Genomic DNA, 115,343 nt, shown 5'->3' with positions numbered 1-115,343 from the left:
TCATTCAAGGCGTAGAAGCAATCAGAAGTCTAGAGCCTACTTCAGTGATCATTTTATCTGAACCGCTCATCCGAATCACTACTGATAATGAAGATCCCGATTATATAGAAGAAGTGAAAGCCATCAGCGAAAACCAGTTTCAGGTGGCAGATATCCTTTGCGGAAGGATATGTCAGGAACTCGGGGGAAAGCCTGAATACCTTGATGTCATGGGTCTCAATTATTATTACCCCAATCAGTGGAACTATGAAACGGGAAGGATTCTTGACTGGAAAAAACCTGAAGAAGAAATGAATTATATTCCTCTCAGCCAGCTGCTTGTGGAGAACTATACACGATACCGCAAACCGCTGATGATATCGGAAACAAGTAGTGTAAAAGAAGATCGACCTGAATGGATACACATGATTTCAGAAAATGTAAGAAGAGTGATGGCGCTGGGCTGTCCTATACTTGGTGTATGTATATATCCGATACTTGACCGTCCGGATTGGGATGAACTTGACTTCTGGCACCACTCGGGGTTATGGGATAATGAAACTGCACAGGGAGGCTCAGAAAGGGTACTATATGAGGCTTACGCCGCAGCAATCAGAGAGGAGATATTGAAACATCAGGTAGAGAAGTAATTCGACATGAGAATCAGAGGCTGATTAGAAGTACTGGGAGTCTTAAGTAGAGAGAGAGCTTTCTGCTTAGGACTCCCTTAGATTATTTCATTCAGCATATGATCATCTGACGCGGTCAACCGACGCAATTGTGATATCCCCATGAAAGGCAAATGTATAGCGTTTTTTCCGAACCATTCTATGGTAAAATAAGAATAGTCATGAGCATTTTTATGAGCATGATTTGAATCTACTTTGTAACTTAATTGCGGATGGAATTGGATAAAATGGAATATATACATGGAGGATTTAATGGCAAAAAATAACAATATATTTGGAAACAGTGGTGGCTCTTATTACAGAAGCAGAAAGAAATCAAAAGGCGTCTTTATTCTGGCTGCACTGGTACTCGTACTCGGATCGATACTTGGCGTAGTCATTTTCAAGATGATCGGTGAAGATAAATTCACCTCGAAAACACCCATCATTGCAGAGCCGGCACCTGTCGAGACTTCAGTTGAAGAAGTCGTGGAAGTCAGACCGGAAGACCTTGTGGAAAATTCAAACCATATCCATAGCGCAGCTGAATATGCATACAGCACTGAAGATGTGAGGAACTGGATTACCGGAACTGAAGCCTATACTGGAGAAAAAATTGCATTTCTGACCTTTGACGATGGTCCAAGTCCCGAAAACACCGGGAAAATCCTGGACATTCTCAAAGAAAAGGATGCTGCAGCGACATTTTTTGTCATCGGAACCAGCATAGACAACAGCAGTCAGTCCGGAACGGTCATCAACCGTATACTGGATGAAGGCAATGCAATCGCCCTGCATAGCTATACACACGTCTATGAAAAGCTATATCCCGGTAAAACAGCGGATAAGGAATTTATAAAGGGTGAACTGGATCAGCTGCAGGAGAAAATCAGAGAAGTGACAGGCAAAGAGAACTTCAAGTCAGGTGTCTTCAGATATCCGGGTGGACATATGACCTGGGATAATATAGAAGAGGCTGATGCTTCCCTTAAGGAAGCCGGAATCGAATATATCGACTGGAACGCCATGAACGGAGATTCGGAACCGACAGCAAGAAGACCTAAAGATCCGGAAGCACTTGCGAATTTCGTTCTGGAATCACTTGTTTTCAGCAAGGTAAAAGATGTGGTTGTCATTCTTATGCATGATGCGGAAAACAAGACCATGACAACAGAATCCCTGCCTATGATCATAGATCAGCTTAAAGAGGAAGGATATAAATTCGGCATATTAAAATAACAGGAAGGTGAGAGATAGATGAAGATACTCATTTGTGAAGACGAAGCCAGCATCAGAGCATTTCTGAAAATCAATTTCGAACGAAACGGTTTTTCAGTGATTGAAGCGGGAAGCGGAGAGGAAGCTTTAAGACTGACAGAACTTGAAAAGCCCCATGTGGCAGTTCTTGATGTCATGCTTCCGGGAATCGACGGCTTTGAAGTCTGCAGAAGACTGAGAGAAACACACCCTAATATAGGGATCATCATGCTGACCGCAAAAGGTCAGGATATGGACAAGATTTCGGGTCTGGAACGCGGAGCAGATGATTATGTCGTTAAGCCTTTCAATCCTACAGAGTTTATCCTGAGAACCAAAGCGCTGATTCGAAGACTTGAAGAAGCTAAGGGGATCAAAGATGACGGCCAGCTTCTGGTCAGCAAGATTTTTACCATGGACAAATACTCTCAGACGCTCAAAAAAAGAGATGAGTTCATCGAGCTAACCCCGAAAGAATTTGCCATCATGAAAATCTTTCTGGAGAATGAAGGAAAAGCATTTTCACGAGATGAACTTCTTAATCTTGTCTGGGGATATGATTTCATCGGTGATCCGAAAATTGTCGACGTCAATATGAGAAGGCTGCGTGCAAAAATCGAGGACAACGCTTCCGATCCGCATTACATCGAAACGGTCTGGGGCACCGGATACAGATGGGGTAAGGAATAAATAATACACCGAAAGATTAAGGAGATTCCTATGAGATTTGGAAAAAGTCTAAAAGCCAGACTTGCGATGAGTTATCTGATCATTATAATTGTGACTCTGGTCATTACAGATATCGCCTTAGCCAGTGTATTAAGATCCTATTTCAACAACAATGTACGTGATACTTTATACAATCAGCTGTCCGTTTCGACTGACACTTATGAGAGATACTATTCCGATGCAACTCTGGAACAGAATGTGGCCAACGACGAAGATGCTTTCTGGAGACAGTCCAATGCCATGGTGCAGATCATCAGCACAGAGAAAATCGTGCTTCTTGATTCAAGAGGCAACAGACCTCAAGGAGTTCTTGACGCTGATGATGTGAGTACTGCCCTTGAAGGCAGCAACGGATCCATGATCTATACGGAACCATCAACGGGAGAAAAGCTCATGGCAGTCTCAAGACCCCTCACGGTCAATAATGAAATCGTAGGTGTTCTGAGATTTATCACATCTTTAAGAGGTGTGGATGAATCCATGAGACTCATCGTCACAAACTTCATCATGTTCGGTATCGTGGTCATCATCTTTTCCACGATATTCAGCAATATTCTGGGCATGAGATTCATCAGGCCTATTGATAAACTCACCAAGACTGCGGAAATCATGGCAACAGGAAACTACAATGTGGTGAGCGTGAAAATGCATGAAGATGAAATCGGGAAACTTTCTGATACGCTGAACCATATGGCCAGTGAGATAAAAAAGAAGGAAGAGCTGAAGAATGATTTCATTTCTTCTGTTTCGCATGAATTAAGAACACCGCTCACTTCCATTAAAGGATGGGCAGTGACCATAAAGGATCCATCCACAGACCGGGAACTTCTGGAACAGGGACTCGACATCATATCCAATGAAAGTGACCGGCTTAAAAGTATGGTGGATGAGCTTCTGGATTTCTCCAAATTTGTTTCAGGAAAAATCACGCTTGAAAAGCAGGAGATCGATATTCGTGAACTCTTCGATTTTATCCGGAACCATATGGAGAACAGAGCATTCAGAGAAAACAAGACGCTGATTGTGGAAAAAGAAGAAGATATGGGCACAGTATATGCAGATCTCAACAGAGTGAAGCAGGTTTTCATCAATCTTCTGGACAACTCTTTCAAGTTTACGAAGGAAGGCGGAGAAATTTCTGTCAGGATGAAAAGAACCAGAAACTGGACAGACTTTATTGTCGAAGACGATGGGGAAGGTATTTCAGTCAGTGATATCCATAAAGTGAAAGAAAAGTTCTATAAAGGAAAGACGTCAAACTCATCCAACGGTATTGGACTATCCATCTGCGATGAGATTGCCATCATCCATGGTGGCGAACTGATCATTGAAAGTGAAGTCAGTCAGGGAACAAAGATCACCTTCAGACTTCCACAAGGAGCGTAGTAAGATGAATAACGGAAAACGGATCAAAAAGGGAATTATTCTCATTATGGGCATCCTTCTTTCTTTCGCCCTAACCGGATGCAGATTCGGGATGAATGATGTGAAGGCAAGTGTACTGAAGCCGCAGTCTACAGGAGTTTCCATTGAAGGACATTATGTCTATAGAGATGTCATCAATCTGGAAGAGGGTAAATTTGTCGATGAGACGAATTTCAGAAACTTCACGGCTGAATTTAATCTTAACGGTGCTCAGATCGGCCCTGAAAAAGTGGAAGCCCCCAGATATATTTCAAAGCTTGTGAATACATTCGATTATTTTCTTGAGAAGTATCGTGTGAATCCATCCAGGCTGAGGATCACCAATGAAAATATGGAAGTGGTCCGTATTTCCACCACCGACAGATCATTTTATGAAGTATTCAAGCTGGACGACAACAACATCGCTGTTGTAAAAGGGAACAACCTGATCAAACTGCAGAAAGCCGTTATGGCTGGGGACGCAGGCAAAGGGATAGATGAAAATGCGGAGATTGTGCAGTTTGGTGAAAATGATGAACCGATTGCTGAAGAAGATGCTTTCTTTGAACCCATTGCAGGTGTACTCATAGGACTGAGAGAAGACCGGGATGAAGAGACTGGAATTTCCGGCTATAGAACCTTGTGGATCACAAACGACGGTGAGACTCAGGAAGTATATGAGATTGATGATATCCTCTTCCCGAGAAAAGAGTTCTGGAAGCTGGAAGTGGTCAGAGAAGAAATCGAAGGTGTGGAAAAGGAAAGACTGAACATTTATGCGATAACAGGAACACCCAGTAACCTTCAAGGAAAAATGGATTACGCTTATCCGAGCAGATATCTTGATGTCACTTTTGTAGGCAACAACTATGTGAGTGTGCTTGCCGCTTCCGAGGATGAAACAGACAGAGAGCTGATGCAAGATGCAATGACCATTTCAGTAGACGGCTATAACAGCTACAATCCTGTCAACATCAATGAACTTGATCCTAAAGAAGGAGCTGCAGCCTTCATCAACTCTCTCAATCAGGTGATCCAGAGAAATGAAGAACTTAAGCTTGCTCCGATACCAAGAGAATCGATCTTAAGCAATTTTATTCTGAGAAGACATTATGGTTACTGGATGATGGAATCAAGATTCACTCTTGAGGAGCAGAATGAGGATACACTCTATAAAGTGCCGATCGCGCTTAAGCCTACAAAAAATATCGTGACTTATGATGATCTGACCGTACCTTGGGCAAAGGTGAAGGAAAGTGTCCCTCAGGCAATAGATGCATTCAATGCTCCTGGAAACAGTTTCCTGCTGGTCCGTACACCTCAGTATCTCCTGATGTATAAGATCGAAGGTGTAGATAAAATCAGCAGAGAACCTCTTCAGGCAATTGAAATCAAGGAAAACGAACAGATCATCATGGCTGAATGGGCTAGAGGTGAATTCGTGAAGAGATGGACGGATGTGGCATCAAAACAGGGACGAAAAATCATCTTTGTGCAGAATCGCAGATAGAAAGAGAATATAGAGGAGCGGCTTTTGGGGAAGTGAGTCATCACTATTCCATGAGCCGCTTTTTCGACATCATCGGAAGGATGATCATCATAATGGGCGATTTTCTACCAGCTCTTTAATTTTTCTTTAAGGAAAAAATTATAAATTAACAAAAGACAATATTTAGTATACAATGTATTTGACAAGATTTGGCAGATAGCCAGGTGATTAAGAATTTCGAGGTAGATTATGGGAACAGTTAAGCATTTATTCATCGTTAATCCAGTGGCCGGCAACGGAATTGCCTTAAGAATGACCAATACAATACATAAACTCTTCAACGAGTTGAAACTTAAATATCAGGATATCTCATATGAGATTGTATATACCAAGGAAGAAGGTCATGCAACAGAAATCGCCAGAAAATATTCCCGAATGGGCGATTACAGAATCTATGCAGTAGGTGGAGATGGTACTTTAAATGAAGTCCTGAACGGTATGATGGGTTCAAATTCATCGCTTGGATGTATTCCTGGCGGATCAGGAAATGATTTTATCAAAAGTCTGGTTACAAAGTTCGATAGAAGAAGAATACTCATGAATACGGTCCTTGGGAGTGAAGAGGAGCTGGACGTGGCATCAGTTGATGGCAGATATTTCATCAACATCGCATCCATGGGCTTTGATGCTTCTGTGGTGAACAATGTCGAGAAGTTCAAGAACAGAAAGTATCTGCCGAACAAGTTTGCCTATCTTGCTTCCGTTCTGGATACTGCGAAGGATTTCAAGAATCTCAATCTCAAGATGGTCATCGACCAGCAGGAAATCAATACGGAAGCTTTCATGGTGGCCATTGCTAACGGCAAGTACTACGGAGGCGGAATCAAGATTGCACCGGAAGCCGATCTGAAGGATGGTCTTCTGGATGTCCTGCTTGTAAGAGACATCAGCAGAGCGAAAATCATAAAGTTTCTGCCCAAAGCGGTTCCTGGAAAACATATGGACCTTGAGGAAGTCACTCTCCTTAGGGCAAAGACCATTGATCTTTACGCGGATGAACCGGTATACATCAATATCGATGGTGAGCTGGAAGCAAGGCGTGAAGCTCATTTCAGACTGGAAGATGCGAAGATCAAATTCATCATACCGAGAACCACATTTTAGAATAGGGGTGATAATCATGGATGATAAAAACAGAAAAATCGAAGATATCGCAAAAAAAGCAGGTAAGCTCACAAGCGACGTTATGACCGTCTCAGGTGAAGCTTTAGGACTGCTGGCACTGAAGCTGGGCAATGAGTCTCTGGCATATAAGACCATCAAGGCTGCTAGGGATAAAAGCGAAGGAACAGGCAGAAATGTGGAAAAATTCCTGGACGAAAACATCAAAAAAGTCCATGTACGTGTACAGGAGAAGGATATCCAGGATTTCAAAGATAAAGCTGAAGGTGTAGCCAAGGACTTTAAAGAAAGCCTCTCGAAAATAGACCTGGAAAAAATCAGAGAAGACATCAAGAGCAAGGCAAGTTCTGTGGTCACAACAGAAACCAGAGTCTATGGGGATGCCGATCACTTCTATTCTGAAAAGGATAAAGTGGGGGGAATCGTCATTGACGAAATGACCTGGAAAGAAGAAGAATAACCAATCAGGATAATCATGACAGGACAGTAAAAGGGCTGGTGCATCGCACCAGCCCTTTTAGATGGTCTTATTCTTTACGATCCTGATTGACTGTGGCGGAATAATTCTCCTTAGGTGATTCAGATGTTCTTGTGACATTCTCCTTTTTGTAGGTTTCTTTCGGTCTGTAGGTTGAATCCGGTTTTCTGTCACGGGTTGAAGTTCTGAAGACAAGATACACACCAAGAAGAAGTATGACAAATGCTCTTACGGTATTGAAATTCAGCCAGTATGGGAATTCACCGAGATATCTGCCGTATCCAAGAAATACGCCGATGAGAATGAGCGCCAGGGAAATAACCAGTATTCCTCTGTCCTTCGGTTTTGCAACATAGTACTGAAGAAGTGCAAGACCCAGGATGACCATGAATATCGGACTGGACATGCTGTCCATAATGGGCAGAAACTGCTTGATCAGAAAAAATGAACCGGTCAGCGTCAGTATTCCTCCTGGGATCAGTACACTGGCATCTCTTCTTTTAAAATTCGTGAAATAATCAATTTCCAGGAAAAGACCCGGTAGAAGGATGAACAGCGGCCACAGATTTCTCATGGAAAACAGATTATCTAAAAACAGTGCGTTGTATAGTGCTGCACCACCGATGATGATCAGGATCAGTCCTATATAGTAGGATGTTCTGTTACGCATAAATGAATGCCTCCTCTTTCTCTATTTGTTTAAAGAATAACTGTATTGGATTAAAACTGTGTTAAATTTCCTTTAGAATTTCATTTTTCTTTGTGCAGGATATCTATATGATGCAGCCTGATTGTTTATGTTCTCGTTTTCAGGACATCTGTCGCTACCCGAGATTATTCAAGGAAGAACCCCAGTTTTAAGGTAATTTCTGCAGTGAGGTGTTTAAACTTTAGGGATTTCAGGCTAAAATGGAGATATGAGCGAAAACGTTTTTAGGGGGGAATAACCGTACATGAATGATAAAAACAGTCAGTCCATGAAAGTTAAACTGGAAGGCGCACTGCCTCCATATCCTGAATTTCAGAAGGGAATCAGACGAGCACCCAATCGTGGATACAATCTCAGCAGAAAGGACACTAAGACTGCTCTCATGAATGCCCTGAGATATATTCCAGAGGAGCATCACGAAGTGATGGCGAAAGAGTTCTATGAGGAGCTTGTGACCTACGGCAGAATCTACGGATACCGTTATCGGCCGACAGAGAGAATCTACGGCAGACCCATTGATGAATATCGGGGAAGCTGCATTGAAGGAAAAGCCATACAGGTCATGATGGACAACAATCTGGATTTCGAGGTAGCCCTTTATCCCTATGAACTGGTCACTTATGGCGAAACGGGACAGGTCTGCCAGAACTGGATGCAGTATCTTCTGATCAAAAAATATCTTGAAGTTCTAAGAAGCGATGAGACCCTTGTCATTGAATCAGGACATCCCCTTGGAATCTTCAAAAGTCATGAATTTTCACCAAGAGTCATCATCACAAATGCCATGATGGTCGGCATGTTCGACAATCAGGAAAGCTGGCATTACGCCATGCAGATGGGCGTTGCAAACTACGGCCAGATGACAGCCGGTGGTCTTATGTATATCGGACCCCAGGGCATCGTCCATGGAACCTTCAATACCATCATCAATGCAGGTAGAATGAAGCTTGGGCTGAAGGGTGAGGACAATCTGGCAGGATATCTGTTTGTTTCTTCAGGACTTGGGGGAATGAGCGGTGCTCAGCCAAAAGCCAGCGACATAGCAGGGGCCGTTTCCATCGTTGCAGAAGTGGATGCTTCAAGAATCAGAACAAGGACCGATCAGGGATGGGTTCAGGTGGTATCTGAAGAGCCGGCGGAAGCTTTCAGGATCGCCGAAGAAGCCATGAAGGAAAAGAAAGCGCTTTCCATCGCTTTCCATGGAAATATTGTGGATCTTCTAGACTATGCTGTGGAGAAACACAAGACCATTCATCTCCTTTCAGATCAGACAAGCTGTCATGCGGCTTATGATGGGGGGTACTGTCCATCGGGCATCACCTTCGAGGAAAGGACAAAACTTCTGGAAGAGGACAGAGAAACCTTCAGAAAACTTGTGGATGAGACACTAGTGAAGCATTTTGAGCTGATCAGGACACTTAATGCCAGAGGAACCTATTTCTTCGATTACGGAAATTCCTTCATGAAAGCCGTCTATGATGCAGGTGTGAAAGAAATCTCCAGAAACGGCATCGACGAGAAAGACGGTTTCATCTTCCCATCCTATGTGGAAGACATCATGGGACCTGAACTCTTTGACTACGGCTACGGACCCTTCAGATGGGTATGTCTGTCCGGAAAGAAAGAAGATCTGGAACTTACCGACAAGTGCGCCATGGACTGCATAGACAAGGACAGAAGAGCACAGGATATGGACAATTACAACTGGATCAGAGATGCGAAGAAAAATAGGCTTGTTGTGGGTACAGAGGCTAGAATTCTCTATCAGGATGCTGACGGAAGACTGAAGATCGCACTGGAGTTCAACCGTATGATCAGGGAGAAGAAAGTGGGACCGATCATGCTTGGCAGAGACCATCATGATGTATCCGGCACAGACTCCCCTTTCAGAGAGACCGCAAACATCAAGGACGGCTCCAATATCATGGCTGATATGGCTGTACAGTGCTTCGCAGGAAATGCTGCCCGCGGAATGAGCATGATCGCCCTTCACAACGGCGGCGGAGTGGGTATAGGGAAATCCATCAACGGAGGTTTCGGAATGGTTCTGGACGGCAGTGAGCGCGTGGATACCATACTGAAGATGGCCATGCCCTGGGATGTCATGGGCGGAGTCGCAAGAAGGTCCTGGGCAAGAAACATACATGCCATGGAAACCAGTGTGAAGTTCAATGAAGAAGGCAAAGGTCAGATCACCATCCCAAGAATACCGGAAGACCATATAATAGAAGCATTATTGGAGGATAAATAAATGGAAAGAATTGTAGAATGTGTACCGAATTTCAGTGAAGGTAGAGACAAGGAGATCATCGAAAAAATTGTTGACTGTTTCAGAGGTAAAGACGGTGTAAAGCTTCTGGACTATTCCAGCGACAAGGACCACAACAGAACTGTTGTGACACTTGTGGGAGAACCTGATGCCGTTAAGGAAGCGGTTATATCTTCAGTGAAAGTGGCGAAGGAGAATATTGATCTTCGCAGCCATACAGGAGAACATCCAAGAATGGGCGCCTGTGATGTCATTCCTTTTATTCCCATAAAGAACTTTACCATCGAAGAGGCTGTTTTTCTCTCCAAGGAAGTGGCAGAAGAAATCGGGAAGCTTGATATTCCTGTGTTCCTTTATGAAAGAAGTGCAAGCGCGGCCCACAGAGAAAACCTTGCAGCCATCCGAAAAGGACAGTTTGAAGGAATGAAGGAGAAGATGACCGAAGAGAAATGGATGAGCGATTTCGGACCCAAGGCACCGCATGAATCCTTTGGTGTCGTTGCTGTCGGGGCAAGAATGCCTCTTGTGGCGTTCAATGTGAACCTCAATACTTCAGATGTATCCATTGCTGATGCCATCGCAAAAAAGGTGAGACATATCGGAGGAGGACTCAGATATGTTAAGGGAATGGGCGTGTTTTTAAAGGACAGAAACATCGCTCAGGTATCCATGAACCTTACAGACTATACAAAAACCTCAATCTACCGCGCACTGGAGACTGTAAGATTTGAAGCGAAGCGATACGGCGTAAGCGTTGTGGGGACTGAGATCATCGGTCTTGTCCCTCAGCAGGCGCTGATCGATTCAGTTGAATACTATATGGGGATCGAGAATTTCACTTCCGATCAGATTCTGGAGAACAAGCTGGCAGAATAAAGGAGAATGTTATGAAAGATTTACTCATCAGGAACCTTGCAAGCCTTGCTACAAGCACCGGCAGTAAACCACGTGGCGGAAAAGAGATGGGAGAGATCCTTGAGATTGAAAATCCATGGGTGCTCATAAGAGAAGGAAAGATCTATAGGATCGGTCAGGAGGAGCTCCTTCAGGAAGCCCCGGATGCCGATATTCTTGACGCAACGGGCCAGACACTTCTTCCGGGATTTGTCGATCCTCATACGCACCTGGTTTTCGGTGGTACAAGAGAAGAGGAGTTCAGCATGAGGCTGAGGGGCGAAAGCTATATGGCGATCATGGAGAAGGGCGGAGGAATCAAGTATACCGTCAGGAAGACCCATGAGGCGAGCTTTAATGAGCTTCTTGAAAATGGAATGAAGACTTTGAAATCCATGGCGGAAATGGGTATTACAACCGTTGAAGCAAAGAGCGGCTACGGCCTAGACAGGGAAACGGAGCTGAAGCAGCTCCGCGTTGCACGGGAACTTAATGAAGCAGGTCTTCTTGAAGTGGTATCGACATTCATGGGTGCCCATGATATTCCCATGGAATATAAGGGTAGAGACAAGGCATTTCTTGACTATATGGTGGATGAAGTTCTTCCGAAGGTGATTGACGAAAATCTTGCAGAATTCGGGGACATCTTCACCGAAAAGAATGTATTCAGTGTGGAGGATTCAAGAGAATATCTCAAGAAGATGAGAGACATGGGGCTTAAGCTTAAAATCCACGCGGATGAGATCAATGATCTAGGCGGTGCGGCTTTAGCGGCCGAGCTCTCTTTGACGAGCGCAGATCACCTACTGAAGGCTAATGATGAAGGACTTGGAATGATGAAGGAGAAGGGCGTCATTCCGGTACTTCTCCCTCTAACCGCATTTTCACTCAAGGAAGATTTTGCGCGGGCAAGGGAAATGATCGATATGGGCCTACCCGTTGCCATGGGGACAGATTACAATCCTGGAAGCTGCTATTCCTTTTCGATTCCTCTTATGCTCTCCTTAGGATGTCTTAAGATGGGCATGAGTCCGGAAGAGGCTCTGACGGCTGTCACTTTAAACAGCGCATCGGCACTTGATCGGGCACATCGGATCGGAACGATAGAAGTGGGGAAAGATGCAGACCTTATCCTGATTGATGCTCCTTCCTACAGATTTCTGACCTATCACTTCGGGATGAATCTGGTGACAACCACCATAAAAAGAGGTAAGATAATACACAGGAAATAAGGAATGGAGTTGAAGACATGACGGATTATGATCTGATCGTAATAGGCGGAGGTGCAAGCGGAATCTATGCCGCACTTACTGCAAAAGAAGAAGGCGTAAGAGATATTCTCATTCTGGACCGGGAAGAGAATCTTGGCGGAATCCTCAATGAACTGATCGAAGCTGGTCATGGATTCATGGAAGATGGCGTTACAGGTATTGAGGTGGCAGAAGATCTGAAATTCAAAGTAAGAGACAATGACATCGAGGTCAAACTTAACGCACTGGTTCTGGATGTCAAACGGGATAAGAGCGTCAAATATGTCTCAGGTGCTGAAGGCGTAAACGAGGTCACGGCAAAGTCCATCGTTTTTGCAACAGGTGCAAGAGAAAGACCTAGAGGAGAACTGAATATCTCCTCCAACAAATCTGCTGGAATCATGTCGGTTGGGTCTGCCAGAAAACTGATCGTCAATGCCGGTTACCTTCCCGGAAAGCATATCGTCATCTACAGCCAGGACATCAACAGTCTGTATCTGGCAAAAATGCTTGTCATAGAGGGTGCCAAGGATGTGACCATCATTGAACCCAGCAAGGGACAGAAGGATGATTACGGCTACAGGGAAGATCTTAAGGACTTCAGTGAAATACGCATGCTCTACAGCACGAAGATCATACAGATCAAGGAAAACGGAAGAATCGAAGGGGTAAGAATCAAAAATGCTGAAGGTGAAGAACAGTTTCTGCCTTGTGATTCACTGCTCCTGTCCGTGGGCCTTGACCCTTCCAAACGGCTTTTCAAGAAGTTCAGAAGAGGTATGGATGATATGGGGATGTATGTGGCCGGTAATGCCGATGAAGTCTCCTATGATCTCGATGTGGTGATCGATAAAGGTAAGGCTGCCGGAAAATCTGCAGCACAGTATCTCAAAAAACCTGCACAGGAAAAATAGGACAATAAAAAGAAGCAGTAGCACGATACTGCTTCTTTTTACGCCTAGACCACCTGAAGAGGATGATGCGGTCTCAGTTTATTTGCCACCTCTTCCCTCAGGAGATCGATGGTGGATGGATGGTTGTACTTATAGAGTCTCAGATATTCATATTCCTTCTGGGTCAGGAGGTTTTCACCGTAGAGGCTGTCGAGGTAAGGCACATCGAAACGATGACTGAGTATTTCAGCAACCATCTTCCGCTCTTTTCCATTTTCATAATACACCTGAATGGCTATGGGATGACTGTCGAAGGCCATTTTCCTGACATATTCCACCGAAAGTCTGTTCCTGAGCATTTCATCCATACCGAAGGTGGGATTTGGTGCGGTGACGTAATATACAATTCTCTCCACCCTGAAAGGCATAGCGGCAATGGTGAATTCCGCATCTTTGGGCATCATATTCTTTTCGATGTCTCCATCCAGGTTGAAAAGCTTCACTTTATAGACCAGGATGAGAAAAAGTATGAGTGATATTCCTGTGATGACCATCAGACCACCTCCCAGGCTACTGTATTTTTCCCGCTGTCTTTGGCGTTTTTCAGTTTTCTGTCTGCGGTTACAAAAAGTTCAGCTTCGGTTACAGCATCCTTCGGATACTGGGCAATGCCTATGCTTAGCGTCAGAGTGCTTGATACCACATCAAATGCGATATCGCGGATGGAGCTCTGAATGGATTTTGCAACCTCAAGGGATTCTTTTCGATCCGTATTCTGCAGGATAATGGTAAATTCATCGCCTCCATAACGGAAAGCGGAACCGCTTGCGCCTGCAGCCTTTTTGAGTATTTTACCCACCTCAGCAAGCACCCTATCTCCTGTTGCATGACCGTAGTTTTCATTGAACTGTTTAAAATCGTCCACATCGATGACCATGAGCGAGAAAGGTTTTCTGTTGATCATCAGTTCATGGATGGTTTCTTTGTAGAATCTGTGATTGTAGATTCCCGTAAGCTCGTCAGTAATGGCAAGTTTTCTGATCCGATCATAAAGCCTGATGTTTTCAAAGGCGAGTGCGGACTGTCCGGCAAAAGTGATCAGGGTATCCAGATCATCGTCAGTGATGGGTTTTTCGTTGAACCGGTTATCCACGAGCAGTACACCGACAACGATATTCTTTGCAATCATGGGTACAAGTGCATAGTTTTCAAAGTTCAGTTTACCAAGATCTTCACCGAAATCTTGAGGGTCTGCGCCTCTGATCAGAAGAGGAGATTTGTCTCTGCAGCACCTGACAATCGGATTTGAGCGATCATCTCTCAGACTGAGCTTAACATCCTTCACTGTATCCAGAAGCTTAAGATCACTGTCTACATGGAATTCAATGACATCATGGAGAGTGGGCTGGCTGGTCACGACTTTGCCCCAGATCCGATAGGCCTCAGCTCTTGTAGAGGGTCCGATGGCGTTCTGTCCGATGATTTCATCTCCATCCACAAGGAAGACGACTGCCCGGTTGAAACCGAGTCCGTAACCGGCAGTGAGTGTAGTAAGAACGATTTTATCAAGTTTACTTATATCCGATGCAGTCTGCATGGAAGTTGTGATTTCTCTTAAAAGGGACATTTCATTGATTTTGATATGAAGCTTCTCCAGCCACTCTTCATTCTTGTCGGTAAGCTGATAAAGCTGAACGGAAATGAAGATGAGGCCCAAGGAGGACAGCCCAAGAACGAGACTGTCGATCTGAAACTGCGCATAAGGAATCTGATGCCATCTGCTGTTGAGTAACAGTATAATGATGGAAAGAAAATACAGCATCACACCTCCATAAAGACCATAACCAAGAGTGATGATCGTAATGGGAAACAGGAACAGAAGGTGGCTGAGTGAGCTCTCCTGTCCGAGTATGATCACGGCGAAGACCACGACGAGCAAAGACCCCGTAATGATCGCAGGTTTATGAAGTTCAGGTCTGTAGCTTTTCATGTAGTTGATCAGAAGGGCCAGGGAACAGGAAAACAGCAGAATGACTGTATCACTTCTGACGTCGATTCCCTCCACAATGAAACCAAGGATCAGTAAAAACAGGATAAAGATATACAGTATAACTTTGTTGAGTTTCAAGATAATCCTCCCATCATGATGAAATGCCTGCCTGATTCAGTCTTATTCATATTATCATTTATAGTAGTGTATTGCTATAAGGATAAAAAGGTTTTCATGGGAAAGATCACATAATCCTATAACGGTATAAATGAATATCAGAAACTGGCCTGATGAACTTCTGAGAGACGATCATGGAGAATCATCTGTATAGGGTCAGTGCTGAACATAACGGATAAAAATAGAGATCCGAAAATATTCCATCTTTAGAACTGATTTCATATGAAAAAAAAGCATCTGCACTTCCCGGTTCAAGGAAGCAGAGATGCCTTATACTGAATGATCTAATAAATAATATCGGATTTCTTTGCGACTACCTGAACTCCATGGGTTCTGAAGTGTCGATTTTAAGTTTATCCAGTGCGCGTTTTCTCATGTCGGCGTCGTCCATATGTCTGGGCATATAGGTGTTGAGTGCTTTGTCCCCACTCCAGAGGATGGGGTTGTGGGCAAAGAGTGCTTGAATTTCGCCGTTTTTATCTTTTGTGAGTCTTAACTTCACCATCATACCATCAGGATCTTTTGCCCCTTTATAGTCGATGAAGAGAAAGTTTCCCAGGCTGTAATAGATGGGCTTTCCGTTATAGATCTCCACTTCCTGCAACACATGAGGATGGTTTCCGTAGACAAGATCAACACCCATATCTATAAGCTTCTGTCCCATGCTGCGCTGTTTCCAGGAAACCTCATGGGTATCCTGACCGCCCCAGTGCATAGCTGCGATGATGTAGTCGACTTTTTCCGTTTCCTTCATCATCCGGATGTCTTGCTCTATCTTTTCGTCAGAGACGAAGCTTGAATTGAAGCCCAGATAACCGAGCATCCCGATTCTGAATCCGTCTTTTTCGAATACGGTGTATTTATCCACCTTCACATTTCCGATTTCGATATTTTCGGTTCTGGAAAGATTGGTGCCGAAATATTCGATGCCATATTCATCCAGATGGTCGAGGGTGTCGTCAAAGCCTTCCTGAAGATAATCCACCATGTGGTTGTTGACTACATTCACATGAGTGATGCCTCCTTCAGATAGGACATCAAGATAATCGATGTTATGAGCTTTGTAGGTATAGATTTTCCCCGGCTGATGAGCAGTTCTCTCTGTAAATACATTCTCAAGATTTGTGATGACCATATCGGCAGCATCAAAATCCTCTTTCAGGTATGTGAGGAAGTGAGCGCCTCCATATTTCTGCCATTTTTCATCAAAAGGATTCTTTCTGCCGAATCCCGTTCCCAGGCCCATGTCACCAAGAAGAATCAGATTGATTTCCTTCTTCTCCTGACTCTGACTGAGTTTTTCAAAATAACCTTCCAGTTCCATTTTGCCGTTGTCTTCAATGAAGCCGAGTAGATGGTATTTTACGCTGTCTTCCATGGGTGCTCCGATTTCGACCATGTCTCCGCCTGCGAAGGCAATATCATAGCCCGTAATCTGCAAAAGATCTTTCAGCGGAACCATCAGATGATTCGCCTGACTGAAATAAGGCTCGGCGGTAAGAAGCACATCTTTCTGATAGATATGTTCATCCTCGAATTCAACAAGGATCTCTCTTTTTCCGGAAGCGATCACAGCTCTGATCTGACCTTCTTCTGTATTTTTCAGGATGACCATTTCTTCATCTTTAACTGTCCAACTCATTTCATAGTCAAGCAGATGGGACATGAGTTCAAGTGAGACAAAGGGGATATCCCATTTTCTTTCCACTGGAGTGAGCTTTTCATTCTGTTCTTTTCGTATGCTGAGGGATTCGCCTTCAAAATCAGAGGCGAGGCCTTTATTGAATATCAGATCCTGACTGAGTCTCGCAATGCTCTGTTCCTCAGAAATGATGAGGGCTTCATAGGGGTCGATGCTTTCTTTTTCAGCTAAGGTATCTTTAGCACCTGTGATTCCTTCTGCCCGTTCCAGGTTTTTCAGACCGAATAGTGACCCTGAGATAATGATGAAGAGCGCGACGACCAGAAGTGGGAGCCAGGCGAATTTACGACTTTTATGCAATCAGATCAACTCTTTCAATATAATATGTTCTACATAGAAGCAAAACCGAGATAATTATAACATAATTGACGTATGATGTATGTGAATCCTGAGATATTCCAGAAGTATTAAGAATCCATGTGATAAGTGCTGAAACTTAAAAGGGGACGATGCTGCAGAGGAAGAGAAAAATCAGGTGAAGAGAGACGAAAAAAAAGCTCCATTTCCGAACTGGAATGAAGCCTCACATAGATAGGTGTCCTATGTTAGATAAGCTTTGAGAAGCAGTCTCTGCAGATAAGTGTGGCTCCTGCATTTCCGCTGATGTAGTTTCCCTTCGTGAGACCTTTGTCGCAGACGGAGCAGGTCTTCTTCTGCACTTTCTGATCTTTGGAGTCTGCTGAAGCCTCCGCTTTCTGCTTTGATCGGTTTAACTTGCCTTTGGTGTTGGAAGGAGATTCATAACTTCTTAAGGGGATGGACTCCTCTCTCTTATAGACCGTAAAGTCAAGATGGAAAACACTTTCCTTGTAGAGCTCCAGCTCAAATCTCGGATTTTCCTTATCATAATATTCTTCGATGACGATCCTTGTCACCTGAGCATCATTTATGATGAGACCGGATTTCTCTATTCCGTCAAAGATGCTTTTGGTGATGTTGTTGGTATCAGGATGTCTTTTTTCGCTTTTATAGAAGACTTTCAAAATGGCGATAAGGGACTCCGTAAATACGACGCCCGGATTCTGGGACCTTGCAAGGAGCGCAATGGTCGATTCGTATATGGAATAGCGGTCGCTGTAGCTTCCTGTGTCATGGGGCATGAAGAAGCGACCGTCCTTACTGACCATTTTAAAATTGGATTTACTGATGGGTGTTCCGGGAATCACCACTTTTGCATAATCTGCCATGGAAGAAGATCTCCTTTCCTGATGTGTCACTGCTTCTCTGATGTCTTAATTCATGAACGTTCATTCACTTTTGATTATAACATGGAAGAGGAATACTGCTCATCTTAAATATTCAACTTCTTTTAAGTTTTTTTGTGTATTAATTCTATAGAAGGTATAATATCATAGTTAGGGAAACGAATTGAATCACATGAGGTTTTAAACGCATATCCTTACAGAAAATTGATGTAAGTGAAATATGAAACCCGATAAGATTCACATTTCATTTCCGGATCTTTAAAGGATCAGAACATAGATGAAGGAGGCAGGGAAACTGTCAGAAAGAGGGTTTCCATGATAGAGATTATGAAAGATGTTTATATTTTAGCTATTGAATCCAGCTGCGACGAAACGGCATGCAGCATCGTAAAAAACGGAAGAGACGTACTGTCCAATATCATTTCTTCACAGATCGATATCCATCAGAAATTCGGTGGAGTCGTACCTGAAGTTGCTTCAAGAAAGCATGTGGAGAACATTACAGGTGTTGTGGAACTTGCCATGAAAGAAGCTAAGATCTCAAGGGAAGATATCGATGCGGTTGCAGTGACCTACGGACCTGGACTTGTGGGCGCTCTTCTTGTCGGGCTTCAGTTTGCAAAAGGGTTCGCCTATTCTCTGGGAATTCCACTTATCGGTGTCAATCACATCGAAGGACATATCGCCGCGAACTACATTCAGTACAAGGATCTTGTGCCGCCGTTTGTATCTCTTGTTGTATCCGGAGGGCATACTTTTGTCGTGCACGTCAAGGACTATGACGATTTTGAGGTCATGGGCGAAACCAGAGACGACGCGGCAGGTGAAGCCTTCGACAAGGTTGCAAGGGCTATGGGGCTCGGCTATCCCGGCGGACCGAAGATCGATAAGATCGCCAAGGAAGGCAACAGAAATGCCATTAAGTTCCCTAAGGCTAACTTCCATGAAGACACTCTGGACTTTTCATTCTCAGGTCTTAAGTCTTCTGTTCTGAACTACATCAATTCGGAGAAGCAGAGAGGAAACGAGATCAATGTAGCCGATGTAGCGGCTTCTTTTCAGCATGCAGTCGTATCCGTTCTGACGGAAAATGCCATGAAGACCATAAAGAGCAGAAATCTCGACAAGATCGCTGTGGCAGGTGGAGTTGCATCGAACTCGAGCCTTCGTGAATCACTTCTTGAAAAAGGCAGAGAAGAAAATGTGAGCATCCTGTTCCCGGATATGATTCTCTGCACAGATAATGCGGCGATGATCGGAAGTGCTGCATATTTTCAGTTTGTACGAGGCAACATATCCGGCAATGATCTGAATGCAGAACCAGGTCTTTCCTTGGGCGGGAGATAAGAAAGATGAGCTTCTTTGTAGATTCAAACAGCCTGGAAAGGCATAAGTTCAGAAAAATGATCAACAAGAAAAATATCATACGATTCATCCTCATTCTGATCCTTGCACTCTTCATCGCCGGTTATCTTTATGAGGAGTATCAGGCAAAGATCTATCTCGACGAGGTCGCAGGGGATACCATAACAGTCAACCAGGTGGAGTATAACTATGAGACATATGGAAAAGGGGACTATATCGTCATTGTAGACAGCGCCTCGGGCAGCTCCATTCTGAATAAGCGCTATCTTATGGAAAGCTTCGAAGGAAAAGCACGGCTTTTCTTTTACGATCGTCCGGGCTACGGCGGAACAAAGGGCGAGCTTAAAACGCCCAAAGAGACTGCGGAAGATCTTCATTTCATGTTCAGACGATTCGGATGGAAAATGCAGTTTATCCTTGTCGGAGAAGAATATGGTTCTCTTGTCATGCAGGAGTACCTGAATCTCTATCCTGATGAGGTTATCGGTGCAGTATTCATCAATCCTCTAGGCCAGATGCTTGGCAGTGATGAAATGGTCCGCTATAAAGATATGAGAAGCGCTTCTTTCCCGTCCAAAGAAATCCTGGGTACTGTAGGGCTGCCAAGACTTATGCAGAATATGGGTATACTTGATTTTTCTGATGATGTGAGTCTTGAAAATGAGGATGATATGCACTTCTTTGCAAATCTCAGACTGTCCAAAGCATACATGAATACCATGGAAGCGGAGCTTCATCATATGGCAACGGCTTCGGGTATCGAGGTGAAACCCGGACTCATGGGAGATCATCCTTTATATCTCATCACCAGCAGACGAAACAGTGAGCGGTTTCAGCAGGAGAACTATCTTTCCTATTCCAGCGAAAGTGAAGTCTTCATCGTACCGGACTCTGTATCGGATGTGATTCTGGAGAGACCGGAGGATGTGGCATCTAATCTATATGGTATGCTTGATAAGATCATACGATCAAGTTTCAGATAATCCCTTCAGAAACAGATGAACATTAAAAGACCTGAGTAAAGTGAGTCGCTCTCTTTACTCAGGTCTTTTCTGCCTGATGGGAGGACGGAATGTATGAGTGATAAGATTCATTTTAGAATTGAGGTTTATGATGAAATATAGAAATGGTAAAATCTGATTGTGTAAGTGGAAAAATCTATAATTTGTACAAAATTATTTTCCATGACACGTTTCTGTAACATTGACTCGTTATGATGAACCTATAAATTGAGAACAGGAGGATAAGGATATGGACGATAAGGATAAATATGGTTACAACCCAGAAAGTGAAAATCGGGAAAATATGAACCATGAGATGAACGGACGGGAACAGGATCATTACGATACACAGGATTATACGGAAGAGTTCAGTGACAGAGATGTTCATACTACGGAGCGTTCATCCTATGGACCAGAGGAAAAAAGAGACGGAGAGCAAGGACGCGATGGGAACTATGTCTATCGCGGAGGATCCTACTATGAAGGAACAAGAGAATATGAGGCGCCAAGAAAGAAGAAGAGATTCTCCATACTTTCTCTCATTGCTTCAGCACTGATATTTACTCTTCTTGGTACATCCCTTGGCATTTATAGTGCCTATAATGTGCTGCCAGGCACAGCATTCTACAACCAGTCCAAACTGGGACAGCTCATCGGGGAAAATAACGGCAGAGCTCCGGTACAAGTGCTTACACCTGAACTTAAGGAAGAAGGGCTTACGATCCCTGAAATTGTGAGCATGGTTCAGCCGGCGGTTGTTACAGTAAGTGTTCAGGTGCCTGGAGGCGGAAGTTTCTTCAATCCTGAGGGTGGATACTCCGAAAGTATCGGAACAGGATTCATCCTGAATGAAGAAGGACTGATCGCAACGAACTACCATGTGGTTGAGCGTGGAGAAAATATTCGGGTTATTCTTTATACCGGTGAAGAAGCAACAGCCAAAGTGGTCAATTTTGATGCCACCAACGACCTTGCAGTGCTTCAGATGGATGAAAGCGTTAAAGTCCCAGGAGTCGTGACTCTTGGTGATTCGGATAATATCCGAGTAGGTGAATCAGTCATCGCCATCGGTAACCCGCTGTCGAAGGATTTTGCCGGAACGGTCACATCGGGTATCGTATCAGCCACTGAACGTGCCGTTATTGTAGGGAATACAGAATATAACTATATCCAGACGGATGCAGCCATCAATGGAGGAAACTCAGGCGGTCCGCTGATCAATGCCAGAGGTGAGGTCATCGGAATCAATTCTGCAAAGATCTCCACGGATTCTGTAGAAGGAATCGGATTTGCCATTCCGATCAACACTTTAATCAATGGACTTGATGCTCTTTCCAGAGCTCAGCTGCTCGTGGGTATTGCAGGAAGAGAAATCAATGCATCCACTGCAGATCAGAACGATATCCCATCGGGTGTGCTCGTTGTTGAAGTGCAGGAAGATTCACCGGCATCTCGAGCCACCATGGTGGTGGGTGATGTCATCACAGAGTTTGACGGAAAGAAAGTCACAAGTGTACAGGAAATCAATGAAATCAAAAATACGAAAAAGGCAGGAGACCAGGTAGTGGTCAAGGTCTATCGCGAAGGCGGCTATGTTGATCTGAATCTGACTCTTGTCGAGAAGCCATAAAACTGAACGCTTAGTGTTTGCATTTCCCCTTTATGCATACCTTATGTATTCATGAGGAATCCCTTGAAAAACCGGCAGAATCTGCCGGTTTTTCTCATGGTGCACGATCTTAAAGCGGTTAAGGATTAGAACTTTTATAGAGAAAGAAAAGCCAGAAACGCGGGGTAGTGCGTCCTGGCTTTTTTTTGTTGGGGTGTTTTTCAGTTTCGGGGTATCTTAAATATGATCTATTGTTCTATCGCTTAGATTCTTTCGAACAGTATGGAGTTTTCAAGGAAGATGTGTCTGAAGAGATCGCTCTCCAGTGCCTGAAGATTATGGTAGACTGCGGCGAAGGTATTGCAGGCCCATTCTGGGAGCGTATAGTCATCGGTCACTCTTCTCAGCTCTGCAAGAAGGTTTCCTGCTGCATCATGTTCCGCTTCGGTTACTGCAATTTCTTTCTTCGCTTCCTCGATCCGGTTGTCCAGGATGAGGGGGAAGAGATCCACTTCCTCTTTGACCAGATGTTCATGGAGCTCGACTCTGAGCTTTCCGTAAAGATCATTGATGGAGAGAAGAAGAGGCTTGTCATGTCTGTAGTGTGCCTTAACGATGGCAGCTACATACTGGTCAAGTTCCTTGAGTACGTTTCTTGTATAGGTATGATGCTTTGAACGGATATGACCGATGAGTTCCTCATTGTCCATATGGTTGAAGAAATCCTCTTTCTCACCATTTCCGCTTAGTCCATCCATATAGCTGCCAAGATCCTTCAGGAAAGATTCCTTGTCCATGCCTTTTTCATCAAGGACTTCTCCAAGAAAGCGATGGCCGTTGCAGCAGAAGTCAAGTTTCCTGTCCTGGAAGAAGTTGGCCATTCTGATGTCTTCCTTCACAAGAGTATTGATTTTGTTTTCAAGTAAATTCATCTTATCCTCCTAGAATCTTATGGCATCTGCGAATACAGACGCTGCAGCTTTGATTTCGTTTGTGCTGTTTTCGGGATTGAATCTTACTCTCAGCGGGAAGGAGATGTCGGACATTCCTGTGGATTTGATGACATCGGAGGATCTTAAGGCTTTCATGCCTGCACCGACGAGGTAATCCTGTACCACTTCGACCGCTTCTCCTGACCATCCGTATGAACCGAATGCGGCAGCCGGTTTTCCTTCAACTTCAAGTTCCTTCAGTTCCTTAAGTATCGCCTCGAGATTTCCGGGGATATCCGCATATTTAGTGGAAGTTCCAAAGAGTATACCATCTGCATACTGAATCTTTGTCAGTACCTCTTCAAGCTCAGCTTTTTCTGTGTTGATGCTTTCCACGATGAATCCCTGCTCGGTCAGTTCATTTTCAAGGATTCTGGCCATCTTCTTGGTGTTTCCGCTCATGGTGTTGTATAGAATCAGCGCCTTGACATTCTCTTTTGACTGAAGGGCTGCTTCTTCATAGATACCCATGTACTTTTCAACATTCTGGTCAAGGATATATCCATGGGATGTTGCGATGGTTCTGATGTCGAGCTTCTTCACTACGTCGATCATTGGAAGGACATATCTTCTATGTGGATCCATGATGAGTTTGTAGTAGACCTTGAAATCTTCAAGGATGGAATCTTCATCTTCAAGCTCGGAGACAAGCAGTCTGTCGTTGTCTGCGATATGTGTGGAGAAGATATCACAGGTAAAGAGCATCTTTTCTTCCTCAAGATAAGTCACCATGGTCTCTTCTGTATGGAGGAATGGTGTTTCGTGGAAGCTTAAGGTCTTTGTACCAAGATTGAGGGTATCTCCGGTCCTTACGACCAGGAATCTTTCCTTATCGATCTTGTACATTTCCATAAGTTCATAAACTGCAAATGCTGTACATACGACCTTTGCATTCTGCGCTTTTCGGATCAGTGAACCGAGTGCGCCTGAATGATCAGGTTCAGTATGATTGATCACGATGAAGTCAAGGGTGAGAAGATCCATTTCCTTGCCAAGGTTATCTGTGAATTCCTTTCCGTAAAGCATATCCACGGTATCGATGAGTGCTGTCTTTTCATCTCTGATCAGATACGCGTTGTAGCTTGTTCCTTTTTCCAGAACCAGTCTGTGAAACGGTACCTTTCTGTCGTCTACTTTTCCTATCCAAAATACCTTATCTGCAATTTCTCTCATTGTTTATATTCCTCCTGTTGAATCAAAGTGTTTCTTTCCTATGCACTTAGAATACACCCTGCGGAAGAGGAAATATTTGACACACATCAATTTTGACAAAAAACTTCAAATTCGTTAAAAATATCGGAAGAGGATTGAAATATATAAAAAAGCATTGAAAAAAGCCCATTCTCGTTCTTGAGAATGGGCTGCTCCTATTTATGATTCTACTCCAGATTGAGTTTTTTCTGAAGATGATATTTAGTCAGGAAATAGAAGAGGATGTTCTTGATGGTGATGTAGACAAGGGCCACGGTGAAGACCAGTTTCATGGTGGAAATCACTGTAAGGAAGTTATTGGATTCGATCTTGGCTGCGAGATCCATGAACCATGTGCTCTCTCTGAAGGCATAGGCCATAAGGGTCATACCTATGGTTTCAATGGTGTTGATCGCTATGGTGATCAGAATAAAGATGAGTGTACCGCCGAGGATTCTATTTTTTGCAAAGCTGTATGCCTGAGCGATGCCAAGTGATGCATAGACCTGAAGCAGGATGTGCACGATACTCATGAGGATGAGCAGAACGAACACTGCAATCAGGTAGAAATCGACCTGCATCGACTGAAGCTCTTGCCAGATGGCGCTCAGATCGATGTCTCTTATGATGATGAATCCCATGGAGAGAATGAAGACAGCTGAGGATGCAAGCACCCAGATCATGGATGTGAGAATCTTCGATAAGATGAGCTCTGATGTTTTGACCGGCAGAGTGAACATGAGGTAGCCTTCGTCTCCCAGAAGATTGCTGTCAAAGCGCTTGACCACCATAAGTATGGTCATGACCCCCAGTCCCGCAAAGCTTAGAGCCAGTGCTACCGGAAGTATGGCATTCAGCACTGAAAGAAAGTTATCGTCAAACCCTCTGATACCCATAATAAGAGCCAATGCCATAATTGCGCCGTGGATTGGCAGGAAGTATCTTGCGGTTGCACGCATTTCGTATTTTATGAGTTTTCCTAACATCTGAATACCTCCCTGAACAGTTCGTCCACTGATTTTCCGGTTTTTTCACGGATGCTGTCGACGCTGTCATAGTCATAGAGTCTGCCCTGGTTAAGCAGGATCACTTCATCAAATACCTTTTCGATATCGCTGATGAGGTGAGTGGAGATGATCATGGTGGCATCTTCCTTATAGTTGCTGAGTATCGTTTCAAGAATAAAGTCTCTTGCAGCCGGATCCACACCGCCTATAGGTTCATCCAGAAGGTAGACCTTGGATTTTCTCGACATGACAAGGATGAGCTGTACCTTTTCCTTATTTCCTTTGGAAAGGGTTTTCAGTGGATAATTTTCATCAAGCTTCAGTACAGAAAGCATCTCCTTTGCTTTGATTCTATCGAAATCTTCGTAGAAGTCGTTGAAGAAATCAAAGATGTCCCTTACCTTCATCCAGTCGTTCAAGTAGGTTCTCTCTGGTAGGTAGGAGATGATTTTTTTGGATTCCACAGAGGGGGCCAGACCATCGATAAGGACCGATCCCTTTGTAGGCTGAAGCAGTCCGTTGATGAGCTTGAATAGCGTCGACTTTCCGCTCCCGTTTGGCCCGAGCAGTCCGATGATCTTTCCAGAGGGAATGGACAGGGTAAGATCATCTACAGCTTTGACTTTTCCAAATGACTTTTCTAGATTTTTAAGTTCTATGATTGCTGGGGTCATTCTTTTGCCTCCTTATAGTGCTTTCTGATGAGCGATATGAGTTCTTCCTCTTCGATACCAAGAGAGCTGAGCTCCTTCAAAAAAGGTGCAAGTCTTTCTCTAAGGTAGTCTTCTCTGAGAAGAGAAATCTGCTCTTTATCCTCTGTCACAAATTTTCCGGTTGTTCGCTCAGTCTCGATCAGTCCTGATGTTTCAAGCTCCATCAGGGCTTTCTGCATGGTGTTTGGATTGACACCTGCTTCCTTTGCAAGATCCCTTACTGAGGGAAGTCTTTCTCCTGGCGCAAGCTCTTTACGTATGATCTTTCTTTTCATTTCCTGTATGATCTGGATATAGATGGGAATACTGTTATCAAAATTCCATGGCACAGCAAGTCCTCCTTATTTGTATTATTGTATTAATGACTTAATACAATAATACATCATAGTGGAAATTAGTCAAGGATTTATTAAGATCAGATATGATATTTCAGCAGGCATTATCTGAAGACGGAATGAATCCATAGGAAAAGGCACGTCCTGTAGTGTGAACGTGCCTTAACGGGTTCTAATTCTATTCCTCTTCCTCCAGAAGGAGTTCTTCCCATTCAGCATAAAGATCCTGAAGCTCGCGGTCATGCTTATCGATGAGATCCGAGATTTCCATTGATTTTCTGATGTCGGAAAACACTTCTTCTGTAGTGAGCAGGTGAGTGAGACGCTTCTTCTCTTCTTCTTTCAGCCCGATATTGTCTTCAAGGGCTTTGAAGTACTTCTTCTTTTCTCTCTCTTCCTTTTCTCTTCCTTTTTTCTTCTTTTTCTCTTCCTGGGTTCTGGTTCTGTTCTTCTCAACCGGTTCTTCCAGTCCCTGAAAACGGGTAGGATTATTTTTCTTCTCAACATAGTAGCTGTAGTTTCCGAGATAGTTGTCTATGCCGTCTTCCTTAAGTTCAAAGATGTTGCTTACCACTTTATTCAGAAAGTATCGGTCATGGGAAATGACAAAGATCGTTCCGTCATAGTCAAGCAGTGCATCCTCCAGAGCTTCTCTTGATGGTATATCCAGATGGTTTGTGGGCTCATCCAGAATCAGGAAGTTGGATTTCTTCAGCATGAGTTTAAGAAGATTCACTCTGCATCGTTCACCGCCGGAGAGGTTTTCTATGCTTTTAAAGACTTCGTCCCCTCTGAAAAGAAAACTGCCGAGGTAGGTTCTGACTTCTCTTTCCGTCAGGTACGGGAAGTCATCATGTATCTCGGAAAATACGGTCTTGTAGGGATGCAGATCACTCTGTTCCTGGTCATAGTAACCGATGGTCACGTTTTTTCCGATGATGATGTCGCCTTTGTCTGGTCTTAGATGATTCAGAATCATTTTGAATAGGGTGGTCTTCCCACGCCCGTTCTCGCCGATGAGTGCGATCCGTTCTCCTTTTCGGATATGGAAGGAGAGATTTGTGAAAAGCTTTGTTTCATCAAAGGCTTTTTCGAGGTTCTCCACCATCAGCACATCCGTACCGCTTTCCACTTCATTCTGGAAGGCGATCTTATAAGGACTGTGTGCTTTGGGCGGAGCTTCTATACGTTCGATCTTGTCCAGCATCTTCTGCCTTGATTCAGCAGCCTTGATGCTTTTCTCTCTGTTGAAGGAACGGTATCTTTCGATGATCTTTTCCTGGCGTTCGATTTCATCCTGCTGATGTTTGAAGGCTTTCTGCCGGATTTCATAATCCTTCTTCTTCAGCTCAAGAAACTTTGTGTAGGGGGCATGATAGGAGTAGATTTCCCCATTGATCATCTCAAAAGTATGGGAAGTGATGGAGTCCAGAAAGAAACGGTCATGGGATATGATGAGAAGGGTCCCCTTATACGACTTGAGATACTCTTCCAGCCATTCTATGGCATTAAGGTCCAGATGGTTTGTGGGCTCATCAAGAAGGATGATTTCAGGGTTCGAGAGAAGAAGCTTAGCAAGAGCCACTCTTGTTTTCTGTCCGCCTGAAAGGATCTCAACACGCTTTGTAAACTCTTCATCGAGAAAGCCGAGTCCTCTAAGGACCTTATGGACTTCTCCTTTATAGGTATGACCGCCGTGGAGATCATACTCCTCCTGCAACCTCACATACTCTGTTATGGTCGCTTCATGCTCATCGTTCTTTGATTCGTCGTAGGGCTTTTTCATTTCTTCTTCAAGATGGAGCATTTTCTCTTCCATATCCATGAGGTGCCTGAAAATAGACAAGGCCTCATCATAGATGGTCAGAGAAGGATCAAGATTGATGTTCTGTGAGAGATAACCTAGAGTCTTCGTCTTGTCTATGAAGACATCTCCCTCATATTCTTTAATCTCTTTTGTCAGGATTTTGAACAGGCTGGACTTTCCAGCGCCGTTTGCGCCGATGAGTGCAACCTTGTCTCCTTCGTTTATGCTCAGACTGATGGATTTCAGTATGACATCTATTCCATAGCTTAATTTTACGTTATTGGCTGATATTACAATCATTTTTATTCACCTCTTGTCAACATTACTATTATACGGGATAGGAAGAATCGATGTAAAGGGAACTTTGGTTTCAGAGGGCTTTTCGGACGATATATATAAAATTAGTTTAAAAAGTTAAAATAATTAGATAAATATCTAATTATTTTATTGACATCGACATATTCAATGATTATAATAAAGTCAATCAGAATAAACGGAGGTAATATGATGAAACTTAATCTATTGAAAGACAGAAATTTTGCCCTGCTTATGGCCGGGAAAGCCGTATCACTTCTAGGAAGTGATATGCAGCAGTTTGCCTTATCGCTGTATGTACTTGCGGTTACCGGATCTGCGACGATTTTTGCCTCGATGCTTGCGATTTCCATATTACCTCGACTCATTCTTTCTCCTATAGCCGGGGTTTTTGGAGACTGGTTCGACAGAAAAAGAAGCATCGTGACCATGGATATGGTTAACAGTGTCCTCATCGGAAGCTATGCGCTGTACTTCTATCTGAGCGGTGAACTTAGTGTCTTCAGCATCTATCTGCTTGTCATCCTGCTTGAGATCACAGAAATTTTCTTCGGTGCAGCCATGGCGGCTGTGGTTCCCAGTATTGTAAAGAAAGAAGACCTTTTTGAAGCCAACAGTCTGAAGTCCATGATCACAAGCGTATTCACTATGGTAGCTCCACTTCTTGCCGCTGTGCTCTACAGCCTCACCGGAATCTTCGGGATACTCATCATAAACTCCATCAGTTTCATGGCGTCCGCTATCAGTGAAATGTTCATCGAGATTCCAAGATTCAACAGAAAGCCCGATAAAGTGAATATTGCCAGCTTCAGAAGAGATTTTATGGAAGGAGTAGGTATCATCAGAAAAAGCAGAATCATCAAGAACATCATCGGTCTTGGCATGATACTGAACTTCTGCCTAGGTGCACTGTTTAGCGTAGGACTGATCTTTATCATCAAGGAAACACTGGGTGGCAGCGACATGCAGATCGGGATATTCTCCTCCGTACTTTCCTTCTCCATGCTTCTGACCCCCGTACTGTTCTCTGGATTTGCCAGAAAGGTTCAGATCGGTAAACTGATGATCTACAGTTTCTTTATCGTATCGTTACTCATCATGGCTATCGGACTGGTGTCAGGCGATGCATTTACACTTAATTTCTCAGGAAATACTGTTCCATTTATGGCTCTCCTCGGGTTATGCTTTATCATCGGAATCTTTGTGACCCTAGCAAATATCTCTCTTGGCACACTTTTTGATACCATCGTGCCCAAAGAAGTCATGGGCAGGACTTCGTCTGTTATGGGACTTGGCATGACCATTGCAGCACCGGTTGGTCAGATTGTCCTTGGCGCAAGTCTTGATGCAATGGAACCGCTCTTTCCGGTAGTGATAATCGGTGTCATCATGCTATTAGCCGTGATATACTATAGGAAAACATTCCTGAATCCGGAAATGGAACAGGAAAAAGCTGCTGTCTGAGGAGGCGTCATTGTGAAGTATCAGTTTCGTGAAAAAGAAAGCTATCTCTGTGATCTACTCTCCGTACCGGGGATGATTCACTATAAGGAAGAAGACCTCAACAACAAAGATGAAAATTATATCGATCTCATTCCGGAGTCCAGTAAAATCATCGCACGAGAAATGCATGAGATGGTCATGCGTTACAAGGAACAGCTGATTCCTTTTTATTACTCCGCTCCGGAAGATCGTGATTTCAATCAGATTCTGGGTATGATGAATCCTGTAATCGGATATGAAGATGTCTCGGAGTATTTTGAGAGCATACTAAAAAAGCCTGAGGATGAGATTCTTTATGGTGTACTCCTGGCGCTGGATTATTTTGATCAGGACACAGGCGAAGAAGATAAGGAAACATCAAAGAAAAAAGCGAAGGAACTGGTTGAACATCGCGAACAGATCATGCCATGGCTCAATGCTTTATCCATAGGAAGTGATGCGAAGTGGCATCTCCTCTCTTTTACACAGTCACCAAAAAGGACTCTGGAAAAATATAAAGAGGTTATAGAGGAAATTCATCCCATATTCCTTAAGTATTATGAAGGGTTCAGAAAGAAAGTCATTACCTATGCGGAGGACTTCATCAGAAGACTCAGCGAGATAGAAGGTGACAGTCTTAGTGCAGTTTCTAACGGAATCGTCAGTGAGAACCTTCTCCAGACAGAAGAGATGGATGTGGTCATCTCCATTGTCAATGAGTTTGCTGTGATGCTCAATGCGGCCAATGAAAAGCCTTATATGTCATGGGGACTGAATATTGAAAGCATCTTCAATGCCATTTCTGAGATTGAGGATAATAAGATCCAGGAGAGGGTCCTGCTCTTCAAGAACTTTGGGGATAAGACGCGATACGAGGTCATCATGAACATCGCAAAGGGGATCACCTCAACAAAAATTATTGCAAAGAATCTTGGCGTATCCTCGGCGACAGTCTCATATCATCTCAACAATCTAGTGACCGCAAAAGTCATTTTCCTTAAACAGAGTGAAGGAAGATATATCTATCAGGTGAACAAAGCCTTCATCGAGAAATGCATAGAGGATCTGAAAGAGGATTTTCTGCTGACTTAGAATAACTTTCCTCATGTAATTTTATCTTCCCATAATCCTTGATCACCCTTAAGTCAGGCACTATGCTTTTCTTAAGGTTTTTTTCTTTGAACTCCGGTGAAAACCATAAGAAATGATACTGCACATTGTGAACCGATCAACAAATATGTTGACAGTTGTCCTCGAATATTCGTATGATTACATTTAAAGTATGTAGATGAAAATTATGAACTTTGAGAGGTCAAACGATGAAGAGGATTTTTGGAAGAAAGAAAGGAATACTAAGTGAAGGATATCTTTGGATCATCATGGCAGGTCTGATCTACGGGTTAGGGAGACTGTCGAGAAGAAATCCTCAGCTTCTTGAGCGCCTTTATCCCGCATCGGTCAATCGCGCACTGATCAGACTGCTCAGTCGGGTGACAGGAATCATACCCATTTCTCTTGGCGAGCTTTTCGTCTATTTCAATGTACTTCTGGGTATTGTTCTCCTCGTTCTGCTTGTGATAAAGATTTTCACCGGAGGATTCGTAGGACTCGCCTATAAGACTGTTACCTATATCTCACTTCTTTATGTCGTGTTCATGCTCGTATTCGGGTTTAACTATAATAGAGCATCAGTGAGGCAGTATCTTTCACTGGAAAGAACGAATTATGGACATGAAGAGCTGTATGCTTTAAACGAGATGCTCATCGAGCGGGCAAATCAGTTAAGAGAGGCGGTAAGTGAAGATGAGTCCGGTGTATTCACCATAAAAGAGAGTCATCAGGAAATTTTCACCATGGCTCAGGAAGGATTTGAACGCTTCAGTGCCGAGTATCCGGTTTTTTCCGGGGAATATGGAATCGCAAAGGGAATTATTGCCTCAGAGCCCTTAAATTATACAGGAATAACAGGAATATTTATGCCCTTTACAGGAGAAGCCAATGTCAACACTAAAGGACCTGATCTTCTTTTTCCGGCAACAGTAATTCATGAAATGGCTCATCAGAGAGGCATCGCCTATGAGAATGAGGCAAACTATCTGGCCTATGCTGTCAGCAGCTACCATGAAAACCCTTCAATAAGGTATTCCGGAACCATTCTTGCACTCATCAGTTCCATGAATGCACTATACCGTGACAGCAGAGAAAGCTACAGAATGCTGTATGACACTTATTCGGAAGGCGTAAAGAGAGATCTTGCCGCCTATAATGTTTTCTATAAGGCCTACGAGGGAGAGGTTCATGAAAAAGCGACAAAGGTCAACGATAATTATCTGAAAAGCAATGGACAGACTCAAGGGGTAAAAAGCTATGGAGAGATGGTCGATCTGCTTCTTGAACAGTTTATTCAGAAAAATGAAGCCATAAGGTGATATTTCAGACAGGAAAAAAGAGCAGGTCTTCAATAGACTTGCTCTTTTTTGACTCTATCTTATCTCTAGATGACATTAAGTAGCCAAAGAACGATAAGTATCACAATGATTGTTCCGATTATACCTAATCCTCTCATACAATGTAACCTCCTTGATTGCGATAACGCTATTTATATTTCGAATTTTCTAACTTCATTATAGCATGACCATGACAGCCAACTATCAAGGACCTATTAATATTTCAATAATATAGAGTGAACGACAGAGGCACGTCAGAGAGCGATAAAAAGGAGATGAATCTCTTCATCTCCTTGAGGGACAATATTAATTCAGGTATCTTCTTGCGCCTACTGTGCTGTAGTTGCTCATATGCCATGTGAGATCCTTGATTTCTACATTCTTTCCTGGCTGTGGTGCATGAAGCATCTGATTTCCTCCGATATAGATACCGATATGGCTTACTGTACCATTTCCGAAATATATGAGGTCTCCTGGCTGCATGCTGTCTAATGAAACAGCAGTTCCATGAGTTGCCTGATCTCTGGAAACTCTAGGTGTGCTATGGCCGAAGTGTGCAAAGATATACTTTACAAGACCTGAACAGTCAAATCCTTCAGCTGGTGTGTCACCACCCCAGGTGTAAGGGATACCGAGGAATGTCTTACCATAATTTACGATATCTCCTCCGGTAACTTTGCTGCTTGCAACAGTCATATAAGTTGCTGAAGCCCAGCCTGTCTTTCCGTTGTAGATGACCTGATCCCAGCCGTTTGATGAAGCGAGAACTTCGACTCTGCTTCCATTAGGGATAGTGAGTAGGACGGAATGACCAGTTGTGTTTCCGCTTCTCATGTTAAGGTTAGATGTTGTCGTTCTGAATCTTGAATTGACAACAGGAGCCGGTGCGGGAGCAGGAGCAGGAGCAGGAGCCGGTGCAGCAGATGTGGAAAGATACTGAGCTGAAGCCCAGCCGGTCTTGCCGTTGTAGGTTACCTTATCCCATCCGTTGGATGAAGCAATCACCTGAAGCTTCGTTCCCTGAGGAATGGTCAGTATGATAGAATGCCCGGTTGTGTTACCTGATCTCATGTTGAGGTTATATAGTGTAGTTTTGTAGACCAGAGCTGGAGCCGGAGCAGGTGCTGGAGCCGGAGCTGCAGCTGTGGACAGGTACTGAGCGGAAGCCCAACCGGTCTTGCCATTGAAGATGACCTGATCCCAGCCGTTGACAGACTGAAGCACTTCCACCTTTGTTCCCTTAGGAATGGTCAGAAGGACTGAATAAGCTGTGGAGTTCCCTGATCTCATGTTCAGATTCTCAGTTGTTGTTTTATATCTTTTTGTCGCAGCAACTTCTTTTGCTGAAATATAAGCAGTGTTTGCTGTGATGTAAAGGCCGTTGGTCAGACCATACATCTCCTTACCGGCGACGGATATTTTCTCGGAAATATTGAAAGTTTCTCCTCTGTTTACGACCTGTGTTCTAGCACTCCAGTCAGCCTTATTGTAGGTCCAGAGACTGCTGGCTGAGACTGTTACTGTTCCTGACATAACTGCCGCGGATACAACAGTTGCATCTCTTCCGACAAGACTTGTTCCTGAGGTTGTAATTACTGAGGCTAAAATTGCAGTGGCAATTAATTTCTTAAGATTGAAATTCTTCATGGTTTCCCCCTAAATATCTTTATGTATAATCTGTTACTCTTTTGTAACCAGGTTCATTCTATCATATTTCAAAGACTTAGTTTAGAGTTTCTCCTTGAATATCAACCGATTTCACAATCGCATCATTCGACATATACTGATATGTTGAGAAAGGTTTTAGACGCTGGTTCGGCATTTTCCTGTGGAAATGCGATAAAGATTAAACATCAGATAAGGATGGTTTTTGTCGGAGAAGGAATATCATGCTGCAGTGAACCTGTGGAAAACCTTTGAACCTGATTATGTTGCGAGCTACATGGATAAGATGCTTTATTGTCAATCGCGAAAAAGTTCCATGATTAACTCAGCTGATTCCTGAAACAGATGACGAATTTTCCTGAGTATTTTTTAGTGAATCGGAAAAGCGATGAAACAGATGTAAGTTTATTTTTTAATGACTTTTCTCTGAAGAGTTTTACTGCATGAAAAAAAGAGCAGCGGAAACTGCTCTTCTCATGGATGCTATTTAAGTTCTTCAATAAGCTGATTCATTTCCTCGATTTCTCTTTTCTGAGCATCAATGATTTCCTGTGCCAGCTCCTTGACTCTCGGATCTTCAAGATTCGCTCTTTCACTGGTGAGGATGGCAATGGAGTGATGTGGAATCATGGCTTTCATCCAGCTCACCTGATCCACTGTCGTCTGACTTCTCACAAGAAAAAGCGAAAGTCCGAAGATGAGAACACTTGCCCCAAGGATGATGCCGTTCTTTTTCTTGTCGTCATACATCTTCCACATGAAGAGAAGCATGACAACTGCCATAACGGAGCCCATGATCAGTGCCATGAAGAGTCTTGTCTGGCTGAACATGACATGTCCGGCTTCATAGACATTGAGAAACATGAGCCAGTACATGATAAAAGTCGATGTCAGAATCATGACGAGAAATTTAACGTATTTATTCATTCCAATCCTTCCTTTCCAGATGTATTCGTTCCGGATTACATCTGATCAGAGTGTACTTAAGTTAAATTAAGGGTATCAGAAAGTTATGAGCATTCTATTTCACTTCTTTGAACTCAGGATGAAAACAGGGTTAAAAGGAGACATAAAAGAAAAACAGGCTTCAAACTGAAGCCTGTCAGGGTCTAAATTCATTCCAGATTGCTGATTCCTCTGTTTTCCACTGGAGTGGAAAAAACGATCTGAGTATCGGTATTTCCGAATTTCTGAAGAGCGCCGATGAAGGCATCCAGTTCCATGGTCGTATGGAAGGCTACTTTGATGAGCATGGAATACTTTCCGGTGACACAGTCACATTCCAGGACATTCGGGCAGGCTTCAATGAAGGGATAGAATTCGGGCTTCTGTTTCGGCGTCATTTCAAGATTGATGAACGCTTTGATGTTATAGCCCAGTTTGTGCGGGTTGACGTTAACAGTGTATCCGGTGATGATTCCTTCTTCTTCCATCCTTGCAATTCGCGATGATACTGCCGGGGTGGAGAGGTATACTTCTTCTGCCAGATGTTTCAGGGAACATCTTCCGTTTGACTGAAGAAGCTCTATGAGTCTGATATCGATTCTGTCCATAACTTAGGGTATAACGAAGCGTTACACCGGATTTCACCTGCCTTTTGTTATTGGCAGGATCCTGAGAGGATCTTTGCCTGATGTTAATATCTTAAGGTAAGTTCGGGAAATTCGTCAAGAAAAATCGGATAAACTCTTAAGATTCTAAAGTCAGTCTGAAATTCTTATATCAAGCTCAATGGAATCTTCGAGCTTTTCCTTGTTTTTCGACTGAAGCTCCCTGTTTATTCTAAGGCGAAGTGAGCTGGTATCTGTAAAAGGCTCTGAGCTTCTTAGTGTCAGTTTTTTTCCATCCTCTGACCATACATAATTTAGAGGGATAAGCTGATTCTGCTCATCAAGGAGACCGATAAATTCCTGAAAGGATCCGTCGGTATTCATCGGTGAGGAGAAATCCAGCACGAATTTAAGGGTATCTTCACGTCTTAAGGTCATCTCATCGAGGATTCCTGCTTCTCCACTTTCTTTATTGTAGCGGTTGAGATCAATGGTTCTTGTTTTTCCTTCTTCTCCTATTTCCTGATAAGTGAGAATTCCCCGATTAAGGTCAAGTTTATTCAGGCGGTACTTATCTGTCATGAGCTCAGGTTCATTTTCAGAAGAGAACCTGTAGAGGAAGGAATCTGAAAAGCGGATGTAGTAGAGGGAATCATCAAAGTAGGTGAGCTCTTCACCCGGCTGAGTGCTTAAGGTCACTTTATTTTCACCATGAAGATCTAAACGATGTACACCTTCAGCATCTGAGTAGTAGAGATGACCTTTCTTTGTGTCGAGGGCGTAGGATGAATAGAGTTCATACAGATGGGAAAATTCAGTATTCTCTGGCTCATCGGCAATGACCATATCGTCTCTGTAGAAACCGGTGTAGACCGGATAGTCTCCGAAGCCGCTGTTTTCAAGGGTGCGGTTTCTTTCGTCAGTGCTCATAAGGATATGTCTGAGATTGTCATCATGAAAACCGGCATTTCCCGCACCCCAGGTGAGATCAGTAATATAGTCGGTTCCTTCAATGGTGACCATATTCCAGGCATGAGGCTCGTTCATAAGATATACGGACTTTATACCGATCTTTTTCAGTACATGATGATTCAGCATGGAATAACCTCCGCATATTCCTTTTCCCTGAAGAATGATGCTGGAAGAAGTGTGGGTTTTCGGGTCGCTCATGTCATCTGTATATCCTGAAGTCTTTGAGATGTAATCATAGATACTGATGTATTTTTCAAGTTCTGTAGGACCCTGCGGCACGTTGTAGATAAGGTGAGAGAGGCGGGCATAGTAGATCCTGTTCATCTCCCTGAATGTTTCTGCATCATCAGAATAGGTGATCAGGATTTCCTTTCCATCTGGGGACAGCTTTATCCGATCGACATGGAACAGCTCAAGCCCTGCAGTCGCGTACATGGAATCAAGGCTTGCCCATTTCTTTTCATGGCTGAGGTCATATCCGCTCACATCCAGGATTTCTTTTCCTTCTCTTATGGCGAAATACAGTTCATTATAGAGCTTTTCGTCCGGATGAAGACTTTCCTTCGCCATATCCAGAAGTTCCTCATAGGGATTTTCAAGAACCTGATCGAGAAGAGACGGATCTTTCTCAGTGCTGACTTCTATGGCGAGATGTCGGGGAGCCTGTGTCTCTTCACCTTTACTGTCCTCCTCTACGGCGGGACTGCATGCCGATAAAAGAAGTGCAGTGATTAAGGGAATGAAGGCACAGGCTGCGGATCTGTATTTAAACTTCATAAAATTTCCTCCTGATTGATGATCAAGGTGTAACGCTACTTGTATATCATCATAGATTTTTCCCAATGAATTTGTCTCTCAGAAAGGTTACATGGTTATGAAAAAGCGCAAAAAAAAGTGCCTCAACCATTGATATTGGTGTGACACTTTATGATTATGAAGTTTTCTGTCCTTTAACCATACAGTCTCTGCAGATTCCCTTAAGTTCAAGGTGGTGCTCTGTAAGATGGAAACCTGTTTCTTTCGTGATGAGGTCTTCGATCTGTTTCATTGGACAGTCGAGATTTATGACTTTATGACAGCTGTCGCATTCCACGATATGATGATGACCATGTCTGATGAGACTGAAGTTGTACTTCTTTTCGCCCAGATCATATTTTTCGATGAGGTTCTTCTCTTCAAAAAGTTCCAGTGTACGATAGACCGTACTGAGATTTATGGGAATGTCTTCTTCAAGACATTTTTTGTAGATATAGTCGGCTTCAATTCCCTGAAGCTCGTTTTCCAGAATCTCGTATATGGCCACACGGGGTTTCGTGACTTTTATGTTGTGGTTCTTGAGGGTCTGGGTTGTATTCATGTCTTTTCTCTCCTTAGCATGCAGAGTATTTGCATGTCCTCATTATAGTATGTTTGCTTTTTTTATTCAAACACGTGCTTTCTGCACTCTATCATTCACATCCCGTTTCAGTTCATTTCATCCTGCTTCTATGCTAAAATAAAGATGAAATATGAAATGAGAGAGGTATGCAAATGAAAAATTGTGTTATTGCTCAATCTGGGGGACCGACTTCCGTCATCAATTCATCTGTAATGGGACTTCTGTCCAAGAACAATGAACTGAAAGTCTACGATAAGGTATACGCCGGGCTGAACGGAATAGAAGGTATTCTCAAGGAAGACTTAGTGGACATGAATCTTCTGACTGAAGAGGAGATAGAGACCATTAAGCACACGCCTTCTGCAGCGCTGGGTTCATGCAGGTACAAGCTCAAGGAGTACGAGGACAGCAAAGAGGAATATAAGAAGCTTTTTGAAATCTTCGCCAGACATGACATCAAGGCGTTTTTCTATGCAGGAGGAAATGACTCTCAGGATACTGTGAGAAAGCTTTCCGCCTATGCAAAAGACCACAACATCGATATGAATTTCATCGGAATTCCTAAAACCGTCGACAACGATCTTCAGGTCATCGACCATGCACCAGGATTCGGATCTGCTGCCCGCTACATTGCTGTCAGTGTTCTGGAGAGCTATCTTGATTCCATGGTGTATACCAATAATGGAATCTTTATCACAGAAACCATGGGCAGAGACGCAGGCTGGCTTGCAGCTTCGGGTGCCCTTGCCACATACAACGGCAGAAGATGTGCGGATATCGTTCTTCTTCCTGAAGTGCCTTTTGATGAGGAGAAGTTCCTCAGTAAGGTCAGAAAGATCTATGAGGAAAAAGGTCATGTCTACATCGTCGCTTCTGAAGGGGTAAGACTTGCGGACGGATCATTCCTTGCTGCCACAAAGGCTCATGCCCATGATTCATTCGGACATGCTCAGCTTGGTGGTGCGGGAAATGCCCTGAAAAACATCATCACAGAAAGCGGAATCACAAAGAGAGTAAAAGTGCTTGAACTTTCAACCCTTCAGAGATCCGCATTCCATCTCGCCTCGGAGGTTGATCTGGAAGAAGCTTTCAAGCTGGGTGAAAGAGCGCTTCTTCTTGCTAGAGACGGTGAAACCGGAAAGGTATCCATTCTAGTGAGAAAGTCCGATGAGCCTTATGAAGTGGAATACACCGCAACTGATGCATCCAATATTGCAAATCACGTGAAGTACATGCCTCTTGATATGGTCACAGAGGACGGCATGAACATCACTGAAGAAGCCATGAAGTATTTCAGGCCTCTTGTGGGAAAACTGCCCGAGTACAGAGTCATTCACCATTTCCACGAAAAATAGCAGTATCTTTCTGATCATTGTAGAGTCTAATATGAGATAGCTTGAATCCCACCGGGAAGTTTACTTCTCCTGGTGGGATTTTCTGCATGTCATCATAAGCTGCTATTTATTGAAAGGGTTAAGCAGAAGGGAGCCCACCATGGTGATGACACTCATAAGGGCTATGGTTCCGCCGGGTGCGCTGTCCAGCACATAGGAGAAGATGAGACCCAGCATGATGTCGAGAAGTCCGATGACCACCGCGATGAAGAGGGTCTGTCTGAATCCTTTCTTGAACTGCATGGCGGAGGCCACAGGCAGCACGATGAGGGAGGAGATGACAAGGACACCGGTGATTCTGATGGATACGGATATGGACAGTCCCATAAGAAGCGCAAAGATATAATTCACGCGCTTCACCTTGATGTTGGAAATATGTGCACCATCTTCGTCGAAGGTGGTGTAGATGAGTTCATTATAAAAGTAGGACACGGCAAGAATCGTGATGATGGTGACAACGAGTACCAGAATGAGGTCCTGCCTTGTGACGGTCAGGATACTGCCGAAAAGGTACTGGTTGATGTTGGTGTTCGCCTGTCCGCTGGAGACCAGGATGATGGCGATACCTACAGATAGGGTCATGACTACCGACATGAGAATCTCTGCATAACGCTTGAAACGGTCTCTTAAGAATTCGATGAGTATTGCCGCGAGTGTGGTGAAAATCACCGAGGAGAGGGTTGGGCTGATGCCGACGACGATACCTATGGCGACACCTGCAAGGGAGGAATGGGCTAAAGTGTCACCCATCATGGAGTAACGTCTCAGAACAAGGAAAATCCCTATTATGGGACAAAGGATTGCGATCATGGCACCCGCCATGAGGGCATTCTGCATAAAAGGATAACTCAGCATCAGATTTCCTCCTTTCTGAAGACCAGCATGTTGTCTACATCTTCGTGCTGGATATTGGTCTTGAATGTCTTGATGTCATACAGCACACCCTGATTGTCACCCATTCTGATGATGAAGTCAGAATTATGGATGGCTGCGGAAATGTTGTGCTCGACGGTGAGAATGGAGACGCCTTTCTTTCTGAGGTTCTTCAGAATCTGGCGAACTTCCTTCTGGCTGCGAAGATCCATACCCGTTGACGGCTCATCCAGGATGATGATCTCGGGATTACCAAGAAGCGCTCGACCGATGAAGATTCTCTGAGTCTGTCCGCCGGAAAGATCTCCGATGAGGGATTTCTTGTAGTTTTTCATGGATACTTCTTCCAGAGCACTGTCGATGAGGTCCATATCCTTAAGGCCAAGCGCTTTCAGATGGATCTTATAGACTTCCTCAACGGTAATGGGGAACTGCTTGTTGAAGCTTTCCATCCTCTGAGGTACATAGGCGACGTTTCTCGTCTCTATGTCAATACTGCCTTTAAGCGGCTTTAAAAGGCCCACGAGAAGCTTCACGAGGGTTGACTTTGCTGATCCGTTCTCTCCGATGACTGAGATCAGCTGTCCTTTCGGGATGCTCATATTGAGGTCTTTGATGAGATAGGGTTCTTCTCCTGTATAGGAAAAGGACAGGTTTTTGATTTCAATCATTACTTCCACTCCAATTTAAATTTCATCAATTAATATAGTACATTAATTTTAGGTTGACAATGAATATTTCTTATTATATTATACTCATTGATGCGAATCATTTGCAACAACTGGAGGATAAAAAATGAAAAAAAGATTAATTGTGCTATTGGCCGTGCTGAGTATTGCAGCAGTATTTGCGGGATGCACTCAGGAACCTGAGGCGGAAACCCCTGTAACCGGCGTAAATGAAGAAGAACCTGGAGAAACACAGACGCCTGCAGAAGAGCCATTAGAGAAAATAAGCGTAGCCACAACCATAAACCCTGTAGATCAGCTGGTCAGAATCATCGGTGGAAACCTGGTGGAAACCTGGAAGATTGTTCCTGAAGGAGCTGATGCACATGATTTCGAACCGACGATCAAGGATATGGGGAGACTCACCGAAACGGATCTTCTATTTATGAATGGTCTGGAAATGGAACCATGGGTAGATAAGGCAGTAGATAATTCAGGAAATACAGAGCTTACCCTAGTCGATCTGTCTGAAGGAATCGATCTCATCGAACTTAATCATGAGGAAGATGATCATGAAGAAGAAGGAGATGCCCATGGCGATTATGATCCCCATATCTGGATGTCCATAGATTCTCTATTAGTTATGGCTGAAAATGTCAAGGCTGAGCTTTCTGCGGTATATCCTGAAGCAGCTGAAGACTTCGAGAAAAACTTTGAAGCTTTTTCTTCTGAAGCTCTCGCCTTGAAGGAAGAATATCAGGGTAAGTTTGAAACATATAAGGGTAGAGCATTTGTCACAGGACATGCAGCATTCGGATATATGACAAGAGAACTGGGTCTTGTGCAGAAATCTGTTGAAGGACCTTTCCAGGAAGGGGAACCTACACCTAAGAAGCTGGAAGATCTCATAAACTTTGTAAAGAATGAAGAAATCACCACCATATTCCTTGAAGAGGCTGCTTCACCAAAGGTTTCGGAAACCCTTGCAAGAGAAACCGGAAGCCAGACTGTTGCAATCAATCCTCTGGAAGCTTCAGGGGAGCTCCTTCCAAGTCTCAAGGAAACTTACGAGAAAGTGCTTGAGAGCTTTAACCGATAATCACTATAAAGACTGGCCGGCCTCACATTAAATAAGTGAGACCGGCCAGTCTTTATTTTGGCTCTGTAAGCAGATTGTACTGAAAAAAATGATTAAGAAAACAGGATTGGAGATCCCTACTTGATTTCTGATTTAGTCTGCAGGTAATACTCTTTCACTCCGAATACACCAAGTGCAATTAGACTGATTCCGCTTACGGTCAGAAAAATATTGGTACGAGTCTGGACAAATTTATCTGTCATACTTCCATAAATCCAATAGAAACCCAAAAAAATATTCAAGAAATTTCTAATTAAATCTTTTTTTGTTTGATCAGTCTTTTTCTTCATTTTTCACATCTCCTTGCATAACATATATTATCTTGTAAATTAATATTGATAGATATAATTATATTATAGCTTGATTTCAGTGAAAAACCAGGGGATTTATCCTTATTAATTATTTAATGGTCTTTACAGGCAAGAATGCTCATATGATCAGGGTTTCCTGACTGTGAGTTCAAGTTTATCCCTTCCTGATTCAATATCGATAATCATCCCATTTTTCTCATCAAAGGCAAAGGATAGGGTATCGGAGACCATGGTGGCATCATCTTCATCAAGAACTGACCAGACAGCGTGGCCGGAAATCTCATCGAAATCAAAGAACATTTCCTCACCTTGCCTGATCAGAGAGCCATCTGCGTTCATTCCGCCACCACTCTGGCCGTTCATTTCATAAGCGATTTGATGAACCGGAACCTGGGAACTGTTTACCACAGTGACTCTGTATTTTCCGGTAGAATAAGATTCTGTACGTGCCTGGCAGCCTGAACTGAAAGCAAGAATCATCATAGAAAATAGAATAAAGCATCTTTTAATGTTGTTCAATTTGATCAACTCCTTTATTGAATTATAACATAGATTTATCGTTAATCAATAATAAAATATTAAATAAGAGTAACAACATTCCGGGACTGCATCTGAACAGGCTAAATTGTTTTCAAAGATGCCATTTTGTATACAGAAGGCATCTTTGAAAACCTGACAGTGAATTTTGTATCCGAGATGCAAGTTATTGGATTCGGAATTCAGATTCTGATTCATCACATGAACGAAATCTGTACAATACTGAGGCGCATAAAATCGGAATTATTGAGGAAAATTCCTGTCACTTTGGAAAAGGTAGTACAGAAAATCTATCAGAAGTATAGAAGAATTGCCGAAAAAGGTATAAAAGTCATTATTTGTGTTTTATAATGGAGGGAGCAAATTAAATCTATGGAGGTTACTATGAGCGAAAAAGTGAAACTGAGAAGTGAAATCGAAGCGCAGTACAAATGGAAGATTGAAGATATCTACCCATCAAATGAAGCATTCGAGACCGAACTTGAAAAACTGAAAGCCGAAGCACCAGTCATTATGAACTATAAGGACAGGCTTCATGAGAAGGAAAGTCTTGTGGCTTACCTGAATGATATCGAGAAATATTCAAGAACCCTTGAAAAGCTCTATGTGTATGCCTACATGAAGAGCGATGAAGACACTGCAAACACCACTCAGCAGGTCCTCATGTCCAAAATTTCCCAGTATGGTGCGGAATTCGGGGCAATGGCAAGCTACTTTGTTCCTGAGCTGCTTTCTCTCAGCGATGAGATCATTCAGTCTTATCTTGATGACGAGGAGCTTTCAAAGTACAGATTCTACATCGAAACCATCGTGAAGGAGAAGCCTCATGTTCTGAGTAAGGAAAAGGAAGAGCTTATGGCAACACTTTCCGATTCTCTGAATGCTCCAGACGATATTTTCTCCATCTTCACAAATGCCGACATGACTTTCAATGACATTCTTGACAGCGAAGGCAATGCCCATCCACTGACTGCAGGAAGCTATGGCGTATATATGCAGTCCAAGGACAGGACGCTCAGAGAAAATGCGTTCAAGGAACTGTTCGGTACCTACGGCAAGTTCAAGAATGCCATCGGCATGATGCTGTCATCCAATATGAAGACATTCAATCTTAAGGCGAAGCTGAGAAACTATACCGGTCCTATCGAAGCATCCTTAAGTCCAAACAACATTCCTGTGGCCGTTTATGACAATTCTCTGGAGACTATAGGAGAAGGTGTCGGTGCTCTTCACAGATATGTGGACATCAAGAAGAAGCTTCTTAAGCTGGACGAGATCCATATGTATGATCTTTATGTACCGATTATCGATGTTCCGGATGAAAAAATCCCGTTTGACGATGGAATCGAGCTTGCGCTTAAGGGCCTTGCACCACTTGGCGAGGAATATCTTTCCATATTCAGAAGCGGTGTGAAAGACGGCTGGATCGACATCTACGAGAACAAGGGAAAGAGAAGCGGAGCTTACTCTTCAGGAGCCTATGATACAGCACCTTATATTCTACTGAACTATCATGAGAACCTGAGAGATGTATCCACGCTTGTCCATGAGATGGGTCACTCCATACATTCCTACTATTCAAGAAAGAACCAGCCTTATATTTATGGAGACTATACTTTATTCGTGGCTGAAGTTGCTTCAACGACAAACGAGAAGCTGCTGATCCATTATCAGATCGAGAAAGAAACAGATCCGATGAAGAAGCTTTACCTTGTGAACCAGGAGCTGGAGCAGATCAGAACAACGGTATACAGACAGCTGATGTTCGCTGAATTCGAAAAAGTTACCCATGAAACCATTCAGAAGGGTACACCTATGACCGGCGAAGACTTCAGTACACTATGGATGGAGCTGAACAGAAAGTTCTTCGGAGAATCCATCATCCTGGATCAGGAGATCGAAATCGAGTGGGCCAGAATCCCTCACTTCTACAGTGACTTCTATGTCTACCAGTATGCAACAGGATATGCCGCTGCAAGCGCGTTTGCCGAAAGCATCCTTTCTGAAGGAGATGAAGCGGTTAAGAGATATCTCGGATTCCTGAAGACAGGAGGAAGCAATTATCCTGTAGAAACACTTCAGGTAGCCGGTGTAGATATGACGAGCAAAAAACCTCTTGAGGCTACAGTAAGAAGATTCAATGAGCTTCTTGATATGATGGAAGAATTCATCAAGACAAATTAGTATAGGTGCAGCTTTGACCGTACCAGGCAATGTCTTTTACTTATGGACATCGCCTGGTACGGTCTTTTTCTTTCTATATTTCATCATTTGGGGTAAAATTGATTAAAGTGTAGGATTTCCGGGAGGTTTTTTCCATGATCAATAAAGTGATTCAGGAGACCATAGCTCTTCTTGTGGACCAGAAAGGATTTTTCCTTGAAGAGTTCAGAGCCATTGAAGAGGATTTAGGTTTCTATTTATATACACCCATCAAAAACGGCTATCTTGCCGTCATTTTTTCCCGTCTGGGCAAAGAGGATGAAAATCTCCTTGCATTCATGAATCATGCCAGGATGAACAGGATTCCGGCCTATGTGCTCAATATTGTCTTTACAGGCGGGCATGCAGCGCCGCTTAAGGAAAATCTGCCCAACTACTCTGAAGTCTATGTGAATTCAGAAGGGGAGTTTTACGGGTTTGATGATGTTTCGCGTTCAGTCCTGACGAAAAGTACAATGGTGAAAAAGAAATTTACACTCATGTCCATGGTGATCACTCTTTCCATCATGTTCCTGAATATACTGATTTACGGGATTACGGCAGCTGTATCAGGAAGTCTTGACATCAACATCTTCGTGCTTGTGGAGTATGGTGCTAAAGTCAATGAACTCATTGATCAGGGACAGTATTACAGACTCTTCACCTCCGCGTTTCTGCATGCGGACTTCATGCATATCCTGTTCAACATGTATGCACTGTTTGCCCTTGGAAAGATCGTGGAAGAAGCCATGGGCAGGTGGAGGTTGATTCTCATCTATACAGTCTCGGCCATAACAGGCGGCTATATGAGCTATCTCTATACGCCCAATGTTGCCGTAGGCGCATCGGGGGCTATTTTCGGACTGCTTGGCGCAATTCTCATCATTGCTCTTTTCGGCAGACAGAAATCCATGAAACCCATGTTTTCAAGAATCATGATTGTTCTTGCGATCAATCTGTTTTCCGGCTTTTCTTCCAGTAATATTGATAATTTCGGTCACATCGGTGGACTGATCGGGGGAGTTGCGATCACTTTCATCATCGTGATGATCGAGCGCTCGCTTAAACCGAAGGAGAATGAGGTACTCTAGTGCACTCAATTGTTAAGTTAATTGAAATATTTTATGCGATTCATCCTAAGAAGAGGATAAGTTGCTATAATAAACTCAAATATGAAATGTAAAAGCTTTCAAGAAAAATTGGAAGGAGACAAATTTATGAGAGTAACATCCGTTACAACAACTTTAAGTGCAGAAGATATTATGTATGACCTCAGAACTCTGGTCGAACCGAAGGTTCCAGAGCTGACTTTCAAAGACATCAGACTGGATGACAATTTCATCGAAATAGAGGGCAGCTACAAGAAGGGGATCAGCATTCCGTTTCTGGCAAGAGTCAGAATCCTGAGTGTTTTCGACAATGTCATGAAACTGAAGATTGAACGAGTTAAGGTGCTTAAGATCGGTATTCCGAAATTCGCTCTTAATCTGGCCTCCAAAACCGCTGCTAAAAAAGCGGAGGATATGGGCCTCTCCTATGAAGATAAGGCGCTTTCCGTGAATATTGATGAAGCTCTGCAGAAGGTGCCTCATGTGCACCTCACCGTGGAACACTTCCTTATGGAGAACGGTATTCTGTCTCTGAGACTGAAAGGAATCGCGGCAGACGTGGAGGCCATGCAGGCAGAAGCCAACAAAGAAAGTGAAGAAGAAGAAAGAATCTTAAGAGAAGAAGAGGAACGAAAGCTGAAAGCTTTCAACGACGGTCTAGCTAAGATTGAGCGGACGGACGATTCCTATTCGGAGTTCAGAGAAATGATCATGAACAAGGTTCCTTATGATAAAAAGAGCGCGACGAAGTATGCCATGATCCTACCGGACATGTATGCTCTTGCACTCAGGCTCATGAAGGACAAGAGGGTGACAAAGAGAGACAAGGTCATCATAGCCTTCACTTTCGGATATCCTCTCGTTCCAATGGACTTTCTGCCGAGCAAACTGCCGATCATCGGAAAGATGGATGATATCGCAATCCTTTTCTTCGGCGCAAACTACATCATGAACAAGATTCCGGTTCCGATACTTGTGAAGCACTGGCAGGGAGATTTAAGAACCCTGAAGCTTGTAAAAGAGAATATCGGAAAGATCATGAGTTTCACACCTGCAAGAACACTCAATCAGGTGTACGGCTTTGTGGATGAAAACCTCGAAAAGAGGAAGAGATCCTACTTAAGCGATGAAGCCTATCTCATCCCGGAAGGTGAAGTGCCTGTTCCGGAGCTGGATCCGATTTTTGAACCGGTTCTGAAAACAGATGTATAAAATTTCAATGGACACGAGACTGGACCGTTTAGGGATTCATCATGTAGAATGAAAGAAATATAAAAGTTGAAAGGAGCTTCTGGCTCCTTTTTATGAGGAGTTTTACTGTGGGAAAATTTTATGCCGTACTGGACGGACATTCCAGAAAACCGATGATTCTTACGAGCTGGGATGCCTGCAAGAGAGAGGTCACCGGAGCCAAAGGGGTCAAGTTCAAAAGCTTTCCATCAAGAGATGAAGCCCTTGAATTTATAAAAATACATGGACAGGATCTTCCAGATCCTATGAACACCGAGGTGTCCATAGCGCCGGCGGAGAAGAAGGAACACAATCCTGATGGGGTTGTCATCTATGTGGATGGGAGCTATGAACTCAGCTCAGAAAGATATGCCTATGGCATGGTCGTGGTCCATGAAGGAGAAGAAATTCATTCTGAATGCGAAGCGGTCAAAGGTGAATACAGCGCCATGAGAAATGTTGCAGGTGAAGTCCTTGGTGCCATGAAAGCGATGACCTATGCGAAAGAAAACGGATTTAAGTATCTTACGCTTTATTTTGACTATCAGGGAATAGAAAGCTGGGCTATCGGAACCTGGAAAAGAAATAATCCGCTGACACAAGGGTATCATTCTTTTTATCAGAATATGCGCACGGATTTGACTGTAAAGTTTATGAAGGTTAAAGGTCACAGCGGTGACCGCTTCAATGACCGGGCAGATGAAATTGCGAAAAGCGCATTTTCAAAGGGATAAGTGCTTATTATATTGATAGAAACCTAAATAAAGTGCATGAACACTAAATGTTTTTGAAAAAGCCAATTCGATCCAAATAAAGAGCGGGAGACTGAAAGCACAGGAAACCTTCTCTTTTTTTTGCGTATTCGGGCATTTTCATTGTGAATCATCTTAATATTTATTGCATCTTTTTAGCCTTTTTATTAATTCTCACTCATTTTTTGACGATAATATGATGAAAAATGTGTCAATAAGTAAATTATTTGGGTTATTCTAGTTCTATTATATGTTATAATAAAAATGGAAATTTACGTTGTAGGAGAGATGTTTATGGAAGTGCTATCATTAGGCGAAAAGGTTAAAAAAAGGCGAAAAGAATTAAATATGACTCTGAAAGATGTAGCGGGTAACAGAGTCACACCTGGACAGATCAGCCTTGTTGAATCAAGCAAATCTAATCCGTCCATGGATCTTCTGGATTATCTGGCTGATACTCTGGATATTTCCGTAGAGTATTTTATGGAGTCCGAAACAACCCAGGCTGACCGGATCTGCAATTATTTCAGTCAGATGGCTGAAATCAGCATTGAACTCGAGGAGTTTGATAAAGCTTCAAAGTACATTGAAAAGGGTGACCGATATATTGAAAAATATAATCTGATCCTGCCTAAAGCAAGGAACCTCTATCTCAAAGGCATGCTGGAGATCAGAAAGAAGAACTTCACCAGAGCTTTTGACTACCTGTTCCAATGCAACATCATCTATTCTACACACAGCTTTAAAGGTTCATACATCGATAACTTCATGCTGGTTGCCAAAACCTGCATGGAACAGGAATCATTACCTATGGCCATCAGTTATTTCCATAAATCTGAAGCCCTTTTTGTAGAGGGTATCCTTACGGATGAAATTATGCTTGCAAAAGTGTATTTCTATCTTGCAGTTGCCTATAAGAAAATCGGTAATCTGGAAAAGAGCAGAGAATATACCGCTAAAGCAAATGAAAAATTCGAGATCATGTCGGACAAAAGAGCGTATGGTCAGTTTCTGACAAGACTTGCAGAGAAGAATGAACTGGAAGGGAACTTTGAGGAAGCGCTTAAGTATTCCACCATGTCTCTTCAGATTTTCCATACTTTCGAGGAAGAAGAGGAAATGGGAGAAATCGAGCTGAACCTTGGCATCCTCTACGAAGACTTTGATGAATATCAGGAAGCCATCGTCCACTACAGTAAAGCCGAGAATTTCTACAATAAAAACCAGAATAAATTATCAGAAGTTTACCTGCACATGGCAGAGTGCTATGCGCATCTCAATAAAAAAGAAGCTTCCTATGAGATTCTTTCCTATCTGGATCGAATGATCCTGGAAGAAGATTTCTCAGGAAACATCAAGCTCTACCGAGTGAAGTCAAGAATCGAGTCGATTTTCAAAAATACAAGAGGTGCGGTGAATAATCTCATCCTTGCACTCAATATCGCAAGAGAAAAGAAACTGAAAGAACAGGAATCAGAAATCATGCTTCTAATGGCTAAGTTCTATCTGGAGAAGGGTAAGAATATAGATTCTTATAAACTGCTGGAAAAATCCATGGAAATTATGCATCAAGAGGGGGTTAATCAGTAATGGAAATACTCAGCACAGGTGAAAAAATCAGAAGAGCACGTGTCAAAAGAGGCATGACCCTAAAAGCCCTCTGCGGGTCAGAGATTTCCGTGTCAAAGATGAGTACCATCGAGAATGACAAGGTTCAGGCGGAAGAATGGATTCTTGATCTGGTGGCAAAAAGACTGGGCATCGAAAAAGAGAGTCTGAAAAAGGACATCATTCAGGAAGTGACGGACCAGCTGAAAAAGCTGTCGGAAAACATGTTTACAAAGACTTATGAGAAAGACGTCAAAGGTCTCATCAAGGTCACTGAAAACAATAAACTTTCTCATCAGACCTTTCTCGCCAGAATACAGCTTGTTGACTATTATATCGAAAAAGGAAAGATCGAGGAGCTCAATGTAGAAATCTCGAATTTATACAGAACCTACATCAATATCGTCAACGCAGAGACTCAGTATCTGTATTGCCTCACCATGGCAAAGTATCTGTATACAACCTCAGAATTCGAGAATGCTCTGGTATTTCTCAATTACCTCATGAGCAATTTCTATACACTTCCTGATTCCATCGATCAGGAAGCAAGGCTTCAGATTCCGTTCATGACGGTGAGCTGCCTTGTCTACATGGAAGATTACGAGGAAGCCAAGAAATACCTGCCCTATGTGAAAGAGCTTCTGGAGATTACAAAAAATGATGCGACCAAAGGACAGATTCATCTTCTATACTGCCTCATTTCCACATCTGAGGATCTGAAGGAGAGTTATGACAAGATTGATGAATACCTCAAGGAATATCCGGAGATGCATGCGAGGGCAAAGTACTTTCTGGCAGTGAAGCTCCTGGATAAAGGAGATACAGAAAGAGCCTATAAAGAAATGGCTGAAGCTGCAAAGATCATCTCTCCAGATAAAATGTCCGATAATATCGAAATGATCATGGATGCCATGAATAAATTTGTGGGAGCAGGACATTACGAGGAAGCATCAAAGTATGTGGATATGGTAGTCAATGCGGCCATAGAAAATCAGAATCCGAACTGTGTGGAAAGAGCCTATTATTTTAAAGGAATCCTTCTTGCAGAGAGCGGAAACTTCAATATGGCGGAAACCTACCTCAGTGTTTCACTGGACATGCTGATAAAAAAAGGCAGAACAAGGGAACTGGCGAAGCGTTATAGAGACCTCGCCAATGTCTATTACAAGATGGACAAGAAGGAAGAAGCGATCCGATACTTCAGTATGAGTATTCAGACTGAAGCCCATGTTTAATCATTAACCAAATAATATGAAGTGCTTAAGAGCTGTGAATCAGTCCTTGAGCACTTTTATTATATTCTGAGATATAGAATATATCCTGTCGATGTTCTATAATATAGTAAAGAAAATAACTGATGTGAATGAATAAATTGAGATTTCTGGAGGATAGGATGAAGAATACGCTAAAAGCGGCTACTGTCCTGGTTATTGTGCTTATTGCCGGGTTATCTGTATTTTCAAAGCTGATGAATGAGAAAGAGATCGAGAAATCCATTTCTGTAACCATCTACAGAGACGGTGAAGAGGAAGGGAAGTCAGTCGTGCATTTTTTTGGAAAGGTCCTGAAAGACAGACTATCAAAAGACAGACAGGTGTTTGAAGGTGACATTCTCATGAACGGATACAAAATAGAAGGTGAGGGTGTTTCTGTGAGATGGTCACAGGAAGAGAATCTGAGACTTGATCGGGCTGTATTTGTTCAGCAGGGCAGAACAGAAAAAGGCTTCCATGCCATCATTGACAAGGATATGACTTCTTTTGCCATGAGGATCGGTTCTGAAAGATTTGCTGCAACTTCAAAAGAGCTCTATGAAGCGATGGCGGGGTTAAGCTGGGAAGGAAACTGACAAAAGCATGGAATGATATCTGATCAGAAATAAAAGGAGCCGGATTTTTTTCGGCTCCTTTTTCATATGAAAGATGGCATCATTCTAACTAAATATTACCGGATTTAAGAATGGAGATGAGCAGCCATAAACCGAGAAGACCTGCCAGGCCGAAGCCCATCATTCCTACGATGCTGATTCCGTTGTAGTTTGGCCCGTCACCGCTTCTGATAATCAATGCGGAAGCGATGATGATGGCGGAGACAACCACGGCAAATACAACACGGTTGATCATTTTATTGAAATCCACCCATCGAGTGTCAAAATTCACGATGTCCAGTTTGACCTTTCCTCTTCCGCTGATGAAGTTGTCCAGAATGGTCTGTATGCTGACGGGAATCTTCAGGGATTCCTTGACTAGAGTATAGGCGTGAAGGGAAAGCGTATCCAGTGAGAAATCCGGAAGAAGGCTGATTTTGTGATCTTCCTTGAGATAATCTCTGGAGATTTCCAAGATGCTGAGATCCGGTGCGATTTCGCTGAGGACACCCTCAAGGATCAGAAGAGATTTAAGCAGCGTTGTGAATTCCTTCGGAAGTTTCAGATTGTTTTTTCGTGCGGCATTGAAAAGATCCATAAAAAGCCTGGAAACCTCTATGTTCTTAAGGGTCGACTGAAGATAGTAATGGATGATGTATTCAATATCTTCGTAAAGGACATTCTTGTCCACGGGTCCTTTCTGCTCTGCAAGATCCATGATGAGATTCACGAGCTGACCGATATCTCTTTTCACCATTGCCTGGAGAAGTTCATTGATTGAGGCCCTTGTTCTCGGATTCAGGGTACCCATGATTCCGAAATCAATATAGTAGATTTTGCCTTCCTTTATGATGAGATTGCCTGGATGGGGATCACCATGGAAAAAACCGTTGCTGAAGAGCTGATAGAGATACGAAAGCACAAGTTTTCGCCCGACATCCAGAGGCTCATAGCCTGCTTCGATGAGGAGCTGTGTATCGCTGATCTTGATTCCTTCGATCTCTTCCAGAACCACAATTCTTTTGGTGGAAAGGTTCATAAAAACGTAAGGGGTGCTGATACATCTGATCGAAGAATTCTCCTCCTTGAATCTCAGCATATGGTTCACTTCGTTTCTGAAATCCAGTTCAATCTTTGTCGTCTCCAGAATCTCCTCCAACGCTTCCACGGGATCAAGAAGTACATCGCGTAGAGTATTCGGCGCTCTTCGGACAATTGCGATGAGAATATTGATGTCTTCTATAAGACTTTCCTCGATATCCGGCCTCTGAACTTTCACGATCACCTTTCTACCGTCTTTGAGCTGTGCCTTGTGCACCTGCGCAACCGAGGCGCACGCCATGGGTATTTCCTCTATTGACGAGAAGATCTCGTCCATGGGTCTCTTCAGTTCCTCCTCGATGATCATTTTCACCGTTTCATAAGGAAAATGGGGCGCATTATCCTGCAGTTTCGAGAGTTCGCTGATATACTCCACAGGTAGAATATCCGGTCTTGTGGAAAGAATCTGTCCGATTTTAATAAAAGTCGGTCCAAGCTCTTCGAAGACCAGCCTCAGGTTTTCCGGATCATTCTTCAGTTTTTCGTGTCTGAATTTTGTATGCAGGATATGACCGAATCCATAGGAAGCAAGGACCCTCACGATCTCCCTGAAACGTTTTTTACGATATACGCCACGGTTTTCACTCATCAGGAATACCACCTCGTGCTGAAGATTTTGTTATGGTCTGTCTAGCAGTTCCTGGATCTGTTCTTCAAGTCTTGCCACTCTTTCTTCCAGAAGTTCGACTTCTCGTTTTCCCGCATAGTTAAGGGATTCGATGATGCGGTCAAGATCCTCCTTTGTCAGAGCTTCAACCTCAGCCTCTTTCTTTTTTCTGATGAGTTCTTCTCTCAGCTCCTTGCCCTCTTTGACACTGAGCTTTCCCTTTTCGATGAGCTCTGTTACCGTGCTGTCGATCTTTTCCATACTCAGCGCGGCGGCACCGACAGTTGTAAGCAGCAGTTTTCTTAATTCTTCCATTTATTTTTCCTCCCAGTATGATATTTTAATATTCTGTTTATTGATATTATAAATCAAAACCCTTAAGAGAGTGTGAAATTAATATTAAGTTATGAAGGGGGTATAGACCTTGAACAGAAAAAGCCCATTTTACGCTTTCGTAAAATGGGCTTATGGCATTATTCTCTGTCATCAGGAGTATAGGAACCGCCTGATTTCTTGTATTTGCTGTCCGGCTCAGTGGAATCTGTCGTTTCCTTGTAGTCTGCATCGGTATAAGGTTTAGAACCATAGCTTGTATCGTTGTTTCGATATGCATTTTCCTTATTGTAGGCTTTTCTCTGCCTGTCCTCTGCATTCATCTCCGGCATGACAATGGCCAGCACGATATATAGGATAAGGCCTGGGAATCCTTCCATGACGATGCTGAGCAGCACATATCCGATTCTCAGCACAGTAGCATCGATGCCCAAATAGTCCGCAAATCCTGCAAGTACACCTGAAATCATTTTGTTGTCGGTGTTTTTATATAATCTTTTCTCCATCTTTCTTTCCCCTCTTTTTTCTCATTCTTATTGTTCATTGAAGTCATTATAAGACAGTTAAATTAAAACGAAATTAAGATTCTCGTGATATTTATTTAAATGGGATTAAAATCGTGATCGAAAGAAAGAAGATTCTTCTGAAATATAGACCAGATGAAACAAGGATGTGCAGAGTTTTAAAACAATATCTTATGCACCCATTTTTGAATAATGGTACAATAGGGGATGATAATATCGTATGGGAGTGGTTTTTGTGAAGCTTTATCAGACCGATCAGGATGTCCTTAATTTTTCCTCTAGAATAAAGTCTGTAAGTGAAGAAAAGGACGGGGTGCTCATCACCCTCAAGAATACCTATTTCTATCCTGAAGGTGGCGGGCAGCCGGCAGATCAGGGGACCATAAACGGATATGAAGTGCTGGATGTCTTTGCTGATGATGAGGAGATCTATCATAAGCTTGCCTCGTTCTCAGGACTGACCATCAATATGCCTGTGGAATGCACCATCAGTAAAGAGAGAAGGAATGACCACAGTATCCAGCATACCGCTCAGCATGTGCTCACCGCTGTCCTCAAGGACAGTTTCGGCATTGAGACCGTAAGCTTTCATATGGGCAGGGCATATTCCACAATCGATACTGATGTGGAAGTCAAAGAGGAGATCATTCTTCAGACGGAGAAAGCGGTAAATGATTTTATCGGAGAAGATCTTCCGGTGTCTGCATATTACCGTGACAAGTGGAACCTGGGTGATATTCCCTTAAGAAAAGATGTGCAAGTGGATTCCAACATCCGTATTGTCCAGATCGGCAAGATCGACTGGTGCGGCTGCGGGGGAACTCATGTCCGGTCTTTAAAGGAAATGAGACTATTCAAAATTACAGCCGTGGAAAAATATAAAGGCGGAAGCAGAATCTATTATATGGCGGGAGACAGAGCTTTCCATTACATCTCTGAAATGGAAGAGACGGTATCTCTTCTTAAGAAGGAACTGGAGGTCAATCTTGACGAACTGCCCTTCCGTGTCCGTAGCCTGGTGCAGGAGCGCGACGACTACAGGAAACAGACCGCCGTTCTTATGAATCAGCTAGCGGAAGCCATTGCAGAGACTTATCAGGATGATGTCGTCGTGGAAGAAACCCCTCATGATGACGAGCTGATCAGAAGTATCGGCAGCCATATGGTGAATAAAGGGAAGATCGCTGTATTTTACCGGCCAGATGGCAGAATATTTGTCTTTACAGGTAAAAAGGCAGATGCAAAAGAGATCATAAAAAAGGCAAGAGAAGAGTTCAGGTTCAGAGGTGGCGGCGGAGCGACTCTTCAGCAGGGTGTCATCGAACTTCCCGAAGAGATCAGTCCCTTTATCAGTAAAATCTATGAATCTCTGCTTCGGCTTGAGATTTAAGGGATGTTGTGATAAAGTAAATCAGTGAATTAATATGAAGGTGATAGAATGGAAGCTTATTTAGATAATGCTGCGACGACAAAGGTGAGACCTGAAGTCATTTCAGCCATGACAGAAGCGCTTAAGGAAGTCTACGGCAATCCGGGTTCGATCCATAAGATCGGAAGAGATGCTGAGGATGTTCTGGAAAAGGCAAGAAAGAAAATTGCAGCCACAATCGGTGCAGCGGGCGAAGAGATCATCTTCACCTCAGGTGCATCGGAAGGAAACAATCATATCATAAAGGCCTTTATTAAGGATGGCGCACATTTTATCACCACAAAAATAGAACATCCAAGTGTACTGAGGGTGATGGAATATGCACAGACTCAGGGCGTGAAGGTAGACTTTCTTTCCGTTGATGAATGGGGGCAGATCGACCTTAAGGATCTGGAAGAGAAGGTGAACAAAAATACCGCTCTTGTCTCCATCATGATGGTCAATAATGAAACGGGTGCCCTCCATGACCCCGAAGTGATTTCAAAGATCATCAGGAAAAAGAGCTCAAGGGCAAAGTTTCACGTGGATGCGGTACAGGGATACCAGAAGTTTCCGATAGATGTCAGAAAAATGGATATCGACTTTATGACCGTATCGGCACATAAAGTTCACGGTCCTAAAGGCTGCGGATTCATCTTTGTCAGAAAAGGGCAGAGGCCACACTCACTCCTTATCGGTGGCGAGCAGGAGAGAGGCTTCAGAGCCGGAACAGTGAATGTTCCGTCCATTGTCGGTTTTTCGGAAGCGGTTACCCTCAAGCAGAGCGAAATGGAAGAGAACCGAAGGCATGTCGAAGGGCTGAGAAAAATCATAGCAGATGAGCTAGGAAGCATTGACGGCTTGAAAGTGAATTCTGATACAGAAAGCAGTTCACCCTATATTCTCAGCATTTCCATACCGGGGATGAAAGGAGAAGTCCTCCTTCATTATCTCAGTGATAAAGGCGTCTATGTTTCTACAGGTTCAGCCTGTACATCCAAAGACACCAAAGACTCTCATGTCCTGCTTGCACTGGGTCTTAAGGATAAAGAGATCAAGGGCAGCATCAGACTGAGTTTTGAAGAAAGAACGACTGCTGAAGAAGTGAGATATGCAGCAGAAACCATTAAAGAAGCAGTGAAATTTCTAAGGAGGAATTAGTGTGGAACTAATACTGATAAAATATGCATCCGAGATTTTCCTTAAAGGCTTAAACAGAGGAAGATTCGAGAAGAAGCTGAAGGAAAACATCAAGAATGTACTGAAGGAAGAAGAGTATTCCTTCTATATCGACCAGAACCGCTGGTTCATCCAGGCAGAAGACGTTTCAAGCATCAGAGAGAAAGTGAAGAAGGTATTCGGTGTCTATGAGGTCTGTACAGTGGTTCAGACGGAAAGAGACATTGAGAAAATCAAGGAACTTGCACTTTCCGTCATGAAGAGTCATCCTGAAGGAACCTCGTTCAAAGTGATCACAAAGAGAGCGAACAAAGAGTTCCCTATGAACTCCATGGAGTTTTCAGCTCTTGTCGGTGCGCACATTCTGAAAAATACCACCGGGTATCATGTGGAGATCAGAAATCCGGACCAAGCTGTGGAGATTGAAATCCGTGACATGGCTTACGTCTATGTTTCCAAGGAAAAAGGAATCGGCGGAATGCCTTACGGCATAAACGGCAGCACTATGCTCATGCTCTCAGGCGGTATCGATTCTCCTGTAGCAGGCTTCCTTATGGCGAAAAGAGGAATCGAGATCCATGCAGCCTATTACCACAGTCATCCTTATACATCCGAGAAGGCCAAGGACAAGGTCAAAGACCTTGCAGCCATACTTTCGGAATATACAGGTAAGGTTATCCTGCATGTGGTGCCTTTCACAGAAATCCAGATGGCAATCATGGACAAGTGTCCGGAGAATGAGCTGACCATCATCATGAGAAGATTTATGATGAAATGTGCATGTGCACTGGCAGAAAAATATAATGTCCAGAGCGTGACTACAGGCGAGAGCATCGGACAGGTGGCATCCCAGACAATGGAAGCCCTTGTGGTTTCAGATGATGCAGGAGACAGACCGGTATTTCGGCCGCTTGTCGCCATGGATAAAGGTGACATCATGGAAATCTCAAGAAAAATCGGAACCTACGAAACATCCATACTCCCTTATGAAGACTGCTGCACGATTTTCGTACCGAAACATCCTGTAACCAAGCCTAAGCTTCAGTATATCAAAAAGCATGAAGAGGCACTAAGCAGCGACGAACTGGTGGAAAGAGCGATCGAAGGAACTGAGGTGTTTGTATTATGATGACGCAAGACCTTCTGAAAGACGGTTATGATTACGAGGATTACACGGAAAACTACGTGGTGGAGAAAAAAACCTGCTGCAAGGATAAAAAACCTGGTGAAAGCGGCTCAGGCTGCGGATGCGGCAAAGGTGGAATACCCATCAAGAAATAAGGAGTGCACATGAGAAGGATGTCCAAGACAAGTATATTCAGCAGCAAATACGAAAAGAGACAGAGGAGAAAGAGGTTTTTCAGAAATCTTCTGTTTTTCATCGTCCTTTTGGCCGCTTTGATACTCATATTCAGAAAACCGATCATGGAGATGATCGAAAAGGTAAGACAGGATATAGCACAGGAAGAAGTTCAGAAGGAAGAGATTCTGGAACAGCTTCCCGAAACTGTTATCAATGAAGAAGCGGAAACGCCTGTAGAAGAAGAACCGGTGGCGGAAAAAGTCTATGTCACCGCGGTTCTGCCAGGAAGTGAGGCGGTATCTCTTGAGATTCTGGAAGAAAACGGCGTTAAGACCTTCTCTCCTGATCTTGAACTGAACGGTATGGAAAGTGATCTCTCACCAGCAGGAAATCAGGCGGTTATCCTCGACAGTAAGACTCAGGATCTTTTCCTTGTGGATATCAATGGAAATGTCAAAGATATCACTTATAAGGTCTATACCAAGAAGGACAAAACCTATTCTGCAACCAAAGAGCAGATTCTGGCAAAATACAACGGTGAATTTGTGTGGGGAGAACAGCCAAGGTTTCTGGATGAAGACACTGTAGTCTACATGTCCCAGCTGCCGTGGTTTGATGAAAGAAGATTCCTCTATATCGTTGAGCTCAATCCTCTTTCCTATAAGAATTTTCAGAGTGTATTCGGCACAGATGTTGTTCTGAAGGATTCCACCGAGAAAGGTCTTGCCTACGAGAAAGAAGGAAAGACCTATTACCTGACACCTGATTATAAGATCGTACAGGAATAGGAAAAACATAGTATAATGAAAAGGACATCAGTATAGAAATCCCGATGTCCTTTTTGTCTTGAAAAGACAAGAGTAGAATGAATGAAAAGATGTGATGATATTTGGAAATCGGAATTTCAACGGCAATATTTTATCCTGAGGTCCTCACGGAGGACGCGGTGAAGCTCTTATCCCGAAAGGGGTTCAAGGTATTCGAGGTTTTTGCGAACAGCTTCTTTGAGTTTACCGAAGACTATGCGCTGAAACTGAGAAGCATCATGAATGAGGAAGACGTCAGAATCAGATCCGTGCACACGGTAAGCTCAGCTTTCGAACCCTATCTCTTTGATGCCTATGAGAGGAGAAAGGACGATTTTTTCAGGATCTATCAGGATTTTCTGAAGTTTGCGAAGATCCTTGGAGCAGAAGCCTACACCTTTCACGGACTGGTGAAGAGACCCCACAAGAACATGACCTTCAAGGACATCGTGTATGTATATGAGAAAATGGTCTATGAAGCGAATGTCCAGGGCATCGCTCTCGCTCAGGAGAATGTATCCTGGTGCCTGTCAGGAGACCTTGAATATCTCAGACGACTTAAGGACAGTGTAAAGGGACCACTTAAGTACACGCTTGATGTGAAGCAGGCGGTAAAAGCAGGCAGAAGTCCTTATGAATATCTTGATGTCTACGGCGAAGATCTTATGAATCTTCATCTTAACGATCACGACACAATAAATTCATGTCTTCTTCCAGGAAGCGGAAACTTTGATTTCACAGAGCTCTTCAGACGGGTAGAATCCTTAGGTTACAAGGGTCCGGGAATCATCGAAGTGTATAAGGAGAACTATGACACTTTGGATGATCTTGTGGAAAGCATGAGATATCTGGAAAGATTAACACCATAGTCATTGAAATGCTTAGTCATTTCATTTATAATATTATAAGTTTGAAAACAAACCCTTATCGGGTATAGGAGGATATCATTAATGAACGTAACGCATGAAAAAGTAGATGCAAAAAAGGTGAAACTGGAAGTGACTGTAGAGGCTGCAAAGCTTGACGAGGCAATCAGAAAGTCTTACAAGAAGAACGTGAAGAATCTGAACGTACAGGGATTCAGAAAGGGGAAGGCTCCTATTGCCATCGTAAAGCAGTTCTACGGAATAGAAGTTCTGTTTGACGATGCCAGCGATTTTCTGCTGAATGATTCATATCCACAGGCTATTGAAGAAGCGGGAATCAAGCCAATAGACTATCCAAAGATCGACATCACACAGATGGAAGAAGGCAAGGACTTCGTCTATACTGCAGAAGTCGAAGTATACCCAGAATTCGACCTGCCAGAGTACAAGGGGCTGGAAGTTGAGAAGCCTGTAATCAAGGTGACAGACCATGACATCGATCATGAAATCGAGCACCTGGTTGAAAGAAACGGAAGAATCGAATCCAAGCCAGAAGGTGCTGAACTTGCAAAGGGAGACATTGCAGTCATCAACTTCAACGGTAAGGTTGACGGAGTGGAATTTGAAGGTGGAAAAGGCGACAATTTCGAACTTGAAATCGGATCCGGAATGTTCATCGGAGACTTTGAAGATCAGCTGATCGGCTCAAAGGTCGGAGACAAGAAGGTCGTCAAGGTCACATTCCCAGAAGACTATCAGGCAGAAGAAGTTAAGGGCAAGGATGCAGAGTTTGATGTAGAAGTTCTTGACATCAAGGGTAAGGAATTCCCTGAAGTTGATGATGAATTCGCATCAGAAGTATCAGAATTTGAAACACTTGAAGAACTTAAAGCCAGCATAAGAGAAGGTCTTGAAGAAGACGCTGCAGCAAGAGCCAAGGGCGAGCTGAACAACAACCTCATCAAGGCACTTGCTGAAAAGGCTGAAATCGACATTCCAGAAGCTATGATTGAATCAAGCATAGACAGACTGGTCAGAGATTTCGAACAGAGAATCCAGCAGCAGGGAATTTCCAAGGAAATGTACCTTCAGATGACCGGCCAGAATGAGAGCGCGATCAGAGATATGTTCAGAGACAATGCAAAGAACGTTGTGAAGAATGACCTGCTGATTGAAGCGATCGTCGAAAAGGAAGGCATTGAAGCTTCTGAAGAGGAGGTGAATGCCAAGGCTGATGAAATCACAAAGATGTATGGCGATCAGAAGGAAGAGCTGAGAGAAATGCTCATGAAGAACAACAGAAAAGATCTTGAGATGGAAGTGACAACTGCCAAGGTATTTGAACTTCTTCTGGAATCTGCAAAGGTTACCGAAAAAGAGATCACTGTAAGCCATGACCATGGACATGACGATCATGAAGACCACGAAGGGCATGACCATGAAGGCCATGACCACGAAGGTCACGATCACGAATAATTGACCGACATCAGGTGATTCCGGTATATGTTCCTGAAAGAAAAGGATAATATAGACGGAAGCATCCCTTATATAATGAGTTCATATTGCCAGGGACTTGGATTCTCTGGCAATATTTCTATCACTATGAATACCAGGGTATTTGATTTTGTGCCACGTTGGTGTAGAATAAGAGGTACAATTAAATTGTTTAAAATTAATTAACCTATTCTTTAAGTAGAATTTAATTAATTTTAGGTATACTGGGACATACGATAAATTAAGTTTTAAAGTAATGGAGGGAATAAAATGAGTTTAGTACCAATGGTAGTAGAACAGACCAATAGAGGAGAAAGATCATACGATATTTTCTCAAGGCTTTTAAAAGATAGAATCATCATGCTTTCAGGTGAAATCAACGATGTTACAGCAAACCTTGTTGTGGCTCAGCTGCTTTTCCTGGAGAGCGAAGATCCGGACAAGGACATATATCTTTACATCAACAGTCCTGGAGGATCCATCACGGCAGGAATGGCGATTTTTGATACAATGAACTATATCAAGTCCGACGTGGCAACAATCTGTGTCGGTATGGCTGCATCCATGGGTGCATTCCTTCTGACAGCCGGTGCAAAAGGCAAGAGATTTGCTCTGCCAAACAGCGAAATCATGATTCATCAGCCACTAGGCGGATATCAGGGTCAGGCTACAGATATCGAGATTCATGCAAGAAGAATCCTTCAGATCAAGGACAAGATGAACAGAATCATGTCCGAGAGAACAGGACAGCCGATTGAAGTCATCAAGAACGATGTGGAACGAGACAACTTTATGGGTGCAGACCAGGCGATTTCATATGGCCTGATCGACAGCATACTTGAAAAGCACACTGCAGTAAAACCGTAGAGGTTTTCTCTCTGTAATGGTAGAATAGGATAAGAACAATCCAAATCAAGACGCCCATGGAGTTAGTAGATAGCGAGGACGAGGAAATGGGAACTTCCTGAGAGCAATGTCAGGAACTGCAGCGAAGAACTGCAGGTGTTCAAGATAAAGAGGTGAAAAAATGGCAAAATTTGAAGATAAAAATCTACTGAAATGTTCATTCTGCGGAAAGAGCCAGGATCAGGTTAAAAGGCTGATCGCAGGACCGGGCGTATATATCTGTGACGAGTGTATCGAGCTTTGCTCAGAAATCGTGGCTGAAGAGCTTACAGAGAAAAATGAGCATGACTTTACCAAGCTTCCGAAGCCCCAGGAAATCAAGGCGCATCTGGACCAGTATGTCATTGGTCAGGAGTCAGCCAAGAAATCGCTGGCCGTTGCGGTTTACAACCATTATAAGAGAATCAACTACCCAAAGAAGAATGATGTGGAACTTTCAAAGTCCAACATTCTAGTTCTGGGACCGACAGGTTCAGGTAAGACACTTCTTGCCCAGACTCTGGCAAGATTCCTTGAAGTGCCCTTTGCGATCGCCGATGCGACAACACTGACTGAAGCAGGGTACGTGGGAGAAGATGTTGAAAATATCCTTCTGAAGCTCATCCAGAATGCAGATTATGATGTGGAAAAAGCGGAAAGAGGAATTGTATATATCGATGAGATCGACAAGATCGCAAGAAAATCGGAAAATCCGTCCATCACACGTGATGTATCGGGAGAAGGCGTCCAGCAGGCGCTTCTTAAGATTCTTGAGGGAACGGTAGCTTCGGTTCCGCCTCAGGGTGGAAGAAAGCATCCTCATCAGGAGCTGCTTCAGATCAATACCACAAATATTCTATTCATCGTGGGTGGTGCTTTTGACGGGATTGAAAAGATCATCGAAAAGAGAACACAGAAATCCAGCATCGGATTCGGTGCGGATATTCAGTCCAAGCATGAAAAGAATGTAGGGAAGACACTTGAAGAAATTCTTCCAGGAGATCTTCTGAAATTCGGTCTTATACCGGAGTTCGTCGGCAGAGTGCCGATCGTGGTCACACTGAACAGTCTTGATAAAGCGGCTCTTGTGGAAATTCTCGGCAAGCCGAAGAATTCACTGGTCAAGCAGTACAAGAAACTGTTCGAGATGGACAACGTGGAGCTGGAATTCACTGAAGAATCCCTGTTCTCCATTGCAGAAGAAGCCATCAAGAGAAACACAGGCGCAAGAGGATTAAGATCCATACTGGAAGACATCATGAAGGAAGTCATGTTTGATGTGCCTTCTGACGAGTCTATAGAAAAGGTCATCATCCACGGAGACACCATAAAGACAAAATCTCCGGAAATCCTATATCGAAAAGCAATCAAAGATAACGAAGAAACAGCATAACTAGATGGGCAGACCGAAAGGTTTGTCCATTTTAGAGAGAGAGGTATTATTATGGCGAGAAAGAGAAGAACTCTTCCCATGATCCCCTTAAGGGGAATCACCATATTTCCATATATGGTCCTGCACTTCGATGTAGGCAGAGAAAAATCCATAGCTTCACTGGATGAGGCTATGCTCAAGAATCAGGAAATTTTTCTGGTACCGCAGAAGGAAAGCAAGATCGAAAATCCCACAAAGGAAGATCTGCTGGAGATCGGTACGTTATGTGTCATCAGGCAGCTTCTAAAGCTTCCAGGTAACACAGTAAGGGTGCTTGTGGAGGGAATATCAAGAGGAAAAATCACTTCCATCAAGGAAGATCCCTATTACAAAGCCAGCATCGAAATCCTGGAAGATGTAGAGGATAAAGAAGGCAGCGTGGAAGATGAAGCTTTAGTCAGAAGCGTAAAGGAAACGCTTCAGGCTTATGTGAGACACACAGGATATATGCCTCAGGAAGCTCTGGTATCTCTTGAGGATATCGAAGAACCTGGCAGATTCGCCGATACGGTGGCTTCTTATCTTATGCTGAAACCTGAAGACAAGCAGGTTCTGCTCATGAGCCTGAATGTCAAAGAGAGACTGGAAAAGCTTCTGGTCATCATCAACAAGGAACTGGAAATCGCAAAGATCGAGAAGAGAATCGGCACCAAAGTGAAGAGCAACATCGACAAGGTCCAGAAGGAATACTATCTTCGTGAGCAGCTGAAAGCCATTCAGGATGAGCTGGGCGAATATGACGAAGATGCCAAGGAATACTTCTCCTATAAGGAAAAAATCGAAAAAGCGAAGATGCCTAAGGAAGCGAAGGAAAAAGCGCTCTATGAGCTTGACCGTCTCAGAAACAGCGGCAGCTACAGCCAGGAAGGCGGAATCATCAGGACCTATCTTGACTGGCTCATCGATCTTCCCTGGAACAAGGAAACCAAAGACAATCTGGATATCATCAAGGCAAGAGAAGTGCTGGAGAAAGACCATTACGGCCTTAGTGATGTCAAAGACAGAATCATTGAGTACCTTGCCGTGAAAAATACCGCCAAAACCATGAAAGGCCCCATCATCTGCCTTGTCGGACCGCCTGGAGTCGGTAAGACATCCATCGCAAAGTCTGTAGCAAGAGCGGTGAACAGAAACTTCGTCAGAATGTCACTGGGTGGTGTTCGGGATGAAGCGGAAATCAGAGGGCACAGAAGAACCTATGTGGGTAGCATACCAGGAAGAATCATCTATGGAATGAGACAGGCGAAGAGCAGAAATCCGCTGTTCCTGTTGGATGAAATCGACAAGATGGCCAATGATTTCAGAGGAGACCCTGCAGATGCGCTTCTTGAAGTGCTGGATTCAGAGCAGAATTCCACATTCAGAGATCATTATCTGGAAGTCGAAATGGACCTGTCAAAGGTCATGTTCATCACGACGGCAAACACTCTGGATACTATTCCAAGACCTCTTCTTGACAGAATGGAAGTCATCGAGATCAACGGATACACCTATGAGGAGAAGCTCAATATCGCGAAGAACCATCTGATTCCGAAAGTACTCAAGGAGCATAACCTTACGGAAGATAGACTGAAGATTTCAGACAATGCCATAAAGATGATCATTGAAGGATATACCATCGAATCCGGTGTGCGTAATCTGGAAAGATCAATTTCCTCACTGACGAGAAAATCCATTGCCTATATGCTGGAGAAGAAAAAGAAATCATTGACGCTGAACACACAGATGATCGAAAAGTTCCTTGGACATCCGAAGTTCATGTATGAGCGTGCGGCCAAGGAAGACCTTGTAGGCGTCGTTACAGGCCTGGCCTGGACAATGTTCGGCGGCGATATATTACCGATAGAAGTGACCGTTATGGACGGTACAGGAAAGCTTGAACTCACTGGACAGCTTGGAGACGTCATGAAGGAATCCGCAAGAGCGGCATATTCCTATATCCGTGCCAACAGCAAGGAGCTGGGCATTGAGACCAAGTTCTACAAGGACAAGGATATTCATGTCCATGTCCCTGAAGGTGCAGTACCTAAGGATGGGCCTTCAGCCGGTATCACCATGACTACAGCGCTTGTATCCGCACTTACGGAAAGAAAAGCAAGACATAATGTCGCCATGACAGGTGAAGTCACCCTTACGGGAAGAGTCCTTCCAATCGGCGGACTTAAGGAAAAATCCCTTGCTGCGGCAAGGGCAGGCATCGATACCATCATCATTCCAGAAAAGAACAAATATGATATGGAAAAACTGCCCCCATCCATTTTATCCAAACTGACCTTCATACCGGTCAAAGTAGTCAATGAGGTGCTGGAAAAAGCCCTCCTGGAGGTAGAAAAAGCATGATCAGAATCAAAAGTGCAGATTTCATAACCTCTGCAGTAAGACAGAACCAGTATCCGGAAACCGGACATCCTGAGGTAGCCTTTGTGGGACGATCCAATGTCGGAAAGTCCACCATCATCAATGCGCTCACCAACAGAAGAAAGCTGGCCAAGGTTTCCAATACACCAGGCCGTACAAGGCTTGTCAACTTCTTTCTCATCAACCAGGGTGCGATGCTCGTGGATCTTCCTGGCTACGGCTATGCAAAGATCTCAAAATCAGCACAGGCTTCCTGGGGTAAGATCATCGAAGACTATATTGTAAACAGCCCTTATCTGAAGAGATTCGTGCTGCTTGTGGATTCAAGACATAAGCCGACTGGTGACGATATCGCAATGCTGGATTACCTGAGATACTATGGGAAGGATGTCGTCGTTGTGGGCACTAAGCTTGATAAACTCAAGAGAAATGACATAAGAAAAAGCGAGAAGCTCATAAAAGAGACGCTCCAGCTGACCGATCAGGACAGACTGATTCTCTATTCATCCACCTCAAGAGAAAATCTCCAGGAAGTCATCGATCTGGTATTTAAAGATCTTTTACCTGAAGATGAATAGAAACGGCAGCTGCCGCGTATAATGAGGATGTAATCAACCCATTCCATTACAGAGAAAAGTGCTGAAGAGTTTCCCTGCTCATCAGCACTTTTTTTCATGCCGTGAAGGATTGATGCTATCGGGGATTTTTGAGGGTGAAGCCCGGAAAAACAGCTGAATAGAGAATGGAATGCAAAATGAAGAGCCTGAGTATGTCCGTGTAAGACATACTCAGGCTTTATTTCTTTGTATAAAGATTCAGGATTCTCTCTCCTTGCAGGTTCTGCATTTCCCGAAGAAGTAGAGTTTACTTGATTCAATGATGAAATCTCTGCTTTTTGATGCTTCCATAAGGATATTCCTTGTGGATACATCGAGCATATCCATCACCTTGTTGCAGCTTGTACACTGAAAATGAGCATGCTCATCAACAAAGGCGTCGTATCTGAAATTACCCTCACCGAGATTGATTTCCTGAACCAGTTCCACTTCACATAGTGTTTTCAGTGACTTGTAGACTGTTGCAAACTCATGGTGGGAAAGGACATGATCAGTTTGGAGTAGATGGTTTCTGCTGAAGGGTGTTCGTTTGTGCCCAGAAGATATTCATAAACAGCAATCCTCTGTGGGGTGAGTTTCAATCCTTTGTTTTTAAAAGTTGTTGTTATGCTGTACATTTCCTATCTCCTTCGTTAGTTGCTTTTCTACATAAATAATATCACATCATATGTTCATATACAAAATTATCTGTCAGTTTATTTATTCTTTCTTTCGGTTTTAGATGTATGACTGTTTTTCAGGCTTCGCATGAATCTGTAGATGAACACTGCGCTGCCAAGAAGCCTGAGAGCTGATGTGACATATAATGCGCCTTGAATATGAATGATTTCCTGTATATAGGTACCGATTAAAGGAGCGATTGCAAGGGTAACACTGGTCAGCGTTGCATGAACGGCGACGCTCATGGTTCTATACTCATCCGGACAAACGGCAAGTAGGGATCCTAAAATGGCAACAGTCGTTCCCGCTGTAAAGAATCCTGTAGCAGACTGCATGAGCGTCAGCATGACGAGGTTTCCCGAGAGAGCATAGAGGATAGGAGTGAGACCCATCCCGAAGGTTGCAAAGGCAATAGTAAACTTATAATCACGTTTCTTGATGATCTTCTTCCAGATCGGAAAACTCAGCACCATAAAGAGACTTGAGAGCACATTGATGATGGTGAGCCACATTTCATTGGCACCAAGATACTTGATCTGATAACTGTTGAACAGCGGCCATCCCATCTGCCATCCGAAGTGAAAGAGAAGTGAACAGGCAAGAAATCCCACATACTCCCTATGGGAGAAGATCGCTCTCAGCGATTTCTTCAGTTTCGGCACTTTTCTTCTGATCTTGATGTCATCTTTTTCGATTGGATCGAGCTTGTACATATAGTTGATCTCTTTAAGACCGATCAGAAAGCTCAGCACGATGAAGACCTGATACATGATGATTACTGTACGATTTACGGATGAAAGGGAAAGAATGAATCCGACCAGTATGGATATGGTGAGCTGAGCAATCTGAGACATCTGGTTCCTCACCGACAAGGCATCAGCTCTTTCATGGGGCAGAAAGATGTCTCCTGTGTAATCCTGAAGAGAGGTCGCCGATATGGATTCAGGAAAATTCATGAGTCCGTAAATCAGAACGAAGACAATAGGCTGTATTTTCTTATCAAGAAATGGGACAGCAGCAAGAAGGAGCGGCATAAATCTGGAGATATAGAAGAATATGCCAAGGGTTTTTCTTTTGGATTTTCCTCTCTGAATCATCAGAATACCGGGGATGGTGGTGAAAATGGCAATAAAACCGGGCAGTGCATTGAAAAGGCTGTAGTGAATGTCATCACCCCCGAGACGGTCGAGGAACTTGATGGCATAGCCTTTTGACAATACTGTGACCAGGGTGAAAAGAATACCGTTCAAAGTATAGTATTTAATATTCTGATTGTTTCCAAAGAGCATGCGCTCCAGTTTTTTAAGCATATTTATGACTCCTAATCCGCGAACAAACTAACATTATCTGATGTATTCTACTCTTTTTTGATGCGATATGCCATAGTTTTGTGAACTTTTTACAGATTCTCATAATATCTTAAGAATGGCATCATTTTCATAATGAAATGAACACTTAAGCACCTTTCCGTTTGAGGGATAGGCATTATAAGAGGTAGCCATTGTCACATAGTCTGTTTCGAATATGGATTGACAATTCACATATACAGGATTATACTGTGACCAAGTAGTCATATGACCACATGGTCACAATAAAAAGGGTGGGATCAAATGCCAAAACCAACATTCTTTAACCTGCCTCAAGAGAAAAGAACGAAGATTATTGAGGAGGCAGTAAATGAATTCAGGGACAACAACTATGATGCAGCAAGCATCAACAAGATCGTGGAAAGAAGCGGAATATCCAAGGGAAGTTTCTATCAGTATTTCAACGACAAGGAAGACGTCTATCTCTATATCATGAGCCTGATTGCTGAAAAGAAGATAGAGTATCTGACACCGTCCATGATGAATTTCAGTCAGCTGGGTTTCTATGAAGCCCTCAGGGAAATGTACCGTTCAGCCATTCAGTTTGCTCTTGCCAACCCGGATTATCTGGAAATCGGTAACCGTATGATGAGAGACAACAGTGGAATGATCCAGAAACTGAGATCTGTATTCGGCTCAAAAGGTGACGATATGTTTGTTACGCTTCTTAGAAAAGGACAGGAATCAGGAGAAATCAGGCAGGATCTTGATCTTCAGATGGCAGCGAAGATGCTCATATCCATGCAGATGAGCATAGTCGAGTATTACTTCGAGAAACACAGGGATAAAGGATATTCCATGGAAATCATAAATGAGCTGGAGAAATTCTTCGATGTTCTGAAAAATGGAATAAGCTAAGGGGGAATGTTAGATGATTCAGGTAGACCATCTCAATTACTCATACACCAAGGACAAAAACTATGCACTGAAGGATGTCTCCTTTAAAGTGGAAGAGGGAGAAGTGTTCGGATTCCTCGGACCTTCTGGAGCAGGAAAATCCACGACACAGGGGATCCTTACGGGACTTCTGCCCATACAGGAAGGAAACGGATCTGTAGCGGGATATGATCTAAGAAAGCTGGACCGAAAAATATTCAACCGTATAGGGGTTTCTTTTGAACAGTCTAATGTCTATGGAAAACTCACCGCACTGGAAAATCTTGAATTCTATCGAAAACTGTTTGATGTGGAGACCATGAATCCTCTGGATCTACTTAAAATGGTCGGACTTGATGAGGTCAAAAACAAAAGAGCCGGTACATTTTCGAAAGGGATGAAGCACAGACTGACCTTTGCAAGAAGCATGATCAACAATCCTTCACTATGGTTTCTTGATGAACCGACAACAGGTCTTGATCCGGCCATTGCAGGGATCATAAAAGATATCATAAAGGAGAAGAACAAGGAGGGGACCACAGTTTTTCTGACCACGCATAATATGATCATTGCCGATGAACTTTGTGACCGTGTAGGGTTTATTGTAGATGGTGAGCTTAAAGTTGTGGACTCGCCGAGAAATCTTAAGCTGCAGTATGGAAAGAAACTTGTTCAGGTGGAATATATCGAAAACGGTGGACCTAAGACTGCGATGATTGACCTTTCGCAAGAAAAGGAAAGACTGATGCTCAATGACATCATCCGATCCGCACAGATCGAAATGATGCATACCAAAGAAGCTACACTGGAAGAAATATTTATCAAGCTCACGGGCAGGGGGCTGGTCTGATGAAACTTTTGCATACTTTTCTCAGGGATCTTAAAGTATCCTATAGAACCTATTATGTCTACATCGAATTCATCATGGCGCTCATCATCGTAGCGGTAATGCTCTTTGTCGTGCCGGAGAATTTCGATGCCAAAACAAAGCTGTTCCTTCATGTGGAGCCAGGAACAGATCGTGAGCTGATTCTGGATTCGCTGGAAAAAGACTCAAGTACAGTTTTAACACTTCTTGAATCAAGAGAAGCTGTTGTTCTGGCACTTGAAGAGAACCGGGACGGACAGGGTGCGGTGATCAGAAGGTCCGAAGAAGGACTGGAATACGAAATTATTCTCCAGGGTTATGAGAGCGAGAAAGTCAGGAACATCATGGAAAATGTCATGGTGACTGGATTTAAGAAAGTACATCCGGATTTTGTGGAAAGTACGACGACAAGGGTACTCGATGATCATGCAGAGAGGCTCTCAGACAGAATTTCCTATATGCCGATACTCCTTATGCTCAATTCAGCATTTATGGGACTCTTCATCGTTGCAGCCTATATCTTTATGGACAAAGAAGAAGGAACCATAAAGGCACTTACGGTCACACCGGTCAGCATCAGGGATTATCTTCTCTCCAAAGTGGGTGTGATGCTCTTCACAGGACTCCTTACAGGGCTTCTTGTGGCCGTTCTTGTAGCGGGACTCGATGTGAACTATTTCTATCTCATACTGCTGCTCATCGCATCGAACATTTTCGGAACAGCTCTTGGTCTTTTCATCGCTAGCTTTTATGATTCGATCATCAAGTCCATGGGCGCTTTATATATCGTGATCATGGCTATGGCTTTTGCAGGGGTTTCCTATTTTATGCCGTCATTCTCACCTGCAGTCATAAAACTTCTGCCATCCTATCCGCTGCTTTTCGCATTCAGAGAAGTGTTTCTTCAGCGGCCTGACAGAGGGCTTATCCTCACAACGACTTTTGGCTTCACAGGAGCCGCAATTGTGATTTTCATGTTCGCAGTCATGCGATATAAGAAAACACTGACTGTGTAAGGGGGAACATATCATGAGAAAAATACTGGCCATCATCAGGCGAGATACGAAATCGGGTATGAGAGATTATATGATCCTCTATATCATTCTAGTTCCGTTCATCATCGAAGCGGTTCTCAATATGCTCACGGGTTCAGTGTCCCAGTCGGTTTTAAGTCTGGGTGTGGATGGGACCATTTCTGAAGAAGAGCTTTCCTACCTCAGAGAATATGCCTCTGTTGAGGTTTTTGAGCATGAAGATGATCTGATTAATCGGGTGGAAAATCTGGATGATCTCTACGGCATCCATAAGAATGAGGGTGCATTTGAAGTCATACGTCAGGGAAATGAAAAAGTGGAGATGCACGAAATGGTGATGCTTCTTCTTGATTCCATGATGAATGAAGACATTGAAGTGCCGATAGAGCTTACTGTATCCGATGTCGGCTGGAAGCTCTCACCCATCAAGCAGTATGGTGGAAGTCTCCTTGCAGTTTTCATCTCCGTTTTCGGCGGAATGATCATCCTCATCAACCTGGTTGAAGAGAAACAGGAGAATACCCTTGCTGCAATGAATGTCGCACCGGTTGAAAGGGTTCAGTACATTACAGGCAAAGCCGCTTTAGGATTCTTTGTACCGCTTATTCATGTCATGGGTATACTTATCATTCTTGACTATGGTGACATCAGCTATCTTATGGCTGCGGTCATCACGTTATCCATAGCCCTCACCTCTGTCATCATCGGTTTTTCCATAGGTATAAGCAGTGACAATGTGCTTGCTGCGATATCCGGCATGAAAATGGTCTTTCTTCCCATACTGGGTTCCATTTTCGGAGCGATCTATCTGCGTGAAGGGCTGCAATTTCTTCTCTACTGGTCTCCTTTTTACTGGGCATTCATTGCACTTGATGGTGTCATACTCAAACAGGCAACCTGGGGAAGTGTTCTTTTCAGTACGGGGATGATCGTCATCATTTCAGCCGCCGTCATGATCCTCTTAAGAAAGAAAATCAGAAGAGGATTGGATTAATGATCAAAAGGAGGAAAAATTAATGGATGGATTAGCATTACTGGGACTGATTCTCATCGCCTATGCAGCGGCAGTGGTCTTTCTGACCCTGAAAAAGCCGGAGCAGATCTGGAATATGGCGAAGATCAGGATGTTCAGAAAAGTTCTTGGCGAAAAAGGAACGGACATCTTCTTCTATGTTTTTGCACTCATAGCTGCAGGTTTAGGTATATGGCTTCTTGTGAGATAATTCATGAAGACATCTGCCAGTCTTTAATCAGAAACAATAAAAAACCATCAGGTCAGCTTACGTGCGACCTGATGGTTTTTAAGCTCAGATTATCTGAATCTGATGATTTCTACAAGTTTCTTGTCTCTTAATATCCTCTTGAAAAGGAAGTAGCCCATAATCGTGACTACGACGAACTCACCGAAGAATACCTGTGCAGCCGTAAGGATAAATGGAAGGTCAAGAAGGTAATAGAGAATAAGTCCGATGATGATTCCGTTAACGATGGCTGGCCATAGTGTTGCAGCAAGAAGATTCTTCGTTTTTGAAATCAGAATCAGTGCAATGAGGGTAGCCAGAGTTCCGAAGATGACATCGATGGGGCCAAGGGGACTGCCGAGATTTGCAATGAGGCATCCGAAGGTCAGTCCATAGATGTATCTTTTATCAATGAACACCAGAAGCACGAGAATCTCTGCGATTCTGAACTGAAGTCCAAGATAGCTGAAAGGAAGAAACATGGTCAGTGCCGCATATATGGCAGCGATGATTGCAGATTTTGCCAGGAATTCTCCCTGGTTAAGGTTTTTAGTATTCAAATTCATTTATCCTCCGTTTGTATTGAATAATCCGATTGGTAAACCTGAATCATTATAGCACAGGACAAATGTGCACGTAAAGAAAACCCCGTGATCGAATCGCGGGGTTCTTACTTGATGGTAGTCTGAATTTCTGATCAGTATTTGTCTTCCGTATACATCTGGGACTGCTCGATCAGCAGATTCTGCCTCGTATCCCAAAGCTTCTGGGACAGATCCACATAGTAGTTGTGGGGATATTCAAGACGGAGTACTTCAGGCCATAGATTGCTGATTTCCTGCTGAGAGTAATCTCTGATTTCAAGAACGGTCGGGCTGTCATAGACGAGCTTTCCTTCCTCGAAAATCGGCTTCTGGAGTTCCTTGAGGTAGTAGTCCTTGAAGGTCCTTCTCTTCCAGGTGTAGGTAGGATCAAATAGGGTAAGTGGTTCATTTTCATCGATGACTTCATCATATTCTGTGATGAGATCTGCTACGGCAAGATCCGATCGCTTTGAATAGACACGATAGATTTTCTTGAAATGAGGAGTCGTGATCTTTTCCTGATTCTCGCTGACCTTGATCTTCGGAATGACGACGCCTTCTTTTTCCACAGCTACGAGCTTGTAGACGCCGCCGAAGACAGGTTCGCTTCGGGCTGTAATCAGTCTTTCACCCACACCGAAGATGTCTATGCATGCACCCTGGGAAAGAACATCTCTTATGATGTACTCATCCAGAGAATTCGAAACGATGATTTTGACATCTTCAAATCCTGCCGCATCCAGCATCTTTCGTGATTCCTTTGTCAGATAGGTGATGTCTCCGGAATCTATACGGATGGACTTTGGTCTGTTTCCGCTTGGGAGGACAAATTCGTTGAAGATCTTTATGGCATTCGGAATACCGGACTTCAGGACATTATAGGTGTCCACAAGAAGGGAGCAGTTGTCCGGATAGACTTCAGCCCATTTTCTGAAGGCTTCATATTCTGAATCGAACAGCTGAATCCAGCTGTGTGCCATGGTTCCTGTTGCTGGAACGTTGAACATGATTTCTGCGAGGGTATTGGCAGAGGATGTGCATCCGCCGACAATTGCCGCTCTTGAACCATAGATCGCACCGTCATAGCCCTGAGCTCTTCTTGAACCGAATTCAAGTACCGGACGACCGCCAGCGGCGCGTACGATTCTGTTGGCTTTTGTTGCGATGAGGGTCTGATGATTGACAGTAAGAAGGACCATGGTCTCCACGAACTGTGCCTGTATGATGGGCCCTCTCACTGTGACAAGAGGCTCGTTCGGAAATACGGGAGTTCCTTCAGGAATTGCCCATACGTCACATTCAAACTTGAAGTTTTTAAGATAGTCCAGGAAGCCTTCACTGAATATTTTCTTGTTTCTCAGGTACTCAATATCTTCCTTGGAAAAAGTGAGATTCTCAAGATATTCGATGAGCTGATCTACGCCTGCCATGACAGCGAAGCCACCGCCATCGGGAATTTTTCTGAAATACATATCAAAATATGCTATGGTGTCATCTACGCCGTTTTCAAAATATCCATTACCCATAGTAAGTTCATAGAAATCGGATAACATCGTGAGATTTCTACCGTTTCTTACATCTATAACTCGTTCCATTACATCACCGTTCCTAACATTATTTGTCTGTCTGTTATATTATATCAGATTCAGTGCTTTTTTCTATAGGAGAAGGGGGAAGGTTGGGCAGCATGGGCTCTGCAAAGGCAGCGTGGAGATAGAAAGAGATCATCAGATTCAAAGCTTCAGATGTTTTAAGGGATATTGTGCAATTCTCTGTTAGAATAGGAAGATAAGATAACATACTGGAGGCAGAGAATCATGTTCAGACTCGATGAAAATAAAAAACCGATGAAGTTCGGAGGAGATACCGGAAACTATATGCTGATTTCAGGTCTTCTGGCCGGACTTGCAGGGATATTCTGGCAGCCTTTCTTTCTGGGTGGAGCTGCGGTGATCCTCGGATTTCTCACCATGAAATCACCAAAAAGCGGCTGGGGGATACCCGTATTCATTCTGGGGGTCATCGTCATGATCAGCAGCATATACCGCTGATTTCCATAACAGGGATAAAGAAGATCAGATGATCTGAAAAAGAATACTGAAGCAGAAAAGAGGGATTCACTTTTTTGAATCCCTCTTTTCGATGTTATGCAGACAGCTATCCTCTTCATTATAGATTAAAGTGCGCTCTGATGATTTCTGCAGTATCTGTGGGTGTGAGACTTGAATTGTCTATTCTAAGATAGTTATTGAAGGGGATCTCTCCTTCGTTGCTTACGCACCTATATTTTCTGTCATCATTTAATAGCCTCTCCGATGAACGTTCGATATCCCGCTTGGATGCTTTATGTTGAAGCCTGTTTTCTGTCACGTTTCTCAGAAGCCGAACCTCCAAAGAAGCCAGAAGCTCAACATAATATATCTGTGCATCATGCTCCTTAAAGATTTCCGTTACGTGCCTCACATAGTCCCAGTCGGATATCTGATCGAATGCCCACATATAGGTGAAGATCAGGCCGTAGTGATCGGACGTGGCAAATTCCTGGAAAATCACATCTCTAAGTTTACTGACGGTTTTGCTGTTATAGTATCCGAAAATCTCTATGACCGGTTCAATAGTCATATGATTATGAAACAGGCGAAGCTTTGTCATCTTCGCAAGTTCCTGTCCAACGGTCATTTTGCCGACCGCTGCATTTCAAATCAGAAATACAATTTTCATACCCTGCCCCCCTATTCAGATTAAGCTGATCACCCGAAGAATATCTGTGTGAAAAACAATAATATACAAGTATTATATATTATTTTGCTATCCGGTTCTATCGATATACGTAGATTATTTCGCCATCAGTCCCAAGGTGAAGACTCTTCGTACCTTCATCTGTTTCATCTACAGGTATGAGTAAATGCCACATTGAACATAATGGAATGAGAGTTTCTTTGAAATCACGTGGAAATAGGTTAGAATAGAGACTTACGAAAGAAAAAGTCTGGAGGATAAGAATTTTGGAACTGGATAAATATCAGGAAAGTGCATATCTCACAAAAGAAAACAAGGTTCTGGTGGTTGCACCTCCAGGATCGGGGAAGACAACAGTGATGCTGAGAAGGCTCCTGCATATCCTGGAGGAGGGAGTTTCTCCGAAGAAAATTGTGGTCCTTACCTTCTCAAAGGCTTCAGCTCTTGAGATGGAAGGAAGGTTTCAGGGCAAGAGTGTCATAAAACCGTTCTTTGGAACAATCCATGGTCTCTGTTACCGGATACTGAGGGTCAGAAAAGGAAATCTTTCGCTTATCTATGGTAAAGATGAGTTCATCATAAAAAACAGACTGCAGAAGGAACTGAAAATTGATCAGGATGATGTGGAATCCATCATCCGCGACATTTCAAAGTATAAAGTGAAGACCTATCTGAATGAGAAGGAAATCCATCACACCCACAAGGATGATCTTTTTCATAAAGCCTTCACCATCTATGAGGAAGAACGGATAAAGAGAGGTCTTCTGGATTTTGACGATCTTCAGATCGAAGTCCTCAGACAGTTTGAAGACGAAGCATTTCTGAAGTCATTTCAGGATGCTCACAGTCATATCCTCATCGATGAGTTTCAGGACCTTGACCCTATACAGCTGAAGATCATAGAGAGAATCTCGGAAAACAGACAGCTTTTCTGTGTGGGCGATGAGGATCAGTGCATCTATGCCTTTAGAGGATCAGACCCGACAGGGATGATCGATTTTGAAAAAATGTTCGGCGGGAAGAAACTGTACCTTAAATACAATTACAGAAGCACAGAAAATATCGTAAATTATGCAGGAGAAGTCATACAGCTTAATGCCCTAAGAAACAAGAAGGAGCTTCTTGCCAGCAGAAAAGAGAAGCGAAAGATCACCAAAATCTTTCCGGAGAATCAGGAGCTGATGCTCATGGATATCGCAGCAGACATCAAGAAGGATCAGTTAAGAAGCTATGCCGTATTATACCGGACAAACCGTGAAGGGATGAGAGTGAAGGAATTTCTGAGAAAAGAGAAGATCAGTTTCAGTTCAAGAGACAGCTACAACTTCTTCAAAGGGTTCATCGCAAAAGATATTCTTGATTATCTGAGGGCAGCTTATCAGAATGACAGGGAAGCGTTCCTAAGGATAGCGAACAAACCCTACCGATACATGTCAAAGACAGACATGAGAAAGATCGGCCTTGGCGAGGATATACAGAAGGTGCTCCTTGATCCGTCAAAAAATAACTATTCACTCATCAAGTACAGAGAGTTTCTTAGAGATCTCTCCGGCATTAAAGGAAAGTCCACAGAAAAAGTCGTGGAGTATATCGAAAAAGTTCTCGGTTATGAGGATTACCTGAAGACCTATGCAGAGCGTACGGGACGTGATGAGGAAGAGCTCTTCGAGGATCTTGATGAAATGAAGGAAGTCGCAGGCTACTACGACAATCCTCTTGATCTTTTGACGGCTTCTGTGAAGGAGCCTGAATCCATCGATTCGAAAATCACCCTTTCCACAGTGCACGGCGTAAAGGGACTTGAGTTTGACAAGGTCTATGTGATCAATGCTGTGGAAGGTTATATGCCCCATGGCGCATCCATGGAAAACCTGGAGGAAGAGAGAAGAATCTTTTATGTGGCCATAACGAGAGCCAAAGAAGAGCTCAATATCTATAGCCCAAGATTTATTCATGGAAAAGAGAGAAAAAGAAGCAGATTCGTACTATAATATAGGGTGATGCAAATTGATAACATGTTTAGTGGAAATGAAGAGAATATAGGAGAAATTATGAGAATAGAAATTGGACCCAATGAAGCCGGTCAGAGACTGGACAAATTTTTAAGAAAGTATCTTAAGGATGTCCCTCTATCTGCAATATTTAAATCCCTGAGAAAAGGGGACGTCCGTGTAAACGGCGCAAAAGGCAAGGAAAAGATGTTCGTTGAAGTTGGAGATGTCATCGAGATCAAGTACATGTACTCCAATGCGCCAAAAGAGAAGAAGAAGGTCTATGATGTTGAACCTGAGTTCAAGGTGACCTTTGAAGACGACAACATCCTTATGGTCGAGAAATGGCCTGGAATCCTTGTACACAAGGATAACGAAGGGGTAGATCCGACACTTACAGACCAGGTGCTTACCTATCTTTTCAGAAAGGGCGAATATAATCCGGAAGAGGAAATGACCTTTTCACCTTCACCGGTCAATCGTCTTGATCGTAACACATCAGGAATCGTCATCTACGCCAAGAACTATGAGGCGCTGAAGACCCTGAACGAAATGATGAGAGACGGAAGAATCGTGAAGAACTACATGGCCATCGTGAAGGGCAGAATCAAGGACGGCGAATATCGTGCATACATCGAGAAAAGGGAAGACAACAATGTAAGCAGTGTCAGCGACACACCTGGACCGATGAAGAAAGAAATCGCCATGACGGTCAGAACAGAAGAAAGTACAGGACAGTTTTCACTGGTTGAGCTGAATCTCCTTACAGGAAGAAGCCATCAGCTGAGAGCACACCTTGCTTCTCTTGGAAACCCGATCATCGGGGACAAGAAGTACGGCGAAAAGGAAATCAACAATTACCTGGCCAATAAGTATGAGCTGCACTTCCAGTACCTCTATGCCTACAAGGTGACCTTCAAGAATCCTGACGGAAAGCTTGAATATCTCGGCAATAAAGTTGTGGCGGAAAAGCTTCCACCACTGTTCAAAAAGGTGAAGACAGATCTCTTCAAGTTTGATCTGTAAGCGGAGGATTTCATGAAACAGCAGTCCACTGGAAAGGGCTTTGCCTACTTATCCATAGCAGAGCTCCTTGTTAAAATCATGTCGGTGGTTTATGTACCACTGCTCGTTAGAATACTCGGCGACGTGGGTCACGGCATTTATGCCGTGTCCTACGAAGCGTTTACGCTGATTTATGTACTGACCAATGAAGGGATACAAAGAGGAATATCAAAGCTCATCTCGGAGCTTCATGCAAAGAACAATCCGAGGGATGCCTTACGAGCATTCAGGCTCTCGAGAACGCTTCTTATCGGAGGCGGTCTTTTCGCCTCGCTTCTTCTCTTCTTCATGGCGCCTCTTATCGCAAGAGCTTCCAGTACACCTGAAGCGGTATTGTCCATCCGTTTCTTAGCACCTACGGTGCTGATTACGGCTGTCCTTTCTGCCTACAGAGGGTATTTCCTCGGGAGAAGCTATGTTTCTGCAAATGCTGTGTCGAAGATTCTGGAGCAGCTCGTCAATGTGGCGGTTTCTCTAGGTGGTGCCTATTTCCTCATGAAGGTGGGCGTGGCACTTGGCGTTGCGGGAGGTACCCTTGGTACCAGCGTAGGTGCTTTTGTTGCTGTTCTTCTTCTTGTAAGAGAATTTCACAAGGCGAAGCTCAATAAGGTCAAGAGAAAGCTTCAGGACCCTGAAGCCTACCATCATACAAGCAAAGAACTTGTAAGAAAGCTTCTGTCCTATTCCTTCCCCATCACTCTGTCTGCGGGAATGATCCATATCGGCGGATTCATCGATATGTTCATCGTGAACAACAGACTCCTTGATGCGGGACTGCTTTATGCCGCGGCAAAAACGGCTTTCAGCGAACTGACCCGGTTCAAGAATCTTCTTTTCGTGCCGAATACCATCGTTGTGGCGCTGGCCTCCGTTCTCCTTCCTGGAGTCGCGGCAGCCAATGCCCTGGGTGATACGGAGTCCGTGAAAAGAAAAATGAACTATGCGGTGAAGATGGTCTTTATGGTCACGGTGCCTTCCTTTGTAGGAATGACGGTGCTCGCAGGTCCCATCTATAATATTCTCTACCCGGGTAGGGGTGGAGTGGATCTTCTGCGCTACGGCTCCATTACGGTCATCTTCCTTGGGTTCATTCAGATACAGAATGTCATCTTCCAGGGACTAGGCAAATTCTACTGGGGAACCATCACCATGCTTGCGGGTATCCTGGCAAGGCTTCTTTTCAACTACATCCTTGTGGGTATGCCTGAAGTCAACATCATGGGTGCGCTGGTTTCAAACTTCCTGAACTACTTCCTTCCTTTTGTCGTGAATCACTATCTCATCACAAAAGTGCTGAAATACGATGTGAAGCTTGCAGTGAATGCAAAAGGACCGATAATATCCGCAGTGCTTATGGGTATCGTGATCTTTGCTTTTGGCAGACTGTTCGGCATGCTGGATCTGAGATATGCTTTTGAGAGCATCCTGACGTTTGTGAACATCGGTATCGGAGCAGCAGTTTATGTGGTATCCATGCTACTTACAGGCGGAATCACAAGAGAAAATCTTCTGGAAATCAGTCCAAGAATCTACCGTATGATACCCGCTGGAATAAGAAGAAGAATGAGATAAAAACATCCTATAAAGACGCTATATTTTTTGTGTTTCAACGTAAAATACCATATAATGGTATTAAGACAATTGAAATCAATTATCAATTAGGGGACAGTGTTACCCGAACTGATGTTGATTAAAGTAAGCAAAAGATAGGAGTTGTCGAATATGGAAGGTACATTCAACGATAAGAAAAAGAGAAGATTCGAAAATACATATGGGAAAGTACTCACGGGAATGATGCTTGCGGCCAATCCGTTCAAGAAGATGGCCTTCAAGACCCCATGTATGGTACACCGGTTCATCAATATCCAGGCAGTGGTGATCCTTGAAAATGAAGGCTACGATAAAGCCGCACATTTCTACAAGGCATTCATCAAATCACTGAATGAAGGGGCGACCTGGGCAGATCAGGACTTCAAGTCCATCAATCACTTTTACCACAACGAGAAGAAGAAGGGACTTTACGGTTTTTCAGACGGTCTTACAGAGGCTCAGCGCTACCGCGATCGTGCACTGTTTTATCTGCAGAAGGGTAACCTCGAGCGTTCCGTCTTTTACCTTGGTGTGTTCTGCCATCTCTCTCAGGACATGACCGTACCACAGCATGTGAACAACAGGCTTCTGGACAGTCATAAATCCTACGAGACCTGGATCAAGAAGAAGATTTTTGCGGAAATCGACTATTCCGTGGATGAAGGCATCCTGAGGTTTGAAACTCTGGATGACTACATCAGAGAAAACGCGGTTGTTGCGAACTTCTACTACGAAAAGTACAAGACTATGGAAGATAAGGATCTCATGTATGAAACCTTATCCAAGAAAATGCTCACTGTGGCTCAGAATACAACAGCAGGACTACTTCTGGACTTTTATGAGCTGTATTATGAAAATGTATAAGGAAATATAAAATGAAAGTTTTACTTGCAGCGATCAATTCCAAATATATCCACACAAACATCAGTCTGAGATATCTTGAAAAGATTACAAAAGGACTTCCTGTCCTGACTGAACGTGTGGAGTTTACCATCAATGAACAGACAGACAGGATCCTGGAAGAAATCATAGAAAGAAAACCTGACCTGGTCGCTTTTTCAGTTTACATCTGGAATTTTGAACTGGTCAGGGAGCTTTCTGTGCTTATTAAGTGCGTAGATGAAAATATAAAGATACTGTATGGAGGACCTGAGGTCTCCTATGACAGCAAGAAACACCTGGAAATCATGTCGGGAGATTATATCATCCGCGGTGAAGGTGAACTTGCCTATGAGGACCTTATCGGTTCTCTTTTTCGTCATACAGAACTTAAGTCGGTCAGAGGCTTGACCTTTAGAAATGGAGATGAGATCATCATAAACCCTGATCGGGAAAAGATGGAGATGAGTCTTGTGCCTTATCCCTATGATGAGGAAGAGGATCTTAAAGGTAAGCTCAGCTATATTGAAGCCTCCCGAGGATGTCCTTACAGATGCAGCTACTGCTTATCCTCTTCTGAAAGAGATCTTCGTTTTCTTCCCTATGAGGAAGTCGTACGTCGCGTGGAGAAACTTCTTGAAACGGGTACAAGCGTTGTGAAGTTCATCGACAGAACGTTCAATATTCATCCTGATGCCTATGAAATATGGGCTTATCTCATCTCCCTGGACACCTCCGTCACTTTTCACTTTGAGATTTCTCCTGATCTCATCAAAGAAGAACACATCCATCTGCTGCGCACTGCACCCGTCGGGAGAATCCAGTTTGAGGTGGGGATTCAGAGCACAAACCAGGAGGTGCTTCTTTCCATCAACCGGTTCATCGGATTCAGAAAGGTTCTTGAAAAGCTTCATGCTCTGGTTTCTCTGAAAAACATACATAATCATATGGATCTCATTGCAGGCCTCCCCTATGACTCCATGGAGCGCTTTAAAGAAAGCTTCAATGATGTCTATTCCCTGAAGCCTGACATGCTTCAGCTGGGGTTCCTTAAGGTCATAAAGGGTACACCCATGGAAAGAGATGCGAAGAAGTACGGCATCATCTACAGCCCGTTTGCTCCTTATGAAGTTCTGAAGACCAGATGGATGGATTTTTCGGATCTTAGAAGTCTTCATCATACGGAAGAGGCTCTGGAAAGATATTATAATTCCGGGCGGTTCAAGACCACCCTCTCCTATGTACTGAAGGGGGAAGAAGATTCTTTCGCCTTCTATGAAGGTCTGGGCAGATACTTAGATGAAGAATATCAGGGCCTCAGTCTGGGCGCGAAGGAGCAGTTTCTCGCTTTGCGTGATTATTCTTCGAAATGGATGAATAAAAGGGAAGATACATCACAGGATGTGGTTCTCAATGAACTTCTGAAATTCGACTGGCTGAGCGGAAACAAGAAGCAGTATGTTCCGGATTTTCTCACAAGAAAACTTCCAGAAAACAATGAGGAGAAAAGAAGAATATCAAAAGAGCTGGGAATTAAAGTGCATGTTGAAATTTACAGTATAAATATCCTGCTTTATGCCGATAAAGGTATAGTAGACATGAATGAGACTCCGGTGTATTATGATGAAATAAACGGACAAATTATCAGGATTTAGTTGATTTATGTGTCAAACTGTCGTAGACTATAACCTATGTGGTATTTTATAACTTATTAAATGATAAAGATTACATAAAATCTTTATCATGGTAGTTTTAAGGATAGCATGATAAAATTGAGCAGTATGGAAACGTAATCAATAGCAAATCTGCAAAGGAAATGGGGTGACGGAATGGCAAAAGAAGCATTGGACAGGATAAGGGAAGCGGAGAAGACTGCACGTGAACTTATAAGTGAAGCAAGTCAGAAAGCAAGAGACATCAGGCGTGATGCGGAAGTGCTTGCGGAAAAAGAGTATAAGGGGGTCATTGCAAAAGCACAGCATGAAGCTGAACTACAAAGAGATAAAGCTCGGCAAGAGGGAGAATCTCTTGCACAGCCGATTTTAGAGAGCGGAAGCATCAAATCGGCAGAACTGGAATCCATGGAGGTCACAGATCTCATGGGTGCAGTTGATATTATTATAGAGAGGATCGTGAAGGCTAATGGCAATCGTTAAGATGAGCAGTTTCAGCCTGTTTACCTTCGAATCGGATCGTGAAAGACTACTGCATGAACTGCAGAGATTCAGTTATGTTCATTTTACCGATCTTAAGGCTAACTCCGATCTGCTGGATGAAGGATTAAATACCCTTGAAGTTCCTGTAGAAGTCAGCGCAATAGATGAAAAGATTCAGAGCGTAAAAACCGCCCTTGATCTGCTCAAAAATTACGATGACCGTGAAACGGGCATAAAAGCGATGATCAAAGGCAAATCTAATTTTACATTTGAAGAACTTGAAAAAAAAGTCTCAGAATTTGATTATGATCCGGTCATCATGAAACTAAGAGAAATCACAGGGAAAATCGATCATCTCAGCCAGGAAGAGCTGAAAGAAAAGGCTGTAATCGAAGATCTTAAACCATGGAAGAATTTGAATTTTGATGTGCGTCTGCTGAAGGAGTTCACCTATAGTGAAGTGTTTACAGGGACTGTACCGAAGAAACTGATGGATAGTCTCAAAAATGAACTCGCAGAGCTTAAAGAAAGCTATTTTGAACAGCTCAGCGAAGGTAAGGATGAGGCATATATTCTCGGACTGACGATAAAAAGTCAGCGAGACGAGTTCAATGAAATCCTTAGAAACCACAGTTACACCAGCGTAAATTTGTATACTGAAGGAACACCTGAAGAAGCGATAGAATCCGTCAGAATAAAGCTGACTTCCATAAAGGAAGAGAAGAAAAACCTGCAGAATGAAATTAAGTCGATGGCAGGCAATCTTGGAAAGTTCGAAGAGGTATATGAGTATCTTCTGAACCTCAGACTACGTTTTGCAGCAGAATCTAACTTTCTGAAAACCGGAAGTGTAAATGTAATTAACGGATATGTTCCTACAGATAAAGCGGATACATTTGAAAAAGCGGTAGCAGAGACACAGGAAGGCGCTTATTACCTCGAGATCAAACCTGCGGATAAAGAAGATGACGGTGTACCGATCATGCTGAAGAACGGTAAGTTTTCTGAATCGTTCGAATCCCTGACTACGATGTATTCGCTGCCTACCTACGGAAGCCTGGATCCAACACCTCTTTTTGCTCCATTTTTCTTTGCCTTCTTCGGCATGATGATCGGAGACTGGGGTTACGGACTGATTCTGTTCCTGGGTACCGGCATTGTCCTCAAGGTAGCAAACCTTGATAAAGGTCAGAAGCTGATGATGAGATTTCTTTTTTATCTCAGTTTTTCAACCATTATATGGGGCCTGATTTTCGGTTCCTTCTTTGGCCTGGCCATACCGGGTGTTGCACTCATTACACCGGCGACAGAATATCAGAAGCTGCTCATCATTTCAGTGATTTTCGGCGGAATTCATCTCTTCTATGCACTGGGCATTAAAGCCTATCTTGCATTCAGAGAAGGAAAACCCCTTGATGCATTGTATGACGTAGGATTCTGGTACATGGCACTGATGGGTGCCATAGTATTCCTTCTGACCATGTTCATTCCATTTGCACCGGCAGTGAAGACAATAGCCCTTGTGGTTATGGTTGTAGGCATGGCGGGTATTGTGCTGACAGGCGGACGTGAAAATGAATCGATCGTCGGTAAACTTGCAGGCGGTATGTACAGTCTGTACGGAATATCAGGATATATCGGAGATTTCGTCTCCTACTCAAGACTTATGGCGTTGGGACTTGCCGGTGGATTTATCGCGACAGCGATCAATATGATGGTGGGCATGCTCTTTGGTATGGGAATCCCGGGTATCATAGGCGGTGTTGTAGTATTTATATTCGGACAGGCATTTAATCTGTTCCTTTCAGCATTAAGTGCATATGTTCATACGTCGCGTCTGACTTATGTTGAATTTTTCGGTAAGTTCTACGCAGGCGGCGGAAAACCATTCAAAGTATTCAGAAACAAATCGAAATATATTAATATTGAATAACAATTAGGAGGAAAATAACATGAATTTTAGTCAAATGGTAATGGAAAACGGTGGTATTATTTTTGCGGTAATCGGGATTGCTCTTGCGGTCATTCTGTCAGGTATCGGATCAGCAAAGGGTGTTGGTATCGTAGGTGAAGCGGCAACTGGACTGATTATCGAAGAGCCTGAAAAGTTCGGTAAGTCACTTGTTCTTCAGCTTCTTCCTGGTACTCAGGGTCTTTACGGATTCGTAATCGGCCTGATGTCACTCGGTTCACTTTCAGTGGATATGACATTTGCCAACGGTATGTATATCCTGTTCGCATGTCTTCCGATTGCTTTTGTCGGATACTTTTCTGCAGTTTATCAGGCACGTACAGCAGCTGCTGGTCTTGCGATTCTTGCGAAAAATGAAGAGCACTCCACTAAGGGTATTATCTATGCAGTAATGGTTGAAACCTATGCACTTCTTGCATTTGTTATGTCACTGATTCTTCTTTCTTCAGGCGGATTCTAGTCTTAAGAGAGAAGAGCATAATAAAAGCAAAGGAAGTGAGTTAATGTCCAATCTGGAAAATTTGACGGATAAAATTATAGAAGAAGCAAAGAGTCAGGCAGGATCCATGATTAAAGAGGCAGAAGCTTACCGCGATGAAATAGTCAGGAAGAAAACGCATGAAGCAGAAGAAATCAAAGTGAAGATGCTGGAAAAAGCGGCCTTTGAATCGAATCTGCTTAAAGAGAGAATTGTATCCAATGCTGAAGTCAAAAAAAGAAATGAACTTCTTAATGGAAAGCAGATCATCATCAACAGAGTTTTCGAAGAAGCAAAGTCCAAATTAAATCATCTGCCACAGGACGAATATATCGGATATCTGAAGGATATTCTTTCTACGCTTAATCTTAAAGGCACAGAAAAACTTGTTGTTAAAGAAGAGTATAAGGAAGCAATTAGTAGTCTCGGACTGGGATATGAGATTGCCGATGAAACGGCAAAATCAGGTTTCCAGATTGTGGATGAAAAGATTTCCTTAAATTACGATTTCAATGATATGGTAGATTTCTACCGAGATGAGCTTGTAAAAGATGTAGCAGATTCATTATTCAGGGAATAGGAGGTTTTTATGAACAGAATGGATTTTTCCCAAGCTGTCATCAGGGTCAAGGTCCTCGAGAAAAAGCTTCTATCCCGCAGCAGACTGGAGAGAATGGTTGATGCAAGAGATATGGAAGAAGTCTTCCGAATTCTTGGTGAAACCGAGTATCAGCAGCATTTAGGCAATATTTCTAGGGCGGAAGATTATGAAGAAATCCTTGCAGCTGAACTAAAGCGTGTATACGCACTGATGGATGAACTGACGGGTGAGAAAGTCATTTCAGAAATTCTCTCCTTAAAATATGATTATCACAATCTAAAAGTGCTGCTTAAGGAAAAGATTTCAGGCAAGTCACTTTCCCATCTATATGTGACTTATGGCACACAGGATATCACAAGAATCAAATCGGACCTCAATATGGGAGATTACTCCGATATGGATGTTAGGATCGCTTCCGCATTAACGGATATTGAAGCGGATTTTACAAAAAACAGTGATCCCCAAAGAATTGATATCCTTATGGACAGATACTATTTCAGACACCTTCAATCAATCGCCGACGAGGCTGATATTCCGATGTTTAAAGAGTATGTTCAGAATCAGATCGATTTTGCAAATATCAAGACACTGATCAGAGTCAAAAAAATGGATAAAGACATCAGGTTTCTGGAGGAGGTTCTGCTGAAAGGCGGAAATATTCCGATGGACAGTCTCATCTATTCAATAAACGACTCTCTGGATGTCATCATGAACAAGATGAAGAATGAAAAGCTGTCTAAACCGATACTTGAAGGCCTTGAAGCATACAGAAAGACAGGAAGACTTAGTGAGTTCGAAAAGATTATCGATAATGAACTGATGGCTGTCAATGAACCATCCAAAAACATCATATTCGGACCTGAACCGCTTTTTTCCTACCTTAATGCCAAAGAAGCTGAAATCAAGGCGCTTAGAATCGTCATGGTTTCTAAGATCAATAAACTTTCTCCAGAAGTCATAAGAGAAAGGTTGCGTGATTTATATGTATAGAATAGGAGTTATCGGGGACAAGGATTCCATCCTGCCATTCATGGCCCTTGGAATTGATGTATTTCCCGTTGTTGGACCGGAGGAAACCAGAAGAACCCTGGATACTCTGGCCGCCAAGAAATATGGAGTTGTGTTTATCACAGAACAGTCAGCTGTGCTCATTCCGGATACCATTGAAAGATATGTCAAGGAGCTGGTTCCAGCGGTGATTCTTATCCCGAGTAACCAGGGCAGCCTGAATATCGGACTGGATCGGATCAACAGGAATGTAGAAAAAGCTGTAGGTTCAAATATATTATAGAAGGAGCGCTCTAATGAAAGTCGGAAAAATAATTAAAGTGTCCGGCCCCCTTGTTATTGCAGAGGGTATGGATGAAGCCAACGTCTATGACGTGGTTCAAGTTTCAGATAGAAAGCTCATTGGTGAAATAATCGAAATGAGAGGCGACAGGGCTTCCATCCAGGTATATGAAGAAACAACTGGAATCGGACCCGGCGAACCTGTTTATACTACAGGAGAACCTCTTTCCGTTGAACTGGGACCAGGACTAATCGAGGCCATGTTTGACGGTATTCAGAGACCTCTGAATGCTATTATGGAACGAGTGGGTGATTTTCTTGAAAAGGGTGTGGATGTAAACGCACTCAACAGAGAAAAACTGTGGAAATTTACACCGACCGTCAAAGTCGGTGATGAGATCTCCCAGGGAGATGTCATCGGAACGGTACAGGAAACTTCAATTGTTCTTCATAAGATCATGGTGCCATTTGGCGTAAGTGGTGTGGTGAAGGAAGTAAAAGAAGGAGAATTTACAATCGTTGATACCGTCTGTGTTCTGGAATCAGGCAAGGAGCTGACCATGCTTCAGAAATGGCCTGTAAGAAAGCAGAGAGGATACATAAACAAGATCAATCCGGATGAGCCTTTAATCACCGGACAGAGAGTTATCGATACCTTCTTCCCGATTACAAAGGGAGGAACTGCAGCAGTTCCAGGTCCGTTCGGATCAGGTAAGACTGTTGTACAGCATCAGCTTGCAAAATGGGCGGATTCAGAAATCGTCGTCTATGTAGGTTGTGGTGAACGCGGAAACGAGATGACAGACGTTCTTCTTGAGTTCCCTGAAATCATTGACCCGAAGACAGGCGAATCCCTCATGAAAAGAACAGTACTCATCGCCAACACATCCAATATGCCTGTTGCGGCGAGAGAGGCTTCCATCTATACCGGTATCACCATAGCTGAGTATTTCAGAGATATGGGTTACAGCGTAGCCATCATGGCTGACTCCACTTCCAGATGGGCAGAGGCTCTTAGAGAAATGTCCGGAAGACTTGAAGAAATGCCTGGTGATGAAGGATACCCAGCTTACCTTGGATCAAGAGCAGCTGAGTTCTATGAAAGAGCCGGTAAGGTCAACTGCTACGGCAACGACGACAGAGTCGGTGCACTGACCATCATCGGAGCGGTATCCCCTCCAGGAGGAGATATTTCGGAGCCGGTTTCACAGGCTACACTTAGAATCGTTAAAGTGTTCTGGGGACTTGATGCTAGTCTTGCCTACAGAAGACATTTCCCTGCAATCAACTGGATGAACTCCTACTCCCTCTACCAGTCAAAGGTTGACGGATGGATGAACAAAAATGTTGATATGGAATTCTCCGCAAACCGAGTAAAAGCCATGGCGCTTCTTCAGGAGGAATCCTCACTTCAGGAAATCGTAAGACTTGTCGGCCGTGACTCACTGTCAGAGACCGATCAGCTGAAACTTGAAGCGGCTAAGTCCATCAGAGAAGACTTCCTTCAGCAGAATGCTTTCCATGAGCAGGATACTTATGCATCCCTGCCTAAGCAGAATCTTATGCTCGAACTTGTCCTCCATTTCTATGATGAAGGCTTAAGAGCACTGAAGAACGGAATCTATCTGAGCGACCTCATCAATCTTGAAGTAAGAGACAGAATTGCAAGAGCGAAATATCTTGAAGAAAAGAATATCGACAAAATGACTGAAATCATGAAAGAAATGACACAGGTCATCGATGATCTCATCGCAGAAGGAGGTATCCTGAATGCTTAAAGAATACAGGACAGTTAGTGAAGTTGTAGGACCTCTGATGGTCGTTGAAGGCGTTGAAGGTGTAAAGTATGAAGAGCTCGTGGAAATCGAGCTTCAGACCGGCGAAAAAAGAAGAGGCCGTGTACTTGAAATAGATGGCGATAAAGCCATGGTCCAGCTGTTTGAAGGATCCACAGGAATCAATCTTAAGGGAACGAAAGTCAGATTCCTTGGAAAACCTCTTGAACTGGGCGTATCCGAAAGCATGATCGGCCGTATATTCGACGGACTGGGCAGACCAAAAGACGGTGGCCCTGAGATCATTCCTGAAGAGAGAAAGGACATCAATGGTGTTCCGATCAATCCGGTAGCAAGAAACTATCCTTCGGAGTTCATACAGACAGGAATCTCTGCCATTGACGGACTGAATACTCTTGTCCGTGGACAGAAGCTTCCGATCTTCTCCGGATCAGGTCTTCCTCATGCAGAACTTGCCGCTCAGATCGCAAGACAGGCGCGAGTAGTCGGTAAGGGAGACAAGTTTGCGGTGGTGTTCGGTGCCATCGGTATCACATTTGAAGAAGCTCAGTTCTTTATAGACGATTTCAAGAAGACAGGCGCCATTGACCGTGCGGTTCTTTTCATGAACCTGGCCAATGACCCTGCCATCGAAAGAATCGCAACCCCTAGAATGGCACTTACCTGCGCAGAATACCTTGCTTTTGAAAAGGGTATGCACGTACTGGTTATTCTGACAGACATCACAAACTATGCTGAAGCTTTAAGAGAGACCTCAGCTGCAAGAAAGGAAGTTCCAGGAAGACGTGGATACCCAGGATATCTTTATACCGACTTATCCACTCTTTATGAAAGAGCGGGAAGAATCAAGGGTAGAGCAGGATCCATCACACAGATTCCGATTCTGACCATGCCTGAGGATGACAAGACTCATCCGATTCCTGACCTTACAGGATACATCACAGAAGGCCAGATCATTCTTTCAAGAGATCTGTACAAGAGAGGAATAGAACCACCTATTGACGTTCTGCCTTCTCTGTCAAGACTTAAGGATAAGGGTATCGGCCGCGACAAGACAAGAGAAGACCATGCTGATACCATGAATCAGCTCTTCGCAGCCTATGCTACAGGTAAGGAAGCCAAAGAGCTTTCTGTAATCCTTGGTGAATCTGCACTTTCAGAATCCGACAAGGCATTTGCCGATTTTTCAGATGCGTTTGAAAAGAGATATGTCAGTCAGGGATATGAGACCAACAGAGAAATCACAGATACTTTAGATCTTGGATGGGAACTTCTGACAATCCTGCCAAGAAATGAGCTGAAGAGGATAAGGGATGAATACCTTGAGAGGTATATGCCTAAGGAAACTGAAGGAGTTGAGTAACCATGGCAACACTTAATGTTAATCCAACTCGTATGGAATTAACCAAACTTAAGGCAAGACTGGTTACCGCTACAAGAGGTCATAAACTCTTAAAAGACAAACAGGATGAACTCATGAGGCGTTTTATTGAGATGATCAGAAGAAACAAGACTCTGCGTGAGAATGTGGAGAAAGAACTGATTGAAGTATTCAAGGAATTTCTCGTATCTTCAGCCATCATGAGCCCAGAATTTCTTGAAGAAGCTGTAGCGCTTCCGAAGGAAGAGATTACAGTGGACATCAGAAAAAAGAATGTCATGAGTGTTAATGTACCGGTAATGAACTTCGTCAGAAAGCTCGCTGATGATCCTGGAAGCATCTATCCATATGGATATGCCCAGACATCTTCCGAGCTTGATGATGCCATCTCGAGGCTGTATGCAATCATGCCGCAGCTTCTGGACCTGGCTGAAGTGGAAAAGTCATGCCAGCTTATGGCTGACGAAATCGAAAAGACCAGAAGAAGGGTAAATGCCCTGGAGTACAGGACAATTCCCGAGCTTAAGGAAACCATCAAATTCATCAGAATGAAGCTTGATGAAAATGAAAGAGGAACCATTACAAGGCTTATGAAGGTCAAGGATATCATTCAGAAGGGTTAAGTAAATGATAGAGCAAGGAGAGGCGAAAGTAGAAATACTTGGCCTCTCTTTTTCATATTTCACTCTCATAAAGGATGATTTATGTTATTATAACAGTATATTCAACATCACCAGCCATATAGAAATTTCTGGAGCTGGATAATGATATAAGAATTTGATTATAGTATGAGTGAAAGTGCTCACAATTGAACAATTGGAGGATTCAATGGATTATTTGAATAAGAATATCGCACGAAATCTTAAGAGAATCAGACTGGTCAAGGGACTGAGTCTCGATAATGTGGCGGAGCAGACAGGCGTCAGCAAGTCTATTCTTGCCCAGATTGAAAGAGGCGAGGCGAATCCGACAATAGGAACCATAGAACGAATCATAAGCGGTCTGAGAATCGGTATTACCGAGCTTACGGAAGACAACAGTGTACTGAACAAGATTGTATCGGGCAGCACCATGGAGCCGTTTAAAAAGCAGAAGGGCGCCTATACGGTCTACAACTACTTTCCTTTTGAAGAGAACCGTCCGTTTGAAATCTACTGGATCCATATCAGTCCGGGCAAGGAATACAAGACAGGTGGACACGGCATCAGCACGGAGGAGTTCATCATGCTTTATGAAGGAGAGCTCCTGATTCTGCAGAATGATGAGAGCATCACACTACATGAAAGCGATGGGCTTAGGATATCCACTGAACAGGAACATACCTATGTCAATGTGGGTGATAAGGAAGCGCGATTTATTCTCGTGTTCTCCTTTATGAAAATATAAATTCAAAGTGCTCAAGGCTGCAAAGGCACTGCAGCTTTGGGCATATTTTGTGAGAAAACCATTAACATCCTGGCAATCTTTTCCTACGATTCCAAATACTGCTTGAATAGTGAGAGGAAAGAATGATATCATCTAAGTGTGATAGGAGTTGATTAATATGGAAGAAAGCAGAATCCTTAAATTCAAGGATGAAGACGGGAATGTCGTGGAACTGGAAGCCGTTGCTGAAATCTATCTGGAAAAGCAGAAATATCTGATTCTCGCACCGCTTGATGAAGATAGTGATGATGAGTATGTCTATCGTGTTGATGCAGACCAGGACGGTAAGGAAGAACTCAATGCTATCGAAAGCGATGAAGAATTCATGGCAGTTAAAAAAGAATACAAAAATCTATTATATGGTGAGGGTGGAAGAGATGAATAAAGAAAGTATCATACAGTATCTTGAAAACAACGGACTTACGGATATCGATATCCTTAAGGATGAAGAAGGCCTGATCGTTGCTACAGCATACTATGATTTTGATGATGATGAAATGGAAGCAGGAAGAGCCTACGCAAAAGATCAGGTTGTGGAAGATGATGATGAGTCGGTATATACTGATTATCTCATGAATTACCTTGTAGATCTTGCTGTGGACAATATCGGAGAGATTATGGAAGAATTCATCGAAGAAGAGGGTATTGATGCACAGTACCTGACTTATGAAATGGATCAGGATGAAATGGAAAGTATTCAGGTTGCTATGCTGTTCTCCAAGGGAGACTTTGACAGCGATCTTGAAGATATCCTTGATGAACTGGAGATGTAGATAAAACCTCATCTGTTAACGGAATATTGGGAATATTCAAGAGAAGCCGTGTTGAAAAATGCGAAAAATGTGTTATAATAAGATTAAATAAGATCCTGAAATGTGCGTGTAGCCTATATATTCAACCTACATTACAAATCCGGGATTGCTAATAGAGAAAATGATATCAGACTTTAAAAGGTAGCTACCTATTCCTAGGAACATAAGTAGATAAAGAGTTTTCTTGAGGCGAACCCACCTGCTTAGGGCAGGTATGGATTAATAGGTGAACGGCATGTCGGGAAACTTAAATGATTATAATTGCTCTGCTTCCCAGCAGAGCAATTTTCATATTTAAGGAGGCAAAAATAGAATGAAAGACATTCCACACGATGAACTCGTGGCAAAAATCAATGAATTTACAAAAGTATCAAGAGAGAGAGAACTTACATCAGAAGAAGAGAAGGAAAGAAAAGAATATAGAGATGAATATCTCATGAGAATCCGCTCAAGCATGAAGAGCAATCTGGATGGGGTAGAATACAAGAAGAAGTAGGAGGTAGAGGTATGTCAGTTAAAGTAAGGAACCTGATCAAGGACTTTGACCTGGAAGTCCTCAATGAGGGTGCAATCAACAGTGAAATGACCATCAATGATATCAACAGGCCGGGACTTCAGCTGGCAGGTTTTTATAACTATTTTTCAAAAGACCGCGTTCAGGTTATCGGAATGGGTGAGTGGAGTTTTCTCGATGAACTTATTCCTGCACTGAGGGAAAAAAGAGTGGAGAAGTTCATGTCCTATGACATTCCTTGTGTAATCATCACGCGGAATCTCGATCCTCACGAAGAACTTATGATTGCTGCCAGGAGAAACAAAAAGTGGATCCTACGCACGAAGCTTTCCTCTACAATCTTCATTTCAAGACTCACCATGTATCTGTCCAATGAAATCGCACCTGAAACAAGACTTCATGGAACCCTTGTGGATATTTACGGTATGGGTGTGTTTATTACTGGTGTCAGCGGAATAGGTAAGAGTGAAGCGACTCTTGAGCTGCTTAAAAGAGGTCATCGCCTGGTGGCAGATGATGCAGTGGATATCCGGGCTGTGGAAGGTGTCCTTCGGGGAAGATGTCCTGAGATCACCTTCGGGATGATGGAGGTCAGAGGGCTGGGCATCATCGATGTTTCTGCGCTTTACGGACTGTCCACCATGATTCCGAACAAACGGATCGATTTCATCATTCATCTTGAACACTGGAGAGATGACGGAGATTATGACAGGCTGGGCATGGATGAATTCGAGGAGATTCTTGGTGTTAAAGTGAAGAAACTGGTCGTACCGGTTAGAAGCGGACGGAATATTTCCATCATCATCGAAGCGGCGGCTGCAAATTACAGATATTCCAGAATATCAAAAGTTTCTCCTGCGGAAGTCATCGATGAACGTATGAGAGATGTGGCCAAAAGAAAGGCAATAGATGAAATCGAGCTGTAAGTCTTCGGATTTAACATGATTCGCAATTATAGTTGAATTTATTCTGGTTTTAAACTATAATTAAACTAATTTAAAATCATTATAAAATAGAGGTGAAAAACATGGTAGTAAACAATATTGATGTTTACCTCAGAGAAAAAGGTGTAAAACCTTCCTACCAGAGAAAAAGAATATTCGAATATATGATGAACAATCTCAATCACCCTTCAGTAAATGATATTTACGAAGCGCTGATCAATGAGATTCCGACATTAAGTAAAGCCACCGTATATAATACAATGAATCTTTTCCTTGAACATAAACTCATAGAAGTGCTGCCCATTGACACCAATGAGGCAAGATATGATGTGTTCAATCCCAAAGAGCATGGACATTTTAAATGTGATGTCTGCGGAAACATTTTTGATGTGAGCATCAAAATCAATGTGGAAGATATTTCGGATGATCTGGCCGGTTTTAAAGTCGACTCTGAGATATACAATTTCCGGGGAACATGCAAAGCATGTCATGAAAGCGGAAAAGAAAATCAGGCCATCTAACTGGTCATTTATGAAGATTGAGGGAAGCAGAAATGATATTTCTGTTTCTTTTTTTGCTGATTTTCAAGAGTGATTTTGATGAAATGGTGATATTCATCAGAAATTAAGACGAATTACAGACCTTCTTTATTTGGCCTGCGGGAAAATTGTGATAAAGTGGATAGTAATGGAAGAATTTCCTGAACTGATCAGGACAAATATAAGGAAAGACATGAAGGAGAGAGTGAAATGAACAGGATATTGCTTGTGGAAGATGACAGTGCGATTGTCAAAAATCTGGTGGATATACTCCAGAGGGAAGGATTTTCTGTGGATACCGCATCAGGACAAAGTGATGCCATGGATCTCCTTGAAAAGGAAAGGTATGATCTGTGCCTTCTGGATATCTCACTGAAAGAGGGAAACGGGTTTGCTATATGCCGCGCCATAAAAGACAGGGATGATACCCCTGTGATCTTTCTCACCGCTTCCGGGGACGAATACAGCGTGGTTGCGGGATTCGATATGGGTGCAGACGACTATGTCAAAAAACCGTTCCGACCAAGAGAACTGATTTCAAGAATCAGAAGTGTTTTAAGGCGTTCGGGCAAACACCAGTCTGTCATAGAGATTGAAAATCTGTCTGTGGATTCAGTCAAGGGTGTCATCAGGAAAAATGGAGAAGAAATTTTTCTTTCGGCGCTAGAATACAGACTGCTTCTTGTTTTTCTCAATCATCGGGGTATGGTGCTCTCAAGATCGAAACTTCTGGAAGAAATCTGGGATATTGCCGGGGATTTTGTCAACGACAATACGCTCACGGTATACATCAAAAGACTCCGGGATAAAATTGAAGATGATCCGCAGCATCCCACCATCATCAGGACCGTGAGAGGTCTTGGCTACAAGGCTGGTGACTGATATGGGGATCATCAGAAATCCTGAACTGAAAAAACATCTTGTCATTCAGGCGCTCATTTTGGCAGTCCTGACCCTTGTCGGATTCAACCATGATCCTTATGCCGGCGTAATGGTGCTCCTGGCATCTTCCCTGATGATGCTTACGAATGTCTTCTTCACCTTCAGAAGATACAGTGTTATTGCAAAGCTCACGGATGAAATCGACGAAGTGCTCCATAAAGATACCTTTAAGCCCATATCCATGTATGAGGAAGGAGAGCTTTCCATACTGAGTACCCAGATTCACAAAATGAACATGAAACTGGAGGAGCAGAAGAGCGCTCTTCTCCATGATAAAGTATATCTTTCTGAATCACTGGCGGATATTTCCCATCAGATCAGAACACCGCTGACGGCTTTAAACCTCACCTGCGATCTGCTTCTTGAGGATGATCTTCAGCCTGGAAGAAGGAAATCCCTTGTCAAGGAACAGATGAAACTTCTTGATCAGATCGACTGGCTGATCAGTGCACTTTTAAAGCTTGCAAAGCTTGACGCCCGTACGGCGAAAATGGCGAAGGAAACTGTTCCTGTGAAAGATCTTCTACGAAGAGCGACCGAGCCTTTAGGTATTGCCATGGAGATCAAGGAGCAGGAGCTTAGGGTAAGACAGACAGGTGAAGAAACTTATGTGGGAGACATCTACTGGAGTGCGGAAGCACTGCTCAACATTCTTAAAAACTCAATGGAGCATACACCGATGGGTGGATCCATCTCCATCGACGTTTCCGAAAACGTGCTTTATACCGAAATCATCATAAAAGATGACGGTCATGGAATCGATAAGGAAGACCTTCCGCACCTCTTTGAGCGTTTCTACAAAGGGAAGAGCTCGAGTCAGACAAGCGTAGGGATAGGACTTGCCCTTGCGAGGATGATCATCATCCAGCAGGGAGGTACCGTTAAGGCGGAAAACAATTCGGATCAAGGTGCGAAATTCACCATACGATTCTATAGACCTAAAGAAGAAGAAAAGAGAGACGGGCAGTAAAATGCAGTCTCTCTTTTATAATGTGACGATATTGTAAGATTTGCGTCATGAACCTGTAACCCTATGGGCATATGATGGTAGTGTAGAAAAAAGTGAACGGAGGCAAATTATGGAAATTTTAAGAGTGGAAAATCTCACCAAAACATACGGTGAAGGCATAAATATGGTTAAGGCTCTGGACGGCGTATCTTTCTCCATCGAAAAGGGTGACTTTGTTGCAATCATCGGACCGTCAGGTTCAGGTAAGTCGACACTTCTTCATATCCTTGGAGGAGTGGATAAGCCTACAGACGGTAAGGTCATCATGGACGGCAGCGATGTCTACAAACAGGATGATGAGAATCTGGCCATTTTCAGAAGGAGACAGGTAGGGCTCATCTATCAGTTCTATAACCTCATTCCTGTTCTCAATGTCATCGAAAACATGACCCTTCCGGTTCTGATGGATGCCAGAAAAGTAAGTGAGGATAGACTGAATGAGCTGGTTTCAACCTTAGGGCTGAACGGGCGGGAAAATCATCTTCCAAATCAGCTCTCCGGAGGTCAGCAGCAGAGGGTGTCCATTGGACGTGCGCTCATGAACGCACCTGCAGTTGTTCTTGCGGATGAACCTACAGGTAATCTCGATTCCAAGAACAGTCAGGACATCATTCATCTTCTGAAGGAATCAAACAGAAAGTATAATCAGACCCTCATCATCATCACCCATGACGAGAACATCGCTCTACAGGCGAATAGAATCATTTCCATAGAAGACGGAAAGATCATCAGAGATGAGGTGATCAGAAAGTGAATATCCTTAATCGCGTAACGCTTCAGAATCTGAAGAAAAATCGTACAAGAACCCTTGTCACAATCATCGGTATCATTTTGTCCGTATCCCTTTTTACAGCGGTGACCACCTCCGTACACAGTCTTAAGACCCACGTCATCAATGTGGTCAAGGAGCAGGACGGAGACTATCACGGCGCTGTAAGCAGTGTAGACGGCAAAGAGCTGTCATCACTTGTCTCATCGGACAAGGTGAATATGGTCACAACCATCCAGAACATCGGGTATGCAAAGCTCGAGGGTGCGGAGAATGATTATAAACCTTATCTCTTTGTCGGTGCCATGGATAATTCATTCTCGAGCATCATGCCTGTCTATCTCACCGAAGGCGCAATGCCTAGTAGCAGCAAGGAGATTCTTATCCCTGAACACCTGTCCCAGAATGGAGGGGTGACACTTAAGCTTGGAAGTGAGATCACTCTTGAGATGGGAAAAAGATACCTGGGAGAAGAAGAACTGGCCCAGTACAACGGTTTTGATCCGAAAAATGAAGTGTTCAAGGCTGAGGGCACAAGGACCTTCAACGTGGTCGGATACTATGAAAGACCGAGCTTCGAAGGCTATAACGCACCCGGATATACCGCGCTGACGCTTCCGGACGGCGGCGGTCCTGACAGTTTTGATGCTTTTGTAAGGGTCGAACCTGCCAAAGACATCTACAGCTTCATGGACGGCATGTTTTCTGGTCACAATATCGAGTATAATGACGATCTTCTTAGATACACAGGAAACTCCAATGAGAATACGCTGAATGCCGTACTCTACAGCATGGTGGCGGTTCTTAGCGGAATCATCATGTTCGGTTCCATATCACTCATCTATAACGCGTTCTCCATTTCCATCAGCGAGCGTACGAAGCAGTTTGGACTCTTAAAGTCCATCGGCGCAACGAAGAAGCAGATTATGAACAGCGTCATATTTGAAGCGCTGACCCTTTCCGCGATCGGTATTCCTCTAGGTATCCTTTTAGGTGTTGCAGGAATCGGAACCACCTTCGTACTGGCAAAGGATCTCTTCACCCATTTATGGAGAGAGGAGACAAGATCGGTACTGACCCTAAGACTTTCACCTGAATCCCTTGTTCTTTCTGCGGTGCTTGGTCTCATCACGGTGCTCATTTCAGCTTATATTCCGGCAAGGAAGGCATCGAAAGTTTCCGCTATCGATTCCATCAGACAGACGGATGACATCAAGATCAAACCGGGTAAAGTGAAGACGAGCAGACTGACCTATAAACTCTTCGGATTCCACGGTATGCTGGCATCCAAGAACTTCAAGAGAAACAGAAGGAAGTACCGTGCTACAGTCATCTCACTCTTTATGAGTGTCGTGCTCTTCATTTCAGCTTCAAGCTTCAGCGAGTATCTGAACAAAAGCGTTGGTCAGGTCATGGAACTTAGCTCATTTGATCTGCAGTATACTCTTACACCAGAATCCGAAATTAAGCCTGCGGAGCTTAAGGAAATCCTGGCGAAGCTGGACGGTGTAGAAAAACTGAGCTACGGCAGCAGCACATACGATCTGAGCCTTGTGGTTTCCGAAGACAGACTGTCGGAAAAATACCAGGAGCTCAGTACAGACCATTACGGATCTGAATTTGTAAAAATGGACGAGAATGAAAGAATCCTTAATACACATCTGATTTTTATTGATGACGAGGCTTTCAATAATATGCTTCTGGAGAATAATCTCAGCACAGAAGAATATACAGATCTCAGTGCCCCCAAAGCTGTTCTTTATCAGGAAGGAAAGATGTTCAACTACGATGACAGAAGATATTATACCTTCAACATCATAGATGAAGGATCCTTTGAATCAGACTATATTATTGTTGATCACGGAGATGACGAGATTTTCTTTACAGGTGAAAGAAGAGAGGAGAATCTTGTCTATAAGGATATGGAGGATAATGAAGTCCTTATACCTTATGAGGAAGGAATAACAACTGGAAGTCTTCAGCTGGGGAGTCTGATTACAGAAGCACCCATGGTTTCCATGAATTCTCTGAGTGATGAGCTTAACGTGATCTATCCCTTAAGTGCAAAAGCTGCAGTACTCCCTGAGAACGATGAGGATTCTGTCACTGAATTCTACTTTGCAGTGGACGATCATGCAAAGGTGTTCAAGGAGATGGCAGAGACTTTAAAGGATCTTGGTCTACCGCAGCACAGACTCCAGAACCGCGCAAGCAATCTTGAGAGTAATCGTGCCATGATCAGTGTGGTGAATATATTCTCCTACGGTTTCATCATTCTCATCTCGCTGATTGCTGCAGCAAATGTATTCAATACCATTTCAACGAACATCAATCTGAGAAGAAGAGAGTTCGCCATGCTGAAAGCAGTGGGTATGACTAAAAAGGGTTTCAACAATATGATGGTCTATGAGAGCATCCTTTATGGTCTTAAGGGCATTCTGTATGGACTCCCAGTGGCACTTGGTGTCACTTATCTCATCTACCTGTCCATCAGCAACGGTATCGATTTTGAATTCTTTGTTCCGTGGACCTCGGTCATCATAGCCGTGGGCAGCGTATTTGTAGTGGTATTTGCCACCAGCATCTACGCCATGGACAAGGTGAAGAAGGATAACCCCATTGATGCACTGAAGAATGAAAATCTATAAATTAATAGCCCGAACCCTTTAACATGAAATTCCCCCAATTGTCAGGAAGACTCTGATTAGGTATGATGAAGTAGAATACATCATACATTGAATCAGAAACTGATGATTGGGGGGATTTCTCATGACCAGCCTATATTTTGTAAGGCACGCAGAGCCAGAGCATAATTTTGAAGAAGACAGGAACCGTCCGCTTACGGATGGAGGGCGGGAGGATACCCTGAGAGTCACAGATTTCTTCAGAACCATTCAGATAGATGCAGTCTACGCCAGTCCATACAGAAGAAGTCATGATACCGTTAAGGGCTGTGCAGAAAGCAAAGGGCTTGATGTAAACCTTGATGAACGGCTTAGAGAGACAGAGCGGCCATCAGGGAAATAATACGGAGATGTTCAGACAAAGATGGGCACACTTTGATTTTCATGAAGAGAATGGTGAATCGCTGAATATGGTTCAGAAGAGAAATATTGAAGCTGTGGATGAGATTCTGAGAAAACATAAGGATGAAAAAATTGTTATCGGAACACATGAAACAGCGCTCAGCACCATACTGAATTATTTTGACCCGACCTTCGGCTGCGATGATTTTCTAAAGATCATCGATCTCATGCCTTATGTCATCAGGCTCGATTTTCATGAAGAGCGATATATTGGGCGTGAAGAATGCTTGAAGATCAGAAAAGTATTCCCTGGCAGGAAATAGATGAGTGATGCTTTGAGGAAATCCTTGATTCATTCAGACAGATGTTTTCTTTCGGAGGATACTTTCTTTAAGGATATTTCCGTTTAGGGTATACGGAAAATGATTTCAGATGATACACTAGGTATTAAGTGATTTTTTACGTTGAAATTTTATTATGTTGCAAGGATGGAATAAATGATATGGACAAAACTAGAGGAGAAATCGGACTCATACTGGTATCGATTATATGGGGCAGCGGATTTATTGCAAGTGCCATAGGGCTGGATTATCTTTCTGCCTATGAAACGCTTGCCGGAAGATTTCTTGTGGCGGCAGTGCTGCTTACTGCTGTAAACAGAAAGAAGCTTAAGAAGCTTCAGCCAAAGACCATAAAGAACGGAATCTTACTGGGTATTTTCCTTTATGGTGCATTCGTTCTTCAGACGGTGGGTCTTGAATATACGACGCCCTCAAAGAATGCATTCCTGACTGCGGTGAATGTGGCGGTAGTCCCCTTTATCGGGTTTCTTTTTCATAAGACCCCCTTGGACAGAAATGATGTTTTAAGAGCATCTCTCGCCATGGTGGGCGTTGCACTGATCTCTTTGAACTGGACAGGCATTCTTAACCTTGGGGATGTACTGAGCTTTCTATGTGCCTTTGCCTTTGCACTCCATATATTCTATACAGGAGAATTCATGGAAAATGAGGATCCTCTTTCTCTCACCATGGTTCAGATGATCACGGCTTTTGTGCTCGGAATGTTCTTCATGGTCATGAGGGGGGAGAGTCTTCTTTATCAGGATAGAAGAGGGTATCTTGCCATGATCTATCTTGGAGTATTCAGCACGACCATCGCGTTTCTTATGATGAGCATCTGTCAGAAGTACACAAAAAGCTCAAGAGCGGCAGTCATTATGTCCACTGAATCCTTATTCGCCATGGTATTCTCCATTATCATTCTCAATGAAGAGGTGACGCCACGAATGATCCTTGGCGCGATTGTCATCTTCACAGCGATCGTTCTTCCTCAGGGAAAAGAAGAGGACATGATTGCAGAGACTCTGGAAAAGGATGCAGTATAAAGCCTTAAGATATTGTGCCTCAAGAAGTTCATATACCGGATAAATCCCATTTGTCATATGTGATGTGACAAATGGGATTTATGTTTTAATTGTTTAATAAATGAAAACGTAATAATATGTAAATATAGATGAAAATTACGTTATATATCATGATATTCATATCCGGAAATGTTGTCGGCGTGGTTTTTCAAATGTTACTCTGACTGATCACCAGGGAGCAGCTCTTTATGGAATTATTGAACAATTAAGAATGGAGGATTAAAATGGAAAAGAAAACTGGAACAAAAGCTGGTATTCAGAAGTTTGGCGCCTACCTCAGTGGTATGGTTATGCCGAATATCTCTGCATTCATTGCATGGGGACTTATAACCGCACTATTTATCGCTACTGGCTGGTGGCCAAACGAAAAACTTGCAACTATGGTTGGACCGATGATCACTTATCTTCTTCCTCTCCTTATTGCCTACACAGGCGGTAAGATCGTCTATGACCACAGAGGTGGAGTAGTCGGTGCGGCAGCAGCTATGGGTGTAATCGTTGGAACAAGCATTCCGATGTTCCTTGGTGCTATGCTCATGGGACCACTTGCAGCTTTCCTCATCAAGAAAATCGACAGTATTTTTGAAGGCAACATCAAATCAGGTTTTGAAATGCTCATCAACAACTTCACTGCCGGTATCCTTGCAACTGTTCTTGCCATCGCAGGTTTCTATGTCATCGGACCTGTCGTTGAAGCGCTGAACAATGTTCTTGCTTCAGGCGTTGACGCAATCATAGACCTTGGTATACTGCCACTTGTGCATCTGTTTGTAGAACCAGCGAAAGTGCTGTTCCTGAACAATGCGATCAACCATGGTATCTTTACACCACTTGGCGCACAGGAAGCGGCAGAAGCTGGTAAATCAATCATCTTCATGCTGGAATCCAATCCAGGACCTGGTCTTGGTATCCTTCTTGCCTACATGTTCTTCGGAAAAGGCATTTCCAAAGCTTCTGCATCAAGTGCAGCGGTTATCCACTTCCTTGGAGGTATCCACGAAATCTACTTCCCATACATCCTGATGAAGCCTATACTGATCGTAGCGGCTATGGCTGGTGGTGCAGCAGGTACACTTACTTTCTCACTGCTTAATGTCGGACTTAATGCAGCGCCTTCACCAGGATCGATTTTTGCCTACATCGCCATGACACCTAGAGGAGACTTCTTCGGAATGTTCCTTGGTATTCTGGTTGCGGCAGCTGTATCATTTGTAGTAGCAGCAGCAATCCTGAGATCCTCAAAAGAAACAGAAGCAGCAGACATGGAACTTGCAGTTTCAAAGATGGAATCCATGAAGGGTAAAGAAAGCTCAGTAAGAAGCACTTTAGTCACTGGTTCCAAAGACTACAGAAACGTGAACAAGATCATCTTTGCCTGTGATGCCGGTATGGGTTCAAGTGCAATGGGTGCATCTATTCTCAAGAAGAAAGTTAAGGAAGCAGGTATAAATGATGTTGATGTCACTAACCTTGCGATCAATAATCTTCCTTCTGATGTAGACCTTGTTGTCACTCATAAAGACCTTACTGAAAGAGCAAGAAAGATGGTTCCTGGAGCAATTCATGTTTCCGTGGACAACTTCCTTGGTACAAACAAATACGATGACATCGTAGAAGATTTAAAAAAGAGCAAAATGTGATAGAATAATATCAGGTAAGGGCCATGGCAAGCTTGCCATGGCCTTACAAATTAATAAGGGGGTGCGGTGATTTGTATATAACAGCAAGAGAAAGACTCATATTGGGGATTTTGCTCGAATCACGGCATCTCTTTGTTTCCTTGAATGACATATCAGCTGAACTTGATGTGTCACTAAGGACGGTACAACGTGAAATCAAATTTATGGAGGATACTCTTGCTGAATCCGGGCTGAGCCTTGAAAAGCGAGTCAGCGAAGGAATAAGGATTTCAGGGAGCGAAGAAAACATGGACAGGCTGAGGGAAAGCCTCAAGAGCTATTCCGATTTCGAGCTTCAGCGAAACGAGAGAAGTCTCATCATCTTCAATGAACTGCTTAAAGCAGAGCATACAGTCAAGTCGAGCTACCTTGCTTCAGTGCTTGGTGTATCCTCCAAGACTCTTCAGCAGGACCTTGATTTCTTTCAGGAAGAAATCAGATCTTCTCATCTGGATCTTGTGCGAAAACCCGGATACGGGATTGCACTGGAAGGTAGAGAAAAGGACAAGAGGATGTGTTTTGTGAACCTTGTTCTGCAGAGACTGGAACAGAGTCCGATATTCTCCCTGAAAGAAGGAGAATTCATCTCCCTCGATAAGGATGACAGGATATTTCTCATCCTCGATGCTGGAAGGCTTGAGATCATCGAAAAGATTCTGCTTTCTGAAATCAGAAATCTTCAGTTCCGACTGACGGATCTTGCGGTTTTTGAACTTCTTCTCTATCTCAATCTTGCTGTTACAAGAATGGCAAAGGAAAGCTTTGTGGAAGCTAAGCTAAGAGCTGAGCTCAGCGATGAAAGAAAAGTGGCACTATCTATTTTTGAAAAGGTTGGCGCGGAGCTATCCATGAACATACCGGAGAGCGAAATCGCATTTTTCGCCGCAAACCTTAGAAGCGCCAGAAGAGTCAGGAGCCAGGAAATCGATGAGAATCTGGAACTCTCGCAGCTCGCAAATGATCTGATCGATTCTGTGTCTGATGCGACCGGATATTACTACAACAAGGACAAAAAATTTTTTGATGCGCTTGTCTCCCACCTTGAGCCCCTTTTAAACCGGATCAGCGACGGGATTATCGTGCTGAATCCCATCAAAAAGGAGATTATGGAAGACTACAGCGTCCTCTATGGCACTCTTGAGAAAATCCTGAAGGATAAATTTGAAGGATACCATATCAGTGATGACGAGATCGGGTTTCTGACCCTGCATTTCGCCTCAGCAGTCACAGAGCTCAGGGAAGCACCTAAGGTATCCACACTTGTCGTATGCACAAGCGGTATCGCGACATCAAGGATGCTCACGAAGAAGCTGCTCAGCAAGTTCCCGCAGCTGACCATTATTGAGCAGGGGTCCATCAGCGACCTGAAGAAAATGGATATGGGAGAATTTGATCTCATCATTTCCACTGTGGGCATAAGAGATGCAGACTTCGACTACATCCAGGTCAGTCCTATGCTGTCCGATGAGGATGAAAAGAAACTGGAAAGAGTGGTCAACAACAAGCTGCTCATCTCCTCCAGAAAACATGCGAGAACAAAGGAGAGCCAGCTTCTTTCCGATATGGACAGCAATCTCCTTAATCTTGTGCACGTCATGGATGGGGGAAACAGGCTGATAAGAGATCTTCTGACAAATTTTGTCATGGACCGTACAGACGAGAAGGATCTTACAGCACTTCTAGGCAGGGCATTTGCGACGCTTCCGCTCCCTGAAGAGACAAAAGAAGATGTGCTCAGCATGCTTCTTGAAAAGTCTGAAACAACAGGCTCTGCCATTCCAGGCACAAGCCTTGCACTGGTTCATGGAAGAAGCGACAGACTTCATGAATCTGTCTACTGCGTATATCGGAATCGGAAGCCTATAAAGATACTGGGTATGGATTCAAAGATGATGGATGTGGATACCGTATTACTGCTCGCTGCACCGGAGTCTCTTGGCGAGATGGAGCTTGAACTTTTATCTGCCATCAGTATCGGTCTTCTGGAAAAGGACAATGTCGTCATTTATGAAAAAGGTGATGAAGGACAGATTCTTGCACTCATTCAGCAGCAGCTGAAACGCACCTATCTGGAAATCACAAATAGAATTTGGAGGTAATAGAATGAGTAACATATTGAGACTGGAAAATATCAGAATGAATGAAAAGATCGATAACAAATACGATGCCATCAGACTTGCAGGAGAGCTGCTTCAGGAGGGTGGGTATGTCAATGAACACTACATCGATGAGATGATCAAGAGGGAAGATCTCTCGACCACCTACATCGGGAATGATATCGCCATCCCTCACGGAACAGAAAGTGCAAAGAACGATGTCATGGAATCCGGAATCAGCGTCATTCAGGTGCCGGAGGGTGTGGACTTCAATGGAGACAAGGCAAGAGTCGTATTCGGTATAGCCGGGAAGGACAATACCCATCTTGAAATCCTGTCCAATATTGCAATCTTCTGCTCCGATATGGAGAATGTGGAGAAGCTGGTCAGTGCGAAGTCCAAAGAAGAGATCATGGATCTTCTGGGAGGAATTTAGATGAAATCACTACATTTTGGTGCAGGAAACATAGGCCGCGGTTTTATCGGGCTCATTCTCAGCAGAAACGGTTTTGAAGTCACATTTGCGGATGTAGCGGATGAACTCATTGATGAGATCAGAGCAAAGGGAGAATATACAGTCATCATGGCGGATGAAAAAGGCGAAAAGCTTCATGTGACAGGGGTCAAGGGGATCAACAGCAGGACCGAGTCTGAAAAACTGAGGGATGCGATCATGCAGTCCGATATCATCACAACTGCGGTGGGGCCGAACATCGTTCCGATCATCGCTAAAAATATGGTGTCCGGAATCAAAGCAAGACTTGCAGAAGACGAAATCATCCCTTTTTCCATCATTGCATGCGAGAATGCCGTGGGTGCAACAGCGATTTTAAAGAAGTCGCTTTATGAGGAACTTACTGATGTGGAAAAAGTCAAAGCAGACCGGTTCATCGGATTCCCTAACTCAGCTGTTGACCGTATCGTTCCTCTCCAGAGCAATGAGAACCTGCTGGATGTCAAAGTTGAACCGTTCTTTGAATGGGTGGTGGAGAAAGGTCAGATCAAAGGAGATCTTCTTGATATTGAAGGGGTCCACTATGTGGATGATCTTGCACCATACATCGAAAGAAAGCTGTTTACCGTAAACACAGGCCATGGCGCTACAGCCTATTTCGGAATGGCTAAGGGATATCAGACTGTTCTTGAGGCCATAAACGATCCGGAAATCGAGAAAAATGTCCGAGGGGTACTATCGGAAACCTCATACTATATCACAGAGACCTACGGATTTGATGAAGACGAACATCAGGCTTATGTGGATAAGATCATAAGCCGTTTCAAGAATCCGGATATCTCGGATGAACTTGTTCGTGTCGGAAGATCCCCACTGAGAAAAATGTCCAGCAAGGACCGTTTTGTGTCACCAGCTCTTGGCGTACTTAAACTAGGTCGAAAGCCGGTATATCTCGCCAAAGCGCTTGCTTCACTTGCAGATATCAGTAACCCGGCAGATCCTGAAAGCGTGACGCTTCAGGCATATATCGATCAGTTCGGTCTAAAAGAGGCGCTGCTTAAATACTCTGAGCTGCCTTTGGATTCTGAACTCACAGACCTTGTACTGAAAGAGTACAATGAACTTCATTTTCAGTAATTGACATTAACATTAACGTGGTAACGTGTTAGAATAGGATTGAATACAAATGAAGTGAGGTAATGAGATGAAATTTAAAGTGTTCAATTCTTACGAAGAGCTAAGCGCATACAGTGCTGAGCTTGTTGCTGGTGTCGTCAGAGAAAAGGAAGATGCTGTTCTGGGTCTGGCTACAGGGTCAAGTCCGCTGGGGCTTTATGAGGAGCTCATCAAACTCTATGATGATGGTAATCTTGATTTTTCAAAGGTGAAGAGCATCAACCTGGATGAATATGTAGGTCTGGATGGCACCCATAATCAGAGCTATAGATATTTTATGGACCTCAACCTCTTCAACCACATCAATATCGACAAGAACAACACACATGTACCAGATGGAGTCGCAGAAGATCTTCAGAAAGGTGCGGAAAAATATGATGAACTGATCGAGTCCATGGGTGGAGTTGATGTTCAGATACTGGGTATCGGACCGAACGGACATATCGGATTTAATGAACCTGCTGAAAAGCTTAACCTGAATACACATGTTGCGGATCTGACTCAGGAAACCATCAAGGCAAATGCAAGATTCTTTGCATCTGAAAGCGATGTTCCGACTCAGGCAGTGACCATGGGTATGGGACCGATCATGAAGGCGAGGAAAGTTATCCTTATCGCATCAGGAGAAAACAAAGCCTGGGCAGTGAAAAGTCTGATTGATGATGTCATTACGACCAATATCCCTGCTACACTACTAAAACTGCACACTGATGTTACAGTGCTTCTTGATAGAAGTGCAGCAAGTCAGCTTGACGAAAAGTAGAAGAATCAGAAATAATAATGAAACAGAAGGATCATGAAAAGGCACTTGGTGCATTTTCATGATCCTTATTTTTTTGGGTAAACTTGTCGAAAGCGCTAAAAAAGGTCCAGAAAAGGTTTGAGATCTGCGGGATCATAGTGCATTGAACCAAGATAGCCATGCTTTATATCTCCTTGAATACCATGAAAGTCTGAACCTGCAGTGATGAGCAGGTTGTTCCTCCTTGCGATGTCTAGGCTTTTACCTGTCATCTCTTCATCATTGAGATAGTAGTAGCATTCTACACCGTCAAATTCATGTAGAAGCAGCTCTTCCAGGGTGTTTTTCCTATAGATGACGGGGTGAGCAAGTACGACGATGGCTCCGTTTTTTTTAAGTAGAGCGATTCCTTCCTCTACAGTAAGCTTGACATTGGGAATGTAGGCAGGACTGTCCTTATCGAGATATTTCATGAATGCTTCGTTATAGGTAAGCTGAGGAACTTTCTCATGGACTGCGTGGGCGAGGTTTGCTCTTGTGAGAACCCCCTGATTGGTTTCTCTTAGTTTGTCGTAGTCGATATCCATATCAAAGTAGTGCTCCAGATTCTGGATGAACTTTATGATTCTTTCGTCTCGTGCATGATGAAGCTCATCCAGCTTTGAAAGAAGTCCCTGATTCTTATATCCTTCATTGTTCCAGTAGCCCAGTATGTGAATGCTTTCTCCGTTTCTGGAAGTGGTCAGTTCAATTCCGGGGATGAATCTGATGTCAGAACGGTCCATGAGAGTAGAGATCTCAAAGTGGCCTTTTACGGAATCATGATCTGTAAGTGCCATGTAGGAAAGACCTTCCTTTACGGCTAGATGATATAATTCCTCCGGAGTTAGTCGTCCATCAGAGTAAGTTGTATGGCAGTGGAGTTCGATTTTCATATGATTTTCACCTCTTATTATCTGAATTAACAATTAGTTCATACATCAAGTTGACATAATATTTATCGCTCCAGATTTTCTCTTCCCATAGTTTATGATGTTATACATGATGTAAAAAAGTATTATTTATTATGTAAACGATTATAAATGGAGATTGTTACGAAAGCATAAAACCTTATATGTGAACGCAAAATGGCTTATATTCAGTATTTCTTAAAGTTATAATAACATTAGATGCCATATTTGGCTAAATTATTTTGGAGGTGTCAATTTGAGAAAAGGAAAGTCATTACGTTCGTTGTCCATTGTGCTGTTACTCCTGTTTTCTTTTGCCATGATTCCAGGTCAGAAGCTGTTCGCATCTGAAGTGGATCTGCCAAATGCTGAAACAGCAGTAGAACCTGTAGGGGTTGAGAATCCGGCAGATGAGGTCATAGATCCATCAGAGGATACAGCAGCACCACCTGCAGAAACTCTACCAGCACCTGAAACTCCTGCCGAAGAAGAAAAACCGGCAGAGGAGCCAGTTCCAGCAGAAGAACCGGAAACAGCAGTACAGAGTATGATGATGATGCCTATGGCAGTAGAATCAAAAACTGTAGTTCTTGACTATTTTTCCATCAATGACTTCCATGGTACTGTAGATGACACAGCCAGTCTCAGCAATCCTGGGATAGCTAGGCTACAGACCTATCTTCTTAGTCAGAAAGCACTTAATAAGAATACATTTTTCTTATCCGCAGGTGACCAGTATCAGGGGTCATCCATTTCAAATCTCACCCATGGTGATGTTGTGAATGAAATACTGAAGCATATGGGACTTCTTACTTCAGCCATAGGCAATCATGAATTTGACTGGGGATCTGATCTGATACCTTTATGGGGAGAGACTGGTGGATTCCCGTTCGTCGCATCAAACATAGAAGTTGAAGCGGCAAGTAAACCTGCAAAGTGGGATACCTATGTTAAACCTTACCATGTTCAGACAGTTGATGTTGACGGTGTCGCTTTCAAAATAGGCTTCATCGGAATCGCAACACCTGAAACAAAATTTAAAACAGCAGCTGAAAATGTTGTCGGATTTAAGTTCACGGATCCGGTTGCTGCAACAAATAAATGGACAGCTCATCTTAAAGATGTGGAAAAAGTTGATGCAGTAATTGCTCTTACCCATCTTGGTTCATACATGAAAGATGGTGTAGTGACTGGTGAAGCAGCGGATTATGCCAATAAAGTAGATGTTGATGCCATCATTACCGGACATACCCATCAGGTCGTCAACGGTGTCGTTAACGGGATTCCGATCGTTCAGGGTCAGTACAACGCGCGTAGCGTTTCTAAAATCTCCCTGGAATTCACACTTGAAGGAACCGTAAAAACACTTAATAGTGTAAAAGGTAACGTCATTGATATTAAAGCGATAAAAGCTACTCTTAAAGAAGACACAGCAGTGAAGGCAATTGTCGACAGATATTATAAAGATCTAGAAGCAATCCTGGAAGAACCGGTTGGAAAGATCGAATATGATCTTCCACATGATACGAACACCATGCAGGTATCTCCGATGGGCCAGTTTATCGCAAAGACCATGGCAGAACTTGGCGGAACTGAGATTGCAATCGTTAATGGTGGAGGAATCAGAGCGGGCTTTGAAGCCGGAGACATCACCATGGGGGACATGTACACCATTCTTCCATTCGATAATACACTGGTAACACTGAAGGTTACGGGAGCTGAACTGAAAAAACTGATCGAACACGGTATTTTCCCGGCAGACTTCAGACCGGGCCAGTTCTACGGAATTGACGTTTGGTATGACAAAGACGCAGAAGCAGGAAAGAAAATCACTAAGATTCAGCTGCTTGACGGAACTGAAGTCAAGGATGATGGGGTTTATACCGTATCCACGCTGGACTTTCTGCTTACTGGTGGTGACAAGTATGACTTCAGTAAGGCTACTGAAATTTCCGATACCTATCTTCCACTTAGAGATCTGATTGCTGATGCAATCAAAAAAATGGGTACAATTGAATTCACTTATGAAACAAATCTTTTCATCAAACAGAGAGCTGCATTTGACTACTTCTCCATTAATGACTTCCACGGTAACGTGGACAGCTCAGGAAGCAGCAAAAATCCTGGACTTGCAAGAATCCAGACGTTCCTTAAAAATAAGATTGCAGCAAACAAAAATACATACTTCCTGTCTTCTGGAGATCATTTCCAGGGAACAGCAGTCTCAAACCTCACTCACGGTGCTGTCGTCAATGATATCCTTAAGGAAATGAACCTTCTTGCATCTGCAATAGGTAATCATGAATTTGACTGGGGCAGCGATCTTATTCCTCAGTGGGCGAAAGACGGTGAATATTACTTCCTCGCTTCCAATATCGAAGTTCAGGAAGACAAGAAACCTGAAGGCTGGGATAAATATGTCCTTCCTTACATGGTTCAGGAAATCATGGTAAACGGTAAAGCGGTCAAGGTCGGATTCATCGGAATCGCAACACCCGAAACCTCATTCAAGACAGCAGCAGCAAACGTCATCGGATTCAAGTTCACGGATCCAGTTGCTGCGACAAATAAATGGAGCAAGGTACTTATGGAAGAAGAGGGCGTAGATGCCATCATCGCACTGACACACCTTGGTTCATTCCAGAAAGACGGAAAAGTCTCAGGAGAAATTGTAAACTACGCAAATAAGGTGGAAAACATCGATGCGATCTTCACCGGACATACCCACCAGGTCGTTAATGGTGTGGTCAACGGTATTCCGGTCGTACAGGGCGGATACAACGGCAGAAATATCTCTCAGATTACTCTGGATTTCGAAATCAATGATGATGTTGTTAAGCTTCTAAGCGCAACAGGTAAGGTGACGAACCTTACAGATCTCATTCCTTCACTGAAGGAAGATGAGGCCATCAAGGCCATCGTGGACAAGTACTATAAAGATCTGGCGCCGATTCTTGATGAAGTGCTTGGTACACTTAAGAATGACCTTCCTCATGACACAGACACCATGCAGGTTTCACCAATGGGTCAGTTCATCGCCAAATCCCTTAAAGAACTGGGCGGAACACAGATAGCCATCGTCAATGGCGGTGGAATCAGAAGAGGCTTTGAAAAGGGTGAAATCACCATGGGTCTGATGTACGAGCTTCTGCCATTTGACAATACTTTAGTTACACTTAAGGTCACTGGCGCAGAACTGAAAAAGCTCATAGAGCACGGTCTGCATCCTGAAGATTTCAGACCAGGACAGTTCTACGGCATCGAAGTCTGGTACGACAAGAATGCCAAAGCGGGAGAAAGGATCACATCCATGAGACTTCTTGATGGAACACTCATCAAGGATGATCAGTATTACAGTGTTTCTACACTGGACTTCCTCTTAACAGGTGGAGACAATTATGACTTCAGCAAAGCCAAGGAAGTGGTAGACACCTATATTCCAGTAAGAGATCTTATCGCCGATATGATCAGAGAACAGGAAGTAATTTCACACAAGTATGTGGAACATCTTCACCTTGGAAAAGATGAAAGACTGCCTGCAGCCGGTTCAATGGGTGACGGCCTGTACTACGGAATGGGCATGATTTCACTGGTAGCGGCCGGATTCCTTACAGGAAAAGGCAGAAAGAAGATAGCATAAGGTCAGGGTGATCAGACGCATAGTTTTGTTTAAATCATTGCGATGATTCACTCGGCCGAAATAATACATAATGAAGGGACCTGAAGCTGCATAACTGCAGTTTCAGGTCTCTTGTTTTGTCCATGAGGATGCGGGATTTCCATTATATGAAGATTATCTTCTAGTCATCAGTGTAGGAATCAGATAATAGGGTGACAGCGTATATGAATCATGAGTCGATATTTCACATTTGAGACAAGATCTGAACACTTAAGTGGCGTATTTCTCTGCCGATATACAAGATATCACTTAAGAATTATTCTTCAATCACAGTGATTAAACTTAGAGTTTAGGAGGGGCAAGAAATAAGATTTATAAGACTCATATAAAGCAGGAATCGATAAGGCTTAATCGATCAGCATTGAACAAAGCTGTCATTATATTTATACAAAGGAGAAAAATCATTATGAAGTTAAAAAGAAAAATCATTTTAGTCACAAGTTTCATAATCCTTCTTGCTTTAGGTGCACAGGCTGTAATCAGTACGATTTCAACTGAAAAGTCGCTGGAGAAAGTCATAGTCATGCAGCTTCGTGACCAGATCAAGAATCTGGAAAATGAACATGTTTCTGCTGATGAAGTTGTAGACATCACAAAAAATGCGCTGAATGAAAAGAACATTGCACTTGCCATGTCCGTTGCTGAGATGCTTGTTTCGGATCCGGAATATCTGGAAACAGATAAGCTTGTCTTGCTGGCTAAAAGCATCGGTGTGGATGAAATTCATATCACCGATGAGAAGGGGATCCTTCAATGGGGAAATATCCCTGACTTTTTCGGGTTCGACTTCGCAGAGTCTGATCAGACAAAGCCGTTTATGGCACTCTTAAATACGACAGAAGGAAGCCTGGCCCAGGAACCTTCTGAAAGAGGAACAGACGGTACGCTGTTCCAGTACATCGGAGTCTCAAGAATAGATGCTCCGGGTGTAGTCCAGATCGGACTTGAACCAAAAGCGTTTCAGGAACTGCTTAAAAGTCTTGATATTCAGAGCACCATCGCTTCACTGGATATCGGTAACGGGGGTTTTGGCATCATTCTAGATGGGAACAGAACCGTACTTCATGACAGAAATACCGATAACATCGGAAAAAACACATCTGAACTTCCTTGGATCGAGGAGGTGCTGAAGGAGGAGAATGTTCTCCATAAGGTCAGCGCCGAAGGTACGTCTTATTATGCCATGGCGGAAACCGTGGAGGAGAGAACCTATCTTGTCACCTATCCAAGAGCTGAAATTATGACCATCACAAGAAATCTTCAGATGAACAACCTCATCACTCTTGTCCTCACCGTTATGATCCTGCTGGCAGTCATTTCATTTGTGATCGGACGATGGGTGACAAGACCCATGGAACTGATGGTAAATGCAATGGAGAAAGTCGGAGGAGGAGATTTCACCGCTGAAATCACCTATGAGTCCAGAGATGAAATCGGGACTACAAGTAAGCAGTTCATGCTGATGGCCGAAAACATCCGAAAACTCATCAGAGGAACCGTCACAAGCTTCGATTCCGTAACCCGGGCTTCAGATAAAGTCATGAACAACGTGGATGGGCTTCTATCCTCCAGTATGGAAGTGACAAAAGCAGTGGAAGAAATCGCCCAGGGTGCAACAGAGACAGCCACCGGAGTCAATGAACGCCTAAGTGCGGGACAGGACCTTGGGGAGAGCATCCAGAAAATTTCAGGAAGGCTTACAGAGGCCAAAGGGATTTCTGAGGATATGGTTCATGCAAACAGAAACGGAAGAGCAAAGATACAGATTCTTCAGGAAGTGTTCAAGAAGACTGTGGTCAATACCGGAGAGGTAGCTGAAAACGTAACTGCATTAAGCGGCAGTTCCAAGTCCATAGAGAATATCCTCGGAACCATCAAAGGTATTGC

General features: G+C 43.4%; 105 protein-coding genes, 1 other RNA gene and 1 pseudogene (2 of these 107 cut by a window edge). 78 read left to right on the top strand and 29 right to left on the bottom strand.

The features are described from left to right. The 7 genes from RTX25_RS01035 to RTX25_RS01005 form a co-directional block, all read left to right on the top strand. Positions 1–629, top strand: partial view of a hypothetical protein gene (locus RTX25_RS01035; protein WP_312649487.1) — the 3' portion only. Its footprint begins 514 nt before the window's first position; 629 of the gene's 1,143 nt are visible here — the last part of the coding sequence; its start codon lies beyond the left edge, outside the window; it ends in the stop codon at positions 627–629. A 291-nt stretch (positions 630–920) separates the two neighbouring features. Continuing rightward, entirely contained in the window at positions 921–1,886 is a 966-nt protein-coding gene (locus tag RTX25_RS01030; protein WP_312649485.1) for a polysaccharide deacetylase family protein, read from the top strand. Between the two features lie 18 nt (positions 1,887–1,904). After that, positions 1,905–2,594, top strand: coding sequence for a response regulator transcription factor (locus RTX25_RS01025; RefSeq protein WP_312649483.1), 690 nt, complete (start codon positions 1,905–1,907; stop codon positions 2,592–2,594). 30 nt (positions 2,595–2,624) lie between these two features. After that, on the top strand, positions 2,625–4,019 hold the full coding sequence (locus tag RTX25_RS01020) for a HAMP domain-containing sensor histidine kinase (RefSeq protein WP_312649481.1): 1,395 nt from the start codon (positions 2,625–2,627) through the stop codon (positions 4,017–4,019). A 4-nt stretch (positions 4,020–4,023) separates the two neighbouring features. Further along, positions 4,024–5,547, top strand: a complete 1,524-nt coding sequence (locus RTX25_RS01015; protein ID WP_312649479.1) for a hypothetical protein — start codon at positions 4,024–4,026, stop codon at positions 5,545–5,547. A gap of 228 nt (positions 5,548–5,775) precedes the next feature. Further along, complete coding sequence (locus RTX25_RS01010; protein ID WP_312649477.1) at positions 5,776–6,690, top strand: diacylglycerol kinase family lipid kinase; 915 nt, start codon at positions 5,776–5,778, stop codon at positions 6,688–6,690. A gap of 16 nt (positions 6,691–6,706) precedes the next feature. Next, positions 6,707–7,168 carry a hypothetical protein gene (locus tag RTX25_RS01005; RefSeq protein WP_312649475.1) on the top strand — a complete coding sequence of 154 codons (462 nt, stop codon included), beginning with the start codon at positions 6,707–6,709 and terminating at the stop codon, positions 7,166–7,168. Positions 7,169–7,235: 67 nt separating this feature from the next. On the opposite strand, the gene RTX25_RS01000 is transcribed toward RTX25_RS01005, so the two are convergent. After that, a complete protein-coding gene (locus RTX25_RS01000) occupies positions 7,236–7,856 on the bottom strand; it encodes a hypothetical protein (protein WP_312649474.1) in 621 nt (206 codons plus the stop codon). 283 nt (positions 7,857–8,139) lie between these two features. Here RTX25_RS01000 and RTX25_RS00995 point away from each other — a divergent pair, with 283 nt between their 5' ends. Genes RTX25_RS00995 through RTX25_RS00980 form a run of 4 tightly spaced genes read left to right on the top strand, consistent with a single transcriptional unit; the run spans position 8,140 to position 13,222 of the window. After that, a complete protein-coding gene (locus tag RTX25_RS00995; RefSeq protein WP_312649472.1) occupies positions 8,140–10,146 on the top strand; it encodes a urocanate hydratase in 2,007 nt (668 codons plus the stop codon). Then, positions 10,147–11,040, top strand: a complete 894-nt coding sequence (gene ftcD, locus RTX25_RS00990) for a glutamate formimidoyltransferase (RefSeq protein ID WP_312649470.1) — start codon at positions 10,147–10,149, stop codon at positions 11,038–11,040. It begins immediately after the preceding gene. Between the two features lie 11 nt (positions 11,041–11,051). Beyond that, positions 11,052–12,290 carry an imidazolonepropionase gene (hutI, locus tag RTX25_RS00985; protein ID WP_312649469.1) on the top strand — a complete coding sequence of 413 codons (1,239 nt, stop codon included), beginning with the start codon at positions 11,052–11,054 and terminating at the stop codon, positions 12,288–12,290. A gap of 17 nt (positions 12,291–12,307) precedes the next feature. Beyond that, a complete protein-coding gene (locus RTX25_RS00980) occupies positions 12,308–13,222 on the top strand; it encodes an NAD(P)/FAD-dependent oxidoreductase (protein ID WP_312649467.1) in 915 nt (304 codons plus the stop codon). Positions 13,223–13,266: 44 nt separating this feature from the next. On the opposite strand, the gene RTX25_RS00975 is transcribed toward RTX25_RS00980, so the two are convergent. From RTX25_RS00975 to RTX25_RS00960, 4 genes are all read right to left on the bottom strand, one after another. Next, the gene (locus RTX25_RS00975) at positions 13,267–13,755 is read right to left on the bottom strand and encodes a hypothetical protein (protein ID WP_312649465.1); all 489 of its coding nucleotides are present in this window, start codon (positions 13,753–13,755) and stop codon (positions 13,267–13,269) included. Further along, entirely contained in the window at positions 13,755–15,329 is a 1,575-nt protein-coding gene (locus RTX25_RS00970) for a diguanylate cyclase (RefSeq protein WP_312649464.1), read from the bottom strand. Before RTX25_RS00970 ends, RTX25_RS00975 begins: the two co-directional genes overlap by 1 nt. Before the next feature lie 352 nt (positions 15,330–15,681). Further along, positions 15,682–17,370: a CapA family protein gene (locus tag RTX25_RS00965; protein ID WP_312649462.1), complete on the bottom strand. Its 1,689-nt coding sequence runs from the start codon at positions 17,368–17,370 to the stop codon at positions 15,682–15,684. 245 nt (positions 17,371–17,615) lie between these two features. Beyond that, positions 17,616–18,257, bottom strand: a complete 642-nt coding sequence (locus tag RTX25_RS00960; RefSeq protein WP_312649460.1) for a RusA family crossover junction endodeoxyribonuclease — start codon at positions 18,255–18,257, stop codon at positions 17,616–17,618. A gap of 342 nt (positions 18,258–18,599) precedes the next feature. Between RTX25_RS00960 and tsaD the strand changes: the two genes are divergently transcribed. From tsaD to RTX25_RS00945, 3 genes are all read left to right on the top strand, one after another. After that, positions 18,600–19,622, top strand: a complete 1,023-nt coding sequence (gene tsaD, locus RTX25_RS00955) for a tRNA (adenosine(37)-N6)-threonylcarbamoyltransferase complex transferase subunit TsaD (protein ID WP_312649500.1) — start codon at positions 18,600–18,602, stop codon at positions 19,620–19,622. Positions 19,623–19,627: 5 nt separating this feature from the next. Continuing rightward, positions 19,628–20,623, top strand: a complete 996-nt coding sequence (locus tag RTX25_RS00950) for an alpha/beta hydrolase (protein ID WP_312649458.1) — start codon at positions 19,628–19,630, stop codon at positions 20,621–20,623. 268 nt (positions 20,624–20,891) lie between these two features. After that, positions 20,892–22,271 carry a trypsin-like peptidase domain-containing protein gene (locus tag RTX25_RS00945; protein WP_312649457.1) on the top strand — a complete coding sequence of 460 codons (1,380 nt, stop codon included), beginning with the start codon at positions 20,892–20,894 and terminating at the stop codon, positions 22,269–22,271. A 242-nt stretch (positions 22,272–22,513) separates the two neighbouring features. Here the strand turns inward: RTX25_RS00945 and RTX25_RS00940 are convergent, their stop codons facing one another. From RTX25_RS00940 to RTX25_RS00915, 6 genes are all read right to left on the bottom strand, one after another. Further along, entirely contained in the window at positions 22,514–23,182 is a 669-nt protein-coding gene (locus RTX25_RS00940) for a DUF542 domain-containing protein (RefSeq protein ID WP_312649455.1), read from the bottom strand. 9 nt (positions 23,183–23,191) lie between these two features. Next, entirely contained in the window at positions 23,192–24,415 is a 1,224-nt protein-coding gene (locus RTX25_RS00935; protein ID WP_312649453.1) for an FprA family A-type flavoprotein, read from the bottom strand. A 206-nt stretch (positions 24,416–24,621) separates the two neighbouring features. After that, positions 24,622–25,419: a hypothetical protein gene (locus tag RTX25_RS00930; protein ID WP_312649451.1), complete on the bottom strand. Its 798-nt coding sequence runs from the start codon at positions 25,417–25,419 to the stop codon at positions 24,622–24,624. Next, positions 25,413–26,114 (bottom strand): ABC transporter ATP-binding protein, encoded by a 702-nt coding sequence (locus RTX25_RS00925; protein WP_312649450.1) that lies wholly within the window; start codon positions 26,112–26,114, stop codon positions 25,413–25,415. Before RTX25_RS00925 ends, RTX25_RS00930 begins: the two co-directional genes overlap by 7 nt. Beyond that, complete coding sequence (locus RTX25_RS00920) at positions 26,111–26,482, bottom strand: GntR family transcriptional regulator (RefSeq protein WP_312649447.1); 372 nt, start codon at positions 26,480–26,482, stop codon at positions 26,111–26,113. The genes RTX25_RS00925 and RTX25_RS00920 overlap by 4 nt, the downstream gene beginning before the upstream one ends. 184 nt (positions 26,483–26,666) lie before the next feature. Then, positions 26,667–28,595: an ABC-F family ATP-binding cassette domain-containing protein gene (locus RTX25_RS00915; RefSeq protein WP_312649445.1), complete on the bottom strand. Its 1,929-nt coding sequence runs from the start codon at positions 28,593–28,595 to the stop codon at positions 26,667–26,669. A 204-nt stretch (positions 28,596–28,799) separates the two neighbouring features. Here RTX25_RS00915 and RTX25_RS00910 point away from each other — a divergent pair, with 204 nt between their 5' ends. The 3 genes from RTX25_RS00910 (at position 28,800) to RTX25_RS00900 (ending at position 32,521) form a co-directional block, all read left to right on the top strand. Further along, the gene (locus RTX25_RS00910) at positions 28,800–30,074 is read left to right on the top strand and encodes an MFS transporter (RefSeq protein ID WP_312649444.1); all 1,275 of its coding nucleotides are present in this window, start codon (positions 28,800–28,802) and stop codon (positions 30,072–30,074) included. Positions 30,075–30,086: 12 nt separating this feature from the next. Beyond that, positions 30,087–31,184, top strand: a complete 1,098-nt coding sequence (locus tag RTX25_RS00905; protein WP_312649442.1) for an ArsR family transcriptional regulator — start codon at positions 30,087–30,089, stop codon at positions 31,182–31,184. Between the two features lie 227 nt (positions 31,185–31,411). After that, complete coding sequence (locus tag RTX25_RS00900; protein ID WP_312649440.1) at positions 31,412–32,521, top strand: DUF3810 domain-containing protein; 1,110 nt, start codon at positions 31,412–31,414, stop codon at positions 32,519–32,521. A gap of 324 nt (positions 32,522–32,845) precedes the next feature. On the opposite strand, the gene RTX25_RS00895 is transcribed toward RTX25_RS00900, so the two are convergent. The 5 genes from RTX25_RS00895 to RTX25_RS00875 all read right to left on the bottom strand — a co-directional run bounded on the left by RTX25_RS00895 (position 32,846) and on the right by RTX25_RS00875 (position 38,083). Beyond that, positions 32,846–34,186 carry an SH3 domain-containing protein gene (locus tag RTX25_RS00895; protein ID WP_312649438.1) on the bottom strand — a complete coding sequence of 447 codons (1,341 nt, stop codon included), beginning with the start codon at positions 34,184–34,186 and terminating at the stop codon, positions 32,846–32,848. 501 nt (positions 34,187–34,687) lie between these two features. Further along, positions 34,688–35,131 (bottom strand): DUF305 domain-containing protein, encoded by a 444-nt coding sequence (locus RTX25_RS00890; protein ID WP_312649437.1) that lies wholly within the window; start codon positions 35,129–35,131, stop codon positions 34,688–34,690. 188 nt (positions 35,132–35,319) lie between these two features. Further along, positions 35,320–35,757, bottom strand: a complete 438-nt coding sequence (locus RTX25_RS00885; protein WP_312649435.1) for an Lrp/AsnC family transcriptional regulator — start codon at positions 35,755–35,757, stop codon at positions 35,320–35,322. Positions 35,758–35,907: 150 nt separating this feature from the next. Then, positions 35,908–37,503 carry a transglutaminase domain-containing protein gene (locus RTX25_RS00880; protein WP_312649433.1) on the bottom strand — a complete coding sequence of 532 codons (1,596 nt, stop codon included), beginning with the start codon at positions 37,501–37,503 and terminating at the stop codon, positions 35,908–35,910. Between the two features lie 154 nt (positions 37,504–37,657). Next, the gene (locus RTX25_RS00875) at positions 37,658–38,083 is read right to left on the bottom strand and encodes a Fur family transcriptional regulator (protein ID WP_312649430.1); all 426 of its coding nucleotides are present in this window, start codon (positions 38,081–38,083) and stop codon (positions 37,658–37,660) included. Between the two features lie 173 nt (positions 38,084–38,256). On the opposite strand from RTX25_RS00875, the gene RTX25_RS00870 reads away from it, so the two are divergent. Then, on the top strand, positions 38,257–39,459 hold the full coding sequence (locus RTX25_RS00870) for a 6-phosphofructokinase (protein WP_312649428.1): 1,203 nt from the start codon (positions 38,257–38,259) through the stop codon (positions 39,457–39,459). A 102-nt stretch (positions 39,460–39,561) separates the two neighbouring features. On the opposite strand, the gene RTX25_RS00865 is transcribed toward RTX25_RS00870, so the two are convergent. Together RTX25_RS00865 and RTX25_RS00860 are read right to left on the bottom strand one after the other, a co-directional pair. Further along, positions 39,562–40,353 (bottom strand): metal ABC transporter permease, encoded by a 792-nt coding sequence (locus RTX25_RS00865; protein WP_312649427.1) that lies wholly within the window; start codon positions 40,351–40,353, stop codon positions 39,562–39,564. Continuing rightward, positions 40,353–41,042 (bottom strand): metal ABC transporter ATP-binding protein, encoded by a 690-nt coding sequence (locus RTX25_RS00860; protein ID WP_312649425.1) that lies wholly within the window; start codon positions 41,040–41,042, stop codon positions 40,353–40,355. Before RTX25_RS00860 ends, RTX25_RS00865 begins: the two co-directional genes overlap by 1 nt. Before the next feature lie 124 nt (positions 41,043–41,166). On the opposite strand from RTX25_RS00860, the gene RTX25_RS00855 reads away from it, so the two are divergent. Beyond that, on the top strand, positions 41,167–42,138 hold the full coding sequence (locus tag RTX25_RS00855) for a metal ABC transporter solute-binding protein, Zn/Mn family (protein WP_312649423.1): 972 nt from the start codon (positions 41,167–41,169) through the stop codon (positions 42,136–42,138). Positions 42,139–42,254: 116 nt separating this feature from the next. Here RTX25_RS00855 and RTX25_RS00850 read toward each other — a convergent pair whose 3' ends face one another. Both RTX25_RS00850 and RTX25_RS00845 read right to left on the bottom strand, forming a co-directional pair. Then, a complete protein-coding gene (locus RTX25_RS00850; RefSeq protein ID WP_312649422.1) occupies positions 42,255–42,380 on the bottom strand; it encodes a hypothetical protein in 126 nt (41 codons plus the stop codon). Positions 42,381–42,614: 234 nt separating this feature from the next. Continuing rightward, on the bottom strand, positions 42,615–43,007 hold the full coding sequence (locus RTX25_RS00845; RefSeq protein WP_312649420.1) for a hypothetical protein: 393 nt from the start codon (positions 43,005–43,007) through the stop codon (positions 42,615–42,617). A 402-nt stretch (positions 43,008–43,409) separates the two neighbouring features. Here RTX25_RS00845 and pepF point away from each other — a divergent pair, with 402 nt between their 5' ends. From pepF to RTX25_RS00810, 7 genes are all read left to right on the top strand, one after another. Further along, a complete protein-coding gene (gene pepF, locus RTX25_RS00840) occupies positions 43,410–45,209 on the top strand; it encodes an oligoendopeptidase F (protein WP_312649419.1) in 1,800 nt (599 codons plus the stop codon). Between the two features lie 134 nt (positions 45,210–45,343). Continuing rightward, positions 45,344–46,318, top strand: a complete 975-nt coding sequence (locus RTX25_RS00835) for a rhomboid family intramembrane serine protease (protein ID WP_312649417.1) — start codon at positions 45,344–45,346, stop codon at positions 46,316–46,318. A 126-nt stretch (positions 46,319–46,444) separates the two neighbouring features. Further along, entirely contained in the window at positions 46,445–47,548 is a 1,104-nt protein-coding gene (locus RTX25_RS00830; protein ID WP_312649415.1) for a DUF1232 domain-containing protein, read from the top strand. A gap of 107 nt (positions 47,549–47,655) precedes the next feature. Beyond that, positions 47,656–48,300, top strand: coding sequence for a ribonuclease H family protein (locus RTX25_RS00825; protein ID WP_312649413.1), 645 nt, complete (start codon positions 47,656–47,658; stop codon positions 48,298–48,300). Positions 48,301–48,612: 312 nt separating this feature from the next. Beyond that, complete coding sequence (locus RTX25_RS00820) at positions 48,613–49,908, top strand: helix-turn-helix transcriptional regulator (protein WP_312649411.1); 1,296 nt, start codon at positions 48,613–48,615, stop codon at positions 49,906–49,908. Then, positions 49,908–51,161, top strand: a complete 1,254-nt coding sequence (locus tag RTX25_RS00815) for a helix-turn-helix transcriptional regulator (protein WP_312649410.1) — start codon at positions 49,908–49,910, stop codon at positions 51,159–51,161. Before RTX25_RS00820 ends, RTX25_RS00815 begins: the two co-directional genes overlap by 1 nt. A 158-nt stretch (positions 51,162–51,319) precedes the next feature. After that, the gene (locus tag RTX25_RS00810) at positions 51,320–51,775 is read left to right on the top strand and encodes a hypothetical protein (RefSeq protein ID WP_312649408.1); all 456 of its coding nucleotides are present in this window, start codon (positions 51,320–51,322) and stop codon (positions 51,773–51,775) included. An 88-nt stretch (positions 51,776–51,863) separates the two neighbouring features. On the opposite strand, the gene RTX25_RS00805 is transcribed toward RTX25_RS00810, so the two are convergent. The 3 genes from RTX25_RS00805 to RTX25_RS00795 all read right to left on the bottom strand — a co-directional run bounded on the left by RTX25_RS00805 (position 51,864) and on the right by RTX25_RS00795 (position 54,340). Next, positions 51,864–53,483: an AarF/ABC1/UbiB kinase family protein gene (locus RTX25_RS00805; RefSeq protein WP_312649406.1), complete on the bottom strand. Its 1,620-nt coding sequence runs from the start codon at positions 53,481–53,483 to the stop codon at positions 51,864–51,866. A 30-nt stretch (positions 53,484–53,513) separates the two neighbouring features. After that, positions 53,514–53,816: a hypothetical protein gene (locus tag RTX25_RS00800; protein ID WP_312649404.1), complete on the bottom strand. Its 303-nt coding sequence runs from the start codon at positions 53,814–53,816 to the stop codon at positions 53,514–53,516. Between the two features lie 158 nt (positions 53,817–53,974). Then, on the bottom strand, positions 53,975–54,340 hold the full coding sequence (locus RTX25_RS00795; protein ID WP_312649402.1) for a PspC domain-containing protein: 366 nt from the start codon (positions 54,338–54,340) through the stop codon (positions 53,975–53,977). Positions 54,341–54,593: 253 nt separating this feature from the next. Between RTX25_RS00795 and RTX25_RS00790 the strand changes: the two genes are divergently transcribed. The 11 genes from RTX25_RS00790 (at position 54,594) to yihA (ending at position 66,667) form a co-directional block, all read left to right on the top strand. Further along, positions 54,594–55,748, top strand: a complete 1,155-nt coding sequence (locus RTX25_RS00790) for an alanyl-tRNA editing protein (RefSeq protein WP_312649401.1) — start codon at positions 54,594–54,596, stop codon at positions 55,746–55,748. 48 nt (positions 55,749–55,796) lie between these two features. After that, on the top strand, positions 55,797–56,927 hold the full coding sequence (locus tag RTX25_RS00785) for a cysteine desulfurase family protein (RefSeq protein ID WP_312649399.1): 1,131 nt from the start codon (positions 55,797–55,799) through the stop codon (positions 56,925–56,927). A 1-nt stretch (position 56,928) separates the two neighbouring features. Next, positions 56,929–58,074, top strand: coding sequence for a tRNA uracil 4-sulfurtransferase ThiI (thiI, locus tag RTX25_RS00780; RefSeq protein ID WP_312649397.1), 1,146 nt, complete (start codon positions 56,929–56,931; stop codon positions 58,072–58,074). Continuing rightward, entirely contained in the window at positions 58,071–58,226 is a 156-nt protein-coding gene (locus RTX25_RS00775) for a hypothetical protein (protein WP_312649396.1), read from the top strand. The genes thiI and RTX25_RS00775 overlap by 4 nt, the downstream gene beginning before the upstream one ends. A 9-nt stretch (positions 58,227–58,235) precedes the next feature. After that, positions 58,236–59,036 (top strand): hypothetical protein, encoded by an 801-nt coding sequence (locus RTX25_RS00770; protein ID WP_312649394.1) that lies wholly within the window; start codon positions 58,236–58,238, stop codon positions 59,034–59,036. A 101-nt stretch (positions 59,037–59,137) separates the two neighbouring features. Then, the gene (locus RTX25_RS00765) at positions 59,138–59,923 is read left to right on the top strand and encodes a sugar phosphate isomerase/epimerase (protein ID WP_312649392.1); all 786 of its coding nucleotides are present in this window, start codon (positions 59,138–59,140) and stop codon (positions 59,921–59,923) included. An 81-nt stretch (positions 59,924–60,004) separates the two neighbouring features. Then, positions 60,005–61,396: a trigger factor gene (gene tig, locus RTX25_RS00760; protein WP_312649390.1), complete on the top strand. Its 1,392-nt coding sequence runs from the start codon at positions 60,005–60,007 to the stop codon at positions 61,394–61,396. A 288-nt stretch (positions 61,397–61,684) separates the two neighbouring features. Next, the gene (gene clpP, locus RTX25_RS00755) at positions 61,685–62,281 is read left to right on the top strand and encodes an ATP-dependent Clp endopeptidase proteolytic subunit ClpP (protein ID WP_312649388.1); all 597 of its coding nucleotides are present in this window, start codon (positions 61,685–61,687) and stop codon (positions 62,279–62,281) included. Positions 62,282–62,441: 160 nt separating this feature from the next. Beyond that, positions 62,442–63,692, top strand: coding sequence for an ATP-dependent Clp protease ATP-binding subunit ClpX (gene clpX, locus RTX25_RS00750; protein ID WP_312649386.1), 1,251 nt, complete (start codon positions 62,442–62,444; stop codon positions 63,690–63,692). Between the two features lie 51 nt (positions 63,693–63,743). Next, complete coding sequence (gene lon / locus RTX25_RS00745; RefSeq protein ID WP_312649385.1) at positions 63,744–66,071, top strand: endopeptidase La; 2,328 nt, start codon at positions 63,744–63,746, stop codon at positions 66,069–66,071. Further along, positions 66,071–66,667, top strand: a complete 597-nt coding sequence (gene yihA, locus RTX25_RS00740) for a ribosome biogenesis GTP-binding protein YihA/YsxC (RefSeq protein ID WP_312649498.1) — start codon at positions 66,071–66,073, stop codon at positions 66,665–66,667. The genes lon and yihA overlap by 1 nt, the downstream gene beginning before the upstream one ends. Before the next feature lie 237 nt (positions 66,668–66,904). Here the strand turns inward: yihA and RTX25_RS00735 are convergent. Continuing rightward, a pseudogene (locus RTX25_RS00735) lies at positions 66,905–67,323 on the bottom strand (Fur family transcriptional regulator). Positions 67,324–67,401: 78 nt separating this feature from the next. Further along, entirely contained in the window at positions 67,402–68,676 is a 1,275-nt protein-coding gene (locus RTX25_RS00730) for an MFS transporter (protein WP_312649384.1), read from the bottom strand. 300 nt (positions 68,677–68,976) lie between these two features. Here RTX25_RS00730 and RTX25_RS00725 point away from each other — a divergent pair, with 300 nt between their 5' ends. Genes RTX25_RS00725 through RTX25_RS00705 form a run of 5 tightly spaced genes read left to right on the top strand, consistent with a single transcriptional unit; the run spans position 68,977 to position 72,734 of the window. After that, entirely contained in the window at positions 68,977–69,591 is a 615-nt protein-coding gene (locus RTX25_RS00725; protein WP_312649382.1) for a TetR/AcrR family transcriptional regulator, read from the top strand. A gap of 13 nt (positions 69,592–69,604) precedes the next feature. After that, positions 69,605–70,459 (top strand): ABC transporter ATP-binding protein, encoded by an 855-nt coding sequence (locus RTX25_RS00720; RefSeq protein WP_312649381.1) that lies wholly within the window; start codon positions 69,605–69,607, stop codon positions 70,457–70,459. Continuing rightward, on the top strand, positions 70,459–71,493 hold the full coding sequence (locus RTX25_RS00715; RefSeq protein WP_312649379.1) for an ABC transporter permease: 1,035 nt from the start codon (positions 70,459–70,461) through the stop codon (positions 71,491–71,493). Before RTX25_RS00720 ends, RTX25_RS00715 begins: the two co-directional genes overlap by 1 nt. Before the next feature lie 13 nt (positions 71,494–71,506). Then, positions 71,507–72,505 (top strand): ABC transporter permease, encoded by a 999-nt coding sequence (locus RTX25_RS00710; RefSeq protein WP_312649378.1) that lies wholly within the window; start codon positions 71,507–71,509, stop codon positions 72,503–72,505. A 22-nt stretch (positions 72,506–72,527) separates the two neighbouring features. Next, positions 72,528–72,734, top strand: coding sequence for a hypothetical protein (locus RTX25_RS00705; protein WP_312649377.1), 207 nt, complete (start codon positions 72,528–72,530; stop codon positions 72,732–72,734). Between the two features lie 89 nt (positions 72,735–72,823). On the opposite strand, the gene RTX25_RS00700 is transcribed toward RTX25_RS00705, so the two are convergent. Both RTX25_RS00700 and RTX25_RS00695 read right to left on the bottom strand, forming a co-directional pair. Continuing rightward, positions 72,824–73,318 (bottom strand): QueT transporter family protein, encoded by a 495-nt coding sequence (locus tag RTX25_RS00700; RefSeq protein ID WP_312649376.1) that lies wholly within the window; start codon positions 73,316–73,318, stop codon positions 72,824–72,826. A 131-nt stretch (positions 73,319–73,449) separates the two neighbouring features. Next, complete coding sequence (locus RTX25_RS00695) at positions 73,450–74,931, bottom strand: nicotinate phosphoribosyltransferase (protein WP_312649375.1); 1,482 nt, start codon at positions 74,929–74,931, stop codon at positions 73,450–73,452. Positions 74,932–75,153: 222 nt separating this feature from the next. Between RTX25_RS00695 and RTX25_RS00690 the strand changes: the two genes are divergently transcribed. Further along, positions 75,154–75,387: a hypothetical protein gene (locus tag RTX25_RS00690; RefSeq protein WP_312649374.1), complete on the top strand. Its 234-nt coding sequence runs from the start codon at positions 75,154–75,156 to the stop codon at positions 75,385–75,387. A gap of 118 nt (positions 75,388–75,505) precedes the next feature. Here RTX25_RS00690 and RTX25_RS00685 read toward each other — a convergent pair whose 3' ends face one another. After that, complete coding sequence (locus RTX25_RS00685) at positions 75,506–76,015, bottom strand: shikimate kinase (RefSeq protein ID WP_312649373.1); 510 nt, start codon at positions 76,013–76,015, stop codon at positions 75,506–75,508. A gap of 326 nt (positions 76,016–76,341) precedes the next feature. Here RTX25_RS00685 and RTX25_RS00680 point away from each other — a divergent pair, with 326 nt between their 5' ends. From RTX25_RS00680 to nagB, 33 genes are all read left to right on the top strand, one after another. After that, positions 76,342–78,066, top strand: a complete 1,725-nt coding sequence (locus tag RTX25_RS00680) for an ATP-dependent helicase (RefSeq protein WP_312649372.1) — start codon at positions 76,342–76,344, stop codon at positions 78,064–78,066. A gap of 60 nt (positions 78,067–78,126) precedes the next feature. Beyond that, on the top strand, positions 78,127–79,092 hold the full coding sequence (locus RTX25_RS00675) for an RluA family pseudouridine synthase (protein ID WP_312649371.1): 966 nt from the start codon (positions 78,127–78,129) through the stop codon (positions 79,090–79,092). 12 nt (positions 79,093–79,104) lie between these two features. Then, complete coding sequence (locus RTX25_RS00670; protein ID WP_312649370.1) at positions 79,105–80,703, top strand: polysaccharide biosynthesis protein; 1,599 nt, start codon at positions 79,105–79,107, stop codon at positions 80,701–80,703. 150 nt (positions 80,704–80,853) lie between these two features. Beyond that, complete coding sequence (locus tag RTX25_RS00665) at positions 80,854–81,585, top strand: zinc dependent phospholipase C family protein (RefSeq protein ID WP_312649369.1); 732 nt, start codon at positions 80,854–80,856, stop codon at positions 81,583–81,585. 11 nt (positions 81,586–81,596) lie between these two features. Beyond that, complete coding sequence (locus RTX25_RS00660) at positions 81,597–83,255, top strand: B12-binding domain-containing radical SAM protein (protein WP_312649368.1); 1,659 nt, start codon at positions 81,597–81,599, stop codon at positions 83,253–83,255. A gap of 174 nt (positions 83,256–83,429) precedes the next feature. Next, entirely contained in the window at positions 83,430–83,756 is a 327-nt protein-coding gene (locus RTX25_RS00655; protein WP_312649367.1) for an ATPase, read from the top strand. After that, positions 83,743–85,689, top strand: a complete 1,947-nt coding sequence (locus RTX25_RS00650; RefSeq protein ID WP_312649366.1) for a V-type ATP synthase subunit I — start codon at positions 83,743–83,745, stop codon at positions 85,687–85,689. Before RTX25_RS00655 ends, RTX25_RS00650 begins: the two co-directional genes overlap by 14 nt. A gap of 19 nt (positions 85,690–85,708) precedes the next feature. Next, positions 85,709–86,188 (top strand): V-type ATP synthase subunit K, encoded by a 480-nt coding sequence (locus RTX25_RS00645; RefSeq protein WP_312649365.1) that lies wholly within the window; start codon positions 85,709–85,711, stop codon positions 86,186–86,188. 43 nt (positions 86,189–86,231) lie between these two features. After that, positions 86,232–86,786 (top strand): V-type ATP synthase subunit E, encoded by a 555-nt coding sequence (locus RTX25_RS00640; RefSeq protein ID WP_312649364.1) that lies wholly within the window; start codon positions 86,232–86,234, stop codon positions 86,784–86,786. 9 nt (positions 86,787–86,795) lie between these two features. Continuing rightward, positions 86,796–87,797: a V-type ATP synthase subunit C gene (locus RTX25_RS00635; RefSeq protein WP_312649363.1), complete on the top strand. Its 1,002-nt coding sequence runs from the start codon at positions 86,796–86,798 to the stop codon at positions 87,795–87,797. Then, positions 87,790–88,098 (top strand): V-type ATP synthase subunit F, encoded by a 309-nt coding sequence (locus tag RTX25_RS00630; protein WP_312649362.1) that lies wholly within the window; start codon positions 87,790–87,792, stop codon positions 88,096–88,098. Before RTX25_RS00635 ends, RTX25_RS00630 begins: the two co-directional genes overlap by 8 nt. Positions 88,099–88,111: 13 nt before the next feature. Further along, positions 88,112–89,875 carry a V-type ATP synthase subunit A gene (locus RTX25_RS00625; RefSeq protein WP_312649361.1) on the top strand — a complete coding sequence of 588 codons (1,764 nt, stop codon included), beginning with the start codon at positions 88,112–88,114 and terminating at the stop codon, positions 89,873–89,875. After that, the gene (locus tag RTX25_RS00620) at positions 89,868–91,256 is read left to right on the top strand and encodes a V-type ATP synthase subunit B (RefSeq protein ID WP_312649360.1); all 1,389 of its coding nucleotides are present in this window, start codon (positions 89,868–89,870) and stop codon (positions 91,254–91,256) included. Before RTX25_RS00625 ends, RTX25_RS00620 begins: the two co-directional genes overlap by 8 nt. Before the next feature lie 2 nt (positions 91,257–91,258). Beyond that, positions 91,259–91,897, top strand: a complete 639-nt coding sequence (locus RTX25_RS00615) for a V-type ATP synthase subunit D (protein ID WP_312649359.1) — start codon at positions 91,259–91,261, stop codon at positions 91,895–91,897. Between the two features lie 205 nt (positions 91,898–92,102). Further along, positions 92,103–92,660: an XRE family transcriptional regulator gene (locus RTX25_RS00610; protein ID WP_312649358.1), complete on the top strand. Its 558-nt coding sequence runs from the start codon at positions 92,103–92,105 to the stop codon at positions 92,658–92,660. Between the two features lie 157 nt (positions 92,661–92,817). Further along, positions 92,818–93,084: a DUF1292 domain-containing protein gene (locus RTX25_RS00605; RefSeq protein ID WP_312649357.1), complete on the top strand. Its 267-nt coding sequence runs from the start codon at positions 92,818–92,820 to the stop codon at positions 93,082–93,084. Continuing rightward, positions 93,077–93,472 (top strand): hypothetical protein, encoded by a 396-nt coding sequence (locus RTX25_RS00600; protein WP_312649355.1) that lies wholly within the window; start codon positions 93,077–93,079, stop codon positions 93,470–93,472. Before RTX25_RS00605 ends, RTX25_RS00600 begins: the two co-directional genes overlap by 8 nt. A gap of 89 nt (positions 93,473–93,561) precedes the next feature. After that, a non-coding RNA gene (ssrS, locus tag RTX25_RS00595) (6S RNA) lies at positions 93,562–93,760 on the top strand. 64 nt (positions 93,761–93,824) lie between these two features. Next, complete coding sequence (locus RTX25_RS00590) at positions 93,825–94,007, top strand: DUF896 domain-containing protein (protein ID WP_312649354.1); 183 nt, start codon at positions 93,825–93,827, stop codon at positions 94,005–94,007. An 11-nt stretch (positions 94,008–94,018) separates the two neighbouring features. Continuing rightward, the gene (gene hprK / locus RTX25_RS00585) at positions 94,019–94,951 is read left to right on the top strand and encodes an HPr(Ser) kinase/phosphatase (protein ID WP_312649353.1); all 933 of its coding nucleotides are present in this window, start codon (positions 94,019–94,021) and stop codon (positions 94,949–94,951) included. Positions 94,952–95,052: 101 nt separating this feature from the next. After that, positions 95,053–95,490, top strand: a complete 438-nt coding sequence (locus RTX25_RS00580) for a Fur family transcriptional regulator (RefSeq protein ID WP_312649352.1) — start codon at positions 95,053–95,055, stop codon at positions 95,488–95,490. Positions 95,491–95,718: 228 nt separating this feature from the next. After that, a complete protein-coding gene (locus RTX25_RS00575; protein WP_312649351.1) occupies positions 95,719–96,390 on the top strand; it encodes a response regulator transcription factor in 672 nt (223 codons plus the stop codon). A gap of 1 nt (position 96,391) precedes the next feature. After that, a complete protein-coding gene (locus RTX25_RS00570; protein ID WP_312649350.1) occupies positions 96,392–97,420 on the top strand; it encodes a HAMP domain-containing sensor histidine kinase in 1,029 nt (342 codons plus the stop codon). A gap of 109 nt (positions 97,421–97,529) precedes the next feature. Next, positions 97,530–98,213 (top strand): ABC transporter ATP-binding protein, encoded by a 684-nt coding sequence (locus RTX25_RS00565; RefSeq protein ID WP_312649349.1) that lies wholly within the window; start codon positions 97,530–97,532, stop codon positions 98,211–98,213. After that, positions 98,210–100,876 carry an ABC transporter permease gene (locus RTX25_RS00560; protein ID WP_312649347.1) on the top strand — a complete coding sequence of 889 codons (2,667 nt, stop codon included), beginning with the start codon at positions 98,210–98,212 and terminating at the stop codon, positions 100,874–100,876. The genes RTX25_RS00565 and RTX25_RS00560 overlap by 4 nt, the downstream gene beginning before the upstream one ends. Positions 100,877–100,997: 121 nt before the next feature. After that, on the top strand, positions 100,998–101,255 hold the full coding sequence (locus tag RTX25_RS00555; RefSeq protein WP_312649346.1) for a histidine phosphatase family protein: 258 nt from the start codon (positions 100,998–101,000) through the stop codon (positions 101,253–101,255). Positions 101,256–101,262: 7 nt separating this feature from the next. Further along, positions 101,263–101,577 (top strand): histidine phosphatase family protein, encoded by a 315-nt coding sequence (locus RTX25_RS00550; RefSeq protein ID WP_312649345.1) that lies wholly within the window; start codon positions 101,263–101,265, stop codon positions 101,575–101,577. 179 nt (positions 101,578–101,756) lie between these two features. Then, on the top strand, positions 101,757–102,641 hold the full coding sequence (locus RTX25_RS00545; RefSeq protein ID WP_312649344.1) for a DMT family transporter: 885 nt from the start codon (positions 101,757–101,759) through the stop codon (positions 102,639–102,641). Positions 102,642–102,904: 263 nt separating this feature from the next. Next, positions 102,905–104,320, top strand: a complete 1,416-nt coding sequence (locus RTX25_RS00540) for a PTS mannitol transporter subunit IICB (RefSeq protein ID WP_312649343.1) — start codon at positions 102,905–102,907, stop codon at positions 104,318–104,320. Between the two features lie 71 nt (positions 104,321–104,391). Beyond that, on the top strand, positions 104,392–106,458 hold the full coding sequence (locus RTX25_RS00535; RefSeq protein ID WP_312649342.1) for a BglG family transcription antiterminator: 2,067 nt from the start codon (positions 104,392–104,394) through the stop codon (positions 106,456–106,458). Positions 106,459–106,462: 4 nt separating this feature from the next. Then, positions 106,463–106,891 carry a PTS sugar transporter subunit IIA gene (locus tag RTX25_RS00530; RefSeq protein WP_312649341.1) on the top strand — a complete coding sequence of 143 codons (429 nt, stop codon included), beginning with the start codon at positions 106,463–106,465 and terminating at the stop codon, positions 106,889–106,891. Next, a complete protein-coding gene (locus RTX25_RS00525; RefSeq protein WP_312649339.1) occupies positions 106,892–108,046 on the top strand; it encodes a mannitol-1-phosphate 5-dehydrogenase in 1,155 nt (384 codons plus the stop codon). It begins immediately after the preceding gene. Positions 108,047–108,113: 67 nt separating this feature from the next. After that, on the top strand, positions 108,114–108,848 hold the full coding sequence (gene nagB / locus RTX25_RS00520) for a glucosamine-6-phosphate deaminase (RefSeq protein WP_312649337.1): 735 nt from the start codon (positions 108,114–108,116) through the stop codon (positions 108,846–108,848). Between the two features lie 95 nt (positions 108,849–108,943). Here the strand turns inward: nagB and RTX25_RS00515 are convergent, their stop codons facing one another. After that, on the bottom strand, positions 108,944–109,762 hold the full coding sequence (locus tag RTX25_RS00515; RefSeq protein WP_312649336.1) for a PHP domain-containing protein: 819 nt from the start codon (positions 109,760–109,762) through the stop codon (positions 108,944–108,946). Between the two features lie 271 nt (positions 109,763–110,033). Between RTX25_RS00515 and RTX25_RS00510 the strand changes: the two genes are divergently transcribed. Next, positions 110,034–113,417: a 5'-nucleotidase C-terminal domain-containing protein gene (locus RTX25_RS00510; RefSeq protein ID WP_312649334.1), complete on the top strand. Its 3,384-nt coding sequence runs from the start codon at positions 110,034–110,036 to the stop codon at positions 113,415–113,417. 445 nt (positions 113,418–113,862) lie between these two features. Next, positions 113,863–115,343: the 5' portion of a methyl-accepting chemotaxis protein gene (locus RTX25_RS00505; protein ID WP_312649333.1), read on the top strand. It continues 523 nt past the right edge of the window; only the first 1,481 of its 2,004 coding nucleotides appear in the window; its start codon is at positions 113,863–113,865; its stop codon lies off the right edge, out of view.

The organism is Proteiniclasticum sp., assembly GCF_032054185.1.
Taxonomy (GTDB): Bacteria; Bacillota; Clostridia; order Clostridiales; family Clostridiaceae; genus Proteiniclasticum.
Note: the sequence above shows the minus strand (reverse complement) of the source record. Positions and strands in the feature narration are given on the sequence as shown.

Excerpts from the sequence above, each read along its gene's own strand:
- RTX25_RS01030 (WP_312649485.1), top strand. The coding sequence starts at position 921 with ATGGCAAAAAATAACAATATATTTGGAAACAGTGGTGGCTCTTATTAC.
- RTX25_RS01025 (WP_312649483.1), top strand. The coding sequence starts at position 1,905 with ATGAAGATACTCATTTGTGAAGACGAAGCCAGCATCAGAGCATTTCTG.
- RTX25_RS01020 (WP_312649481.1), top strand. The coding sequence starts at position 2,625 with ATGAGATTTGGAAAAAGTCTAAAAGCCAGACTTGCGATGAGTTATCTG.
- RTX25_RS01015 (WP_312649479.1), top strand. The coding sequence starts at position 4,024 with ATGAATAACGGAAAACGGATCAAAAAGGGAATTATTCTCATTATGGGC.
- RTX25_RS01010 (WP_312649477.1), top strand. The coding sequence starts at position 5,776 with ATGGGAACAGTTAAGCATTTATTCATCGTTAATCCAGTGGCCGGCAAC.
- RTX25_RS01005 (WP_312649475.1), top strand. The coding sequence starts at position 6,707 with ATGGATGATAAAAACAGAAAAATCGAAGATATCGCAAAAAAAGCAGGT.
- RTX25_RS01000 (WP_312649474.1), bottom strand. The coding sequence starts at position 7,856 with ATGCGTAACAGAACATCCTACTATATAGGACTGATCCTGATCATCATC.
- RTX25_RS00995 (WP_312649472.1), top strand. The coding sequence starts at position 8,140 with ATGAATGATAAAAACAGTCAGTCCATGAAAGTTAAACTGGAAGGCGCA.
- ftcD (WP_312649470.1), top strand. The coding sequence starts at position 10,147 with ATGGAAAGAATTGTAGAATGTGTACCGAATTTCAGTGAAGGTAGAGAC.
- hutI (WP_312649469.1), top strand. The coding sequence starts at position 11,052 with ATGAAAGATTTACTCATCAGGAACCTTGCAAGCCTTGCTACAAGCACC.
- RTX25_RS00980 (WP_312649467.1), top strand. The coding sequence starts at position 12,308 with ATGACGGATTATGATCTGATCGTAATAGGCGGAGGTGCAAGCGGAATC.
- RTX25_RS00975 (WP_312649465.1), bottom strand. The coding sequence starts at position 13,755 with ATGGTCATCACAGGAATATCACTCATACTTTTTCTCATCCTGGTCTAT.
- RTX25_RS00960 (WP_312649460.1), bottom strand. The coding sequence starts at position 18,257 with ATGGCAGATTATGCAAAAGTGGTGATTCCCGGAACACCCATCAGTAAA.
- RTX25_RS00950 (WP_312649458.1), top strand. The coding sequence starts at position 19,628 with ATGAGCTTCTTTGTAGATTCAAACAGCCTGGAAAGGCATAAGTTCAGA.
- RTX25_RS00945 (WP_312649457.1), top strand. The coding sequence starts at position 20,892 with ATGGACGATAAGGATAAATATGGTTACAACCCAGAAAGTGAAAATCGG.
- RTX25_RS00940 (WP_312649455.1), bottom strand. The coding sequence starts at position 23,182 with ATGAATTTACTTGAAAACAAAATCAATACTCTTGTGAAGGAAGACATC.
- RTX25_RS00935 (WP_312649453.1), bottom strand. The coding sequence starts at position 24,415 with ATGAGAGAAATTGCAGATAAGGTATTTTGGATAGGAAAAGTAGACGAC.
- RTX25_RS00930 (WP_312649451.1), bottom strand. The coding sequence starts at position 25,419 with ATGTTAGGAAAACTCATAAAATACGAAATGCGTGCAACCGCAAGATAC.
- RTX25_RS00925 (WP_312649450.1), bottom strand. The coding sequence starts at position 26,114 with ATGACCCCAGCAATCATAGAACTTAAAAATCTAGAAAAGTCATTTGGA.
- RTX25_RS00915 (WP_312649445.1), bottom strand. The coding sequence starts at position 28,595 with ATGATTGTAATATCAGCCAATAACGTAAAATTAAGCTATGGAATAGAT.
- RTX25_RS00910 (WP_312649444.1), top strand. The coding sequence starts at position 28,800 with ATGATGAAACTTAATCTATTGAAAGACAGAAATTTTGCCCTGCTTATG.
- RTX25_RS00900 (WP_312649440.1), top strand. The coding sequence starts at position 31,412 with ATGAAGAGGATTTTTGGAAGAAAGAAAGGAATACTAAGTGAAGGATAT.
- RTX25_RS00895 (WP_312649438.1), bottom strand. The coding sequence starts at position 34,186 with ATGAAGAATTTCAATCTTAAGAAATTAATTGCCACTGCAATTTTAGCC.
- RTX25_RS00890 (WP_312649437.1), bottom strand. The coding sequence starts at position 35,131 with ATGAATAAATACGTTAAATTTCTCGTCATGATTCTGACATCGACTTTT.
- RTX25_RS00885 (WP_312649435.1), bottom strand. The coding sequence starts at position 35,757 with ATGGACAGAATCGATATCAGACTCATAGAGCTTCTTCAGTCAAACGGA.
- RTX25_RS00880 (WP_312649433.1), bottom strand. The coding sequence starts at position 37,503 with ATGAAGTTTAAATACAGATCCGCAGCCTGTGCCTTCATTCCCTTAATC.
- RTX25_RS00875 (WP_312649430.1), bottom strand. The coding sequence starts at position 38,083 with ATGAATACAACCCAGACCCTCAAGAACCACAACATAAAAGTCACGAAA.
- RTX25_RS00870 (WP_312649428.1), top strand. The coding sequence starts at position 38,257 with ATGAAAAATTGTGTTATTGCTCAATCTGGGGGACCGACTTCCGTCATC.
- RTX25_RS00865 (WP_312649427.1), bottom strand. The coding sequence starts at position 40,353 with ATGCTGAGTTATCCTTTTATGCAGAATGCCCTCATGGCGGGTGCCATG.
- RTX25_RS00860 (WP_312649425.1), bottom strand. The coding sequence starts at position 41,042 with ATGATTGAAATCAAAAACCTGTCCTTTTCCTATACAGGAGAAGAACCC.
- RTX25_RS00855 (WP_312649423.1), top strand. The coding sequence starts at position 41,167 with ATGAAAAAAAGATTAATTGTGCTATTGGCCGTGCTGAGTATTGCAGCA.
- RTX25_RS00850 (WP_312649422.1), bottom strand. The coding sequence starts at position 42,380 with ATGACAGATAAATTTGTCCAGACTCGTACCAATATTTTTCTGACCGTA.
- pepF (WP_312649419.1), top strand. The coding sequence starts at position 43,410 with ATGAGCGAAAAAGTGAAACTGAGAAGTGAAATCGAAGCGCAGTACAAA.
- RTX25_RS00835 (WP_312649417.1), top strand. The coding sequence starts at position 45,344 with ATGATCAATAAAGTGATTCAGGAGACCATAGCTCTTCTTGTGGACCAG.
- RTX25_RS00830 (WP_312649415.1), top strand. The coding sequence starts at position 46,445 with ATGAGAGTAACATCCGTTACAACAACTTTAAGTGCAGAAGATATTATG.
- RTX25_RS00820 (WP_312649411.1), top strand. The coding sequence starts at position 48,613 with ATGGAAGTGCTATCATTAGGCGAAAAGGTTAAAAAAAGGCGAAAAGAA.
- RTX25_RS00815 (WP_312649410.1), top strand. The coding sequence starts at position 49,908 with ATGGAAATACTCAGCACAGGTGAAAAAATCAGAAGAGCACGTGTCAAA.
- RTX25_RS00810 (WP_312649408.1), top strand. The coding sequence starts at position 51,320 with ATGAAGAATACGCTAAAAGCGGCTACTGTCCTGGTTATTGTGCTTATT.
- RTX25_RS00805 (WP_312649406.1), bottom strand. The coding sequence starts at position 53,483 with ATGAGTGAAAACCGTGGCGTATATCGTAAAAAACGTTTCAGGGAGATC.
- RTX25_RS00800 (WP_312649404.1), bottom strand. The coding sequence starts at position 53,816 with ATGGAAGAATTAAGAAAACTGCTGCTTACAACTGTCGGTGCCGCCGCG.
- RTX25_RS00795 (WP_312649402.1), bottom strand. The coding sequence starts at position 54,340 with ATGGAGAAAAGATTATATAAAAACACCGACAACAAAATGATTTCAGGT.
- RTX25_RS00785 (WP_312649399.1), top strand. The coding sequence starts at position 55,797 with ATGGAAGCTTATTTAGATAATGCTGCGACGACAAAGGTGAGACCTGAA.
- RTX25_RS00775 (WP_312649396.1), top strand. The coding sequence starts at position 58,071 with ATGATGACGCAAGACCTTCTGAAAGACGGTTATGATTACGAGGATTAC.
- RTX25_RS00770 (WP_312649394.1), top strand. The coding sequence starts at position 58,236 with ATGAGAAGGATGTCCAAGACAAGTATATTCAGCAGCAAATACGAAAAG.
- tig (WP_312649390.1), top strand. The coding sequence starts at position 60,005 with ATGAACGTAACGCATGAAAAAGTAGATGCAAAAAAGGTGAAACTGGAA.
- clpP (WP_312649388.1), top strand. The coding sequence starts at position 61,685 with ATGAGTTTAGTACCAATGGTAGTAGAACAGACCAATAGAGGAGAAAGA.
- clpX (WP_312649386.1), top strand. The coding sequence starts at position 62,442 with ATGGCAAAATTTGAAGATAAAAATCTACTGAAATGTTCATTCTGCGGA.
- lon (WP_312649385.1), top strand. The coding sequence starts at position 63,744 with ATGGCGAGAAAGAGAAGAACTCTTCCCATGATCCCCTTAAGGGGAATC.
- RTX25_RS00730 (WP_312649384.1), bottom strand. The coding sequence starts at position 68,676 with ATGCTTAAAAAACTGGAGCGCATGCTCTTTGGAAACAATCAGAATATT.
- RTX25_RS00725 (WP_312649382.1), top strand. The coding sequence starts at position 68,977 with ATGCCAAAACCAACATTCTTTAACCTGCCTCAAGAGAAAAGAACGAAG.
- RTX25_RS00720 (WP_312649381.1), top strand. The coding sequence starts at position 69,605 with ATGATTCAGGTAGACCATCTCAATTACTCATACACCAAGGACAAAAAC.
- RTX25_RS00715 (WP_312649379.1), top strand. The coding sequence starts at position 70,459 with ATGAAACTTTTGCATACTTTTCTCAGGGATCTTAAAGTATCCTATAGA.
- RTX25_RS00710 (WP_312649378.1), top strand. The coding sequence starts at position 71,507 with ATGAGAAAAATACTGGCCATCATCAGGCGAGATACGAAATCGGGTATG.
- RTX25_RS00705 (WP_312649377.1), top strand. The coding sequence starts at position 72,528 with ATGGATGGATTAGCATTACTGGGACTGATTCTCATCGCCTATGCAGCG.
- RTX25_RS00700 (WP_312649376.1), bottom strand. The coding sequence starts at position 73,318 with ATGAATTTGAATACTAAAAACCTTAACCAGGGAGAATTCCTGGCAAAA.
- RTX25_RS00695 (WP_312649375.1), bottom strand. The coding sequence starts at position 74,931 with ATGGAACGAGTTATAGATGTAAGAAACGGTAGAAATCTCACGATGTTA.
- RTX25_RS00690 (WP_312649374.1), top strand. The coding sequence starts at position 75,154 with ATGTTCAGACTCGATGAAAATAAAAAACCGATGAAGTTCGGAGGAGAT.
- RTX25_RS00685 (WP_312649373.1), bottom strand. The coding sequence starts at position 76,015 with ATGACCGTTGGACAGGAACTTGCGAAGATGACAAAGCTTCGCCTGTTT.
- RTX25_RS00675 (WP_312649371.1), top strand. The coding sequence starts at position 78,127 with ATGAGAATAGAAATTGGACCCAATGAAGCCGGTCAGAGACTGGACAAA.
- RTX25_RS00670 (WP_312649370.1), top strand. The coding sequence starts at position 79,105 with ATGAAACAGCAGTCCACTGGAAAGGGCTTTGCCTACTTATCCATAGCA.
- RTX25_RS00665 (WP_312649369.1), top strand. The coding sequence starts at position 80,854 with ATGGAAGGTACATTCAACGATAAGAAAAAGAGAAGATTCGAAAATACA.
- RTX25_RS00660 (WP_312649368.1), top strand. The coding sequence starts at position 81,597 with ATGAAAGTTTTACTTGCAGCGATCAATTCCAAATATATCCACACAAAC.
- RTX25_RS00655 (WP_312649367.1), top strand. The coding sequence starts at position 83,430 with ATGGCAAAAGAAGCATTGGACAGGATAAGGGAAGCGGAGAAGACTGCA.
- RTX25_RS00650 (WP_312649366.1), top strand. The coding sequence starts at position 83,743 with ATGGCAATCGTTAAGATGAGCAGTTTCAGCCTGTTTACCTTCGAATCG.
- RTX25_RS00645 (WP_312649365.1), top strand. The coding sequence starts at position 85,709 with ATGAATTTTAGTCAAATGGTAATGGAAAACGGTGGTATTATTTTTGCG.
- RTX25_RS00640 (WP_312649364.1), top strand. The coding sequence starts at position 86,232 with ATGTCCAATCTGGAAAATTTGACGGATAAAATTATAGAAGAAGCAAAG.
- RTX25_RS00635 (WP_312649363.1), top strand. The coding sequence starts at position 86,796 with ATGAACAGAATGGATTTTTCCCAAGCTGTCATCAGGGTCAAGGTCCTC.
- RTX25_RS00630 (WP_312649362.1), top strand. The coding sequence starts at position 87,790 with ATGTATAGAATAGGAGTTATCGGGGACAAGGATTCCATCCTGCCATTC.
- RTX25_RS00625 (WP_312649361.1), top strand. The coding sequence starts at position 88,112 with ATGAAAGTCGGAAAAATAATTAAAGTGTCCGGCCCCCTTGTTATTGCA.
- RTX25_RS00620 (WP_312649360.1), top strand. The coding sequence starts at position 89,868 with ATGCTTAAAGAATACAGGACAGTTAGTGAAGTTGTAGGACCTCTGATG.
- RTX25_RS00615 (WP_312649359.1), top strand. The coding sequence starts at position 91,259 with ATGGCAACACTTAATGTTAATCCAACTCGTATGGAATTAACCAAACTT.
- RTX25_RS00610 (WP_312649358.1), top strand. The coding sequence starts at position 92,103 with ATGGATTATTTGAATAAGAATATCGCACGAAATCTTAAGAGAATCAGA.
- RTX25_RS00605 (WP_312649357.1), top strand. The coding sequence starts at position 92,818 with ATGGAAGAAAGCAGAATCCTTAAATTCAAGGATGAAGACGGGAATGTC.
- RTX25_RS00600 (WP_312649355.1), top strand. The coding sequence starts at position 93,077 with ATGAATAAAGAAAGTATCATACAGTATCTTGAAAACAACGGACTTACG.
- RTX25_RS00590 (WP_312649354.1), top strand. The coding sequence starts at position 93,825 with ATGAAAGACATTCCACACGATGAACTCGTGGCAAAAATCAATGAATTT.
- hprK (WP_312649353.1), top strand. The coding sequence starts at position 94,019 with ATGTCAGTTAAAGTAAGGAACCTGATCAAGGACTTTGACCTGGAAGTC.
- RTX25_RS00580 (WP_312649352.1), top strand. The coding sequence starts at position 95,053 with ATGGTAGTAAACAATATTGATGTTTACCTCAGAGAAAAAGGTGTAAAA.
- RTX25_RS00575 (WP_312649351.1), top strand. The coding sequence starts at position 95,719 with ATGAACAGGATATTGCTTGTGGAAGATGACAGTGCGATTGTCAAAAAT.
- RTX25_RS00570 (WP_312649350.1), top strand. The coding sequence starts at position 96,392 with ATGGGGATCATCAGAAATCCTGAACTGAAAAAACATCTTGTCATTCAG.
- RTX25_RS00565 (WP_312649349.1), top strand. The coding sequence starts at position 97,530 with ATGGAAATTTTAAGAGTGGAAAATCTCACCAAAACATACGGTGAAGGC.
- RTX25_RS00555 (WP_312649346.1), top strand. The coding sequence starts at position 100,998 with ATGACCAGCCTATATTTTGTAAGGCACGCAGAGCCAGAGCATAATTTT.
- RTX25_RS00550 (WP_312649345.1), top strand. The coding sequence starts at position 101,263 with ATGTTCAGACAAAGATGGGCACACTTTGATTTTCATGAAGAGAATGGT.
- RTX25_RS00545 (WP_312649344.1), top strand. The coding sequence starts at position 101,757 with ATGGACAAAACTAGAGGAGAAATCGGACTCATACTGGTATCGATTATA.
- RTX25_RS00540 (WP_312649343.1), top strand. The coding sequence starts at position 102,905 with ATGGAAAAGAAAACTGGAACAAAAGCTGGTATTCAGAAGTTTGGCGCC.
- RTX25_RS00530 (WP_312649341.1), top strand. The coding sequence starts at position 106,463 with ATGAGTAACATATTGAGACTGGAAAATATCAGAATGAATGAAAAGATC.
- RTX25_RS00525 (WP_312649339.1), top strand. The coding sequence starts at position 106,892 with ATGAAATCACTACATTTTGGTGCAGGAAACATAGGCCGCGGTTTTATC.
- nagB (WP_312649337.1), top strand. The coding sequence starts at position 108,114 with ATGAAATTTAAAGTGTTCAATTCTTACGAAGAGCTAAGCGCATACAGT.
- RTX25_RS00515 (WP_312649336.1), bottom strand. The coding sequence starts at position 109,762 with ATGAAAATCGAACTCCACTGCCATACAACTTACTCTGATGGACGACTA.